The organism is Paraburkholderia sp. MM6662-R1, assembly GCF_050436245.1.
Taxonomy (GTDB): domain Bacteria; phylum Pseudomonadota; class Gammaproteobacteria; order Burkholderiales; family Burkholderiaceae; genus Paraburkholderia; species Paraburkholderia tuberum.
The window spans coordinates 2059476-2174818 of the sequence record NZ_JBNDLV010000004.1; the positions used below are offsets into that span (position 1 = coordinate 2059476).

General features: G+C 63.8%; 102 protein-coding genes and 12 pseudogenes (2 of these 114 cut by a window edge). 73 read left to right on the top strand and 41 right to left on the bottom strand.

What is annotated here, in order from left to right; translation table 11 throughout:
• From OKW39_RS39350 to OKW39_RS39360, 3 genes and pseudogenes are all read left to right on the top strand, one after another.
• On the top strand, positions 1-549 hold the 3' portion of the coding sequence (locus OKW39_RS39350) for a GlxA family transcriptional regulator (protein ID WP_429565104.1). 399 nt of this gene lie to the left of the window's left edge; 549 of the gene's 948 nt are visible here — the last part of the coding sequence; its start codon lies beyond the left edge, outside the window; the stop codon is at positions 547-549.
• A gap of 209 nt (positions 550-758) precedes the next feature.
• Positions 759-1112 (top strand): annotated as a pseudogene (locus OKW39_RS39355) (acetyl-CoA C-acyltransferase); the annotation flags it as partial.
• 266 nt (positions 1113-1378) lie between these two features.
• Positions 1379-3880: a glucose/quinate/shikimate family membrane-bound PQQ-dependent dehydrogenase gene (locus OKW39_RS39360; protein ID WP_429565105.1), complete on the top strand. Its 2502-nt coding sequence runs from the start codon at positions 1379-1381 to the stop codon at positions 3878-3880.
• Positions 3881-3955: 75 nt separating this feature from the next.
• On the opposite strand, the gene OKW39_RS39365 is transcribed toward OKW39_RS39360, so the two are convergent.
• The gene (locus OKW39_RS39365) at positions 3956-4108 is read right to left on the bottom strand and encodes a hypothetical protein (RefSeq protein ID WP_429565106.1); all 153 of its coding nucleotides are present in this window, start codon (positions 4106-4108) and stop codon (positions 3956-3958) included.
• Between the two features lie 342 nt (positions 4109-4450).
• Between OKW39_RS39365 and gltS the strand changes: the two genes are divergently transcribed.
• The 9 genes from gltS to phaC all read left to right on the top strand — a co-directional run bounded on the left by gltS (position 4451) and on the right by phaC (position 14428).
• Complete coding sequence (gene gltS / locus OKW39_RS39370) at positions 4451-5653, top strand: sodium/glutamate symporter (RefSeq protein WP_429565107.1); 1203 nt, start codon at positions 4451-4453, stop codon at positions 5651-5653.
• Between the two features lie 42 nt (positions 5654-5695).
• Positions 5696-6556, top strand: a complete 861-nt coding sequence (locus tag OKW39_RS39375) for a class I SAM-dependent methyltransferase (RefSeq protein WP_429565108.1) — start codon at positions 5696-5698, stop codon at positions 6554-6556.
• A gap of 110 nt (positions 6557-6666) precedes the next feature.
• Positions 6667-7128 (top strand): hypothetical protein, encoded by a 462-nt coding sequence (locus OKW39_RS39380; RefSeq protein WP_090809439.1) that lies wholly within the window; start codon positions 6667-6669, stop codon positions 7126-7128.
• 122 nt (positions 7129-7250) lie between these two features.
• On the top strand, positions 7251-8255 hold the full coding sequence (locus OKW39_RS39385) for an AraC family transcriptional regulator (protein ID WP_090809441.1): 1005 nt from the start codon (positions 7251-7253) through the stop codon (positions 8253-8255).
• A 212-nt stretch (positions 8256-8467) separates the two neighbouring features.
• A complete protein-coding gene (locus tag OKW39_RS39390; protein WP_429565109.1) occupies positions 8468-10270 on the top strand; it encodes an acyl-CoA dehydrogenase in 1803 nt (600 codons plus the stop codon).
• A 71-nt stretch (positions 10271-10341) separates the two neighbouring features.
• On the top strand, positions 10342-11091 hold the full coding sequence (locus tag OKW39_RS39395; RefSeq protein WP_429565110.1) for an electron transfer flavoprotein subunit beta/FixA family protein: 750 nt from the start codon (positions 10342-10344) through the stop codon (positions 11089-11091).
• A gap of 77 nt (positions 11092-11168) precedes the next feature.
• Positions 11169-12116, top strand: coding sequence for an electron transfer flavoprotein subunit alpha/FixB family protein (locus tag OKW39_RS39400; RefSeq protein WP_429565111.1), 948 nt, complete (start codon positions 11169-11171; stop codon positions 12114-12116).
• An 84-nt stretch (positions 12117-12200) separates the two neighbouring features.
• A complete protein-coding gene (locus OKW39_RS39405; protein WP_429334190.1) occupies positions 12201-12671 on the top strand; it encodes a MaoC family dehydratase in 471 nt (156 codons plus the stop codon).
• Positions 12672-12685: 14 nt separating this feature from the next.
• Complete coding sequence (gene phaC / locus OKW39_RS39410; RefSeq protein WP_429565112.1) at positions 12686-14428, top strand: class I poly(R)-hydroxyalkanoic acid synthase; 1743 nt, start codon at positions 12686-12688, stop codon at positions 14426-14428.
• A gap of 87 nt (positions 14429-14515) precedes the next feature.
• Here the strand turns inward: phaC and OKW39_RS39415 are convergent, their stop codons facing one another.
• Entirely contained in the window at positions 14516-15517 is a 1002-nt protein-coding gene (locus tag OKW39_RS39415) for an AraC family transcriptional regulator (RefSeq protein WP_090809453.1), read from the bottom strand.
• A gap of 244 nt (positions 15518-15761) precedes the next feature.
• Here OKW39_RS39415 and OKW39_RS39420 point away from each other — a divergent pair, with 244 nt between their 5' ends.
• From OKW39_RS39420 to OKW39_RS39460, 9 genes and pseudogenes are all read left to right on the top strand, one after another.
• A complete protein-coding gene (locus OKW39_RS39420; RefSeq protein ID WP_090809455.1) occupies positions 15762-16817 on the top strand; it encodes a 3-keto-5-aminohexanoate cleavage protein in 1056 nt (351 codons plus the stop codon).
• A 154-nt stretch (positions 16818-16971) separates the two neighbouring features.
• Positions 16972-18294 (top strand): MFS transporter, encoded by a 1323-nt coding sequence (locus tag OKW39_RS39425; RefSeq protein WP_090809457.1) that lies wholly within the window; start codon positions 16972-16974, stop codon positions 18292-18294.
• Between the two features lie 107 nt (positions 18295-18401).
• Positions 18402-19382 (top strand): quinone oxidoreductase family protein, encoded by a 981-nt coding sequence (locus OKW39_RS39430; RefSeq protein WP_429565113.1) that lies wholly within the window; start codon positions 18402-18404, stop codon positions 19380-19382.
• A gap of 10 nt (positions 19383-19392) precedes the next feature.
• A complete protein-coding gene (locus tag OKW39_RS39435; RefSeq protein WP_429565114.1) occupies positions 19393-20241 on the top strand; it encodes a TauD/TfdA dioxygenase family protein in 849 nt (282 codons plus the stop codon).
• Positions 20242-20259: 18 nt separating this feature from the next.
• Positions 20260-20827, top strand: a pseudogene (locus OKW39_RS39440) (RBBP9/YdeN family alpha/beta hydrolase).
• A 32-nt stretch (positions 20828-20859) separates the two neighbouring features.
• Positions 20860-21216 (top strand): Rieske (2Fe-2S) protein, encoded by a 357-nt coding sequence (locus OKW39_RS39445; protein WP_429565115.1) that lies wholly within the window; start codon positions 20860-20862, stop codon positions 21214-21216.
• 49 nt (positions 21217-21265) lie between these two features.
• On the top strand, positions 21266-22891 hold the full coding sequence (locus tag OKW39_RS39450) for a 3-(methylthio)propionyl-CoA ligase (RefSeq protein WP_429290864.1): 1626 nt from the start codon (positions 21266-21268) through the stop codon (positions 22889-22891).
• Between the two features lie 141 nt (positions 22892-23032).
• Positions 23033-24178, top strand: a complete 1146-nt coding sequence (locus OKW39_RS39455; RefSeq protein ID WP_429565116.1) for a porin — start codon at positions 23033-23035, stop codon at positions 24176-24178.
• A 30-nt stretch (positions 24179-24208) separates the two neighbouring features.
• Positions 24209-24586, top strand: coding sequence for a BON domain-containing protein (locus OKW39_RS39460; protein WP_090809465.1), 378 nt, complete (start codon positions 24209-24211; stop codon positions 24584-24586).
• A 53-nt stretch (positions 24587-24639) separates the two neighbouring features.
• On the opposite strand, the gene OKW39_RS39465 is transcribed toward OKW39_RS39460, so the two are convergent.
• Positions 24640-25083 (bottom strand): VOC family protein, encoded by a 444-nt coding sequence (locus OKW39_RS39465; protein WP_429565117.1) that lies wholly within the window; start codon positions 25081-25083, stop codon positions 24640-24642.
• A 137-nt stretch (positions 25084-25220) separates the two neighbouring features.
• Entirely contained in the window at positions 25221-26306 is a 1086-nt protein-coding gene (locus OKW39_RS39470) for an IS630 family transposase (protein ID WP_429550962.1), read from the bottom strand.
• 244 nt (positions 26307-26550) lie between these two features.
• Here OKW39_RS39470 and OKW39_RS39475 point away from each other — a divergent pair, with 244 nt between their 5' ends.
• The 3 genes from OKW39_RS39475 (at position 26551) to OKW39_RS39485 (ending at position 29983) form a co-directional block, all read left to right on the top strand.
• Positions 26551-27342, top strand: a complete 792-nt coding sequence (locus OKW39_RS39475) for a DUF899 domain-containing protein (RefSeq protein ID WP_429334185.1) — start codon at positions 26551-26553, stop codon at positions 27340-27342.
• Positions 27343-27599: 257 nt separating this feature from the next.
• Positions 27600-28025, top strand: coding sequence for a DUF1801 domain-containing protein (locus OKW39_RS39480; RefSeq protein WP_429565118.1), 426 nt, complete (start codon positions 27600-27602; stop codon positions 28023-28025).
• Between the two features lie 224 nt (positions 28026-28249).
• Positions 28250-29983, top strand: a complete 1734-nt coding sequence (locus OKW39_RS39485; protein WP_090809494.1) for an IlvD/Edd family dehydratase — start codon at positions 28250-28252, stop codon at positions 29981-29983.
• A 130-nt stretch (positions 29984-30113) separates the two neighbouring features.
• On the opposite strand, the gene OKW39_RS39490 is transcribed toward OKW39_RS39485, so the two are convergent.
• Both OKW39_RS39490 and OKW39_RS39495 read right to left on the bottom strand, forming a co-directional pair.
• Complete coding sequence (locus OKW39_RS39490; RefSeq protein WP_429565119.1) at positions 30114-31169, bottom strand: serine hydrolase domain-containing protein; 1056 nt, start codon at positions 31167-31169, stop codon at positions 30114-30116.
• A gap of 43 nt (positions 31170-31212) precedes the next feature.
• Complete coding sequence (locus tag OKW39_RS39495; protein ID WP_429334181.1) at positions 31213-32505, bottom strand: MFS transporter; 1293 nt, start codon at positions 32503-32505, stop codon at positions 31213-31215.
• A 134-nt stretch (positions 32506-32639) separates the two neighbouring features.
• Between OKW39_RS39495 and OKW39_RS39500 the strand changes: the two genes are divergently transcribed.
• Positions 32640-32774 carry a hypothetical protein gene (locus OKW39_RS39500; RefSeq protein WP_429565120.1) on the top strand — a complete coding sequence of 45 codons (135 nt, stop codon included), beginning with the start codon at positions 32640-32642 and terminating at the stop codon, positions 32772-32774.
• A gap of 94 nt (positions 32775-32868) precedes the next feature.
• On the opposite strand, the gene OKW39_RS39505 is transcribed toward OKW39_RS39500, so the two are convergent.
• The 3 genes from OKW39_RS39505 to OKW39_RS39515 form a co-directional block, all read right to left on the bottom strand.
• Positions 32869-34047 carry a porin gene (locus OKW39_RS39505; protein WP_429565121.1) on the bottom strand — a complete coding sequence of 393 codons (1179 nt, stop codon included), beginning with the start codon at positions 34045-34047 and terminating at the stop codon, positions 32869-32871.
• A 329-nt stretch (positions 34048-34376) separates the two neighbouring features.
• Positions 34377-35492, bottom strand: coding sequence for a succinylglutamate desuccinylase/aspartoacylase family protein (locus OKW39_RS39510; RefSeq protein WP_429565122.1), 1116 nt, complete (start codon positions 35490-35492; stop codon positions 34377-34379).
• 266 nt (positions 35493-35758) lie between these two features.
• Positions 35759-36541 (bottom strand): ABC transporter substrate-binding protein, encoded by a 783-nt coding sequence (locus OKW39_RS39515; protein WP_184039263.1) that lies wholly within the window; start codon positions 36539-36541, stop codon positions 35759-35761.
• A 651-nt stretch (positions 36542-37192) separates the two neighbouring features.
• Here OKW39_RS39515 and OKW39_RS39520 point away from each other — a divergent pair.
• The 3 genes and pseudogenes from OKW39_RS39520 to OKW39_RS39530 all read left to right on the top strand — a co-directional run.
• Positions 37193-38434 (top strand): extracellular solute-binding protein, encoded by a 1242-nt coding sequence (locus OKW39_RS39520; RefSeq protein WP_429565123.1) that lies wholly within the window; start codon positions 37193-37195, stop codon positions 38432-38434.
• A complete protein-coding gene (locus OKW39_RS39525) occupies positions 38434-40272 on the top strand; it encodes a diguanylate cyclase domain-containing protein (protein WP_090810479.1) in 1839 nt (612 codons plus the stop codon). Before OKW39_RS39520 ends, OKW39_RS39525 begins: the two co-directional genes overlap by 1 nt.
• Positions 40273-40303: 31 nt before the next feature.
• Positions 40304-40501, top strand: a pseudogene (locus tag OKW39_RS39530) (FCD domain-containing protein); the annotation flags it as partial.
• Positions 40502-40527: 26 nt separating this feature from the next.
• Here the strand turns inward: OKW39_RS39530 and OKW39_RS39535 are convergent.
• The 7 genes from OKW39_RS39535 to phnG are packed head-to-tail and all read right to left on the bottom strand — an operon-like array spanning position 40528 to position 46447.
• On the bottom strand, positions 40528-41661 hold the full coding sequence (locus tag OKW39_RS39535; RefSeq protein WP_429403484.1) for an alpha-D-ribose 1-methylphosphonate 5-triphosphate diphosphatase: 1134 nt from the start codon (positions 41659-41661) through the stop codon (positions 40528-40530).
• A 36-nt stretch (positions 41662-41697) separates the two neighbouring features.
• Complete coding sequence (gene phnL, locus OKW39_RS39540; RefSeq protein WP_429565124.1) at positions 41698-42474, bottom strand: phosphonate C-P lyase system protein PhnL; 777 nt, start codon at positions 42472-42474, stop codon at positions 41698-41700.
• Between the two features lie 8 nt (positions 42475-42482).
• Positions 42483-43253 (bottom strand): phosphonate C-P lyase system protein PhnK, encoded by a 771-nt coding sequence (gene phnK, locus OKW39_RS39545; RefSeq protein ID WP_429565125.1) that lies wholly within the window; start codon positions 43251-43253, stop codon positions 42483-42485.
• Positions 43250-44188, bottom strand: a complete 939-nt coding sequence (locus OKW39_RS39550; protein WP_429565126.1) for an alpha-D-ribose 1-methylphosphonate 5-phosphate C-P-lyase PhnJ — start codon at positions 44186-44188, stop codon at positions 43250-43252. Before OKW39_RS39550 ends, phnK begins: the two co-directional genes overlap by 4 nt.
• On the bottom strand, positions 44185-45321 hold the full coding sequence (locus OKW39_RS39555; RefSeq protein ID WP_429334172.1) for a carbon-phosphorus lyase complex subunit PhnI: 1137 nt from the start codon (positions 45319-45321) through the stop codon (positions 44185-44187). The genes OKW39_RS39550 and OKW39_RS39555 overlap by 4 nt, the downstream gene beginning before the upstream one ends.
• Complete coding sequence (phnH, locus tag OKW39_RS39560) at positions 45321-45932, bottom strand: phosphonate C-P lyase system protein PhnH (protein WP_429565127.1); 612 nt, start codon at positions 45930-45932, stop codon at positions 45321-45323. The genes OKW39_RS39555 and phnH overlap by 1 nt, the downstream gene beginning before the upstream one ends.
• Positions 45932-46447, bottom strand: coding sequence for a phosphonate C-P lyase system protein PhnG (gene phnG, locus OKW39_RS39565; protein WP_187613756.1), 516 nt, complete (start codon positions 46445-46447; stop codon positions 45932-45934). The genes phnH and phnG overlap by 1 nt, the downstream gene beginning before the upstream one ends.
• Before the next feature lie 179 nt (positions 46448-46626).
• Between phnG and phnF the strand changes: the two genes are divergently transcribed.
• From phnF to phnN, 3 genes are read left to right on the top strand one after another with little or no spacing between them, the layout of a single operon-like run.
• Positions 46627-47385, top strand: a complete 759-nt coding sequence (phnF, locus tag OKW39_RS39570) for a phosphonate metabolism transcriptional regulator PhnF (RefSeq protein ID WP_090809521.1) — start codon at positions 46627-46629, stop codon at positions 47383-47385.
• A complete protein-coding gene (locus tag OKW39_RS39575; RefSeq protein WP_429565128.1) occupies positions 47382-48146 on the top strand; it encodes a DUF1045 domain-containing protein in 765 nt (254 codons plus the stop codon). The genes phnF and OKW39_RS39575 overlap by 4 nt, the downstream gene beginning before the upstream one ends.
• On the top strand, positions 48143-48694 hold the full coding sequence (phnN, locus tag OKW39_RS39580) for a phosphonate metabolism protein/1,5-bisphosphokinase (PRPP-forming) PhnN (RefSeq protein WP_090809526.1): 552 nt from the start codon (positions 48143-48145) through the stop codon (positions 48692-48694). The genes OKW39_RS39575 and phnN overlap by 4 nt, the downstream gene beginning before the upstream one ends.
• 15 nt (positions 48695-48709) lie before the next feature.
• Here the strand turns inward: phnN and OKW39_RS39585 are convergent, their stop codons facing one another.
• Positions 48710-49618: a LysR family transcriptional regulator gene (locus OKW39_RS39585; RefSeq protein ID WP_090809528.1), complete on the bottom strand. Its 909-nt coding sequence runs from the start codon at positions 49616-49618 to the stop codon at positions 48710-48712.
• Between the two features lie 111 nt (positions 49619-49729).
• On the opposite strand from OKW39_RS39585, the gene OKW39_RS39590 reads away from it, so the two are divergent.
• Positions 49730-50920 (top strand): M20 aminoacylase family protein, encoded by a 1191-nt coding sequence (locus tag OKW39_RS39590; protein WP_429334168.1) that lies wholly within the window; start codon positions 49730-49732, stop codon positions 50918-50920.
• An 84-nt stretch (positions 50921-51004) separates the two neighbouring features.
• Here the strand turns inward: OKW39_RS39590 and OKW39_RS39595 are convergent, their stop codons facing one another.
• A complete protein-coding gene (locus tag OKW39_RS39595; RefSeq protein ID WP_090810481.1) occupies positions 51005-51829 on the bottom strand; it encodes an IclR family transcriptional regulator in 825 nt (274 codons plus the stop codon).
• 237 nt (positions 51830-52066) lie between these two features.
• Here OKW39_RS39595 and OKW39_RS39600 point away from each other — a divergent pair, with 237 nt between their 5' ends.
• The 7 genes from OKW39_RS39600 to pcaF all read left to right on the top strand — a co-directional run bounded on the left by OKW39_RS39600 (position 52067) and on the right by pcaF (position 59166).
• Positions 52067-52771, top strand: a complete 705-nt coding sequence (locus OKW39_RS39600; RefSeq protein ID WP_184073348.1) for a FadR/GntR family transcriptional regulator — start codon at positions 52067-52069, stop codon at positions 52769-52771.
• Positions 52772-52843: 72 nt separating this feature from the next.
• The gene (ltnD, locus tag OKW39_RS39605) at positions 52844-53734 is read left to right on the top strand and encodes an L-threonate dehydrogenase (RefSeq protein WP_429565129.1); all 891 of its coding nucleotides are present in this window, start codon (positions 52844-52846) and stop codon (positions 53732-53734) included.
• A 14-nt stretch (positions 53735-53748) separates the two neighbouring features.
• Entirely contained in the window at positions 53749-55062 is a 1314-nt protein-coding gene (otnK, locus tag OKW39_RS39610; protein WP_429565130.1) for a 3-oxo-tetronate kinase, read from the top strand.
• Positions 55059-55721: an aldolase gene (locus tag OKW39_RS39615; RefSeq protein ID WP_184073342.1), complete on the top strand. Its 663-nt coding sequence runs from the start codon at positions 55059-55061 to the stop codon at positions 55719-55721. The genes otnK and OKW39_RS39615 overlap by 4 nt, the downstream gene beginning before the upstream one ends.
• 61 nt (positions 55722-55782) lie before the next feature.
• Positions 55783-56583: a 2-oxo-tetronate isomerase gene (gene otnI / locus OKW39_RS39620; RefSeq protein ID WP_429565131.1), complete on the top strand. Its 801-nt coding sequence runs from the start codon at positions 55783-55785 to the stop codon at positions 56581-56583.
• Between the two features lie 33 nt (positions 56584-56616).
• Positions 56617-57597: a D-erythronate dehydrogenase gene (gene denD / locus OKW39_RS39625; RefSeq protein WP_429565132.1), complete on the top strand. Its 981-nt coding sequence runs from the start codon at positions 56617-56619 to the stop codon at positions 57595-57597.
• A gap of 366 nt (positions 57598-57963) precedes the next feature.
• Entirely contained in the window at positions 57964-59166 is a 1203-nt protein-coding gene (gene pcaF / locus OKW39_RS39630) for a 3-oxoadipyl-CoA thiolase (RefSeq protein ID WP_429565133.1), read from the top strand.
• 142 nt (positions 59167-59308) lie between these two features.
• Here the strand turns inward: pcaF and dmeF are convergent, their stop codons facing one another.
• Both dmeF and OKW39_RS39640 read right to left on the bottom strand, forming a co-directional pair.
• Positions 59309-60226 carry a CDF family Co(II)/Ni(II) efflux transporter DmeF gene (dmeF, locus tag OKW39_RS39635; RefSeq protein ID WP_429565134.1) on the bottom strand — a complete coding sequence of 306 codons (918 nt, stop codon included), beginning with the start codon at positions 60224-60226 and terminating at the stop codon, positions 59309-59311.
• Between the two features lie 6 nt (positions 60227-60232).
• Positions 60233-60580, bottom strand: a complete 348-nt coding sequence (locus OKW39_RS39640) for a metal/formaldehyde-sensitive transcriptional repressor (protein ID WP_429565135.1) — start codon at positions 60578-60580, stop codon at positions 60233-60235.
• Positions 60581-60750: 170 nt separating this feature from the next.
• On the opposite strand from OKW39_RS39640, the gene OKW39_RS39645 reads away from it, so the two are divergent.
• The 3 genes from OKW39_RS39645 (at position 60751) to OKW39_RS39655 (ending at position 62973) form a co-directional block, all read left to right on the top strand.
• A complete protein-coding gene (locus OKW39_RS39645; RefSeq protein WP_429565136.1) occupies positions 60751-61329 on the top strand; it encodes a hypothetical protein in 579 nt (192 codons plus the stop codon).
• Positions 61330-61600: 271 nt separating this feature from the next.
• Complete coding sequence (locus OKW39_RS39650) at positions 61601-62548, top strand: hypothetical protein (RefSeq protein WP_429565496.1); 948 nt, start codon at positions 61601-61603, stop codon at positions 62546-62548.
• Positions 62549-62562: 14 nt separating this feature from the next.
• Positions 62563-62973, top strand: a complete 411-nt coding sequence (locus OKW39_RS39655; protein ID WP_429565137.1) for a hypothetical protein — start codon at positions 62563-62565, stop codon at positions 62971-62973.
• A gap of 157 nt (positions 62974-63130) precedes the next feature.
• Here the strand turns inward: OKW39_RS39655 and OKW39_RS39660 are convergent.
• The 3 genes and pseudogenes from OKW39_RS39660 to OKW39_RS39670 form a co-directional block, all read right to left on the bottom strand.
• Positions 63131-63335, bottom strand: a pseudogene (locus OKW39_RS39660) (transposase domain-containing protein); the annotation flags it as partial.
• A 68-nt stretch (positions 63336-63403) separates the two neighbouring features.
• Positions 63404-64033 (bottom strand): TetR/AcrR family transcriptional regulator, encoded by a 630-nt coding sequence (locus tag OKW39_RS39665; RefSeq protein ID WP_429565138.1) that lies wholly within the window; start codon positions 64031-64033, stop codon positions 63404-63406.
• 76 nt (positions 64034-64109) lie between these two features.
• Positions 64110-65570 (bottom strand): efflux transporter outer membrane subunit, encoded by a 1461-nt coding sequence (locus OKW39_RS39670; protein ID WP_429565139.1) that lies wholly within the window; start codon positions 65568-65570, stop codon positions 64110-64112.
• A gap of 76 nt (positions 65571-65646) precedes the next feature.
• On the opposite strand from OKW39_RS39670, the gene OKW39_RS39675 reads away from it, so the two are divergent.
• The 4 genes and pseudogenes from OKW39_RS39675 to OKW39_RS39690 all read left to right on the top strand — a co-directional run bounded on the left by OKW39_RS39675 (position 65647) and on the right by OKW39_RS39690 (position 71201).
• Positions 65647-66264, top strand: a complete 618-nt coding sequence (locus OKW39_RS39675) for a TetR/AcrR family transcriptional regulator (protein WP_429555424.1) — start codon at positions 65647-65649, stop codon at positions 66262-66264.
• An 83-nt stretch (positions 66265-66347) separates the two neighbouring features.
• The gene (locus tag OKW39_RS39680; protein WP_429565140.1) at positions 66348-67463 is read left to right on the top strand and encodes an efflux RND transporter periplasmic adaptor subunit; all 1116 of its coding nucleotides are present in this window, start codon (positions 66348-66350) and stop codon (positions 67461-67463) included.
• Complete coding sequence (locus OKW39_RS39685; RefSeq protein WP_429565141.1) at positions 67460-70600, top strand: efflux RND transporter permease subunit; 3141 nt, start codon at positions 67460-67462, stop codon at positions 70598-70600. Before OKW39_RS39680 ends, OKW39_RS39685 begins: the two co-directional genes overlap by 4 nt.
• A gap of 35 nt (positions 70601-70635) precedes the next feature.
• Positions 70636-71201, top strand: a pseudogene (locus OKW39_RS39690) (SDR family NAD(P)-dependent oxidoreductase).
• 16 nt (positions 71202-71217) lie between these two features.
• Here the strand turns inward: OKW39_RS39690 and OKW39_RS39695 are convergent.
• On the bottom strand, positions 71218-72438 hold the full coding sequence (locus OKW39_RS39695) for a sensor histidine kinase (protein ID WP_184060689.1): 1221 nt from the start codon (positions 72436-72438) through the stop codon (positions 71218-71220).
• Between OKW39_RS39695 and OKW39_RS39700 the strand changes: the two genes are divergently transcribed.
• Complete coding sequence (locus tag OKW39_RS39700; RefSeq protein ID WP_429565142.1) at positions 72437-73015, top strand: response regulator; 579 nt, start codon at positions 72437-72439, stop codon at positions 73013-73015. The genes OKW39_RS39695 and OKW39_RS39700 overlap by 2 nt on opposite strands.
• A 39-nt stretch (positions 73016-73054) precedes the next feature.
• Here OKW39_RS39700 and OKW39_RS39705 read toward each other — a convergent pair whose 3' ends face one another.
• A complete protein-coding gene (locus OKW39_RS39705; RefSeq protein WP_429565143.1) occupies positions 73055-73981 on the bottom strand; it encodes a LysR family transcriptional regulator in 927 nt (308 codons plus the stop codon).
• A 107-nt stretch (positions 73982-74088) separates the two neighbouring features.
• On the opposite strand from OKW39_RS39705, the gene OKW39_RS39710 reads away from it, so the two are divergent.
• Positions 74089-74964, top strand: coding sequence for an aldo/keto reductase family oxidoreductase (locus OKW39_RS39710; RefSeq protein WP_429565144.1), 876 nt, complete (start codon positions 74089-74091; stop codon positions 74962-74964).
• On the opposite strand, the pseudogene OKW39_RS39715 reads toward OKW39_RS39710, so the two are convergent.
• Positions 74965-75300, bottom strand: a pseudogene (locus OKW39_RS39715) (LysR substrate-binding domain-containing protein); the annotation flags it as partial.
• Between the two features lie 95 nt (positions 75301-75395).
• Between OKW39_RS39715 and OKW39_RS39720 the strand changes: the two are divergent.
• Complete coding sequence (locus OKW39_RS39720) at positions 75396-75581, top strand: hypothetical protein (protein WP_184060756.1); 186 nt, start codon at positions 75396-75398, stop codon at positions 75579-75581.
• Here the strand turns inward: OKW39_RS39720 and OKW39_RS39725 are convergent.
• Entirely contained in the window at positions 75539-75643 is a 105-nt protein-coding gene (locus OKW39_RS39725; protein ID WP_208524370.1) for a BCCT family transporter, read from the bottom strand. The genes OKW39_RS39720 and OKW39_RS39725 overlap by 43 nt on opposite strands.
• A 1039-nt stretch (positions 75644-76682) precedes the next feature.
• Here OKW39_RS39725 and OKW39_RS39730 point away from each other — a divergent pair.
• Together OKW39_RS39730 and OKW39_RS39735 are read left to right on the top strand one after the other, a co-directional pair.
• A complete protein-coding gene (locus OKW39_RS39730) occupies positions 76683-77324 on the top strand; it encodes a TolC family protein (RefSeq protein ID WP_429565145.1) in 642 nt (213 codons plus the stop codon).
• On the top strand, positions 77321-78565 hold the full coding sequence (locus OKW39_RS39735) for an HlyD family type I secretion periplasmic adaptor subunit (RefSeq protein ID WP_429565146.1): 1245 nt from the start codon (positions 77321-77323) through the stop codon (positions 78563-78565). The genes OKW39_RS39730 and OKW39_RS39735 overlap by 4 nt, the downstream gene beginning before the upstream one ends.
• 366 nt (positions 78566-78931) lie before the next feature.
• On the opposite strand, the pseudogene OKW39_RS39740 reads toward OKW39_RS39735, so the two are convergent.
• Positions 78932-80015 (bottom strand): annotated as a pseudogene (locus OKW39_RS39740) (IS701 family transposase).
• 409 nt (positions 80016-80424) lie between these two features.
• Entirely contained in the window at positions 80425-80556 is a 132-nt protein-coding gene (locus tag OKW39_RS39745) for a hypothetical protein (RefSeq protein WP_260321389.1), read from the bottom strand.
• 70 nt (positions 80557-80626) lie between these two features.
• Between OKW39_RS39745 and OKW39_RS39750 the strand changes: the two are divergent.
• Together OKW39_RS39750 and OKW39_RS39755 are read left to right on the top strand one after the other, a co-directional pair.
• Positions 80627-81451: pseudogene (locus OKW39_RS39750) on the top strand (NAD(P)H-dependent oxidoreductase).
• Between the two features lie 146 nt (positions 81452-81597).
• Positions 81598-82458 (top strand): alpha/beta hydrolase, encoded by an 861-nt coding sequence (locus OKW39_RS39755; protein ID WP_429565147.1) that lies wholly within the window; start codon positions 81598-81600, stop codon positions 82456-82458.
• Positions 82459-82477: 19 nt separating this feature from the next.
• Here OKW39_RS39755 and OKW39_RS39760 read toward each other — a convergent pair whose 3' ends face one another.
• Positions 82478-83770, bottom strand: a complete 1293-nt coding sequence (locus tag OKW39_RS39760) for an aspartate carbamoyltransferase (RefSeq protein WP_429565148.1) — start codon at positions 83768-83770, stop codon at positions 82478-82480.
• A gap of 122 nt (positions 83771-83892) precedes the next feature.
• Here OKW39_RS39760 and OKW39_RS39765 point away from each other — a divergent pair.
• A pseudogene (locus tag OKW39_RS39765) lies at positions 83893-84357 on the top strand (dihydrodipicolinate synthase family protein); the annotation flags it as partial.
• On the opposite strand, the gene OKW39_RS39770 reads toward OKW39_RS39765, so the two are convergent.
• Both OKW39_RS39770 and OKW39_RS39775 read right to left on the bottom strand, forming a co-directional pair.
• Positions 84350-86434 (bottom strand): putative bifunctional diguanylate cyclase/phosphodiesterase, encoded by a 2085-nt coding sequence (locus OKW39_RS39770; RefSeq protein WP_429565149.1) that lies wholly within the window; start codon positions 86432-86434, stop codon positions 84350-84352. The pseudogene OKW39_RS39765 and the gene OKW39_RS39770 overlap by 8 nt on opposite strands.
• Before the next feature lie 150 nt (positions 86435-86584).
• Positions 86585-87040 carry a rhodanese-like domain-containing protein gene (locus tag OKW39_RS39775; protein WP_090806430.1) on the bottom strand — a complete coding sequence of 152 codons (456 nt, stop codon included), beginning with the start codon at positions 87038-87040 and terminating at the stop codon, positions 86585-86587.
• 120 nt (positions 87041-87160) lie between these two features.
• On the opposite strand from OKW39_RS39775, the gene ftrA reads away from it, so the two are divergent.
• Entirely contained in the window at positions 87161-88120 is a 960-nt protein-coding gene (gene ftrA, locus OKW39_RS39780; RefSeq protein ID WP_090806428.1) for a transcriptional regulator FtrA, read from the top strand.
• 326 nt (positions 88121-88446) lie between these two features.
• Complete coding sequence (locus OKW39_RS39785) at positions 88447-89664, top strand: DUF2252 domain-containing protein (protein WP_429565150.1); 1218 nt, start codon at positions 88447-88449, stop codon at positions 89662-89664.
• Between the two features lie 184 nt (positions 89665-89848).
• Here OKW39_RS39785 and OKW39_RS39790 read toward each other — a convergent pair whose 3' ends face one another.
• The 4 genes from OKW39_RS39790 to OKW39_RS39805 all read right to left on the bottom strand — a co-directional run bounded on the left by OKW39_RS39790 (position 89849) and on the right by OKW39_RS39805 (position 93988).
• A complete protein-coding gene (locus OKW39_RS39790) occupies positions 89849-91327 on the bottom strand; it encodes a DASS family sodium-coupled anion symporter (protein WP_429565151.1) in 1479 nt (492 codons plus the stop codon).
• 52 nt (positions 91328-91379) lie between these two features.
• A complete protein-coding gene (locus OKW39_RS39795) occupies positions 91380-92327 on the bottom strand; it encodes a lactate/malate family dehydrogenase (protein ID WP_090806422.1) in 948 nt (315 codons plus the stop codon).
• A 104-nt stretch (positions 92328-92431) separates the two neighbouring features.
• A complete protein-coding gene (locus OKW39_RS39800; RefSeq protein ID WP_090810122.1) occupies positions 92432-92815 on the bottom strand; it encodes a nuclear transport factor 2 family protein in 384 nt (127 codons plus the stop codon).
• 180 nt (positions 92816-92995) lie between these two features.
• Entirely contained in the window at positions 92996-93988 is a 993-nt protein-coding gene (locus OKW39_RS39805; protein ID WP_429334123.1) for a helix-turn-helix domain-containing protein, read from the bottom strand.
• Positions 93989-94083: 95 nt separating this feature from the next.
• Between OKW39_RS39805 and OKW39_RS39810 the strand changes: the two genes are divergently transcribed.
• Positions 94084-95328: a DUF1479 domain-containing protein gene (locus OKW39_RS39810; protein WP_429565152.1), complete on the top strand. Its 1245-nt coding sequence runs from the start codon at positions 94084-94086 to the stop codon at positions 95326-95328.
• Positions 95329-95410: 82 nt separating this feature from the next.
• Positions 95411-95566 (top strand): hypothetical protein, encoded by a 156-nt coding sequence (locus OKW39_RS39815; protein ID WP_167368690.1) that lies wholly within the window; start codon positions 95411-95413, stop codon positions 95564-95566.
• A 141-nt stretch (positions 95567-95707) separates the two neighbouring features.
• On the opposite strand, the pseudogene OKW39_RS39820 reads toward OKW39_RS39815, so the two are convergent.
• Positions 95708-95881: pseudogene (locus OKW39_RS39820) on the bottom strand (ester cyclase); the annotation flags it as partial.
• Positions 95882-95888: 7 nt separating this feature from the next.
• Here OKW39_RS39820 and OKW39_RS39825 point away from each other — a divergent pair.
• Entirely contained in the window at positions 95889-96911 is a 1023-nt protein-coding gene (locus tag OKW39_RS39825) for an IS30 family transposase (RefSeq protein WP_429562353.1), read from the top strand.
• Between the two features lie 35 nt (positions 96912-96946).
• Here the strand turns inward: OKW39_RS39825 and OKW39_RS39830 are convergent.
• A pseudogene (locus OKW39_RS39830) lies at positions 96947-97201 on the bottom strand (ester cyclase); the annotation flags it as partial.
• 320 nt (positions 97202-97521) lie between these two features.
• Between OKW39_RS39830 and OKW39_RS39835 the strand changes: the two are divergent.
• The 13 genes and pseudogenes from OKW39_RS39835 (at position 97522) to glnA (ending at position 112612) form a co-directional block, all read left to right on the top strand.
• A complete protein-coding gene (locus OKW39_RS39835) occupies positions 97522-98940 on the top strand; it encodes a GH1 family beta-glucosidase (RefSeq protein WP_429565153.1) in 1419 nt (472 codons plus the stop codon).
• A 94-nt stretch (positions 98941-99034) separates the two neighbouring features.
• Positions 99035-100273, top strand: a complete 1239-nt coding sequence (locus OKW39_RS39840) for an ABC transporter substrate-binding protein (protein WP_429555389.1) — start codon at positions 99035-99037, stop codon at positions 100271-100273.
• Between the two features lie 8 nt (positions 100274-100281).
• Positions 100282-101238: a carbohydrate ABC transporter permease gene (locus OKW39_RS39845; RefSeq protein WP_429365238.1), complete on the top strand. Its 957-nt coding sequence runs from the start codon at positions 100282-100284 to the stop codon at positions 101236-101238.
• Positions 101235-102152 carry a carbohydrate ABC transporter permease gene (locus OKW39_RS39850; protein WP_090806412.1) on the top strand — a complete coding sequence of 306 codons (918 nt, stop codon included), beginning with the start codon at positions 101235-101237 and terminating at the stop codon, positions 102150-102152. Before OKW39_RS39845 ends, OKW39_RS39850 begins: the two co-directional genes overlap by 4 nt.
• Positions 102153-102155: 3 nt before the next feature.
• A complete protein-coding gene (locus tag OKW39_RS39855) occupies positions 102156-103316 on the top strand; it encodes an ABC transporter ATP-binding protein (RefSeq protein ID WP_429565154.1) in 1161 nt (386 codons plus the stop codon).
• Between the two features lie 45 nt (positions 103317-103361).
• A complete protein-coding gene (locus OKW39_RS39860) occupies positions 103362-104414 on the top strand; it encodes a LacI family DNA-binding transcriptional regulator (protein WP_090806408.1) in 1053 nt (350 codons plus the stop codon).
• A 529-nt stretch (positions 104415-104943) separates the two neighbouring features.
• Positions 104944-106656, top strand: a complete 1713-nt coding sequence (locus OKW39_RS39865) for a SulP family inorganic anion transporter (protein WP_429565155.1) — start codon at positions 104944-104946, stop codon at positions 106654-106656.
• Positions 106657-106811: 155 nt separating this feature from the next.
• Positions 106812-107045 (top strand): annotated as a pseudogene (locus OKW39_RS39870) (phosphatase PAP2 family protein); the annotation flags it as partial.
• Positions 107046-107244: 199 nt separating this feature from the next.
• Positions 107245-108861: a methyl-accepting chemotaxis protein gene (locus OKW39_RS39875; RefSeq protein WP_429565156.1), complete on the top strand. Its 1617-nt coding sequence runs from the start codon at positions 107245-107247 to the stop codon at positions 108859-108861.
• A 120-nt stretch (positions 108862-108981) separates the two neighbouring features.
• Positions 108982-109146, top strand: a complete 165-nt coding sequence (locus OKW39_RS39880) for an FmdB family zinc ribbon protein (RefSeq protein WP_090810116.1) — start codon at positions 108982-108984, stop codon at positions 109144-109146.
• Between the two features lie 185 nt (positions 109147-109331).
• Positions 109332-110498 (top strand): radical SAM protein, encoded by a 1167-nt coding sequence (locus OKW39_RS39885; protein ID WP_429365241.1) that lies wholly within the window; start codon positions 109332-109334, stop codon positions 110496-110498.
• A gap of 311 nt (positions 110499-110809) precedes the next feature.
• A complete protein-coding gene (locus tag OKW39_RS39890; RefSeq protein WP_090806402.1) occupies positions 110810-111013 on the top strand; it encodes a hypothetical protein in 204 nt (67 codons plus the stop codon).
• Positions 111014-111106: 93 nt separating this feature from the next.
• Complete coding sequence (glnA, locus tag OKW39_RS39895; protein WP_429565157.1) at positions 111107-112612, top strand: type I glutamate--ammonia ligase; 1506 nt, start codon at positions 111107-111109, stop codon at positions 112610-112612.
• A gap of 64 nt (positions 112613-112676) precedes the next feature.
• Here the strand turns inward: glnA and OKW39_RS39900 are convergent, their stop codons facing one another.
• The 3 genes from OKW39_RS39900 to OKW39_RS39910 form a co-directional block, all read right to left on the bottom strand.
• On the bottom strand, positions 112677-113027 hold the full coding sequence (locus tag OKW39_RS39900) for a hypothetical protein (RefSeq protein ID WP_429565158.1): 351 nt from the start codon (positions 113025-113027) through the stop codon (positions 112677-112679).
• A 99-nt stretch (positions 113028-113126) separates the two neighbouring features.
• On the bottom strand, positions 113127-113765 hold the full coding sequence (locus OKW39_RS39905; RefSeq protein ID WP_429565159.1) for a LysE family translocator: 639 nt from the start codon (positions 113763-113765) through the stop codon (positions 113127-113129).
• 187 nt (positions 113766-113952) lie between these two features.
• Positions 113953-114828: a LysR substrate-binding domain-containing protein gene (locus tag OKW39_RS39910; RefSeq protein WP_429565160.1), complete on the bottom strand. Its 876-nt coding sequence runs from the start codon at positions 114826-114828 to the stop codon at positions 113953-113955.
• Between the two features lie 151 nt (positions 114829-114979).
• Between OKW39_RS39910 and OKW39_RS39915 the strand changes: the two genes are divergently transcribed.
• Positions 114980-115343 carry the 5' portion of a VOC family protein gene (locus tag OKW39_RS39915; protein WP_008918388.1) on the top strand. The gene runs 71 nt beyond the window's last position, so the window shows 364 of its 435 coding nt (coding positions 1-364); the start codon lies at positions 114980-114982; its stop codon lies off the right edge, out of view.

Here is a 115343-nt window from a genome sequence, read left to right on the forward strand (position 1 = left end):
CCGCGCATCCGTGTGGAGGAAGACCGGATTTACGCGGTCGACGGTTCGATTTGGACGTCGGCGGGCATGACGGCGGGAATCGATCTCGCGTTGGCGCCGGTCGAGGCCGATCTGGGGGTGGACGTTGCGAGATCGGTCGCGCAAACGCTCGTCGTTTCTCATCGACGCGCCGGTGGTCAGTCCCAGCATTCGGCGTTGCTGGAACTCGATGCGAAATCGGATCGCATTCAGTCCGCGCTGACGTACGCGCGGAAGAATCTCGCGCAACCGCTGCTGGTGGAACAACTGGCCGAAGTGGCGCGGCTCAGCCCGCGTCAGTTCAGCCGCGCGTTCCGGGCGGAGACGGGGCAATCTCCCGCCAAGGCCGTCGAGAGACTGCGTCTCGAAGCCGCGCGACTCATGCTGGAAAGGAGCCGCCATACGGTCGAACAGATCGCCCAGCAGACCGGATTTTCCGACCCGCGCCGCATGCGCGATGCGTTCACTCGAGCGTTTGGACAACCGCCACAGGCGATACGTCGCAATGCGCGCTGGGCCGCGCCGGGATGATGGGGGCGGCCCAGCGCAGTCTTCGATCGGTAGGTCTGGTCGGCAATGACCCGCGCGACCGTTTGCAGCGACTGCTTGGGCGTCGTCAAGCTGACCGAGCCGAGCGCGAGCCGGATCGCGTGCGGTAGGCGCGCCGACGCGGCGAACGGATGCGCGGTCGAAACGGCGATCTTCTCGCGCCTCAGGGCCATGGCGATCGCCTGGCGCAACGCGGCGCATTCGATGCCGAACTCGTCGCCGTCGAAATAGAAGGGCGCAAGGGCAGCATCCAGTTCACGCGCGACGAGCTGCCGCGTCCGGAAACGACCGTGGAAACGCTGGCAAAGCTGCGTCCCGCGTTCCGTCCCGATGGCACGATCACGGCGGGCAATGCGCCCGGCCTGAACAGCGGTGCGGCGGCAATGGTCGTGGCCGAGCGCGGTTATGCCGACGCCAGGGGCATCGAAGCGAGTGCGCGTCTTGCGGCTTTCGGCATCGCCGCCGTCGAGCCCGGCATGTTCGGTCTCGGTCCCGTGCCGGCCGTGCATATCGCGTTGGAGCGAGCGGGCTGGAAGCTCACCGATCATCGCTGTGGCGCAGCATGATTCAATTGACCGTCGCCAACGAAGCGGCATATCTTGAGCATTGCCGACGCTACGCTCTCGACCACCTGGGCCAACAGGTCAGATAGCGAGGTATCGGTTGCATGTCCGCGGCAGGTTCGATCTCATCGCTGCACGCGCGATAACCCGCGAGAAGTCAGGCGCCTGCATCGAACAACAGGACAGACCAGGCCCATCTTTTGCGGTCTGCGCGCGCACGTCGTTCTTGATTAGGGTGGAAGATCATCATGTCGAGACAGCCCGGTTGGTCAGTCGTCATCGGCGCAATCACACTTGTGTTTCTCGCGCTCACTTCGCTTTACCTCGCGATCGGCGGAGCATGGCTGATTGCCGTAGGCGGGTCGTGGTACTACCTGATCACGGGCCTGCTGCTCGCAGTAGTGACGTGGTTGCTTTACCGGCGCAAGCCCGCTGCGCTCGTTCTCTATGCGCTCGTGATGATTGCGACCGCGGTCTGGGCACTGTGGGAGTCCGGCACGGACTTCTGGGCATTGGCTCCGCGCTCCGGGGTGCTGGTCATTTTCGGCGTGTGGCTACTGCTGCTCGTGAGCTGGCGGATGGAGGGCGCACGCGGGCTCGGCATGGGTTCGCTCGTCGTTGCATTGGCTGTCTGGGCGGGCGTGCTCGTCTACGCGAACTTCAACGACCCGCAAACGGTCAACGGCAGCTTCAGTGCGGCATCGGCGGCCCCCGCAGAGACCGGTGATAGCGCCGCCGACTGGCCGGCCTACGCGCGCACCCAGGCCGGTACCCGCTATTCCCCGCTGACTCAAATCACGCCTGCAAACGTCAAGGACTTACAGGTCGCGTGGATCTTCCGGACCGGGGATAGCAAAGGCCCCAACGACCCCGTCGAGATTACGGACGAAGTCACGCCGATCAAGATCGGCGAGACCTTGTTTCTATGCTCGCCGCATCAGATCCTATGGGCGTTGGATGCGCGGACCGGCAAGTTGAAATGGAAATTCGATCCGCAGCTGAAGGCCGATCCGTCGTTCCAGCACGTGACCTGCCGTGGTGTGGCTTACGTCGATCTTTCCGCGGCCGGTCCCGCGCCGACGGCTGATCAGCCCTCGGCCGCATCGGCCGCTGCGCCGGATCAGCAGGCAGCATCGGCCGCCGCGCCGGATCAGCAGGCAGCGTCGACCGCGGCGCCCGCTCAGCAGCAACCAGCGTCTGCGCCCGCTGCGACTGCCGCGACCGCGGGGGCCTGCATGCGCCGCATCTATCTGCCCGTCAACGATGGCCACCTGTATGCGCTCGACGCGGAGACAGGGGCGCTGTGCAAAACCTTTGCCAACGGCGGCGATCTCGATCTCCAGCACAACCAGCCGGTGACGACCCCCGGCATGTATGAGCCGACCTCGCCGCCGGTCATCACGAACGACGTGATCGTCGTCGCGGGCGCGGTCGAGGACAACTATTCGACGCGCGAGCCGTCGGGCGTGATCCGCGGCTTCGATGTGCGTTCCGGCGAACTGCTGTGGGCGTTCGACTCGGGCGCGAAGGACCCGAATCAGAATCCTCCGGCCGGCGGTCACTACACGCTCACGTCCCCGAACTCGTGGGCGCCCGCTGCATACGATCCCAAGCTGGACATCGTCTATCTGCCGATGGGCGTGACCACGCCGGACATCTGGGGCGGCAACCGGACGGCGGAGCAGGAGCGTTTCGCGAGCGGCCTGCTCGCGCTGCACGCGTCGACGGGCAAGCTCGCGTGGTTCTATCAGACGGTCCACCACGACCTGTGGGACATGGACCTGCCATCGCAGCCCACGCTCGCGGACATTACCGACGTCAAGGGCAATACCGTGCCTGTCGTGTATGCGCCGGCCAAAACCGGCAACCTGTTCGTGCTCGACCGGCGCACGGGCGTGCCGGTGGTGCCGGCTCCGGAGCGTCCGGTGCCGCAGGGTGCGGCGCCCGGCGACCATGTTTCGCCTACCCAGCCGTTCTCCGGACTGACCTTCCGGCCATCGAAGGATCTCACCGATGCCGACATGTGGGGCGCCACGATGTACGACCAGCTGGTATGCCGGATCATGTTCCACAAGCTGCGCTATGAAGGCACCTTCACACCTCCATCAGAGCAAGGAACGCTGGTCTTTCCGGGCAATCTCGGCATGTTCGAGTGGGGCGGCATGGCGGTCGACACAGATCGCCAGATTGCGGTCGCCAATCCGATTGCGCTGCCGTTCGTTTCGCGGCTGATTCCGCGTGGCCCGGGCAATCCGATTCAGCCGATACCGGGCGCGAAAGGTTCGGGGACGGAGACCGGAATTCAGCCGCAATACGGCGTTCCGTTCGGCGTGACACTGAATGCGTTCATGTCGCCGGTCGGTCTTCCTTGCAAGCAACCTGCCTGGGGCTTCATTTCGGCGATCGATCTGAAGACCAACCAGATCGTATGGAAGAAGCGGATCGGAACGGTGCGGGACAGCTCACCGCTTCCGTTGCCGTTCAAGATGGGGATGCCGATGCTCGGCGGCCCGATCATCACGGCGGGCGGCGTGGCGTTCATCGGCGCGACGGCCGACAACTACATTCGCGGCTTCGACGTGAACAACGGCAGGCAGCTCTGGCAGGCGCGTCTGCCCGCCGGCGGGCAGGCAACGCCGATGAGCTATTCGGTCAACGGACGTCAGTTCGTGGTGATTGCGGCAGGCGGTCACGGCTCATTCGGTACGAAGCTCGGCGACTACGTGATTGCCTATGCGTTGCCGCAATAGCAAAGCAGTGAAGCAGGGTGGACGTGCGTGGACAGGACTGCCACGTCCACGCACGGCAATGCAGTCATCTGTTTGTCACTGACTTGCGGCGGACGGCGAACTGCTCGCCGCCGAATCCGCGTTGGCTGTTCCACCCGCCTTATCGGCGGGCTTGCAGCCCGCGCATATCGCGGCGATAGCTATCGTGATCGCGCTCGCGAGAAGCCGGCGGTAGAGGATTGGTTTCATGACATCTCCTGGTTGGGTGGCATCCGATCAATACTTGCGACGCAATCAGACAGCGCTCGTCGGGCTATCCTGCAGAGCTACGCATCTCCTATTCCCGCTGGTTTGAATTCACGTCAGTGCGAGAATCTGTCGGTCACTCCGTGTACTGAGAAACCCAATATGGGCTCCGACCTTGCCGGATAAAACCCAAGGAAAATCATACTTTGCCTGGACGGATTGGCTAAGATGTCGCAGGTTCGCGCGCGCTCCGGATGACGACAAAGCCTTGCCGCATTCCGATGCGCCGCGGCGTCGCGCCGGGAAAACAGAAAACGTTGTCACGCTCCCGCTCGGAGGCCATTCATGACTATTGGCGTATATGCCACGCTGGTTGCGACGTCGCTCGTGCTGCTGCTCGGCGAAAAGCTCGTGCAGTGGATCGGCGTGCTAAGGACCTATTCGATTCCGGCGCCGGTGGCAGGCGGGCTCATCGTCGCGATCTGCGTGCTGATCACGCGCCTCACCACCCACGTGCAGGTCAGGTTCGATTCGACGATGCAGGCGCCGCTGATGCTCGCGTTTTTCTCGACGATCGGTCTGAATGCGCATCTATCAAGTTTGAAGGCGGGCGGCCCGGTGTTGATCCGCTTTCTCGCGCTGGTCTGCGGGCTGCTGATCCTGCAGAACGTGGTCGGCTTGCTGCTTGCGTTCGCCCTCGGCGTCGATCCGCTGCTTGGGATTCTCGGCGGCTCGGTCACGTTGTCGGGCGGCCACGGTACTGGCGCCGCGTGGAGCCAGATCTTTACCGAGCGTCACGGACTGGAGTCGGCGACCGAGATCGCGATCGGCTGCGCGACGTTTGGCCTCGTGATGGGCGGCGTGCTCGGCGGTCCGATCGCACGGCTGCTGATGCGGCGGATCAGCGCCGACGAGTTGCTGCGCGTCAAACAGCTAAAGGACGAAACGCTGGTCTTCGAAGAACCGAAGGCGCAGCAGGCCACCACGCCCGCCGCGATCATCACGACGCTCGCGCTGATCTCGATCTGCCTCGCGGGCGGCGAAATGTTTGCCGACTGGATCGCGGACACCGCGTTCGAATTGCCGACGTTCGTCTGCACGCTGTTCATCGGCGTGATCCTGAACAACGTGCTCGCGCTCGTGCGTGTGCGGATCGACCAGCACGCGGTCGCGCTTGTCGGCAACGTCGCGCTCGCGCTCTTTCTCGCGATGGCGCTGATGCGGCTCGACCTATGGGGGCTTGCCGCGCTCGCGGTGCCGATCATCTCGATCCTCGCGGCACAGACGCTGCTGATGGCGCTCTACGCGGTATTCATCACGTTCCCCGCGATGGGCCGCAACTACGACGCGGTCGTGTTGTGCGCGGCGCAATGCGGCCTCGGACTTGGCGCCACGCCGACCGCGATCGCGAACATGCAGGCGATCACGAACCGCTTCGGCCATTCTCATCTCGCGTTCCTGATTGTGCCCTTGACGGGCGCGTTTTTCATGGACATCGTCAACGCGATCGTCATCAAACTGTTTCTCGCGCTGCCGTTTTTCCATTGAGCAGCGGTGGCATTGGCACATCAACCCAAGCGGGCAAATACCATGAGCGATCCACGACACATCGCACCCGACAGCACCGCCGCGCGCGTCGCGTTATGGCGTGCGCTGCACGTGCAGGCCGACGCGCCGCCGCACGTGCTCGAAGACGAAGTCGGCTTGCAGTTGCTGGCGCCCGCCGAAGACTGGCGCAGCCGCGGCGATATGGATCCGCGGTTCACGCGGCCGTTTCGCGCGTCGATCGTCGCGCGCGCACGCTTTATCGAGGATCTGGTCGTCGAGCAGACCGGGCGCGGGGTGGATCAATACGTGATTCTGGGCGCCGGTCTCGACAGCTTCGCGCAACGCCGGCCCGACATTGCGTCGCGGCTCACCGTGTTCGAGGTCGACCCGCCGGGACCGCAAACGTGGAAGCGTCAGCGGCTCGGCGAGCTTGGTTTCGGCCTGCCGGACTGGCTGCGTTTCGTGCCGGTCGACTTCGAAGCGGGCGATAGCTGGCGGCAGCGTCTCGTCGCCGAAGGCTTCGACGAAACCAGGCCGGCCGTCGTCGTGTCGACCGGCGTCAGCATGTATCTGACGAAAGAGGCGAATGCGGCGACGCTGCGCGAAGTGGCCGGGCTGGCGCGCGGCTCGACGTTCGCGATGACGTTCCTGTTGCCGCTGGAGATGGCGGACCCGGACGTGCGCCCCGGACTCGAAATGGCAGAGAAGGGCGCGCGTGCGAGCGGTACACCGTTCATCAGCTTCTTCATGCCGCAGCAGATGATCGCCATGGGGCGCGAAGCGGGCTTTGACGACGCGCGGCACGTGTCCGCGGCCGATCTGACGCAGCGCTACTTCGCGGCTCGGACGGATGGGCTGCGACCGCCGGGCAATGCGGAGGAGTTGCTGGTGGCGAACACCTAAGGGCGATGACGCCAACCGAAGTTACCAACCCAGCATGTGAGTCGTGAATACGCAATCGCTTTCCCCGCACCGCTATAATCGCGCTCGACCATGGCCTCCGAAGTCTACTCATGAAAAAGATCGCTGCCTTCGCACTCGTCGCATGCGCACTCGCCGCCTGCTCGTCCCCGGAAAAGCAGGCGCAGCGCGCCCAGCAGGAGATCCTTCATAGCGAGCCGAACCTTCGCGCCGCGCAACGCGACGCGGTGATCGACTGCACACCGGCGAATTGCGATGCCGCGTGGGCGGCGACGAAACGCTATATCGAGCAGCATTCCGACACGCGCGTGATCCGCGCGGACGCGGTCGCGATCGATACCGACGTGCCCGACGATTCGGGCAAAGCCGCTTTCTCAGCGACCCGCGCGAACAAGAGCACGGGCGGCGCGACGCTGTCGCTGTTCGCGCAGTGCCGCGGCATGTATGGGCCCGACAGCGCGAAGGGCGACGACTATGACGCGTGCGCCGAGAAGATCCTGAAGATTCAGAACGGCTACGTGCCATATCTGCGCTCGCACGCATCGGCGCAATAGGCGGCAAGCTACCGGAACCACCGGGCCCCGAACGCGGCACTCGCGTAGCGATTCGCCGAACCCTCGCCACGATGCGGCGGGAGGCGCTATGCTGATGCGTCTTCGCCTCGCGGAACCTTCTCATGCAAGCTCCTGGCGCAACCGTACCGATCTCGCTCGTCAACGGGTTCCTCGGCAGCGTCGGGACGCGGCCGGATATCGTCGACCGGCATCTGTCGGGCGCGAACATTCCGCGCGCGCTTCTGGACCAGCCTGGAGCGCGCGTCACCGAGGAACAGTTCTCCACGCTCTACCGCTCGCTCGCGATCGAACTCGACGATGAGATGCCCGGCGTTTTCTCGCGCCCGCTGCGCAGCGGCGCGCTCAAGTTTCTCTGCCTGAGCCTGCTGGATGCGCCGAATCTCGAATCCGCGATGCACCGGTTCGGCCAGTTCTTCCATCTCGTGCTGGACGACTTCCGCTTCGAGTCGCGCCGCGGCGACCTCGTCGCGAGCCTGGCGCTGCGTCCGGGAAGCACGGGAGCGCAACCCGGCATGCTGGGCCAGGAGCTGATGCTGAAGCTCGCGCATGGGATCGCGTCCTGGCTGATCGGTCAACGGATTGCGTTGTTGCAGGTGCAGTTCGCCTTTCCCCGTCCCGCTCACGCGCTCGAGTATCTTTATCTGTTTCCCGGACCGGCGAAGTTCGACTGCAATCAGACCTCGATGCAGTTCAGCAGTAGCTATTTCGACCTGCCCGTGCGTCAGCGCAAGGCGAACCTGCGCAGGTTTCTCGCTCGCGCGCCGGAAGACTGGATCTTCGTTTCGTTCAACGAGCAGCTGTTCAGTCATCGCGTGCGGGAACATCTCGCGTCCCGGCTGCCCGACGTCCCGTCCATCGAAGAGGCGGCGGAAGGCTTGCACTGCTCGGTCAGAACGCTGTGCCGTCATCTTGCCGCCGAGGGCACGGCGTTCCAGATGCTCAAGGACGAATTGCGCCGCGACATCGCGATCCAGCGCCTGACGGGCACGCGCGAGCCCATCGCCATCATCGCGGGCGACGTCGGCTTCGGCGACCCCACCGCATTCCACAGAGCGTTCCGTCACTGGACCGGCAGCACCCCGGCGGCCTATCGCCGGGGTGGCTGATCGCGTCATATCGATGCGTCGGCAACACCCGCCGACGCAGTTCCCACGGGGCGCTTACTCCCTCCGACGTGGCCAGAGATGTCAATAGATCGTCCGGTTTGGACAACCGGGCAGGGCCTGTCCGACGCTACGATTCAGCCATACGTTACCCCGGCCGCATCGGTGCCAGACGGGTGACTTTCCCTACGGACTATCTGATCGGAAGAATGGTAATGAGCTACGTCGCGCCTCTCAAAGAAATGTTGTTTGCACTCACGGAACTGGCCGGAATCGACCAACTGGCGGGCTTGCCCGGCTGCGAGGACGCAACCGCCGACACCGCTCGTGCGGTGCTCGAAGAGGCCGCGCGGCTGCACGAAGGCGTGCTCGCGCCGCTGAACGTCGACGGCGACCGCAGCCCGAGCACCTGGAAGGACGGCGTGGTGACCGCCGCGGCCGGTTTCAAGGACGCGTTTCGCCAGTTCAGCGAAGGCGGCTGGCAGGGTTTGCAACATCCGTCTGAATACGGCGGTCAGGATCTGCCCAAGCTGCTGTCGACGCCCTGCATCGAAATGCTCAACGCCGCCAACCTGTCGCTGGGGCTGTGCCCGCTCCTGACCGACGGCGCGATCGAAGCGCTGCTGACGGCGGGTAGCGAGGAGCTGAAGCAGCGCTACGTGCCGAAGATGATCGCAGGTGTTTGGACCGGCACGATGAATCTGACCGAGCCGCAAGCCGGCTCCGACCTCTCGCTCGTGCGCACCCGCGCCGAGCCGCAGGGCGACGGCTCGTACCGGATCTTCGGCACGAAGATTTTCATCACGTGGGGCGAGCACGACATGACGGAAAACATCGTGCATCTGGTGCTCGCACGCACGCCGGGCGCGCCTGAAGGCGTGAGAGGCATTTCGCTGTTCGTCGTGCCGAAGTTCCTCGTCAACGAAGACGGCTCGCTCGGCGAGCGCAACGACGTTCACTGCGTATCGATCGAACACAAGCTCGGCATCAAGGCGAGCCCGACCGCCGTGCTGCAGTTCGGCGATCACGGCGGCGCGATCGGGCAGCTCGTCGGCGAGGAGAACCGCGGTCTGGAGTACATGTTCATCATGATGAACGCCGCGCGCTTCGCCGTGGGGGTACAGGGCGTGGCGATCTCGGATCGCGCGTACCAGCAGGCCGTCGCGTATGCGAAGGAGCGCGTGCAGAGCCGTCCCGTGGATGGCTCCGCGAAGCAGTCGGTCGCCATCATCCAGCATCCCGACGTGCGGCGCATGCTCTCGACGATGCGCGCGCTGACCGAAGGCGCACGCGCTCTGGCCTATGTGTCGGCGTCGCATTGCGATCTCGCGCATCGTCATCCGGACGGCGCGACGCGCGCGAATCATCAGGCGATCTACGAATACCTGGTGCCGATCGTGAAGGGTTGGAGCACGGAGATGTCGCTGGAGGTGACGAGTCTCGGCGTGCAGGTGCACGGCGGCATGGGCTTCATCGAGGAAACCGGCGCCGCGCAGTACTACCGCGATGCGCGCATTCTACCGATCTACGAAGGCACGACGGCGATCCAGGCCAACGACCTCGTCGGCCGCAAGACCATGCGCGACAACGGCGAGGTGGCCGGGATGCTGCTCGCGCAGATCGACGCGACCCTGGCCGCGGTGCAGGCGCACCCCTCGTATGGTTCGAGCGCGGCGTTTCAGGCGATGCATCGTCATCTGTCCGCCGGCCGCGAGGCGTTGTACAGCGCGGTGCGCTACGTGGTCGAGAACGTCAAAAGCGATCCGAATGCGGTGTTCGCCGGCAGTGTGTCCTATCTGATGCTCGCGGGTATCGTGCTCGCGGGTTGGCAAGTCGCACGGTCGCTCGTGCTGGCGGCCGACAAGCGCGACGAAGATCCGTCCTTCCATGACGCGAAGATCGCGACCGCGCATAGCTACGCGACGCAGGTGCTGCCTCGTGCAATCGCGCTCGAAGCGGCGGTTCGCGGTGCTCGCGATGGCGAAGGCGCGCTGGCGCTGCGCGAAGACCAGTTCTGATCGATCAACGGACGTAATGTGTCATTCAAAGCGGTAGGGCTCGGCCCTATCGGTGTGGGAAGGAGAGTGTCGTGAGAGTTCTTGTAGCAGTCAAGCGAGTGGTCGACTACAACGTGAAGGTCCGCGTGAAATCGGACGGTACGGGCGTCGATATCGCGAACGTGAAAATGTCGATGAACCCGTTCGACGAAATCGCGGTTGAAGAAGCGGTGCGTCTGAAGGAAGCGGGCGTCGCGACCGAAGTGATCGCCGTGTCGGCCGGTGTTGCGCAGGCGCAGGAAACGCTGCGCACCGCGCTCGCGATCGGCGCGGATCGCGCGATCCTGATCGAATCTGGTGAAGACCTGCAGCCGCTCGCCGTCGCGAAGCTGCTCAAGGCGCTCGTCGACAAGGAGCAGCCGCAACTGGTGATCCTCGGCAAACAGGCCATCGACGACGACTCCAATCAGACCGGCCAGATGCTCGCCGCGCTCGCGAATCTGCCGCAGGCGACGTTCGCGTCGAAGCTTGTCGTGGCGGACGGCAAGGCGACGGTGTCGCGTGAAGTGGACGGCGGCGCGGAAACGCTGTCGCTGACGCTGCCCGCCGTGGTCACGACCGATCTGCGCCTGAACGAGCCGCGTTACCTAACGCTGCCGAACATCATGAAGGCGAAGAAAAAGCCGCTGGAAACGGTCAAGCCCGAAGACCTCGGCGTCGATGTCACGCCGCGTCTGAAGACGCTGAAAGTCGCCGAGCCGCCCAGGCGCTCCGCCGGTGTGAAGGTGCCGGACGTGAAGACGCTGGTCGAGAAGCTGAAGACCGAAGCGAAGGTGCTTTAAGTAGAACGGCAACTATGTTGCATGGGACTGGAGTAAGCGCTAAAGCGCTAACTCCAGTCGACACGGAGACAGAGCAAATGACGAACCTGGTAATTGCAGAACACGACAATGCGTCGATCAAGGCCGCGACGCTGAACACGATCGCAGCGGCACAGAAGATCGGCGGTGATATTCACGTGCTGGTCGCGGGGCATAACGCACAGGGCGCGGCCGATGCCGCCGCGAAGATCGCTGGTGTCAGCAAGGTGCTGCTCGCCGATGCGCCGCAACTGGCCGCAGGCCTCGCGGAAAACGTCGAAGCGACGGTCCTGACGCTCGTGCAAGATGCGGCGAAGCACTACACGCACATCCTCGCGCCGGCTACCGCCTACGGCAAGAATGTCGCGCCGCGTATCGCCGCGAAGCTCGACGTCGCGCAGATCAGCGACATCACGGCAGTGGATAGCGCCGACACGTTCGAGCGTCCGATTTACGCGGGCAACGCAATCGCGATCGTGCAATCGGCTGATCCGATCAAGGTCATTACCGTGCGCTCGACCGGTTTTGATGCCGTCGCAGCCGTTGGCGGCAGCGCAGCGGTCGAGAAGATCGAAGCGGCAGCCGACGCAGGCCTCGCGCAGTTCGTGAGCCGCGAAGTGACGAAGCTCGATCGTCCGGAACTGACGAGCGCGAAGATCATCGTGTCGGGTGGCCGGGGTCTGGGCAGCGGCGAAAACTACACGAAGGTGCTGGAACCGCTGGCCGACAAGCTCGGCGCGGCACTGGGCGCATCGCGTGCGGCGGTCGACGCGGGCTTCGTGCCGAACGACTATCAGGTCGGCCAGACCGGCAAGATCGTCGCGCCGCAACTGTACGTCGCAGTCGGCATCTCGGGTGCGATCCAGCATCTGGCCGGCATGAAGGACTCGAAGGTCATCATCGCGATCAACAAGGATGAAGAAGCGCCGATCTTCGGCGTCGCCGATTACGGCCTCGTTGGCGATCTGTTCACCCTCGTGCCGGAACTCGAGCAGGCGCTCGGCTAACCGCATCCAGCGGTTAGCGTCCGGCACAACGCGCAGTACGTGCCAGAAGAGAGGGCAAATGCGCGCCCAGCAAGCGGAATAATCATGAATGAGCTTAACGGATACGATTTCGAAGACCTGCGACCGGGCATGAGTGCCCGGTTCGCCAAGACCATCACGGAGGCGGACATTCTGCTTTTCGCGGGCGCGTCGGGAGACATCAACGCGGTTCACATCAACGAGGAGTTTGCGCAAACCACACCCTTCAAGGGGCGCATCGCTCACGGCATGTTGACCGCCAGCATCATCTCCGCGGCGATCGCGGGGCGGCTGCCCGGCCCGGGCACGATCTACCTCGGCCAGAACCTGCGCTTCAAGTCGCCGGTTCGACCCGGCGACACCGTGCAGGCCGAAGTGACCGTCAAGGAACTGATTCACGACAAGCGCCGCGTGGTGCTGTCCACCGTTTGCACGGTCGGCGGCAAGGTGGTGATCGAAGGCGACGCCGTGGTCATGCCGACAACCTGCCGCGACCGTGTCGTCGAGGACGCGGCTTGCGCCGTCAGCAAAGCATGATAGCGAGCCCCGCCATGAGAATGCCATTCAGCATGCCACACGAGTTTTCCACGGGCTGGGTCAATGCCGGCTTCGATTTATGGCGTTTTTCGCCGGTCAAGGATGAATACGCTACGACGGTGCCCGACACCGACGGCTCGGACTTCGATTTCAACGGGCCGTTTGCGCGAGGCTCCGTGACCCACACGAGCGCCCACTATCTGCAACAGCAGGCGCAACTGTGGAGCGACGCCGTCGCCGGATTGATCGGCGGGCGCACGGAGTTGAAGGCGGTCGCCGAGCCCGAGCAGGGAGACCGGCGCTTTCACGCCGACGACTGGTCCAGCAACGGCTGGTACAGCCTTCTTAAACAGAGCTATCTGATCAATGCCCGGGCACTCGCGGAGTTCGTCGAGGCGAGCGCGCTCGACGAAAAGGGCAAGCACAAGCTGCGCTTTTTCATGCGCCAGTTCATCGACTTCGCCAGCCCCGCGAATTTCGTCGCGACGAATCCCGAAGTCATCCGGGCGGCGGTGGAATCGGGCGGATCGAGCCTGCTCGCGGGCGTTACGCATCTGCTCGACGATCTGGGCAGCGGCTCGATTTCGATCACCGATCAAAGCGCGTTCGAAGTGGGCCGCAGCGTTGCCACGTCCAGTGGCGCGGTGGTCTATGAGAACGATCTGTTTCAGCTGATCCAGTACGAGCCGCTGACACCGAAGGTCGCCGCGCGGCCGCTCGTGATCGTTCCTCCGTGCATCAACAAGTTCTACATCCTGGATCTGCAGCCGGAGAATTCCTTCGTGCGCTTCGCCTGCGAGCAGGGCCTGACGGTGTTCGTCGTGTCCTGGCGCAACCCGCAGCAGGACATGGCGCAGACCACGTGGGACGCCTACCTCGAGGACGGCGTGATGCAGGCGATCAGCGTCGCGCGTGCGATTAGCCGGGCCGACCAGGTCAATGCATTGGGCTGGTGCGTGGGCGGCACGATGCTGTCGTCGGCGCTGGCGGTCATGCGTGCGAACGGCGACGACTCCGTGGCCAGCCTGACGCTGCTGACGGCGTTGCTCGACTTCACCGACCCGGGCGATCTCGGCGTGTTCATCGACGAGCAGGGCGTGGCGATGCGCGAGCATGCGATCGGTGGCGGTGGGCTCTATCCCGGACGCGAACTCGGCTTCGTATTCCAGTCGCTGCGTGCCAACGATCTGATCTGGCCGTATGTCGTGAACAATTACCTGAAAGGCAAAACCCCGGCCGCGTTCGATCTGCTGTACTGGAACGCGGACACGACCAATCTGCCCGGTCCGATGTACAGCTTCTATCTGCGCAACATGTACCTCGAAAACAGTCTGCGCGTGCCGAACAAACTGAAGTTCTGCGACACGCCGGTGGATCTCGGCAACATCGATATTCCGAGCTATCTGATGGCGGCCGAGGAAGATCACATCGTGCCGTGGCGGTCCGCCTATCAGTCGACGCAACTAGTGGGCGGGCAAACCGAGTTCGTGCTGGGGGCAAGCGGCCATATCGCGGGTGTGATCAATCCGGCCTCGAAGAACAAGCGCAGCTACCGAACCAACGATACCTGCGACGAGAACGCCGACGAGTGGCTCGCAACGTCGGTTCAGCAGCGCGGCAGCTGGTGGAATCACTGGATCGACTGGGTCAAGCAGCATTCCGGCGAGCAGGTCGAGGCACGCACGAAGCTCGGCAATAGGAAGTACAAGGCAATCGAGAGCGCACCGGGGCGCTATGTGAAGCTTCGCGCCGAGTGATCGGATGGCGATAGCGGGTGCGGCAAGAACGGGGGGTGATGCTCAGTGCATCACCCTCCGTTTTTTTGTCTTCACTGCCACCGGCCGTCACTTCGCATGGCTCGCGCGCCAGTCGCGCGGTGTCATGTGGAAGCGCGACACGAACCAGTTCGTGAACGATCCCTGTTGCGCGTAGCCGAGAAGCGCCGAGACCCGTCCGATCGGATAGGTGGGATTGCTCATGTAGCGCACGGCGAGTTCGCCGCGGACTTCCTCGACCTGATCCGAAAAGCTGGTGCCGGCCGAATTCAACTGCCGTTGCATGGTGCGCACGCTCAGATGCAAATAACGTGCAACCAGCTCCGCGTTCGCCTGCTCGAGCGGCAGCAGCAGGTAGATCGCCTTGCGCACTTCCAGCGCGGCCGATTCCGCGGCGCTCACGTTCAGCGGAGAGGCGAGGCTTTCCGCATAGCGCACGAGTTCAGGATCGGCCAGTGGATTCGGGTAGTCGAGATCGGCGCTTGCGCAGACGAACCCGTTGAAGTCGCTGCCGAACACCAGCGGACAGCCGAAGAAGCGTCGATGAAACGTCAGGTCTTTGGGCGCCGGATGCGTGAAGTGGACCTCGCGCGGTTTCCAGAACTTGCCGAGCAGAGCACCGGAGTGCCGCGCGAGGACGCCGAGCGCCAGTTCGATCGCCTGCCTTGTCGGGGTACCCCGTTCGACGACGAGTTCCTCCCGAATGGTGACCGTATTGTCCGCGTCCTCGACGTACACCGCCAGCGCTTCGTTGAGCAGATGACGGTATTCGGCCGCGGCCAGCAACACTTCGCGCAGCGTGCGTTTGTGCGCGAGCAGGACATTGATCACGCCGCTGCCGAAGGTCTGCCGCGTTTCCGCCATTTGCAGCGCGAGGGTCGGGCACGACGCCTTTTCGGCCGTCATTTCCAGCAGCCGGCAACAGGCGGTGGCCGATACGCGATCGTCCGGATTCGCGAGCGCGCCGGCGTCGATGCCGGCCTGCTTCGCGAGCTCGACCGGATTGAGTCCAAGCCGTCGCGTCACTTCGAAATAGCCGCTCATGGCTACCGACGTCACCATCGTTTCCATCGTAGTTTCTCCGGACGATTCACCATGCTGAGTATTTTTTCTAGTCATTAAACACTTGCTTCGCGCAATTATTGGTGTTAACGCGCAGTGGCACGAATCGCTAAAAGGATGGCGTCCAATCATAAAAGTGTAGCGCGCGATTGCCGTATTGTGGGCACATGTCGTTCGATGTGTTCCAGCAAGTTTTCATGCGACCTCGCGATAGCGGAACACCGTCACTTCAAAACTGGATGGAGGCAAACAAATGCAATTTCTCGACGATTCGTTGCACCCTGAGAATCAGGACAAGGTAGTCATCACCACCGCCCCTTACGGCCCGGAATGGATGCCGGAGGACTTCCCGGAAGACATTCCCGTGACGATGGACGAGCAGATCCAGAAGGCCGTCGACTGCTACAACGCCGGCGCCACGGTATTGCACCTGCACGTGCGCGAACTGGACGGCAAGGGCTCGAAGCGCCTGTCGAAGTTCAACGAACTGATCGCGGGTGTGCGCGCGGCAGTGCCCGACATGATCATTCAGGTCGGTGGCTCGATCTCGTTTGCACCGGAAGACGACGGACAAGCCGCGAAGTGGCTGTCCGACGACACGCGTCATATGCTGGCCGATCTCGATCCGAAGCCCGATCAGGTGACGGTTGCGATCAACACCACGCAAATGAACATCATGGAGCTGCTCTATCCGGAGTATCTGGCAGGCACCTCGCTTTCCAACCCCGGGTTCATGGCCGCCTATAGTGAAATGACGGTGCCGGCTGGCCCCGCCTGGGTCGAGGAACACCTGCGCCGCCTGCAGGCTTCGGGCATCCAGCCGCACTTCCAGCTCACCGGCATTCACGCGCTCGAAACGCTCGAGCGCCTCGTGCGCAAGGGCGTCTACAAGGGCCCGCTGAACCTGACGTGGATCGGCATCGGTGGCGGCTTCGACGGCCCCAATCCATTCAACTTCTTCAACTTCGTGCATCGCGCGCCGGATGGCTGCACGCTCACCGCCGAGTCGCTGCTGAAGAACGTGCTGCCGTTCAACATGATGGCGATGTCGATGGGCCTGCATCCGCGCTGCGGCATCGAGGACACGATCATCGATCAGCACGGCAAGCGCTTCACGTCGGTGCAGCAGATCGAGCAGTGCGTGCGCGTCGCGCGCGAACTGGGACGCGAAATTGCCACTGGCAAGGAAGCGCGCGAGATCTATCGTATTGGTGTGCAGTACGAGACGGTCGAAGAGACGCTGGTCGCCAACGGCATGGCGCCGAACCGCCAGGCCGGTGTCAGGAACCTGCCGCTTCGCGCGGCGTGATCACCAGGAGCCCGGGCCGGCGCATTGGCCGAGGCCGGGCTTCATGGCTAACGCTTCCGGTGCATAGCGGGGAGCAGATAGCTGAATCCATAACAGTCGTCGGCCCATGCGGGCAAGGCGGCCGCCAGGGAGTCAGCGTGGAAGGAGACAAAATATGCTCGTTCAGCATGCAGCGCCCACGACGGGCGAAGTTTCGGCAGCTCAGACGGACGTGCGCGCTTATGCGTGGGTGGTGTTTGCGTTGACGGTCGGATTGCTGCTTTCCGACTATATGTCGCGGCAAGTGTTGAATGCCGTGTTTCCGCCGCTCAAGGCGGCATGGCATCTGTCCGACGCGCAGCTGGGTTCGCTCAGCAGCGTGGTCGCGCTGATGGTCGGTGTGCTCACGTTCCCGCTGTCGGTTCTGGCCGACCGCTGGGGCCGCGTGAAGAGCATCGTGCTGATGGCGGCGATGTGGAGTCTCGCGACGGTGGGCTGCGCGATCTCGGCGAACTATGGGCAGTTGCTGCTGGCGCGTGCCTTTGTCGGAATCGGCGAAGCGGCCTATGGCAGTGTCGGTATCGCAGTTGTTCTGAGCATCTTTCCGGTCCGGCTGCGCTCCACGCTGACCGGCACCTTCATGGCGGGCGGCGCGTTCGGCTCGGTGCTGGGCATGGCGCTCGGCGGCGCGGTGGCGGCTCACCTCGGCTGGCGTTCGGCATTCGGCGCCATGGCGGCGATGGGGGTCGTGCTGGTCGTGATCTACCGCCTCGTCGTCACCGAAAAGCGTCTTGTGCCGCTGCAGCCGGCGAGCGTGACGAGGCAGGCGCAATCGCGCGGCATGTGCATGAGCCTGCGCGCGCTGATGAAGGGGTTGTTTTCGACGAAGTCCGTGGTGTGCGCCTATGTGGGCAGCGGCCTCCATCTGCTGGTTCCCGCCGCTGTGTGGGCATGGATGCCGAGCTTCCTGAATCGCTATTACGGCATGGCCACCGGCAAGGCTGCGATGTGCGCGGCGGTGTTCGTGCTGGTGACCGGGGTGGGCATGGTGGTGTGCGGAAACCTCGCCGACCGGCTCAGCAAGAACATGCGGGAACGCAAGTGGAGCGCCGCGATCGCCTTCTGCCTCGCCTGTTTCGTCCTGCTCGCGATTGGCTTGCGGATGCCCGCGGGGCCGTGGCAGCTGGTCGTGATCGGCGCCGGCATGTTCTTCTGCGCCGGTGCGAGCGGCCCGTCGGGTGCGATGGTGGCGAACCTCACGCCGCCGACGATTCACGCCTCGGCGTTTGCGACCCTGACGCTCGCGAACAACCTGCTGGGCCTCGCGCCGGCGGCTGTTCTCACGGGAATCATCGCCGATCGGATCGGACTGCTGGGCGCGTTGCAACTGGTGCCGTTCGCACCGCTCGTCGCGGCCGCCGCATTCATGATCGGCAAACGGAACTACTCGGGCGATCTGGATCGGCTGAACACGCTGCGCGAGCAGGCCGCACGCTGACATCGCATGGCGCCGCGCGGACGGCGCGGAGCACGGAACCTGTAACTGCGCCGCTGGCGCAACGAATTCTGCAAAGTGCAGATCAAGTAAAGAATTGGAGAGTCAACATGGCAAAGGCAGTTCGCTTTTATGAAACCGGTGGTCCCGACGTGCTGCGCTACGAGGACGTCGAAGTGGGCAACCCCGGTCCCGGTCAGGTTCGCCTGCGCCATCAGGCGGTGGGCCTCAATTTCGCCGACACCTACTTTCGCAGCGGCCTGTATCCGGTCCCGCTGCCCGCGGGGATGGGCGTGGAGGCCGCGGGCGTGGTCGAGGCCGTTGGCCCGGACGTCACGAACGTCGCGGTGGGCGATCGTGTGACTTACACGGGCTTCCTCAACACGCTCGGCGCGTACAGCACCGAACGCCTGATTCCGGCCGCGCCGCTGATCCGGCTGCCCGATGCGATCGACTGCGAAACGGCTGCCGGCATGACCATGCGCGGGTTGACCTGCGCGTATCTGATGCGCCGCATTCACGACTTCAAGGCGGGCGACACGATCCTTCTGCATGCCGCCGCCGGCGGTGTCGGCCTGATCGTTTCGCAATGGGCGAAGCTGCTGGGTCTGACCGTGATCGGCACGGTTTCGAACGAGGCCAAGGGCGAGGTGGCCCGCGCGCACGGCTGCGATCACATCATCAACTACAGCCACGAAGACGTCGCCAGGCGCGTGCGCGAACTGACCGATGGCGTCGGCGTGAACGTCGTGTTCGACAGCGTCGGCAAAGACACCTTCGAGGCTTCGCTCGATTCGCTGAAGCGCCGCGGTCTATTGGTTTGCGTCGGCACGGCCTCCGGCCCGATCCCGCCGTTCAATCCGCAACTGCTGGCTATGAAAGGCTCGCTCTATCTGACCCGCCCGGCGCTGGCTGACTACATCGCCGACCCGGCCGAGAAGGACGAGCTTGCCGGCGAAATCTTCGGGCTCATCGCCTCGGGACGCATCAAGATCGAGCTGAATCAGCGCTATGCGCTCGAAGATGCGGCGCAAGCCCATCGTGATCTGGAGTCGCGCAAGACGACGGGTTCGTCGATCTTCGTCATCTAAGGAGCTAGCCATGCGAGTCGAACAACTGACGTGCTCGATCGGCGCCGAACTGATAGGGGTGAATCTCGCCCACGCTATCTACGACGATGGCCTGTTTGCCCAAATCCGCTCGGCGCTGCTGAAGCACCGGGTGCTGTTCCTGCGCGACCAGGACATCACGCGTGCCGAACACGTGGCGTTCGCGCGCCGCTTCGGCGAACTGGAAGACCATCCGGTCGCGGGCAGCGATCCGGAAAATCCGGGCCTCGTGCGTATCTACAAGACCCCGGATCAGCCCAACGACCGTTACGAAAACGCGTGGCATGCCGACGCCACCTGGCGCGAAGCGCCGCAGTTCGGTGCCGTGCTGCGCTGCGTCGAGTGTCCGCCCGTCGGCGGCGACACGATGTGGGCGAACATGGTCCTCGCCTACGAGAAGCTGCCGGCGTACGTGAAGGCTCAGATCGCGGACCTGCGCGCGCGCCACAGCATCGAGGCGAGCTTCGGTGCCGCGATGCCGATCGAAAAGCGTCTCGCGCTGAAGGCGCAATTTCCGGACGCGGAGCATCCGGTCGTGCGCACGCATCCGGAAACGGAGGAGAAGGTGCTGTTCGTGAGCGCTTTCACGAGCCATTTCACGAACTTTCATACGCCGGAGCGAGTGCGCTTCGGGCAGGACGCGAATCCGGGCGCGGGCGATCTGCTGCGCTATCTGATCAGCCAGGCGTACATCCCCGAGTACCAGGTGCGCTGGCGCTGGCAGAAGAACAGCATCGCGATCTGGGACAACCGCAGCACGCAGCACTATGCGGTGATGGACTACCCGCCGTGCCACCGCAAGATGGAGCGCGCCGGCATCGTCGGCGACAAGCCGTACTGAACTAGCAGGTAGCTTCCCATGAATTACGAATTGAAACCGACCATTCTGATGGTTCCGGGTCTGCGTGACCACGTCGCGGAGCATTGGCAAACCCTGCTGCAGCAACGGCTGCCGAAAGCGCTGTCGGTGCCGCCGCTCGAGCACGACAAGCTCAGTTGCGCGGCACGCGTCGCGGCGCTCGATGCCACGCTCGCGCGGATCGACGGCCCGGTCATTCTGGTCGCGCATAGCGCTGGCGTGATGAGCACCGTGCAATGGGCGGGCGCAGCACAAGCGCGAGATTCACGCTGCGCTGCTCGCGGCGCCCGCGGACCTCGAGACGCCGATGCCGGCGGGCTATCCGGAGCTGGACACGCTCGAGCAGAACGGCTGGCTGCCGATTCCGCGCAAGCCGCTGCCGTTTCCGAGCATCGTCGGCGCTAGCCGCAACGATCCGCTCGGGCGGTTCGAGCGGGTGCAGGAGATGGCGCAGGACTGGGGCAGCCGCCTCGTCGATCTCGGCGAAGTGGGGCACCTCAACCCTGCTTCGGGCTTTGGCGAATGGCCGATGGCGGAGACGTTGATTCGCCGCCTGGTACTGATGTGACGCGGCCCGCGTCGGATCAGAAGGAGTCTGGGATGTCGCGTCGGATCGTGGTGGGTGTTGCCGGCGAGCTCGCGCCGGGCCAGCGCAAGCTGGCCTTCATCGATGGCCGCAGCATCGTGCTGTTCAACATCGAAGGCTCGCTTCACGCCATCGACAACTCATGTCCGCACAACGGGGCCGCGCTGTCGAGCGGCCAACTGGAAGGCTGCATGTTGCGCTGTCCGGCGCACGGTCTGCGCTTCGACGTGCGCACGGGCTGCATGGCGGGAACAGGCGGATTGAGCGTGACGACCTTCCCGGTCGACATAGTGGATTCAAAGGTGGTGGTGAGTCTCGACGCGCCGAACCCGACGCCCTCGCAAGCGCGAGCCGGCAGCGCGGCAACGTAAGGCCGGTAGGCCGGGCCCGAGACGCCACAACCAATCAGGAGACGGAAAGATGCAAGGCTTGATGATGCAGCAGTCGCTGCTGGTTTCCGCGCTGCTCACGCACGCGGAGCGCCATCACGGCGAACAGGAAATCGTGTCGCGACGCGTGGAAGGAGACATCCATCGTTATTCGTATCGGCACCTCGCGCAGCGCGCGCGCCGTATGGCCAATGCGCTGTCGACGCTCGGCGTCGGCCAGGGCGAGCGCGTCGCGACGCTCGCGTGGAACGGCTATCGCCACATGGAGCTCTATTTCGCGGTGTCGGGCTCCGGGTCCGTGCTGCATACGCTGAACCCACGACTGCACGTCGACCAGCTCGCGTACATCATCGAGCATGCGGAAGATCGTGTCGTGTTCTTCGACCTGACCTTTCTGCCGTTGATCGAGAGCGTCGCGCCCCGGGTGAAGAGCCCGAAAGTATTCGTGGCGATGACCGATCGCGCGCACATGCCGCAAGCGAACGACCTGACCGGCATGCTGATGTGCTACGAGGATCTGCTCGAGCTGCACGACGACGTTTTCGAATGGCCGCTGCTCGATGAAAACAGCGCGTCGTCGCTGTGCTACACGTCGGGCACCACCGGCAATCCGAAGGGCGTGCTGTATAGCCATCGTTCGACCGTGCTGCACACCTACGCGGCGGCGCTGCCCGATTCGCTGAACTGTTCCGCGCGCGACGTGATCCTGCCGGTCGTGCCGATGTTCCATGTGAACGCGTGGGGACTGCCCTATATCGCCTGCATGGTCGGCGCGAAGCTGGTGTTTCCGGGGCCGGCGCTCGACGGCAAGTCGCTCTATGAACTGATCGAAACGGAACACGTGACGCTGTCGGCCGGCGTGCCGACGGTGTGGCAGGGACTGCTCACGCATGTCGATGCGATGGGCGGGACCTTCTCGTCGATGCGACGCACGGTGATCGGCGGGGCGCCGTGTCCGACCGCGATGACCGAGGCGTTCCAGAAGCGCCACCGGGTGGAGGTACTGCACGCGTGGGGCATGACCGAATTGAGCCCGATCGGCACGGTCTGCAGCTTCAAGGCGCATCAGCAGTCGCTGCCGATGGAAGATCAGTATAAGGTTCAGGCGAAGCAGGGACGCGCGCTGTTCGGCATCGACATGCGGATCGTCGACTCCCACGGTAATGAATTGCCGTGGGGCGGCGAGAGCGCTGGCGATCTGCAGGTGCGCGGTCACTGGGTCACGCAGCAGTACTTCGGCGCCGACGTCGAGTCGCCATTGTGCGACGGCTGGTTTCCGACCGGCGACATCGCGACGATCGACCGGCACGGCTTCATGCAGATCACCGATCGCAGCAAGGACGTGATCAAGTCGGGCGGCGAATGGATCAGTTCGGCGGCGATCGAAAACGTCGCTTATCTGCATCCGGAAGTCTCGACGGCAGTGTGTATCGCCGCACGGCATCCTAAGTGGGACGAACGGCCGCTGCTGCTGGTCGTGAAAAAGCCGGGCAGCGAGCTGGCCAGCGACGAACTGCTGTCCTTCTTCAACGGCCGGGTCGCGCGCTGGTGGACTCCCGATGCAGTGGTGTTCGTCGACACGGTGCCTATCGGCGCAACAGGCAAGGTCCTGAAGAACCAGTTACGCGATCAGTTCGGCAACTACTACCTGCCCTGACGCACGGCTTTCGCAGCAACGCAGTTCGATTCACGCAACAACAATGCGACCGGGTACGCCCGGCGCACACAAAACCACCAACCATTTGAAGCGACCGCAGCATCGGCTTTTGCGCCACCGCCGGTACGCGAAGGAGACACAATGAAGTTGAAGTCAAGCAGCGCTGTCGTGTTGGCCGTTTTCGCCACCGCGGCTCATGCGCAGTCGTCAGTGACGCTTTATGGCGTAGTCGATACGGGGCTGCTGTATCAGAGCACATCGGCCGCTACGTTTCTGCCGCACGCGCCGAACACGGGCAAAATTTATCAGCTGAAGGACGGCGGTATCTATTCGAGCTTCTGGGGTATGAAGGGAAGCGAAGACATCGGCGGCGGCTACAAGATCAACTTCAAGCTGCAGGGCGCGTTCAACACCACGAACGGCAAGTTCGGTCTGTCCGACACGCCGGGCACCACGGCGATCTTCAACCAGTTCGCGACGGTCGGCGCATCGGGGCCGTTCGGTACCTTCGACGCCGGCCGGCAGATCATTCCGATGATCTACGCGATGGCGGAAACCGACGTCCGCGGCGCGCAGTATTTCGGCAGTGTTCTGACCGCGTGGCTGGGCATCAATCAGGCGGCCGGCTGGCCTGGCACGAGCACGAACGCGCCGATCGGCGCGCTGTACGACAGCAACGCGCTCGTCTACAACTCGCCGAAATTCCATGGCGCGTCGCTCGCGCTCGAGTACGCGCCGGGCGGCGTCGCCGGTCAGTTCCAGGGCGGTACGCGCGAGTCGGCCGTGCTCAAGTATTCGAACTACGGTCTGAATCTGTCCGCGTTGTATTACAACGGCCACGATACCAACCCGTACCCGATCACCTACCCGGCGGCGCCCGCTATCCCCGCGACCGGGCTTGCGAACAACCGTTTCTACTATTTCGGTGCGTTGTACACGATCGCCGGATTTTCGGTGTCGGCCTCGTACGGCGCCGGCAAGAATCCGGCCCATACCAACACCGCGGACTTCGAAATGATCTCGGGGGGCCTCGGCTACCAGTTCAATCCGCGTTTCAAGATCACGTCCGGGTACTACTACCTGAAAGACAAGAACAACTCGGCGAACCATTCGGGCGAGTTCGCCGTGGGCGCGGAATACAACCTGTCGCAGCGCACCAAGGCTTACGCGCAGGTGGGTTATGTCAACAACAGGGGGACCATGAACCAGACCATCGTCTATGGCGCCCCGGTTGCACCTGGCATGTCCACCACGGCGGCCATGGTCGGCATCCGCCATAACTTCTGATTACGTCGCCTATAACAACTGGAGTATTCGATGAAAAGCATTCAGGCACGCGCGTTGGCGATTGCCATATTGATTCTGGCCGCGTCGAGCAACGCATGGTCGCAGTCGGGCCAGACGGCTAGTGCAGCTTCGGGCGCACCTGCGATGTCAGCTAGCGCAGCCGCTCCCGTCAGCTCGAGGCAAGCCAATCGCGCGCTGCGTCGGCAGGTGTATGCCGCGATCGGCAAGCACAAGGAGATCAGCGCCGGCAATATAAGCGTCATCGCAAAAGGCGGCGCGGTGACGCTGAACGGCACGGTCACCGACGTTTCCCAGATCAATCAGGTCGCGGAGATCGCGAAGGGTGTTCCGGGGGTGACTTCGGTGACCAACAAGCTCACGGTGGAAAAGCCGTTCGGCGGGATGTAAAAAGAGCTCACGCATCGGGGGATTAAGCGCGAGGAGCCCAATATAACAATCCACTAGCTGTCGAACAGCGCCGTGTAACGGCGCTGCATCTCTTCAGGCGTGAGCGCTTCGATCTGCGCGCCGAGCATCCATTCGTGGCCGAATGGATCGCGCACGGTCGCCGAGCGCTCGCCATAAAAATGATCGGTTAGCGGGCGGACCACGGTTGCGCCCGCTGCAACCGCTCGTGCGAACAGCTCGTCGACGTCGTCGCAGTGGATATGCAGCAGCACACTCGGCCGGCTGTCGCCGGTCGGTCCGAGCATGTCGTGCTCGGGATATTCATCGGACAGCATCACGGTCGCGGGACCGATCTTCACTTCGGCATGACCGATGCGGCCGCCTGGCTCGGTCAGGCGAAACTGCTCGACGCCGCCGAATGCCTGCGCGTAGAACTCGATAGCCCGTGCGGAGTTGCGCACGCGCAGATAGGGGTAGAGCTCGTGGATCGCGTTCATCGTCACCTCCTGGTGGTGGGCGAATATGGGTTGGCGGACACAATAGTCTGCCCCGATCCGCTAAGCGGTCGCTTGGCTACCCACGGGATTCCATCGCCTTTTGACCAACGATGAATCGAGGTCGCTAGTGGTCTGCGTCAAACGGATTGCATCTTATTCAGCTTGGTGCGGGCACGCGTGACTTTCGCCAGAATGTCGGAAGCTTTAGCGGTCCAGATGAAGGGTTTTGGATCACCATTGTGCTTTTCAATGTACTGCTCGATCGTGCTGACCAACTCGGGTACCGAGCGAAAGGCTGACCGCCGTAGCTGGTTCTCGGACAGATCACGAAAGAAGCGTTCGACCATATTGAGCCAGGAAGCGCTGGTGGGCGTGAAATGCATGTGAAATCGTGGGTGCTTGGCCAGCCACGCCTTCACCTCGGGATGCTTATGAGTGGCGTAGTTGTCGGCAATCAAATGTAGTTCCCTACCCTTGGGGGTGCTGCGATCGATCTTGCGCAGGAAGCCCAGCCATTCTTGATGACGATGCTTCGTCTGGCACTGACCAATGATGCTGCCATCGAGCGTGTTCATCGCGGCGAACAACGTCGTCACACCATTGCGCTTGTAATCGTGCGTCATCGTCTGACCTCGACCTCGCTTCATCGGCAAGCCAGGCTGGGTCCGGTCCAGAGCCTGGATCTGGGACTTCTCGTCACAACTGAACACCAGTGCGTGCTCAGGTGGATCGAGATAAAGGCCGACGATGTCCTCCAGCTTCTCGGCAAAGTGCTTGTCGTTCGAGACTTTGAAGGTTTCTATCCGATGCGGCTTGAGTCCATGCGCCTGCCAGATGCGCCTCACGCTCGCCTCGCTGACGCCGGCCACTGCCGCCATGCTGCGCGTACTCCAATGCGTCGCGTTATCGGGACGCTGCTGCGTGGTCATCGCCACGATGGCCTTGACCTTGCGCGCAGAGATCTTCGGCTTGCGCCCGGGTCGCGTCTCGTCCCGCTCGATCCCCGCCACACCGTCCGCGATGAAGCGCGCTCGCCAGCGCGCCACCGTGCCTCGCCAGATACCCAACTGCACACCGATCTCTTTGTCTGTGTGGCCCAGTGCCGCGAGCAATATCATCTTGGCACGCTCGGCCAGTCGTACCGGAACCCTCCGCCCAGCCGCCCACGTTTCCAATTGTTTGCGCTGGCCTTCGCTCAGCTCAACTTTTGCCGCGATTCTCATGGGTTCTCCCTCATCACCTGGAAGGAGACTCGCAAATCGCGATTAAGTTGCATTATTTACGACGCACTACACTAGCGCTGCTCCTTCTGAATCAAGCCGCACCTGAATCGCGTCACATTTGTCACTCCCATCATTCGATGTCCGGCGGCCTAAACTACCCCATCATCAGTAGCGAGCGATGCCCGGTGAGCGAATCGCCTTCCGACCCGAACGCACAGGACATCGCTCTAACCCGGAGGTTACGATGACGACGATCAAGTCACCTGAGAAGCGTGGGAAAGATGGACAGCTTGCCATGAAGACACCACCGATTGTGTCGCGGCAAGAGTGGGAGGCCGCGCGCGAGCAGCTGCTCGTCAAGGAGAAAGCCTTGACACGTGCCCGCGATGCGCTGGCCGCCGAGCGACGGCGGATGCCATGGTTTGCCGTGGAAAAAACGTATGCGTTCGACGGCCCGGAGGGCAGGGTAAGCCTGCTCGACCTGTTCAACGGCCGCCGCCAGTTGGTCGTCTATCGCGCCTTTTTCGAGCCCGGCGTGCACGGGTGGCCGGAGCATGCGTGCATTGGCTGTTCCCTGGGGGCCGATCAGGTCTCCCACCTTGCCCATTTGCACGCTCGCGACACTACGCTTGTGTACGCGTCCCGCGCGCCGCAAGCCGATATCGCGCGGCTGAAGACCCGGATGGGCTGGGAGATGATCCCCTGGTACACCATCACCGATAGTTTCGACGCCGACTTCGGCGTGGACGAATGGCACGGCCACAACGCGTTCATCCGGGACGGCGAGCGGGTGTTCCGAACGTACTTCATTAACGGCCGTGGGGACGAGGCGATGGGCACGATCTGGAGCTACCTTGACATGACGGCGCTCGGGCGGCAGGAGACGTGGGAGGATTCGCCGGAGGGCTACCCGCAGAGCCGACCGTACAAGTGGTGGAACTGGAACGACACTTACGTCCCCGGCGCGGCTCCCGATCCGAAGTGGGTCGAGGTGTCAGATGCCGGAGAGGCTGCGTTTCGGAAACGCGACGACTAGCGCCTGACGAATCATCGATCCCTGTCGTTTCTCCGTCCGATGCTGCAGCCTGCGGGCAAACTGTGAAGCGATGCCCGGATGCGGATAAGCAGTATCGCGGTACGTTCGATGTTTGAAATCGCGTCGTCGTATTGAGCGCGCTCGTGGAACGGCGGTGCGCCAGCCACGAATCCAGGCGGAGATTACAATGACAGAGTCGTTACGGCATCCTATCGGTTCAACCGCTTCGTTTCCCCGCTTACGAGGGCCGCACTCCAATGAACGCATCCGAACGTATCGGCGAACTGATCGCGGGACTCACCGACTGGCGCGGCGCGACCTTCGCTCGCATCCGCCAGTGCATGCTCGCAGCGGATCGGGACATCGTCGAGGAATTCAAGTGGATGGGTAGTCCGGTCTGGTCGCGCGACGGCATGATCGCGGTCGCCAACGCGCACAAGGGCAAGGTCAAACTGACCTTCGCGCATGGCGCGGGTCTGGCCGACCCGGACGGCTTGTTCAACGCAGGCCTCGAAGGCAACGCGCGGCGCGCCATCGACTTCTTCGAGAGCGACGGGGTCGACGAGCGCGCACTGAAAGCGCTGGTGCGCGCCGCAATCGACTATAACCAGAATCATCTGAAGCAGAACGTGCGCGGCGCACTACCGAAAGCCGGCCGTAAGCGGGCGTCCGGCGACGCCTGAGGCCGGCACAGTCTGATCGCCAGCCGCGCCGCACCGCGAACCCTGTGGTGGATACCAGAATTGATATCGATATCACCCAAAATATAATTGGAAAGATATCAACTCGCTCCGTACACTTCACCATCCCTGGACACTGAGCGGCAACCTTGCGCCGTAGCGTCGGGCGGGCCGCTTCAGTCAAATTGGCCGGTGAGGGGTCCCGGCACATGCATCAAGGACCTAGTATGTCGGAAAAAAAGCGGAAATTGCGCTCGGCCGAGTGGTTCGGCACGGCTGACAAGAACGGCTTCATGTATCGAAGCTGGATGAAGAATCAGGGCATTCCCGATCATGAGTTCGACGGGCGTCCCGTGATCGGTATCTGCAACACGTGGTCCGAGCTGACGCCGTGCAACGCGCACTTTCGCAAGCTCGCCGAGCACGTGAAGCGCGGCGTCTATGAAGCGGGCGGCTTCCCGGTCGAGTTCCCGGTGTTTTCCAACGGCGAATCGAATCTGCGTCCGACCGCGATGCTCACGCGCAATCTCGCGGCGATGGATGTCGAGGAGGCAATCCGCGGCAATCCGATCGACGCGGTCGTGCTGCTGACCGGCTGCGACAAGACGACCCCCGCGCTGCTGATGGGCGCGGCGAGCTGCGACGTGCCGGCGATCGTCGTGACCGGCGGCCCGATGCTGAACGGCAAGCTCGACGGCAAGAACATCGGCTCTGGCACCGCGGTGTGGCAGCTGCACGAATCGCTGAAGGCCGGCGAGATCGATCTGCATCAGTTCCTGTCGGCCGAGGCGGGCATGTCGCGCTCGGCGGGCACCTGCAACACGATGGGCACCGCGTCGACGATGGCCTGCATGGCCGAGGCGCTCGGCACGTCGCTGCCGCACAACGCGGCGATTCCCGCGGTCGACTCGCGCCGCTATGTGCTTGCGCATATGTCGGGAATCCGGATCGTCGAAATGGCGCTCGAAGACCTGAAGCTGTCGAAGATCCTCACGCGCGAGGCGTTCGTCAACGCCATTCGCGTCAATGCGGCGATCGGCGGCTCGACCAACGCGGTGATTCATCTGAAGGCGATCGCAGGGCGCATCGGTATCGATCTTGATCTCGACGACTGGGTGCGCATCGGCCGCGACACGCCGACGATCGTCGACCTGATGCCGTCGGGCCGTTTCCTGATGGAAGAGTTTTATTACGCGGGCGGCCTGCCGGCCGTGCTGCGCCGGCTCGGCGAAGCGAACCTGCTGCCGCATCCGGACGCGTTGACGGTCAACGGCAAGTCGCTGTGGGACAACGTGAAGGATGCACCCAACACCAACGACGAAGTGATCCGTCCGCTCGACAAGCCGCTCGTCGCCGATGGCGGCATCCGCGTGCTGCGCGGCAATCTCGCGCCGCGCGGCGCGGTGCTGAAGCCGTCGGCGGCGACACCCGAGTTGCTCAAGCATCGCGGACGCGCGGTCGTGTTCGAGAACCTGGAGCACTACAAGGCGCGCATCGTCGACGAGACGCTCGACGTCGACGCGAATTCGGTGCTGGTGATGAAGAACTGCGGGCCGAAGGGTTATCCGGGCATGGCCGAAGTCGGCAACATGGGCCTGCCGCCGAAGCTGCTGAGGCAGGGCGTGAAGGACATGGTGCGCATTTCCGATGCGCGCATGAGCGGCACCGCCTACGGCACCGTGGTGCTGCACGTGACGCCGGAAGCGGCGGCCGGCGGCCCGCTCGCCGCGGTGCAGGACGGCGACTGGATCGAGCTCGATTGCGACGCGGGCACGCTGCACCTCGATGTCAGCGACGCGGAACTCGAGCGCCGTCTCGCGCAGCATGTGCCGCCCCAGCCGCCGGAAGGTGGCGGCTACCGGCGCCTGTATATCGATCACGTGCTGCAGGCCGATGAGGGTTGCGACCTCGACTTCCTCGTGGGGTGTCGAGGTTCCGCGGTGCCGCGGCATTCGCACTGACGCGCCGTTGCAACGGCAACGGCTCGGCCCATGACCGTGCGGGCGATGCATTCGTGCATCGCCCGCATTTTTTTATGACCTGTGGTTGGCGTTCGCGGCGCAGCTGCCTTGGAAGGTGCGCCGCTAATGGCTATTGGCCGAGGTTGTCGACCGCGTCGAGCACGAGTCCGAAGAACTCGTTCGCCGCGGCCGGATTCAGCCAGCGCACGACCACGGTCATGCGCCGCTCCGGTTCGACCCACGTGAACGAACTGCCTGCGCCGACACCGAAATAGCTCGACTCCGGCACGTTCGGGAACACCTTGCGCCCGGTGTTGAGCCACACGAGGTAGCCATAGAACGGCGCGATCGCGCACGGCGTGCGCATGCGCGCGATCCATTCGGACGACAGCACGCGCTGGCCGTTCGCGACGCCGTCGTCGAGCAGCATCTGTGCGACCTTCAACTGATCGTTCGCGCTGACCGATACGCCGCCGCCCCAGTGCGTGCCGCCCGGCACCGACTGCATGCGTCGCCCGTCGATTTCGACCCACGCATTGTCGTAGCCGACCCATTGCCAGTTTTCGCTCGCCCCCGAAGGCCGCATGATCGCTTCGCGAAACACCTCGGGCAGCGGCTGACGGAACAGATGCAGCAGCGCGAGCGAGAACTGGTTGATGCGGACGTCGTTGTATTCCCAGTACGTGCCCGGCGGTTGCGGCGGACGCAGATCGCCTTTTTTGCCATCGGGCGGCGCGGCGAAATTGACCGCACGGTAGTGATCCGCCTGATCCGACAAACCGAAGTACGTGCCGCGCCATTCGCTCGTTTGCTGCAGTAGATGCGCCCAGCTGATCGGCGCGTTGTGTTCGTCGTCGAAGCCGATGTCGGGTACGCGCACGCGCACCGGTTCGTCGACGTCGGGCAACAGGCCGCGATCGTGAGCGACGCCGGCCAGCAGCGCGAGGTACATCTTCGCGACACTGAAGGTCAGGTCGGCGCGATCCGGTTCGCCCCAGCTCGTCAGCACGCGGCCGTCGACGGCGATCGCGCCCGACACCGGCCCGCGATCATGCACGGGACCGAGCAGCCTGTTCCACGGCGGCGGGTCGTTTACGTGCACCCCCCATGCGCCACCCACATGGCGGTCCCAAAGCGATTCATGATCCACCGCGAACTGCACGGCTTGCTGCAAACGGTCTTGCATGGATAAGTTCCTGTCGGTTCAACGAAGCCCGCGAGGCAGAGACTCAGCGTGCGTGCAGTCGCACGCGTGCCCACATCACGGTGAAAAGGCTGAGCATGGCCGCGAGCATCAGATAGAGTCCGGGCGCGAGATTATTGCCGGTCGCCGCGATCAGCGCGGCAACGGCGAGCGGCGTGAAGCCCCCGAACACGGTGGTGCCGATGTTGTAGCCGAACGCCATGCCGGTCGTGCGCGTGCGGGTCGGGAACAACTCGGACATCAAGGCCGGAATCGGCGCGAAGTAGGTCGCCTTCAGCAACGCGACCCACGTGACCGCGGCAAGCAACGAGCCGAGCGACGGGCGCGCGTTCATCAGCACGAAGGCGGGATACACGGTCGCGAAGAACAGCACGCCGGCACCGAGCATGATGCGCACGCGGCCCACCTTGTCGGACAGATGACCGACGAGCGGCGTGAGCATCATCATGATCAGACCGGCCGCGAGCGTCGCGATGAAGCCCGACGACGGTGCGAGTCCGAGCTGCCGCGCCGCGTAGGTCGGCATGTAGAGCAGCATGTAGTTGGCCGTGGTGGTCAGCACGAGCACGCCGATCGACACGAGCACCCGTTCCTTTTGCGTCGCGAGCAGTTCTCGCACCGGCGCGGCGGACTTTTCCGCGCGCTCGAACTCCGGCGTTTCGTCGATGCGGCGGCGAATGTAGAGCCCGACCGGACCGATCAGCATGCCGAACAGGAACGGAATGCGCCAGCCCCAGCCTTCGAGTTGCGCGGTCGTCAGCGTGCTCGTCAACACCGCGCCGAACAGCGACGCCAGCACCGTGCTCGCGCCCTGGCTCGAGAACTGCCAGCTTGCCATGAAGCCTTTGCGCTCCGGCGCATGTTCGATCAGAAACGCGGTCGAACTGCCGAACTCGCCGCCCGCCGAGAATCCCTGCAACAGCCGCGACGCGAATACGCCAATCGGCGCGAGCACGCCGATCGCCGCATACGACGGCATCAACGCGATCATGCTGGTGCCGAGCGTCATCATCGCAATCGATAGCGTCAACGATGCCTTGCGGCCTTTGCGGTCGCTGAACGAGCCGAGCGCGAGCGCGCCAATCGGTCGCGCGAGATACGACAGCGCGAAGGTGCCGAGCGTGAGCAGCAGCGATACGGTGCGGTCGTGCACCGGAAAAAACGTGCGCGACAGCACGGCCGCGAAGTAGCCGTACACGACCAGATCGTAGAACTCCAGTGCGTTGCCGATCGAGGTCGCGAGAATCAGCCGCGATACGCTCGAGCGCGAAGTGTGCCGCGCGAGCGCGTCGGCGGTGGTGACGGAGTCCATGCTCATGACGAAGTCCTCTGGCGGCATTGGGAGGCGCGCCGGCTGTGTCGCGTGAGCGGCGCGGGCGCGGGATCGAAGCGTGTGACCCGATGTTGGGGTGGACGATATTTATAGACAATTACAATATTTGGCAGATATCGTTGCCGAAACGGCAAAGCGGAATCGAGCTGACCCAGCTATTCGATATCGCATGCAGTCCCGAAGGCCTCGCGTTCGATCCGGCGTTCGTCGAATTGCTGACGGGCGCGATCGAGAATCCGGCGTTGCTCGACTGATTTCGCGCCGCAAAAGAAAAAGCGCCCCGCAGGGCGCTTTCCATCGATTCAATCAGGCAGGGAACGCAGATGTTCCCTGCCGCGAACCGTCTGCTTAGAACTTGTGACGCAGACCGACACGGAACGCCAGCTGGTTGTCGGCGCCGACGCCCGACGTGCTGAAGTAGCTCGTGCTCGAACCGATCTGTGCCTGCAGATCCTGCGTGCCGTTGCGGCCCGACGCGATCTGATAGATGCCCAGCACGTACACGTCCGTGCGCTTCGACAGCGCGTAGTCGCCGCTCAGGTCCACCTGGTTCCAGTGACCGACGTTCGCGCCGCTCAGGTGCATGTACGTGTAGCCCGCGCCTGCCGTGATAGCCGGCGTGACCGCGTACTTCGCGCCTGCTTCGTAGGCGGCGAACGTGGTCGACCCACCCGAGATCGGTGCGAGGCGCGTGTTCGTGTACAGGGCCCACAGCGTCGCCGGGCCGAATGCGTAACGGCCGCCAACGCCGACCGTGCGCAGATCCTGGATCTGGCCGTTGCCGATCGTCGGGAAGCTGACGTTAGCCAACGAAGTCGAGAAGGCCGGCGATGCCTGGCCCGGATAACGGATGTCCGTGTACGCCGCGCCGATACCGAACGGGCCGTTCGCATAGTTCGCGCCGAAGCTGTAAGCGCGCGACGAACCTGCCACCGGGGCCGTGGACGTGCCCGTACCCGGCGTGCCGGCAAAGCCGCCTGCCGTGTTCGAGAAGCCGTACATCGCGCCGAAGGTCAGGCCGGAGAAGTTCGCGCTGCTGAACTTGACCGAGTTGTTGATACGGCTCGACGTGAGCTGGTCGACGTCGTTGATGTGGTAAGCGTAGTTGCCCGCGACGGTCTGGCCGCCGGTCGCGTAGTTGGAGCCGAGGTAGTCGGTCGAGAACGAGTACTGGCGACCGAACGTCAGCGAGCCGACGTTGTTCTGCGACACGCCGACGTACGCCTGGCGCCCGAACATCGCGCCGCCCTGGCCGGCGGTGCCGTTCCCGCTGTTGAAGCCGTTTTCCAACACGAACAGCGCCTTCAGGCCGTTACCGAGGTCTTCCGTGCCACGCAGGCCCCAACGGCTGCCGTTCGCGACGCCGTCGTCGTACTTGGTCAGGCTGCTGTGGCCGGTGGCCGTTTTCGAGTTGTTCACGTAGCTGATACCGGCATCGATCAGGCCGTACAGCGTGACGCTGCTTTGTGCGTGAGCGGCGGAGGCGAAGACGGCAAGCGTAGCGGCGGTCAGGATTTTCTTGTTCAAAATACTTCTCCGGGTTAGCAAATTTTGGCGATCGCGACGCGCTGCTCTGCGGCAACGTCGCGCGATGGCCGGCAATTTAAGGGAACGCTGAGTAAGGTCTGTGACACTGAAAAATTATTTTCACGGTGTCGTGTCGGCGCGACACTTTGCGTGTGCACCGGAGGCAGGTGTATCGGTGGCGGGGCGGGTCGGTCGACCCTGGAGCGAGGCTGGACGCGTGGCAGCGAATCGCCCGCCTGGCGGCGGGCGATCGGTTATTTCAGCTGGTGCGTGAAAATTCAGTTACATGGCCGGCCGCGACAGCAGCGACGGTCGCAGCGGCTCTGGGGTCAGTTGCTCAGCAACGAGCCGCTGCGGAACGGCGTCTGGCCGGCGATGCGCGCGAATTCGAGGCCGGCCGTCGCGAAACGCACCAGATGCCGCGCGTACAGCACGCCGGCCACGGTGTTTTTGATCGTGACGACGCGGTCCGTCAACGGATCGACGATGTCCGCGATTTGCTGGCCCACGTCCACCCACGTGCCGACCTCGCAGCGATAGACGAGCACGCCGCTGATCGGCGCGACGAGCGGCTCGGCGCCCGCGAGCGGCGTCGCCGCGAATTCGAGCGGCGGCATCGGCGCCGGCTCGCCGTCGACCACGCCGCGCAAGGTCAGATACTCGATGATCGCCTGCGCGTCTTTTTCCGCGAGTTCGTACGACACATCGCGCTGGCCGCGCAACTCGATCGTGACCGAGATGCCGCCGTTCGGGATCGGGAAGCGCTCGCCGAAACGGCCGCGCAGATCCGACCAGCAGAAGCTGTGGATTTCGTCGAACGGATTGCCGACCGAGTTCAGCGCGAGCAGCGACGCCTTCGCGTCCAGGTAGCGCGCGAGCGGCTCGACTTCGGGCCACAGGTCCGGATTGGTGTACAGGTGCATCGCGGCTTCCCAGTCGCAATGCAGATCGAGCACGACGTCGGCGTCGTACGAGAGCTTTTGCAGCGCGAGGCGTTGCGAGCCGAGTTCGGTGGTCGGCTGCTGCGCGTCGAGCGCTTCGCGCATCGCCGTGCGGATGGCGGCGCGGTTCGCGTCGATGTCGCTGGTCAGACGCGATTCGATGAACGGCTGCACGAGTTCCCCGAGGTCGTAGAAGTTGCGGTTGAAGTTCTGCGCGCTGCCGGTTTCGAAGCGGCCGAGCATCTGGCCGAGCAGATGCTGATTAAGGCCGATCGGATTCGGCACCGGCACGACCACGACTTCGCCACGCAGCTTGCCCGCGGCTTCGAGCGCGGCCAGCTTGCGGCGCAGCGACCACGACACCAGCATCCCGGGCAGTTCGTCCGCATGCAGCGACGACTGGATATAGATTTTCTGGCCGCCGCCGGGACCGTAGTGGAAACTCGTCAGTTCACGGGCGGTGCCAAGCGACGGGGCAATCAGCGGATGGGTCTGGGTTTGCATGGTTTTGGCTTCGCGGCCCGTTCGGAGCAGCCGCGCTAGGTGGTTGATTGCAAGGGGAAAGATGCGCGCCGGCAGCGCGCGTGGTCCGCATGCGCGGACTGCGGCAACCTGTCTCAGGGGAGCCGCGTCTCGCACGATCTTAGCCGATATGCCACACGATGTGGCTTGATGCGGCTAGATGTGGAGCCGCAAAACAAAACGGGCTCCGCGTCGCGGAGCCCGTTTCGGACAAGCTGCCGGCGCGCCGTGCGGCGCGCGTGGGCGATTTAGCTGCCGTACACGTCGAAGTCGAAGTACTTCTTCTCGATCTTCTTGTAGGTGCCGTCCTTGATCATGTCGGCGATCGCCTTGTCGACCTTCACCTTCAGATCGGTGTCTTCCTTGCGCATGCCGATGCCGGCGCCATTGCCGAGGATCTTCGGATCGTCGAGGTCCTTGCCGACGAACGCGAAGCCCTTGCCGCGCGGCGTCTTCAGGAAGCCCTGGTCAGCCTGCACCGCGTCTTGCAGCGCTGCGTCCAGACGGCCCGAGATCAGGTCGGCGTAGACCTGGTCCTGGTTCTGATACGCCACGACTTTCGCGCCCGCCGGTTCCCAGTAGGTCTTCGCGTAGGTTTCCTGGATGGTGCCCTGTTCGACGCCCACCGTCTTGCCCTTCAGCGATTCAGCGGTCGGCAGGATGCCCGAGCCCTGCTTCGCGACGAGGCGCGTCGGCGTATTGAACAGCTTCGACGAGAAAGCGATCTGTTCGGCGCGTTGCGGCGTCATCGACATCGACGACAGCACGCCGTCGAACTTCTTCGCCTTCAGTGCCGGGATCATGCCGTCGAAGTCGTTTTCCACCCACACGCACTTCGCACCGACGCGCTTGCAGATTTCGTTGCCGAGGTCGATATCGAAGCCAACGAGCTTGCCGTCCGCGCCTTTCGACTCGAACGGGGGATAGCTGGCATCAACACCAAAACGGATCGTCGACCAATCTTTAGCGTGTGCGCCAATCGAGACGGTGGCAAGCAGAGCAACCGTCAAAGCCGCTAGCAGTTTTTTCACTGTTTTTACTCCTCGGTGTAGTTCAATTACGCCCTCGGCGGTTGTGCCGCCTTGGGACGCCCGGCGCGTCTCGCAAACGGGCTTCTGGTCAGGATGCAAGCCGGGGTGGCCTGCAACGCGCGCCAAGCTTATCAGTTCAAAAATATTGGGAAGCTAGTAAAACACCGGATGGCGCGGGAGGAGGCCCTCTAGAGCAACGCTTGCGCCCCAGCCGGTGTGACCGGATCGTACACCGTTGGTAGGGTTTGCGTAACGCGGATGCAATGCACGAGCGGTAATACGAAGGGCCGGCGAGCGTAATCGACTGGGATTTACGCCGGTTTTCTCGCGAGTTCGCCGAAAACCGGTTTGAAACGCGAGTTTGAATCGTGGACGGATCGTTAAAGCTCGCGGCTGAATTTGCCGTTAATTAAGAACGGCCTCGAGGCTATTGCCTTGCACGTTATTACCAACACCGATATTTTTGGCCGGCCGTTTCGAACCGGTGCAAAAACAAAGGCTTTGGCGCTATCATCGATGCTCCCTGCGTTGGACGCCGGCCGCCCGCGCAGGCGGGGATCGCTCGGGCGCAGGTCGTCGGACGGCCGTCAAGATTCAAATTCCGCGCGTTTGCGCTCGCTCACATGGCCTTTCTGCTCAACGGTGTTATGCATGCACACGATCTTGTTCACGGCGGATCAAACAGGCCGTTGTAAACAGACTTTCAAGCGACGAATCGCGAGCACCGGCGTGCGGGCTCGCGCGGCATTATTGCAGCGCCGGTTTTTTGACGGTTTTTTGTCGAGCGTTACATCGGGATTTTCATCGATTGGCTCATCCGGATTTGCGTGCGACGTTTTTTCCGGGGTTTTGGCCCGCGTGTCGCGCGTTCTGATAGGCGCGTTGCTGTGCGCGGGTTTCGGCGCGGCGACGCCCGCAGCGGCCGCCGAGAAAGTGCTGCACGTTCTCGCATGGCCCGGCTATGCGGACCCGGACGTCGTGAAGGCGTTCGAAGCGCGCTACGGCGCGAAGGTCGAGGTCACGCTCGTCGATTCCGATGAGGCGCTGTGGGCGCAGATGCACAGCAAGGGCGCGCCGCCGTTCGACGTACTCGCCGCCAACACCGCCGAAATCCGCCGCTATACGCAGGCGAATCTGCTCGCGCCGCTCGATCTCGCGAGTCTGCCGAATACGAAGAAGCAGTTGCCGCGTTTCCAGGCGCTCGGCTCGATCGACGGCCTGACCTCGGCGGGCAAGGTATACGCGATTCCGTTCACGTATTCGTCGATGGGACTCATCTACGATCGCAAGCAGATTCCGGTTGCGCCGCATTCGATGCTCGAACTGTGGAACCCGCGCTATCGTGGCAAGGTGCTCGACTTCAATAGCGCGCAGCACAACTTCTCGTTCACCGCGCTTGCGCTCGGCTATCCGCATCCGTTTCAACTCGACCCCGCGCAGATGCGCACGATCGCGCACAAGCTCGTCGATCTGCGCCGCAACCTGCTGACCTACTACACGCTGCCCGAAGAGGCGACCGCATTCTTCATCCAGCACAAGGTCGCGTTGATGTTCGGCAACTACGGCACGCAGCAGGTGCAGTTGCTGCGGCGCGCGGGCGCCGACGTCGGCTACGTGATTCCGGACGAAGGCGCGCTCGCGTGGCTCGATTGCTGGTCGATGACGCGCGCGGCGAGCGACCAGCCGCTTGCGCTCGCATGGATCAACTACATGCTCGAGCCGAGCGTGAGCGCGTTGCTGACACAGCGCCAGGGGCTCGCGAACACGCTGACCGAGCCGGCCGAAGGCAGCGCCAACGCGCACATCGTCTGGATCAGTCCGGTGGAAGATATCGAGCGCCGCGAGCAACTGTGGACGCGCATCGTGTCGGGCGACCGTTCGGAGCGCTTCTGATGCTGCATCGCGGCCTGACCTTCAAGCTATCCGTGCTGCTCGCGTGCATCGGCGTGCTGGCGTCGGGCGCGACCGGCTATTACGCGTATCGCGCGAATCGCACGATGCTGGTCAACGAAGCGGAGCACAGCCTGCAGACGTCGACGGAGCTGCTCGGCCAGCGCATCGCGGTATCGATCGACGACGTCGCGGCGGACGCGCTCGTGCTCGCGACGATGCCGTCGTCGGTGAGCGTCGCGCAGACCGACGACGGTATCGGCCCGAACCTCGGCCGCGAGCGGCTCGCGCAGGTGTATTCGAGCTTCATGCTGCACCACCCGGAGTATCTGCAGGTGCGGCTGATCACGCGGCAGCATCACGGTCTCGAACTGATCCGTTTCGATCGCGACAGCGATGGCCTCGTGCGCGTAGAGGGTGACGATTTGCAGGAAAAAGCTCAGTTTCCCTACGTATTCGAAACGCTCGCGTTTTCGCCGGGCCGCATCTACACGTCGCCGATTTCGGTCAATCACGAATCCGGCACGCATGCGGCGCAAGGCAAGCCGACGCTGCGTCTCGGCACGCCGATCGCGGATGCGCGCGGCACGGTGGTCGGCGTCGTCGTAATCGATGTCGATCTGGCCGGCATGCTGCGGCGTTTGCAGAGCGATCTGCCGAGCGACTATCAGGTCTATCTGGCGAACGAGTGGGGCGACTTCCTGATCCATCCCGACGCGTCGAAAACCTTCGGTTTCGACCGCGGCCGTCGCGTGCTGATGCAGGACAGCTTCCCGGCCACGAAGCAGCTGTTCGAGCAACGCCAAAGCGAGGTGCTCATCAACGGTCTCGCCAGACCCGGCGAGGCGGCCGGCCGTGTGCTCGCGTTCGTGCGGCGGCCGTTCGGCGGTTCCGAGGGCAACCGCTTCATCGTGCTCGGTCTCGCGAAGCCGCTAGAGGACGTGCTGACCGGCGCCAATCAGCTCGGCACGCGGATCATTCGCATGGTGCTGGTGTTCAGCGCATTGTCGGTACTGCTGGCGATCCTGTTCGCGCGAGCGCTGACCAAACCGCTGCATCTGCTCGCGTATGCGGCGACGCACCTGTTCGCCGACCACGCGATGCACACCTTGCCGCTCAAACGCACCGACGAAATCGGCGTGCTCGCGCGCTGCTTCGAGCGTTTGCGTTGCGAAATCCGCGCGCAGATGGATACGCTGCACAGCAAGCAGAGCGAGCTCGTGCATCTGGCCTCGCACGACGTGCTGACCGGCTTGCCGAACCGCATGCTGTTCATGCAGAAGCTCGAGAACGCGATCGAGGAGGCAAGCTTCCGCCGCGAAGGCCTCGCCGTGCTGTTCGTCGACCTCGACCGCTTCAAGCAGATCAACGATCAGTTCGGTCACTCGGTCGGCGACAAGGTGCTGGTAGCGGTCGCACGCCGTCTGAAGGACGTGCTGTATGCCGGGGACGTGGTCGCGCGGCTCGGCGGCGACGAATTCATCGTGCTGATCGAAGGGCAGCGCGCGGCCGAGGTCACGCCAGAAATCGCCGAGCGCATCATGGACGCGCTGAACGAAACGCTGACCGTCGACGGCAATAGCATGACGGTCGGCGCGAGCATCGGCATCAGCGAGTTCCCGCACGACAGCGGCAATGCCGAGGAACTGCTGCTGAACGCCGATGCCGCGATGTATGCGGCGAAATCGGGGGGCCGTTGCGCGTATCTGCGCTATCAGGATCTGCTCGCCATGCGGCTCGACGAACAGGCTGGGCAGGCGAGGGCTGCCCAGTCCCAGCTCGCCCAGGCGCACGCCGCGCGCGATGCGACCGAGGGGCGCGAGGCGGAGCCCACCGCGTGACGCGGTTTTACCCGCGCCGCTGAGGGTTTTCGAGGTGTCGCCGCTCGATCTGCTGATTCGTCAGCACGCGAAAATTCTGGCGGGACTGCGCGCGCACGACCCGAGCGCCGCAGAAGACGCGATGCGCCACCATCTGCGCGAAATCCTCGTGTCGCTCGGCCTCATCGGCGAGCGCAATCCCGCGTGGTTCGAGGCCGACGAGCCGGAGCGTATGCCGTTGTCGACCTGAGACGCAGGCGCGCTCAACCAGCCCACTCAAACGATCCGCACCCCTGCGCGATAAGTCGCGCGCGGCACCGGCAGCTTGTCGAGCATCGTCACGCGCACGAAATCCGCGCGCAGGCCGGGCTCGATCGCGCCGCGGTCCGTGAGACCGGCGGTGCGCGCCGGCTCGGCAGAGACCGTTGCCATCGCGCGCGGCAGCGACCAGCCCGCTTTTTCGACGAGATCGAACACCGCGGTCAGCAAGCTCGACGGCACGTAATCCGACGACAGGATGTCGAGCAGGTCCGCGCGCGCGAGTTCGAGCGCCGACACGTTGCCCGAATGCGAGCCACCGCGCACGATGTTCGGCGCGCCCATGATCGTCGCAATGCCATGCTCGCGCGCGGCTTGCGCGGCGATCCGCGTGGTCGGGAATTCGGCGAGCACGATGCCCTCGGCCTTCGCCTGTTCGACGTGCTCGATCAGCGTGTCGTCGTGGCTCGCAACCGGAATGCCGAGCCGCCGGCAACGCGCGACGATCTCGCGGCGGTGCTCGTCCGCGTAACGCTCCTGTTCGACCGCGAGTTCGGCGAGCGTGCTCGCGACACGCTCGTCGCTCATCTTGCCGTTGCGCTCCTGGAAGCGGCGCCATTGCTCCCGGTCGTGCCATTGGCGCTGGCCCGGCGTATGGTCCATCACCGACGCGAGCCGCAGCAGCGGATGCGCGCACAGCGAATCGAATACCTCGAGCACGTCGGCGGTCGCGATCTCGCAGCGCAGATGCAGAAAGTGCTCGGCGCGCAGTAGTCGACGCGTGGACAGCCGCAGCAGCGAATCGGCGCATTGCGTTTGCACATCGCGGTTACGCAGCCCAACGCTCGAGCGCGAGCCGATGGCGAGCGCGTCGAATACCGTCGTGATGCCTGCTGCGGCGACCTGCGCGTCGTGAATCACGAAGGCCGCGTCGGTATTCCATTCGACGCCGGGACGCGGCACGAGGTGCTTCTCGAGGTTGTCCGTATGCAGTTCGATCAGACCGGGCAGCAGATAATCGCCGTCCCAGTCTTCGGCGTCGCGCGCCAAACCCGCGCCGCGTTCGACGTCGCGAATCACGCCGTCTTCCACGCGCACGGTGCCAATGAATTCTTCGTCTCGCGTCACAATGCGAGCGTTGCTGATCAACATCGACTTGCTCCGTAGTCAGTCGGGACTGGTATCAATTTAGTGCCGCAGCGGCGGCCGCAGTTCCAGGCGGCGCGTCGCGACCTTGTTGCGGGTCTCTTCGTCGTGAAAGATACCAACGATCGCCGCGCCGCGCTCGCGCGCCTCGACGATCAGATCAGCCACAACGTCGCGGTTTTCCGCATCGAGCGAAGCGGTCGGTTCGTCGAGCAGCAACAGCGGATGTTCGGCGATCAAACCTCGCGCGATGTTCACGCGTTGCTGCTCGCCGCCCGAAAACGTCGCGGGCGCGAGGGACCACAAACGCTCGGGCACGTTGAGCCGCGCCAGCAATTCAGCGGCGCGCGCGCTGGCTTCAGGTTCGGCGACGCCGTCCAAGACCAGCGGCTCGGCGACGAGCGCAAGCGTCGGCACGCGCGGGATCACGCGCAAAAACTGGCTCACATAGCCGACCACGCGACGGCGCAGCCGCAGTATGTCACGCGGTTCGGCACGGGTGATTGCAATGGGGCGACCGTGATCGCTGGTGTCGCGAATCGCAATCGAGCCGCTGCTCGCCAGATAGTTGCCGTACAGACAGCGCAGCAGCGTGCTCTTGCCCGCACCCGACGGCCCGACCAGCACCACGCATTCACCGCGCTCGACCTCGAGCGACACGTTCGCGAGCGCGTCGATCCGCACACCGCCCTGGCCGTGCAGCGTGAAAGTCTTGCCGATGCCGATGGCGCGCAGCATCAGCGCCGCGTTGTCGGCGAAAGCGCGCTCGCCGTGGCGGGCATCGCTGCCTGCTTCATTGACTACCTCAGTGGATTGCATCGTGAGCCTCAAACCGGCAGAACCGAGGAAACCAGCGTTTGTGTATACGGGTGCTGCGGATCGTCGAGCACCTGATCAGTCAGACCCGCCTCGACGACTTCGCCCGCCTGCATCACCATCAGCCGATGCGCGAGCAGACGCGCGACGCCGATATCGTGCGTGACGATCAGCACCGACAGATGCAGCGTCGAGTTCAGCGTGCGCAGCAAATCGAGCAGACGCGCCTGCACGGACACGTCGAGACCGGCGGTCGGTTCGTCCATGAACACCAGACGCGGACCGGTGACGAGATTGCGCGCGATCTGCAGACGTTGCTGCATACCGCCCGAAAACGCGGCGGGGAATTCGTCGATGCGAGTGGGGTCGAGCTCGACGCGCTCCATCCATTGCGTGGCTGTGCGGCGAATTTCGCCGTAGTGGCGCGCGCCGACCGCCATCAACGGCTCGCCGATATTGGCGCCGGCCGATACGCCGCTGCGCAGGCCGTCGCGCGGATTCTGCTGCACGAAGCCCCACTCGGTGCGCGTCAGCAGACGGCGGCGCGGCTCGGACAGCGCGCGCAGATCGAGCGAGTCGCCATGCGCCGCGGTGTAGTGCAGCGAGCCGCTATCGGCCTCGGTCTTCAGCGCCAGCGTGTTGAGCAGCGTGGTCTTGCCCGAACCCGATTCACCGACGATGCACAGCACTTCGCCCGGATACAGATCGAAACTCACGTTGCGGCAACCGTTGCGGCCGCCATATTGTTTGGTGAGCGCGCGTGCGCTCAGAAGCGGCGTCATGCGGATTCTCCTTCGCGCGTGGCGTGGGGCAGCGGCGCTTGCGCTTCGATAGCGCCGTCGGCGTCGCCGCGCCGCCCGTGACAGTAGTCGCTGTCCGAGCACACGAACATGCGCGTGCCCGCATCGTCGACGATCATCTCGTCGAGAAAGCTTTCCTTCGATCCGCACAGCGCACACGCGTGCTGCCACTTCTGCACTTCGAACGGATGATCGTCGAAGTCGAGGCTGCGCACCGGCGTATAAGGCGGAATCGCGTGAATGCGGCGCTCGCGGCCCGCGCCGAACAGTTGCAGTGCGGCGTTCATATGCATCTTCGGATTGTCGAACTTCGGGATCGGCGACGGCGAGCTCAGATAGCGATGATTGACGATCACCGGGTAGTCGTACGTGGTCGCGATGCTGCCGTGATGCACGATGTCCTCGTACAGTTTCACGCTGATCAGCCCGTAATCGGCGAGCGCATGCAGCGTCTTGCATTCGGCGACGCGCGGCTCGAGCCGGTACAGCGGCTCGGGCATCGGCACCTGATAGACGAGGATCTGCCGCTCGGTCAGCGGCGTTTCGGGAATCCGGTGCCGCGTCTGGATGATCGTCGCTTCGCTCGTGTGCCGCGTGGTCGCCACCCCCGTGGTGCGCGCGAAGAAGCGGCGGATGTTGACGGCGTTGGTGGTTTCGTCGGAGCCCTGATCGATGACCTTCAGCGTGTCCGTCCTGCCGATGATCGCGGCCGTCACCTGGATGCCGCCGGTGCCCCAGCCGTACGGCAGCGGCATTTCGCGCGACGCGAACGGCACCTGGTAGCCCGGCACGGCGACTGCCTTCAGCAGCGCGCGGCGCAGCATGCGCTTGGTCTGCTCGTCGAGATACGCGAAGTTGTAGCCGTGCGCGGCGCTGTCGTATGAGGTGTTGGCAACAGCGGTGTCGGGCGCGTTCATGCTGCTTGCTCCTTGTCGGTGGCGCGGCTTGTTTCATCGTTGCTGCGATGCTGCGCGCGCAAACGCCGCACCAGTTCCAGCTCCGCCTGGAAGTCGACGTAATGCGGCAGCTTCAGGTGCTGCACGAAGCCCGACGCCTCGACGTTGTCGCTATGCGACAGCATGAACTCGATGTCCTGCGTCGGTGACGCGAGCGTCTCGCCGAGTTCTTCGGCACGCAACGCGCGATCGACGAGCGCCATCGCCATCGCCTTGCGCTCCGAGTGGCCGAACGCGAGGCCGTAGCCCTGCGTGAAGGTCGGCGGCACCGTGCCGCTGCCCGCGAACTGGTTGATCATCTGGCATTCGGTGATGTCGATATCGCCGATGTCGACCGCTTCGCCGAGTTCGTCGAGGTCCATCTCGACCGCGATCGTGCCGAAGCGGATCTCGCCCGCGAACGGATGCGAGTGCGCGTAGCCGCGTTGCGTCGCATAGCCCATCGCGAGCAGAAAGCCTTCGTCGCCACGCGCGAGATTTTGCAGACGCGTCGCGCGGCTCGCCGGAAAGGCGAGCGGTTCACGCGACAGGTCGCCGGGTTCCGCGCCGTCGGGAGTCGGGCGCTCCTGTTCGATCAGGCCTTCCTTGTCGAGCAGCGACACGACGCGCGGCATCGATTCTGGCGCTGGCGGTTCTTGCGGAACCGGCGCGTTGCCGCGCGTCACGTCCTGCCGCGCGTCATCACCATCGGCGAGCAACGCGAAATCGAGCAGACGCTGCGTGTAGTCATAGGTCGCGCCGAGCAACTGGCCGCCGGGCAGGTCCTTGAAGGTCGCCGAGATGCGTCGCTCGACCTGCATCGTTTCGGTATCGATGGCGCGCGTATAGCCGAAGCGCGGCAACGTGGTGCGATACGCGCGCAGCAGGAAAATCGCCTCGACCAGATCGCCGGCCGCCTGCTTGATTGCGAGCGCCGCAAGCTCCTCGTCGTAGACCGAGCCTTCGGTCATCACGCGTGCGACCGCGAGCCGCAACTGCTCGCGAATCTGCGCGACGCTCAGTTCGGCGATTCGCGTATCGCCGCGGCGCGCTTTGTCGAGCAGGCGCCACGACGCTTCGATCGCGCGTTCTCCACCTTTGACGGCAACGTACATCAGTTCACCTTCGCTTCGGTTGTGCGCGGCAGGCCGATCACGCGCGGGCCGCAAACCAGATAACAGTCGATGCCGCACGGAAACAGCGGCGCGAGCATTGCGCGTTCTTGCCAGAACCGCGCGGGAAGACCGACCGGCGAAATCGTTTCGGCATCCAGAATGCCGGGGCCGCTCAGCGTGACCGCTGCGCCGCCCGTCAGCGCGTCGACGCGGATCAGCAACGTGGCCGATTGTTCCGGTGACTCGGCGCTGCCGGGCGCGAAGCTTTCGAGCGGTGGCAACGCGTCGGCATCGTGCACATACGCGAACGCGGCGTTGCCGGGCGCATCGACGAGCGGCGCGCCGGTATGAAAACGCAACGCCGACGCGAGCGCGGGATCAGGCTGCGCGAGCCACACCGGCGTCGCGTAGTCGCAGAGCGTCAGCAGTGCGGCAAACGCGGCGGGTTCGACCGGCGTGTTGCGCAACTCGGGCAGCACGTCGCGGATCACGCCGATCGTGCCGGGCCGCGACAACGCGTCGAGCAGCGTGCGAAACACGGCCTGGGTATCGTGGACCGGGTCCGCGAAACCCGGCGTCAGCGTGGACAACGCAATCGGTGAACGTTCCATCAGTCGCCTCGCACCATCGTGAAGAATTCGACGCGCGTCGCCGCGACGTCCTGTTGCTGTTGCGCGCCCCGGGCCTGCTGTTGCGCGGCGAACGGCTCGATCAATTGACGATGCAGGCTGTCGTGATGCTCGGGCATCTGCAGCAAGGCATCGGCGAGCGCGGCAAGTTCGGCGCGACGGCGGTCGCGTCCCAGATGGCAGGCCACGCCGACGGTGGCTTCGGCGTCGCCGCTCGCATGCAGACGCAGCGTGGCGCGCGTAACCGTGGCTTCGCCGAGATTGAACGGATCGCCGCTGCCGCCGATGCGCCCGCGCACCATCGCGAGGCCGATTTCAGGGGGGCGCAGCCAGTCGTAGGCGGGGGTGGGGCGGCCTTGCAGCGCGCGCTGCAGCGCGGCTTCGAGGTCGGCGCGCGGCGTGCGCGCCAGCACGGCCATCCAGGCGCGCCGCGCCGCCGAAGACACGGCCGGCAGCGGCGAAGAAGATGGACGGGGCGGAACGGAACTCGGGCTCATCGGATTTCCTGTCGATCCAGCGAGTGGGCATTGAAGCATCTATTCATCTAAACGTCTAGACGTTTATAAGCATAGTTGTCTGGACTGTTGTGCGCGGCGGACGTTCATATTTTCATCACGGCCGGCGCACTACAATGCACGTCATGGCGATCATTTGAACCGAAGGGAATGACAGCACCATGACATCGAACGACAGCGCGGCGCCGGCCACGACGCTCGAACGCGGCGCGGGCGTGGCCGTCTGGAGACAGATCGAACAGATTCTCGCCGCAGAGATCACGGCAAGCGGGTTCGGCGAAGAAGGGCGGCTGCCGAGCGAGGGTGAGCTGGCGAAGCGCTTCGACGTCAACCGTCACACGGTGCGCCGCGCGATGCTCGGCCTCGCCGCGCTCGGCCTCGTCAGCGTCGAGCAGGGGCGTGGCACGTTCGTGCAGCCCGGCGCGATCGACTATTCGATCGGCCGCCGTACGCGTTTCACCGAAAACCTGCGTCAACAACACCACTCGCCCGCGGGCACGATGCTGTCGGCCGCGCGCGTCAAGGCCGAGCCCAGTGTCGCGAAGGCGTTGGGTCTGCGCGCGGGCGCGGCGGTCTATCGCATCGAATCGCTGAACGAGTCGGACGGCGTGCCGCTCACGTACGCGCGCAGCTGGTATCCGGCCGCGCGTTTTCCGGATTTGCCTGAGGTCGTGCAACGCCTCGGCGGCACGACGAAAGCGCTGGCCGAATTCGGCGTGGACGATTATCTGCGCAAGTGGAGCCGCATCGGCAGCGTGCTGCCCGAGCCGGAAGTCGCGCGGCGGCTCAACATCAACCGTCAGCAGCCGGTGCTGTGGGTCGAGAACGTCGACGTCGATCTGCAGGGCACGCCGGTCAAATACGGCTTCACGCATTTCGCGGCCGATCGCGTGCAACTGCTCGTGGAGCATGACCTGTGAGCGGCCCCGTATGGAGTGCCGAAGCGCGCTTTGCGCTGTACTACGCGCCGTCGGTTGAATCGGCGTGGTGGCAGGCCGGCTCGACATGGCTCGGCCGCGATGCGCACAGCGGCGAGCGCCGCGCGCAGCCGCAGCCGCCAGGCCTGACGCGCCCGCTCGCCGCGTTGACCGACGCGCCGCGCCGCTATGGCTGGCATGGCACGCTGGTCGCCCCGTTCCGGCTCGGCGCCGGCGTCACGCAGCCCGACGTGCTCGCGGCCGCGCGAGCCTGGGCGCTCGCGCAGCGGCCGTTCACGTTGCCGGTAGAGGCGGCCACGCTGGGCGACTTCGTCGCGTTGCGACCGGCCGATGCAGATGGCGAGACGCGCATTGGCGAACTCGCGTCGAACGCGCTGCAGTCGCTCGACAGGCTGTGCGCGCGGCCGTCGGCGGCCGATCTCGAGCGACGGCTCGCCGCGCCGCTCAGCGAACGCCAACGTGCGTTGCTGTTGCGATGGGGCTATCCGTACGTGTTCGACGAGTTCCGTTTTCACATGACGTTGTCCAGTTCGCTCGCCGATGCCGACGAGCGCGCGACGTTGATCGCATGGTGGCGGGAGCGCACGCCCGCGCTCGGGCCGCTCGCTGTCGATCAGGCCGCGCTGTTCGTCGAGCCGGCGCCGGGCGAGCCGTTCGTGCTTTGGCAGCCGCTGCCGTTCAGCCACGGCGCGCAACCTGGCGATCGCACGAACAAGCAGCAAGACGAGGTGAGCAGCCAATGACTGGGCGTTTGATCTATGTGATGGGGCCGTCGGGCGCGGGCAAGGATTCGCTGCTGCAGTTCGCGCGCATGCGGCTCGCCGGCGAGCCGCTCGTATTCGCGCATCGTTACATCACGCGGCCGAGCGGCAATGGCGAGGTGCATGTTGCACTAAGCGTCGAGGAGTTCGCCGCGCGCTCGGTGCTTGGCCTGTTCGCGCTCGAATGGTCGAGCCATTCGCTGCGCTATGGCATCGGCATCGAACTCGATGCGTGGCTCGCGCGCGGCTGCACGGTGGTCGTCAACGGCTCGCGGCAGTACCTGCAGCATGCGCTCGCGCGCTATCCACGCGCGGAAGTGGTGCACGTGAGCGCCGCGCCGCATATTCTCGAAGCACGGCTCGGCGCGCGGGCGCGCGAATCGTCGGAGCAAGTCGCGGCGCGGCTCGCGCGGCGCGCGCCGTTTGCGTTGCCGGCCGGCGTGCGCTGCACGACGATCGACAACTCCGGCGCGCTCGAAGAAGCGGGGCACGCATTGATCACGGTGCTCAAGGAGCAGGTGAGCGCGTAGCGCAAGCACGCGGCCTTACTGCACGGCTCCCATCCGCTCCCGCGTCACCTGCCGCAAACATGCGACGAACTGCTGCACGGCCGGCGTCGGCAGCAGATCGCGTCGCGAGATGATGCTCAGATCGTAGTTCGGCAGCGCGTCTTCGATCTGTGCGACGCGAATGCCGAGCGGCGCGACCCTCTGCGCAAGCGGCCGCGTGAAGCAACTGATCACGTCGGTCTGCGACACGAGCCCGAGCGTGACTGCAAACGACGACGGCGCGCGCAGCAAGCGCTTCGGTACCGGCAAGCCGTGCGCGCTGAACATCGCCATCATCACGCTGTGCGGGAAGTGATCGGCGCCGACCGTGACGATCCACTCGGCGTCGAGCAGCTCGGATAGACGCGTGACGTTCGCGAGCGGATGGCCGGCGCGCATCGTGACGACGAACTGCGTCGAGTACAGCGGCACCTGCACCAGATCGTTATCCAATGCCAGAACGTGATGGATCGCCGCGAGATCGAGCGCGCCGTTGCGCAGACGCGCGAGCGCGTCGGGCACCGTCACTTCCTCCAGATGCAGACTCACGAGCGGCATCCGCTCGCGAAAGCTCGACACCGCATGCGGCAGTACCGTCAGCGCGAGCGATGGCATCGTGCCGACGCTGACCTTGCCGGCCAGTTCGCCCTTGACCTGCTCGACGGCCTCGACCGTGCGGCGCATGTCGCCGAGCAACTGCTCGGCGCGCGGCAACAGCGCGAGCCCGCACGCGGTCAGCTCGATGCCGCGCACGCTGCGCACCATCAGGGCGGCGTTGAGCGCGCTTTCCAGCTCGCGAATCGTATGCGTGACGGCCGGCTGCGTGACGCCAAGCTCACGCGCGGCGGCGCGCAGACTGCGGTGATGCGCGGCGGCGACGAAGGCCTGCAACTGCTGCAGCTTCATAAGGGTAACCCCGTATATAAGGCCTGTTAATCAGGGTGAAAAAAATAGCATCTTATTCGAACAAAACAGCGTGGCTATAGTGCGAGGCTACTCACTGGAGCCATACAAGCTATGAACGAGACCCCGCGTTTGACCGAAGTGTCCGATCTGGAACCCGCCGCCGCGAGCCTGCGCGAGATTCGCCATCAGATTCACCACCATCCGGAACTCGCGTACGAGGAGGTGCAGACCGCGGCGCTCGTCGCGGAAAAACTCGAACAGTGGGGCTGGCAGGTCACGCGCGGGGTCGGCAAGACCGGCGTGGTCGGCACGCTGAAAGAGGGTGACGGCAAGCGCAGCATCGGCATTCGCGCGGACATGGACGCGTTGCCGATCATCGAACAGACCGGCCTGCCGTACGCGAGCGGCACCCACGGCAAGATGCACGCGTGCGGCCACGACGGTCACACCACGATCCTGCTCGGCGCCGCGCAACGTCTCGCGGCCACGCGCAATTTCTCGGGCACCGTGCATTTGTATTTCCAGCCGGCCGAGGAAAGCGGCATCGACAGCGGTGCGCTGAAGATGATCGACGACGGCCTGTTCGAGCGCTTCCCGTGCGACGCCGTGTTCGGCCTGCACAACCATCCGGGAGCCGAGCCGGGCGTGTTGCTGTTCCGCAAGGGACCGTTCATGTCGGCGGGCGACAAGGCGATCATCACGATCGAAGGCGTCGGCGGCCATGCGGCGCGTCCGCATCTGACCGTCGATCCGGTCGTGGTCGCCGCGAGCATCGTGATGGCGCTACAAACGATCGTCGCGCGCAACGTCGATCCGTCGCAGCCCGCCGTGGTGACGGTCGGCTCGATGCACGCGGGCACCGCGAACAACGTGATTTCCGGCAGCGCGCGGCTCGAGCTCAGCGTGCGCTCGTTCAGCCCCGAGGTGCGCGCGTTGCTGAAGAAGCGCATCACTGAGTTGGCCGAGTCGCAGGCCGCGAGCTATGGCGGCAAAGCGCACGTCGAGTACATCGAAGGCTATCCGGTCGTCATCAATACGGATGCCGAAACGGATTTCGCGGTGCAGGTCGCGCGCGAACTGGTGGGCGACGACAAGGTGGTCGAGCAGACCGACATCCTGATGGGTAGCGAGGACTTCGCATTCATGCTGCAGAAGCGGCCGGGCACGTTCCTGCGCATTGGCAATGGCGTCGGCGAGGAAGGTTGCATGGTGCACAACCCGCACTACGACTTCAACGACAGCAGTCTGCCGATCGGCGCGGCGTTCTGGGCGCGGTTGGTGGAGCGCTATCTCGCGCAGTGAGCGCTTGATGCAAACGACGCGGCGCGCACGAGGCGTGCGCGCCCGGCTGCTCATCACCGCGCGGCCAGAGCCACGAAGCGTTCATTAGCCGCGCCGCGCGACCATCTCCGAGACTGTCTGTGCGGCTCGCTGCAGCGGTTCCAGGAACGCCTTCACCATCTGTTTGGCCGAATTGCGCTGTGCGTTGCCGCTGATGTTCATCGCGGCGATCACCCGGCCCTGGCGATTGCGAATCGGCGCGGACAGCGAAATCAAGCCGCCTTCGAGCTCCTGATCGACGATCGCCCACCCCTGGCGACGCACCTGCTCGATCAGCTTCTTCAACTCTTGCTTGTCGGTGACGGTGCGCGGCGTGTGCGAGTAGAGCGGCGTCGAGTTCAGCGTCGCGTCGAGCGTCTCGTCGTCGAGCGAGGCAAGCAGCACGCGGCCCATCGACGTGCAGTAGGCGGGCAGGCGGCTGCCGATCGACAGGTTGATCGTCATGATCTTGTGAGTCGGCACGCGCAGCACGTAGACGATCTCGGTGCGATCGAGCACGGCCGCGGAGCAGCTTTCGTGCACCTGCGCCGACAGGCTTTCCATCACCGGTTCGGCGAGATTCCAGAACGGCATCGAGGTCAGATACGCGAAGCCGAGGTCGAGAATCTTCGGCGTCAGACGAAACAGGCGTCCCTCGGCTTCCACATAGCCGAGTGTTTGCAGCGTCAGCAGGATCCGGCGCGCGCCGGCGCGCGTGAGGCCAGTCGCCGCGGCGACGTCGGTGAGCGTCTGTTCAGGCCGCGTCGCGTCGAACGCGCGGATGACCGCGAGGCCGCGCGCGAACGACTGCACGTACGAGTCGCCCGGTTTCTCCGGGGCCGGTTCGGCGTTGGCGGGCGCGACGGAAGACGGCGGCAGGGCTTTGCTCATGGACCTTGATGGTGGGTTCGGAAGAGTGCGCGCGAAGGACGCGCGATCGTTTCGATGCGGCGACGCGTTTTGCGTTGCGGCGCAAAGGCGAGACGATAGCTTAAGCCTTCTATTTCGCCAAATAACGCCGATTCGTGCAAAAACCCCAGGGTTTGCGTGGATGCGATTCCCACTCCAAATTTGTATGATGACCCGATAACCTGACTAGTTCGAGACACCCGGTCCAACCGATCCGCCATGTTCGACAAGATTCCCGCGCGCGCTTTGAGCGACACCGTCGCGCAGCAACTGCTGAAGCAGATCGACAAGGGCACCTTTGCGCGCGGCGCCAGGCTGCCGACCGAAGCCGTGCTCGCGCAACAGTTCGGCGTAAGCCGCACGGTGATTCGCGAGGCGCTGTCGCGACTGAAGAACGAGGGGGTGGTCGAGCCGCGCCAGGGCAGTGGCGTGTTCGTCGCCGGGCACGGCGCGATCCGCCCGCTGCGAATCGACTACGCGGAAGCCGTGGAGCCGGGCTCGGTCGTGCAGATCCTCGCGCTGCGTCGCGCGATCGAGGCGGAGGTCGCGTCGGAAGCCGCGATGCGCCGCAGCGATGCCGACATGGCCGCGATCGACGCCGCGCTCGCGCGCATCGAGCGCGCGGTCGGCAATGGCGAAGACGGCGTCGCCGAAGACGTCGCGTTTCATCGCGCGATCGCGGCGGCTACGGGCAATCCGTATTTCCTGAAGACGCTGACGTTCCTCAATCAGTACCTCGAAGCGGGCACGGTCGTCACGCGCCGCAACGAGGCGCTGCGCGAGGACTTCTCGCGGCAGGTGCGCGAGGAGCACGCGGCGATCGCCGCGGCGATTCGCGCCGGCGATCCGATGGCGGCGCGCAATGCCGCGCAGACCCATCTGTACAACGCGGCGCGGCGGCTTGCCGAGGCGGGCATCGTCTGACGCGCTGAAGGCGCGCGGTGATTCCGACGCGCGCGGACCCACGAATGCGGCACCCATCCATAGAGGTCATGCATGTCGAGAAATGTCGGTGTCATTGGCTTGGGGGCCATGGGGCTCGGCGTCGCGCGCTCGCTGTTGCGCGCGGGCTTCAGGGTCCACGCGTGCGATTTGCGGCGCGACGCGCTGCAGGCGTTCGTCGATGAAGGGGGCATCGGCTGTGCGACGCCCGCGGAGCTCGGCGCGCAGTGCGAGGTCGTGATCACGCTGGTCGTGAATGCGGCGCAAACCGAGGCCGTGCTGTTCGGTGAGCACGGCGCGCTCGCGGCCATGAAGCCGGGCGGCGTCGTGATCGCGAGTGCCACGGTCGCGCCGGAGTTCGCGAGCGATCTCGGCAAGCGCGTCGAGGCGGCCGGTCTGCAGATGCTCGATGCGCCGGTGTCGGGCGGCGCGGCGCGCGCCGCGTCGGGCGAGATGACGATGATGACGTCCGGTCCCGCGGCCGCTTATGCCGCGTGCGAAGACGTGCTCGCCGCGATTGCCGGCAACGTGTATCGGCTTGGCGCCACGCATGGCGCAGGCTCGAAGGTGAAGATCATCAACCAGCTGCTGGCCGGCGTGCATATCGCGGTGGCCGCCGAGGCAATGGCGCTCGGCCTGCGCGAAGGTGTCGACCCGGACGCGCTGTACGACGTGATCACGCACAGCGCGGGCAATTCGTGGATGTTCGAGAACCGCGTGCCGCATATTCTCGCGGGCGACTACACGCCGCTGTCGGCGGTCGATATTTTCGTCAAGGACCTCGGCCTCGTGCTCGATACCGCGCGTCGCACGAAGTTTCCTCTGCCGCTGTCGGCGGCCGCGCATCAGATGTTCATGATGGCGTCGACGGCGGGCCACGGTGGCGAAGACGACTCGGCGGTCGTGAAGATTTTCCCAGGCATCGAATTGCCGACGAAGCAATAGGCGTGGAAGAGGTCATGACGGCTCAAACGAAACCCGCGCTGCTCGGCTGCATCGCCGACGACTTCACCGGCGCCACCGATCTCGCCAACATGCTCGTGCGCGGTGGCATGCGCACGGTGCAGACGATCGGCGTGCCCACCTCCAACGCAGCGCTTGGCGCCGACGCGCTCGTCGTCGCGCTGAAGTCGCGCACGATCCCGGCCGCCGACGCGGTCGCGCAATCGCTGGCCGCGCTCGCCTGGCTGCGCGCGCAAGGGTGCCGGCAATTCTTCTTCAAGTACTGCTCGACCTTCGATTCGACCGATGCGGGCAACCTCGGCCCGGTGACCGATGCGTTGCTGAATGCGCTGTCCACCGAGTTCGCTGAGCGCGCGTCGTTCACGATCGCGTGTCCCGCGTTTCCCGAGAACGGCCGCACGATTTTTCGCGGTCATCTGTTCGTCGGCGATGCGCTGCTCAACGAGTCGGGCATGGAAAACCATCCGCTGACGCCGATGCGCGACGCGAACCTCGTGCGCGTACTGCGGCGGCAAACGCAATCGAAGGTCGGGCTCATGCGTTACGACCAGCTCGCGCAAGGCGATGCGGCCGTGCGTGCCGCATTCGCCGCGTTGCGCGCCGACGGCGTGCGCATCGCGATTGCCGATGCGGTGTCCGACGCCGATTTGCACACGCTCGGCGCGGCCTGCGCAGACCTCGCGCTGATCACCGGCGGCTCCGGTGTCGCGCTTGGTTTGCCGGCCAACTTCCGGCGCGCGGGTCTGCTCGGCGAGCAAACCCATGCCGCGCAATTGCCGCGTATAGAAGGTTTGTCGGCGGTGCTCGCGGGCAGTGCGTCGACGGCGACCAACGCGCAGGTCGCCGCCTGGTGCGCGACACGGCCCGCGTTCCGCATCGATCCGCTCGCGGCGGCGCGCGGCGAGGACGTCGTCGGCGAAGCGCTCGCGTTCGCACAACAGCGCTTCGTGCACGCGGAACCAGTGCTGGTCTATGCGACCGCATCGCCCGACGAAGTGCAGGCCGTGCAGCGCGAACTCGGCGTCAACGAGGCCGGGCATCTGGTCGAGAAGACGTTGGCGGCGATTGCGCGCGGTCTGCGCGAACGGGGTGTGCGCAAGTTCGTCGTCGCGGGCGGCGAGACTTCGGGCGCCGTCGTGCAGGCGCTCGACGTGCGCATGCTGCGCATCGGCGCGCAGATCGATCCGGGCGTGCCGGCCACGGCGACGACCGGCGCCGAGCCGCTCGCACTCGCGCTGAAATCCGGCAATTTCGGCGCCACGGACTTCTTCGACAAGGCCCTGCGCCATCTCGACGGAGCCGCGCAATGAGCGACGCACCGGCACTTCACACCTGCGCCGAAGCGCGCGTTCGCGAGGAAATCTGCGCGGTCGGCGCGAGCCTGTATCAGCGCGGCTATACGGTCGGCAGCGCCGGCAACATCAGCGCGCGGCTCGACGACGGCTGGCTGATCACCCCGACCGACGCGTGCCTCGGCCGCCTCGATCCCGCCGACATCGCGAAGGTCGATGCAAACGGCCACGCGGTGTCGGGCGGCAAGCCGTCGAAAACGCTGGCGCTGCATCGCGGTATCTATGCGCGCAACGGCGAGGCGCGCGGCATCGTCCATACCCATTCGACGCATCTGGTCGCGTTGACGCTCGGGGGCGTATGGAGCGAAGCGGACGTGCTGCCGCCGATCACACCGTACTACGTGATGAAAGTGGGCCACGTACCGCTGATTCGCTACGAACGCCCGGGTGATCCCCGAGTGGCCGCGCAGATCGCCGCGCTGGCCGATCGGGTGCGCGCGGTGTTGCTCGAACGTCTGGGGCCGGTAGTGTGGGAGCGCTCGGTCGCGCACGCGTCGTATGCGCTCGAAGAACTCGAGGAGACCGCGCGCCTGTGGCTGATGACGAATCCGCGGCCCGCGCCGCTCGACGCCGCCGCGATCGAGGAACTCCGTGCCGCGTTCGGCGCGCGCTGGTAGCAGCGCGCATTGCCGATGAACGCCGCGCACCGTACCGCACTGTCTTGAAGGAGCTGCCGCCATGCCTCGCTTCGCCGCCAATCTGTCGATGATGTACAACGAGCACGCGTTCCCCGATCGCTTCGCCGCCGCCGCGCGCGACGGCTTCAACGCGGTCGAATTCCTGTTTCCCTACGAGTTCCGCCCGGGCGAGCTGAAGGCGCGACTCGACGCGCATGGCCTCACGCAGGCGCTGTTCAATGCGCCACCCGGCGACTGGAGCGGCGGCGAGCGCGGCCTTGCGTCGGTGCCGGGCCGTGAGGACGAGTTCCGCCGCGGCATCGACACGGCACTCGAGTACGCGCGCGTGCTCGGCAATCGCAAGCTGCATGTGATGGCGGGGTTGATCGCCGGCGATCAAGCGGGCGAAACGCAGCGCAAAACACAACGCGACGTGTATCTGAACAACCTCGCCTATGCCGCGCGGGCCGCGCAAGCCGAACAGATCACGGTCGTCATCGAGCCGATCAATACGCGCGACATGCCCGGCTATTTCCTCAATCAACAGGACGACGCGCAAGCGATCTGCGCCGAAGTCGGCGCGCCGAATCTGAAGGTGCAGTTCGATTGCTATCACTGCCAGATCGTCGAGGGCGATCTCGCGACGAAGCTCAAACGCGATATGGCCGGCATCGGTCACATCCAGGTTGCGGGTGTGCCCGAGCGGCACGAGCCCGACATCGGTGAGCTGAACTACCCGTACCTGTTCGATCTGATCGATGCGCTCGGCTACGACGGCTACATCGGCTGCGAATACCGGCCGCGCGCGGGGACCTCGGCGGGGCTTGGCTGGCTGAAGCCTTATCTCGATGCGGGGCGTTGACTCTTTCCGACAACCACTGACGCACACGTAACCATGAAAGTACTGATCACCGGCGGTGCCGGTTTTCTCGGCCAGCGTCTCGCGCGCGAACTGCTCGCGCGCGGCGCACTGAAAGATGCGCACGGCGCACCGCAAGCGATTACCGGGCTCGTGTTGCTCGACGTCGTGCGCGCACACGATTTCGGCGATGCGCGCGTGCGCACCGAAGTCGGCGATATCGCGGAGCGCAGTGTGCTCGAACGCGTGATCGACGATCAAACCTCGGCGATCTTTCACCTCGCTGCGATCGTCAGCGGCCAGGCCGAGGCGGACTTCGATCTCGGCATGCGCATCAATCTCGATGCGTCGCGGCTGCTGCTCGAAATCTGCCGGCAGCGCGGGCACCAACCGCGCGTCGTGTTCACCAGTTCGGTCGCGGTCTACGGTGGCGATCTGCCTGCGGTCGTGCAGGACGACACCGCGCTCAATCCGCAGTCGTCGTACGGCGCGCAGAAAGCGATCGCGGAGCTGCTGCTCAACGATTATTCGCGGCGCGGTTTCGTCGACGGCCGCGTGCTGCGGCTGCCGACCATCAGCGTGCGGCCGGGGCGGCCGAATGCGGCGGCGTCGTCGTTCGCGAGCGGCATCGTCCGCGAGCCGCTCGATGGCGAGGAGGCCGTGTGTCCGGTCGCCGGTTCGACGCGGCTGTGGTTGCTGTCGCCGCGCAAGGCGATCGAGGGTCTTATCGCCGGCCTCGAACTCGACGGCGCCGCGCTTGGCAAGCAACGCGTGCTGAACCTGCCTGGCTTGTCGGTCAGCGTCGACGAGATGATCGCGGCACTGCGCGAGGTCGCGGGCGAGGCGGTCGCGAGCCGCATTGTGCGGCAGCCCGACGAGCGCATCGAGAAGATCGTCGGGAGCTGGCCCGGCGCGTGGGATACGTCGCGCGCCGAACGGCTCGGGCTCGCGGCCGAGCGTAGTTTCGCGGACGTGATTCGCGGCTACATCGCCGATGAAGGAATCGAAGTTCGCTGAAGATCGTCCCCTCCGCGTATTCCCTGGTGTCGCTTGGCACGGCTGCGGCCGTGCTTGACATGCTTTCGCGCCCCCGCCTATTATCGAGGCTGTTTTGTTCGATATATGACCTTGTGTTCGTATATAGAACACGAGGCAGGGCGAAGAAGAGGCGACAGCCGTATCGGTCGTCAATCCCAAGCCCATCGTTCACGATCCTGCGCTAAGCTGCTTCGACGTGTCGGCGCGCTACGCCGCCGCCATTTTGCAGTTGCCCGTCCGCGGCCGTTGGCGCCCAGGGCCGATGCCTCGGCGCCTCGAACCGGCCTCATCGGTGCGAAGCCGGCCGAGGCGCAGCGCACGCAGCATCTCAACTGGAGACATCCCATGACCGAAGCATTTCTGTGCGACGCGATTCGCACCCCCATTGGCCGCTATGCGGGTTCGCTGTCGTCGGTGCGCGCCGACGACCTGGGCGCGGTGCCGCTCAAGGCGCTGATGGAGCGCAACAAGAACGTCGACTGGACCGCGATCGACGACCTCATCTACGGCTGCGCGAACCAGGCCGGTGACGACAACCGCAACGTCGCGCGCATGTCGCTGCTGCTCGCGGGGCTGCCGAAGGACGTGCCGGGCTCGACGGTCAACCGTCTGTGCGGCTCGGGCATGGATGCGGTCGGCATCGCCGCGCGCGCGATCAAGTCGGGCGAGGCCGCGCTGATGATTGCCGGTGGCGTCGAAAGCATGAGCCGCGCGCCGTTCGTGATGCCCAAGGCGACCAGCGCGTTCGCGCGTCAGAACGAGGTCTACGACACGACGATCGGCTGGCGTTTCGTGAATCCGCTGATGAAGAAGCTGTACGGCGTCGACTCGATGCCGGAAACCGGCGAAAACGTCGCGACCGACTACAACATCAGCCGCGCCGACCAGGACGCATTCGCGCTGCGCAGCCAGCAGAAGGCGGCGCGCGCGCAACGCGACGGCACGCTCGCGCAGGAGATCGTCGGCGTGACGATCGCGCAGAAGAAGGGCGATCCGATCACGGTCATGCAGGACGAGCATCCGCGCGAAACGAGCCTCGAAACGCTCGCGAAGCTGAAGGGCGTCGTGCGTCCGGACGGCACGGTGACGGCCGGTAATGCATCGGGCGTGAACGACGGCGCGGCGGCGTTGCTGCTTGCCAATGAAGAGACCGCGAAGCGCTTCGGCCTCACGCCGCGCGCCCGCGTGCTCGGTGTGGCCACCGCCGGCGTCGAGCCGCGCGTGATGGGCATCGGCCCGGCACCCGCCACGCAGAAGCTGCTCGCGCGTCTGGGCATGACGATCGATCAGTTCGACGTGATCGAACTGAACGAAGCGTTCGCCTCGCAAGGTATCGCGGTGCTGCGCGCCCTCGGCGTCGCCGACGACGATCCCCGCGTGAACCCGAACGGCGGCGCGATTGCGCTCGGCCACCCGCTCGGCATGAGCGGCGCGCGTCTGGTGACGACCGCGACGTATCAGCTGCAACGCACGCAGGGCCGCTTCGCGCTGTGCACGATGTGTATCGGCGTCGGCCAAGGCATCGCGATCGCGATCGAGCGCGTGTGATGCGTGAGCTGGTTTAGCGCCAGCTTCGGTCCCCGCGCTAGGCGGGTCTCCGCGCAAGCTGAATAGTAAAAAGCGGAAGGGCCGGCGTCGAGACACGCCGGCCCTTTGTTTTGATCGCGCCTTGTTGCGCCGGGCGCAGGCGTTATGACGCCGCTTCGACGGTCAGATGCATGACCTCATGCACCGGTGCGAGCCGCGCGCGGATCGTCTCGGCCGTAACGCCGCCATGCGTGCGCACGCTGACGATCGCCGCTCGCGCCTGCGGGCCGATCTGCCAGACGTGCAGGTCGGCGATCTCGGCGTCGCCGTGCGAATCCAGGATTTCGCGGATTTCGCGGGCCACGTGCTCGTCGGTTCTGTCGAGCAGCACGTCGGCCGTGTCGCGCATCAGCGTCCATGCCCAGCGCGCGATGACGATCGATCCGACGATGCCCATCAGCGGGTCCGTCCAGACCCACCCGAGATAGCGGCCGGCCAGCATGGCCACGATCGCCAGCACCGAGGTCAGCGCATCGGCGAGCACGTGCACATAGGCCGAGCGCAGGTTGTTGTCGGACCCATGCGCATGGTCGTGATGATGGTGATGATCGTGATGCCCATGGTGCGCATGGCCGCCCGACAACAGCAGCGCGCTGACGATGTTCACGACCAGCCCGATCGCCGCAATCACCGCGGCCTGCCCGAACGCGACACCGGTGGGATGAACGAGCCGGATCGCCGATTCGATGCCGATGCCAAGCGACACCAACGCGAGAATCAGCGCCGAAGCGAAGCCGGCAAGCTCGCCCACTTTTCCCGTTCCGAAACTGAACGCGCGGTTTGCCGAGTTGCGTCTCGCGAACGCATACGCGAGCGCGGCAATGCCGAGCGCGCCGGCATGCGTCGCCATGTGGAAGCCATCGGCGAGCAGCGCCATCGAGCCGGTCACGTAACCGGCCGCGATTTCGCCGATCATCATGACAACGGTGAGCGCGACGACGAAGTGGGTCCGGCGCGCGTTGTCGTCGTGCGAGCTGCCGAGAAACGAGTGCTCGTGTTTGCGGATCAGATGGTCAGTCATACAAACTTACTTCGAATAGCGGCGGATTGCGCCGATCAATGCATCAACTCCCTTCTTGCGCTGGCTGGCCGTCAGGTCCGGATGCGCGACATGCTCGCGCGCGTGCGCCTCGACGATCTCGTCGAGCAGGCCGTTCATTGCGCCGCGGGTCGCGGCCACCAGGTGCAGGACTTTTTCGCAATCGGCGTCCGACTCCAGTGAACGCTCGATAGCCTGAACCTGGCCCGCGATGCGATGAACGCGTTTCAATAAGCCGTCTTTGTGTATGCTCAGATGTGCCATACATATACCCCCTATGGGTATGTAGGATAGCACGGTACTGAGATGGCGTTTCTGATGGCTGTCGGCGGCCATGCCGATGCATACCGTCGGCAAATCGTTCGCGTCATACTGTTGGTCGTGGTTGTCCTGTAGGCGCGGAGTTCATGACGCCGGGCACGAATGCTGCGTAGCACGAAGCGATTGGCTCGACGTGCATGACCGACCGTCAAGCCGTATTGATACCTCGCACGAGGAGAACGCGGATGAAAACAGCGACGATAGCTGCAGCATTGGTCATCGCGGTGGTGGCCGCGGCCCCGCCGGCGCGAGCGCAGGACGACATGGCGAGCACCGCGCAAGCGATGCTCAGCGCGGCGCAGCCGGTGCATATGACGGCGGAGATCGTCGCCATCGATGCGGGCAACCGTTCGCTGACATTGAAGGGTCCGCATGGCGACGTCGCGATCGTGCTCGTCAGCCAGCAGGTTGCCGGTTTCGATCAGTTGAAGATCGGCGATCGCGTCGACGTGCTGTACAAGAATGCGTTGCTCACCAAGGTCGAGAAGGGAAGCAGCGCGGGCAAGGGGATTCGCGAGCGGGCCGACCGGCGGAGCTATGCGCCGGCGTCGGGCGGGTACGAGTCGGCGCGGCAGACCGAGGTGCTCGCGACCGTGCTGAAGATCGATCGCAAGCAGCGCCTCGTGACGCTGCGCGGCGCGTATCAGACCCAGACCTTCGAAGCAGCGCCCGACGTCGATTTGAGCGACGTGAAGGTCGGCGACACCGTGCATGCGGCGTTCGTGTCCGCCGCCGCGGTGCAGGTGACGCCGGTCGGGCAGTGAGCGGCGGGGCCGCAGTCGATTCCGGCGGCCGCATCTGTTTCGCAAACTATGTCGAAATATGTCACGGCTCCCGCCGAATGCCCGCAAAACCTTGCCTGGCGGGCCCGCGTCGCGGTGAAACAGCGCGACATATGTTCCGTGATGATTTCCGCGGAGTGTCCTTCTATAGTCCGTTCGTCGCCACGCGGCAGTGACGCAAGTGGCCCGAATCCAGCAAGGACATACCGTGAAAAATCGTTCATTCGCAGGTTCCGACAGGGTCTGCGCCAGCATGGCGCGAGGCGCGCTGCGCAAGGTGGTGCTCGGCGCGGCCGCCGCCGCGCTCGCGCTCGGCAGCGCATCGGCGTTCGCGTGGTCGGGTCACGGCACCGCGTACACGTCGCGCGGCGTCTATAACGGTTCGCACTACGGCTCGTGCGGCGGCGGTAGCTGCTCGCATACGGGCAGCGTGGCCGGTCCCTATGGCGGCGTCGCGAGCAACACTGGCACGGTCACGCGCACGGCGCCCGGCCAGTTCACGAACTCGGGTACCGCGACGGGCCGCTATGGCAACTCGGTGCAGCACTCGGGCGACACCAGCTGCGCGGGCGGCTCCTGCTCGCATAGCGGCACGCTGACCGGTCCCGACGGCAAAACGGCGACGACGTCCGGCGACGTGACGCGCACCGCGCCGGGCCAGTATTCGTCGTCGGGCTCGATCACCGGGTCGAACGGCAATATGGTCAATCATTCTGCGTCGACGAATTGCGCGGGTTCGACCTGCGCGCGCTCGGGCACGGTGACGGGTCCGGACAACAACAACGTCTATCACTCAGGCACCGCGACGCGGGTCGCGCCCGGCGTCGTGACGACTTCGACGAGCGTGACCGGCACGCAAGGCCACACGGTGACCTCGAGCGGTACGGTGGTGACAGGTGGGGTGGTGGTCGCGGGCGGGACCACCACGGCGACCGGTACGACCGTGGTCGTTGCGCCGAAGCCGGTGGTGGTCGTGGCGCCTCCGCCGGTCGTCGTGCCGCCGCCGGTCGTGTACGTGCCGCCGCCGGTCGTGGTGACGCCTCCGCCGGGCTATGTTCCGCCGCCGGTGGTGGTCGTGGCGCCGCCCCCGCCGCCGGCCGTCTACGTCGCGCCGCGTCCCGTGTATGTCGCGCCGCGGGCTGCGGTCTGGGTGCCGGGCCATTGGGTCGGGCGCGTGTGGGTGCCGGCGCATTGGGCGTGACGATGAGCGCGGCGATGAGAATCAGAACCTGCGTAGAATCGTGGCGCTCACGTCGCGCCGCGCGGTGCGACGCGATGTGCGAAATGGCGGGCTCGTGTCCACCATCTGCTGAGGCGGAGCGTCACTCGCGAGCGCAAGGGGCTGCGCGGGGCGCGCTGCGCAAAACGGTCGCGCTCGCGACGATCGTCGTGGCGACGTTGCTGGCGATCAACGCAGTCATCGACGCCAGCGACGACCTTCGCGCGAACCCCGCCGCCGGCGCGGCGAGCGACTGTTCCGCGCGCTACGCCGCGTTGCTCGATCTGGCCGAACTCGCGCGGCGTGACGGCAAATCGTCCGAGGTGGTCGTGCGTGGCTTGAGCCAGCAGAACGGGGCAATGAGCGAGTGCATACCTGCAGGCCGGTTCAGGCCTGCACCGCCATGACATTGAACGCGGCCGCGTCAGATCGCGTTCCAGAAAAATCGCGCCGGGGATCGGATTGAACACGTAGGCGTCGATGGGCTCGAATCCCAGCGATGCGTAGAGGCCGAGCGCCGCTTGCATCGTCGGCAGCGTGTCGAGACGCATGCGGCGATAGCCCCATCGCGAACAGCGAGAATCCCTTGAAGAGGTATCGGTCCTGATTCTGCGCAACCCAGTTTCTGGCTGATTCGTGAAACAGCCACGCCAGTGGCGCCACGCCGACGCTGCCGCGCCTGGGTGATGGCACTCTTACTCACAAACGACACATCGGCCACAGGTAACGCAAGGTCCAGTTCATCGACGACCTCGCTGATTGACTGGTGTGTGGCTGATACCAACTAATGGATTGAATCGCTTGACCGGGTATTTGCGGAGGAGGCGCAAGATCAAACTATGTTTCAGTCAGGACTGGTGCATTGCAGAACATCTTTGTCAAAACGTTGCTCAAAATCGCTTCGGCCGAAGCGTTCGACAGATCATTGGGCATCATCATGTTGAAGTAGAGGATGCCGTCGACCAATGCGATAACGGCGAGCGCGTGGTCGGCGAAAGGGCCCGGCAACTGTATGTTGAGGCGCTGGCATAACTGCTCAATGAAGTACGCGATCATGTCGCGCTTTTGCAGGCATAAGGCATTCACATGTTGTCGGAATTTCGCGTCACGCATGGCATGCAAACGTGCCTCAGCCCGGATGATGTAGTTGTTGTCGTCGCGATAGCACTGCGCGTACAACAAGGTGAGCTGCACTTGCAGGTTTTCGCTGGACGGTGCGGCGTCTCGCAGCTTCTGCAAGTTTTCTTGCATGTTCTGGTGATCGAGACGGAGCAGTTCGACGAATAGATCGCTCTTGCTGCTGAAGTTCGAGTAAAACGCGCCGCGGGTATAGCCGGCCTGGGCTGCGATATCCTCCACGCTAGTCGCAGCAAACCCTTTTTCGGCGATGCTCGACGCTGCTGCGTCGAGCAAGCGCCGCCGGGTTCGCTCGCGGCTTTCTGCTCGCGTCATTCGTTTGTGTGGCATGCGGCAAAGCGCTCATCTGGCAAAGAACGATGGCCAAAATCCACGCTCCTCGCAAATCGTTGGGTGCGTAGGGTTGCTATTTGATGGCGACCGTTTCGGATTCGCGAGGTTGCCATCCGCCACCGAGCGCCTTGAAGGCAGCAACGGCTGCGCGTGCGGATTCCGTTTGCGCCTGCACCCGCTCGTCCGAGGCGCGTAGCAGGTTGTCGTCGGCCTGCAAGACTTCGATCAGGCTGACGACGCCTTTTTGATAGGCTGCGAACGAGGCGGCTCGCGCCCGGCCGAGCGAGTTCACTCCCTGGGCGAGCACCGCGGCCTCTTGCTCGCGCTTCACGAGTGCCGAGAATGAGTTCTCGACGTCTTCGGTTGCATGCAGCGCGGCGAGCCGATACGCGGCCAGCATTTCCGCCTGCTGCCCCTTGGCCTGCTCGATCTGCGCATTGATGCGGCCGAAATCGAACAGACGCCAGCGCAGCCCCAGCACGCCAGCGGCCTGATTGGCGCCGGTACTGAACAGGTTGCCGCTGGCCACCGAGGTGGCGCTGCCGAGCAGTCCACTGAGCGACACCTTGGGGTAATACTCGGCGATGGCCACGCCAATGCGCGCGTTCGATGCGGCAAGGCGACGCTCGGCCACGATCAGGTCGGGCCGGCGCCTGAGCAACTCACCCGGCGATCCTGTGTCCGCGATCCGCGGGGCGACCGGGATGTCACCAGCTTCGACCAGTTCGGCTCGATGCGTGCCGGGCTGTGAACCCAGCATTACATCCAGCGCGTTCATCGCTGCATCCAGACCCGCCTCGAGGACCGGGACGGATGCCTGAACCTGGGACAGCGCACCTTCGGCCTGGCTCACCTGAAGGTCGGCCGCCAATCCTTTGCTATACAGGAGGTTGATGGTCGAAAGCAGATCCTGCTGCGTCTGCACCTGCCGCCGGGCAACCTTTAGACGGGCCTGCAATCCACGAATCGTGATGTAAATATCGCCAGTCTGCGCCGCCACTGCCAGGCGCGTGGCCGCCGCACCGGCTTCCGAAGCCTGGTATTCGGCAAGTGCCGCTTCCCGCCCGCGACGCAGGCCACCAAACACATCCAGTTCCCAGCTCGCGTTGAAATTAGCCTCGTAATCATTGCCGTAGCGATCGAAACCGGGCGTCGAATTCAGGACTCGCCCCAAGGGGGTTTCGACCGACTGGTAGACTCGCGCCGCCTGCCCGCTGACAGTGCCGGACGGCAGCAGCGCGGCATTCGCCGCGCCAAGTCCCGCGCGCGCCTGCGAGACGCGAGCCGCGGCCTGCGCGAGGTCCAGGTTCTGATCCAGTGCGAGCGTGACGAATCGTGTCAGTTGCGGATCATCGAAACCCGTCCACCACGTGACAAGGTCGGCACTGGCCGCCGCGTGCCGGTGATCCACCGCGGCCTGGCCCTGGAACTGCTCGGGCATGGCTACATTGGGCCGGACATAATCGGGGCCTACAGCGCAGCCAGCCGAGAGACTGGCGGCAATAACCGCGGCAAGGATGGGTTTGGGTAGCATGAGCGTCTTCGCAAGATTCCGGTGGTGACTATAATACCAAATAGTCACTGGTTGTCCATTCCTGTATGCTATACCCATGAAAAAAGCCACCAGTTCCCCCATCCCGGCGCGCGGCCCCGCTGACCACGAGGTACGGGATCAGATCGTTGTCGCCGCCACCGAGCACTTCAGCCGGTATGGCTACGAGAAAACGACGGTCTCAGACCTCGCCAAGGCGATCGGGTTTTCCAAGGCCTACATCTACAAGTTCTTCGAGTCCAAGCAGGCCATTGGCGAGATGATTTGCGCGAACTGCCTGCACGAGATCGAAACCGAGGTCAGGTCGGCCGTCGCACAGACCGATCTGCCACCGGAGAAGCTGCGGCGGATGTTCAACGTCTTCACGGAAGCGAGCCTCCGTCTGTTTTTCCAGGACCGCAAGCTCTACGAGATTGCCGCATCGGCGGCCACGGAGAACTGGCAGGCGGTGCTTGCGTATGAAGAGCGCGTCCAGAAGCTGCTTCGGGACGTCCTCCAGGAGGGTCGGCAAAGCGGGGACTTCGAGCGCAAAACACCCCTCGATGAGACTGCGATGGCGATCTATCTGGTGTTGCGCCCCTACCTGAACCCAATGCTCCTGCAGTACAGCTTTGATTACACCAAGGTCGCGCCTGCACAACTGTCCAGTCTCGTGCTCCGCAGTCTGTCGCCTTGATGGAAATCTCGGTTGTGACCATTGACTAAGTTGGTCACTAGAACCATAATGAAAGCCCCGATCACTCCGTCAATGGGTCTTTCATGCTCCGGCGTCGTCTTGCTACCTCTACAGTCGTCTGTGCACTGGCACTTGCGCTAGCCGCCTGCGGCGCAAAAGCACCGTCCGATCCGCGCACCGAAGCGCCCCTGGTGCGCACCGCCATCGCTCGGGCGGCGATCCCCGCCTCCCGTTCGTTTACCGGAACCGTTGCCGCGCGTGTGCAGAGCGACCTGGGATTTCGCGTCTCCGGCAAGGTGCTCGAGCGGCTGGTGGATGCCGGGCAAACCGTCAAACGCGGCCAGCTGCTGATGCGCCTCGACCCCATCGATCTGAGGCTTGCCGCGCAGGCCCGGCAGGACGCGGTCACCGCCGCGCGAGCACGGGCGCAGCAGACCGCGCAGGACGAAGAGCGCTACCGCGACCTACGCGGCACCGGCGCGATATCGGCATCGGCCTACGACCAGATCAAGGCGGCGGCCGATGCCGCCAAAGCGCAGCTCAGCGCGGCCGAGGCTGACGCCGACGTTGCGCGCAACGCGACTGGCTATGCCGAACTGCTGGCGGACGGCGATGGCGTCGTGATGGAAACGCTGGCCGAACCGGGCCAGGTCGTCAGCGCCGGCCAGCCCGTGGTGCGCCTGGCGCACGCCGGGCGCCGCGAGGCTGTCATCCAGCTACCCGAAACCCTACGCCCCGCAATCGGTTCGGTCGCCCAGGCCACGCTGTTCGGCAACGGCGGTGTTAGCGTGCCGGCGACGCTGCGCCAGCTTTCGGATACGGCGGATCCTCGTACCCGGACCTTTGAAGCGCGGTATGTGCTGCAGGGAGAGCTGGCCGACGCCCCACTGGGCGCCACCGTCACGGTCCAGATTCCGGACGCGCGTTCCGCGGTGCAAGGCGGTTTGCAGGTGCCGATCGGCGCGCTGTTTGACGCGGGCAAGGGACCGGGGGTGTGGGTCATCAACGGCGAGCCGGCGAAGGTTGCCTGGCGGCCGGTTACTGTCGAACATCTGGACGACGATAGTGCTCGCGTCGCCGGTGAGATCAAGCAAGGCGACCGGATCGTCGCGCTCGGCGCGCAGCTGCTGCGCGAAGGCGAGCAGGTCCGGGTGACAAGTCAAGCCGTCGCCATGACGGCCGAGGGAGCCCGTCCGTGAGCGAAGGCCGTTTCAACCTGTCGGCGCTCGCCGTGCGCGAGCGCTCCATCACCCTGTTCCTGATCTGCCTGATTTCTCTGGCAGGGCTCGTTTCGTTCTTCAAGCTGGGCCGGGCGGAAGACCCCGCGTTCACGGTCAAGGTGATGACCATCATCACCGCATGGCCGGGAGCCACGGCGCAGGAAATGCACGATCAGGTCGCCGAGAAGATCGAAAAGCGCATGCAGGAGCTGCGCTGGTACGACCGGACCGAGACCTACACACGGCCTGGGCTGGCCTTCACGACCTTGACCTTGCTCGACAGCACGCCGCCGTCGGAAGTGCAGGAGCAGTTCTACCAGGCCCGGAAAAAAATCAGCGACGAGGCGGGCAATCTTCCATCCGGCGTGATCGGACCGATGGTCAACGACGAATACGCGGATGTTACCTTCGCGCTGTTTGCGTTGAAGGCGAAGGGTGAACCGCAGCGCCTGCTCGTTCGCGATGCCGAGACGCTGCGCCAACGGCTGCTGCACGTGCCGGGCGTGAAGAAGGTCAACATCATCGGTGAGCAGGCGGAGCGGATCTATGTCGAGCTCTCACATGACCGGCTGGCAACGCTGGGCGTGAGCCCCCAGGACGTGTTCGCCGCGCTCAACGGTCAGAATGCCCTGACGCCGGCCGGCTCCGTGGAGACCAAAGGTCCGGAGGTGTTCATTCGCCTGGACGGCGCCTTCGACAACCTGCAGAAGATCCGCGACACGCCGGTCGTAGCGCAGGGCCGCACGCTGAAGCTGTCGGACATCGCCACCGTCACACGTGGTTATGAAGATCCGGCGACGTTCATGATCCGCAACAACGGCGAACCTGCACTGCTGCTGGGCATCGTCATGCGCGACGGCTGGAACGGGCTCGATCTCGGCAAGGCGCTGGACAGCGAGGTCGGCGCAATCAACGCCGGGCTGCCGCTAGGCATGAGCCTGACCAAAGTCACCGATCAAGCCGTCAACGTTCATTCGGCGGTCGACGAGTTCATGCTCAAGTTTTTCGTCGCGCTGCTGGTGGTCATGCTGGTGAGTTTCGTCAGCATGGGCTGGCGGGTGGGCCTCGTCGTTGCCGCGGCCGTACCGCTGACACTCGCGGTCGTGTTCGTGGTGATGGCCGCAACCGGCAAGAACTTCGATCGCATCACGCTCGGATCGCTGATCCTCGCGCTCGGCCTGCTCGTGGACGACGCGATCATCGCGATCGAAATGATGGTGGTAAAGATGGAGGAAGGCTACGGCCGCATCGCCGCCTCCGCCTACGCGTGGAGCCATACGGCCGCGCCGATGCTGGCGGGCACGCTGGTGACCGCCGTCGGCTTCATGCCCAATGGTTTCGCGCGCTCCACGGCCGGCGAATACACCAGCAACATGTTCTGGATCGTTGGCATCGCACTGATCGCATCGTGGGTCGTCGCCGTGGTCTTCACGCCCTACCTGGGTGTGAAGATGCTGCCCGACTTCAAAAAGGTCGAAGGCGGTCACGACGCGATCTACGACACGCCGCGCTACAACCGCTTCCGTCAGCTGCTCACGCGCGTGATCGCGCGCAAATGGCTGGTCGCCGGTTCGGTCGTGGGCCTCTTCGTGCTGGCCATCCTCGGCATGGGCGTGGTCAAAAAACAGTTTTTCCCGATCTCCGACCGTCCCGAAGTGCTGGTCGAGGTGCAGATGCCCTATGGCACGTCGATCTCGCAAACCAGCGCCGCCACGACGAAGGTCGAAGCGTGGCTCGCGAAGCAGAAGGAAGCCAGGATCGTCACCGCATACATCGGGCAAGGCGCGCCACGCTTTTACCTGGCGATGGGGCCGGAACTGCCCGATCCGTCGTTTGCCAAGATCGTGGTGCGCACGGACAGCCAGGATGAGCGCGACGCATTGAAGCAGCGACTGCGTCAGGCAGTCGCCAACGGTCTCGCCTCCGAGGCGCGCGTGCGGGTCACGCAACTCGTGTTCGGTCCGTATTCGCCGTTCCCGGTCGCCTACCGTATCTCTGGTCCGGACCCGGACAAGCTGCGCGGTATTGCGGGAGAAGTTGAGCAGGTGATGGACGCCAGTCCGATGATGCGTACGGTCAACGCTGACTGGGGTACGCGCTCGCCCACGCTGCACTTCACGTTGCAGCAGGACCGTCTGCAGGCGGTGGGGCTGACATCCAGCGCCGTGGCGCAACAACTGCAATTCCTGCTAACCGGTGTGCCTGTCACCGCCGTGCGTGAGGATATTCGAACCGTGCAGGTCATCGCGCGTTCGGCCGGCGATGTTCGTCTCGATCCGGCCCGGCTCGGCGACTTCACGCTGGCTGGCGCGAACGGGCAACGCATTCCGCTGTCGCAGGTGGGCAAGGTCGACGTGCGCATGGAGGAACCAGTCATGCGCTGGCGGGACCGGGTGCCGACGATCACGGTACGGGGCGACATCGCCGACAACCTTCAGCCGCCGGACGTATCGACGGCGATCACCAGGCAGCTCCAACCCATCATCGCCAGGCTTCCGACCGGCTACCGTATCGAAGAGGCGGGCTCCATCGAGGAATCGGCTAAAGCGACGAAAGCCATGTTGCCGCTCTTCCCGATCATGCTGGCGGTTACGCTCATCATCATCATCTTCCAGGTGCGCTCGATCTCCGCAATGGTGATGGTGTTCCTGACCAGCCCGCTGGGCTTGATCGGGGTGGTGCCGACGTTGATCCTGTTCAGGCAGCCGTTCGGCATCAATGCGCTGGTCGGTCTCATCGCGCTATCGGGCATCCTGATGCGCAACACGCTGATCCTGATCGGACAGATTCACCAGAACGAGCAGGCGGGGCTGGATCCGTTCCATGCGGTCGTCGAAGCTACCGTGCAGCGTGCCAGACCGGTGATCCTGACGGCCATGGCGGCGATCCTCGCTTTCATCCCGCTGACCCATTCGGTGTTCTGGGGAACCCTCGCGTACACGCTGATCGGCGGCACGTTCGCCGGGACGATTCTGACCCTGGTCTTCCTGCCGGCGATGTATTCGATCTGGTTCAAGATTCGACCCGAGCGTATCGCCGGCTTGCGCAAAGATCGGCATGAGCAGGTGCAGTCTTCCGAGCAAACGCTGCAGGACGCGCTCGACGCGGACAGTTAAAAAAACACCATCAATTCACCTGAAGGGAGCTGTTCATGTCGAATTCCACTGTTGTCGTTGTTACCGGCGTGTCATCGGGTATCGGACGCGCCGCCGCCGAGAAGTTTGCCAGGCGGGGGTGCCGCGTATTTGGCACCGTGCGCAGCATCGCAAAAGCGGCGCCTATCTCGGGAGTCGAGCTTGTCGAGAATGGGACTCTATTCGGCGTCCAAGCACGCTGTGGAAGGGCTGACCGAAACCCTGGATCATGAGGTGCGCCAGTTCGGCATACGCGCAACGCTGGTCGAACCGACTTTTACCAGGACCAATCTCGACATCAATGCGCCCCAGGCGGGTTCGAAAATCGCCGACTATGACCGCGAGCGTGCCCTTGCAATGAGCGCAGTCGTGAACAGTGTCAAAGGTGCCCCCGAGCCCGAGGGCGTGGCAAACACTATTGTCGAAGCGGCGCTTGGCGCTTGGCGCTTGGCGCTTGGCGCTTGGCGCCTGGCGAATGCGTCGCACGCCTGCCGGACAGGCGTCGTTGCTGAGCAAGTTACGCCGCTTTATGCCCGCTGGTCCCGTCGATTCGAGCTTGAGGAAAACATTCGGACTTGGTTGAAGCGCTCGTCCACGCATCACATTGCGGCCAAGGTTCGACGCAGCGGAAACCGGATCTCGAACGTGGTCCCCACGCCCTCGCGCGACGCAAACTCGATCTGCCCATCGAGCACGCGGCATAGCTCCCTGACAATGGCGAGCCCGAGCCCCGTGCCCGGAATCTCGTCGCAGGCCGCGCGCTCGAACTCATCGAATACGCGCTCCGCGTCGGCGGGCGCAATGCCGACGCCGGTGTCGGAGACGCGAATCGCCCAGTGTTCGGCGCCATGCATCGCGAACCGGATTTCGACTTGCCCCGACTTCGTGTACTTGATCGCGTTGGTCAACAGATTGACCGCGATCTGCTTGAGCTTCAGCCGATTCGACGTGACGACCGGCAGCGCCGCGTCGAACGCGCTGCGCAACGCAAGCCCTTTCGCCTCGATCGACGGTCGCGTCGACGCGACGAGTTCGTCGAAGAGTTCGCGCAAATCGACGTCTTCGAGCACGAGCGGCGCGGAGTCTCCGAGCACGACCGAGTACTCGACCATCTGGTCGACCAGTTGCTTCATGTCGGCAGCCTGACGGTTCGCGAGCGTCAATGCGGCATCGGCTTTCGACGGCGCTCGCTCGATCAGTTGCAGCGCGACCGAAAACGCGTTGAGGAAATTGCGCAGATCGTGCACGACGCTGCGCGTGATCTGCATCCGCGATGCATATAGATCGCCGACCAGCCGTTGCTCGAGGGTCAATTCGTGATTCGCGCGTTCGAGCCGTCCCGTGTATTCGTCGATCTTGCGATCGCGTTCGGCGACCACTTCCTTGATCGACTCATACCTGACCACGCTGAATGCTTCGGCGATCAGGCGGCGCGCGCGGCTCTCGTGACGGCGCGTGCACGTCCGGTCGCGTTCGACGAACTCTTCGAGCGCTTCGAAGAGCACCTGCTGAAACAGGTCCAGTTCGCGCACCAGCTCTTCGATCCGGTAGCCCTGCTGCCAACGGACCTTGCCGTGCTTTTTCGCGTCGCGTTCGATCGACGTTTCGACGCGCTCGAGATCTTCTGCATCGAGCGCCCGGCACAGCTCGTCGAGAATATCCGGCAGATGGTCGGCCAGTTGCCGATAAGTGAGCTTGTCCGCTTCGACGAGATCGGCGTCGGCGGAGACGGCATGCATCCATTGCCGCGTCAGGCCGCCCCGTTCCGCGCGGATGAAGTTGGCGAAGTTGCGCAGCGGGCTCACGCGTCTGTCGGTCATGATGGATACCGGAATGGAGTTTCTACAACATACAACGCGCGAACGGTTCGAACGCCTCGATTTGCGCGGGCACCGCAAACCTGTTTCGCTGGCCGATCGGCCACGCGACCCGATGCGCGCCGGCAACCCGCGTCATTATCCGCGCAATTGCCGTTCGTGGAAAACCTCTTGCGAGACTCTGATCAGACGAGAAGGCAAATTTTGTCCGCAAAACATGATGTATTCGATATTGCTGGTCGACGACGAACCGGAAATTCTAGCCGCATGGCGGTTGATTCTGGAGAGCGAAGGGTATGAGGTGAGTTGCGCGAGCAATGGCGCCGAAGCACTCGCTCGTGTCGTCGCTCACGTTCCCGACCTGATTGTTACGGACTGGATGATGCCGGTCATGGACGGCGCGGAGTTATGCCGCCGTTTGAAATCGATGCCGTTATCCGTCAACGTACCGATTCTGGTCCATACCGCGGTGCCGCCTTCGGACAGCGATGCGCATTACTGCAGCGCATGTCTGCTGAAGCCGATCGGCGCGGATCTCTTTCTGACCACGATCGCGCAGCTCTGCGCGCCACGATGCTGATATGGCACGCGTCGCCGCGTTCACCGTCGTGTGATGACATCAACGCCGTGCCACGTCATCGTCCGGGACACTTGCTGAGTCGGCCTTCAGGAAATCGACGAACGCGCGCAGCGGCGCGGGCACATGACGATGGCCCGGATAGTAAAGAAAAGGACCTGAAAAGCACTGCCACCAGGGTTCGAGAATCGCTTCGAGCGCGCCGCTGTCCAGATGCGGGCGGAGCATGTCTTCGAACAGGTGAATGATGCCGAGGCCCGCGACCGCGCCGCTGACCGCGAGGTCGATCGCGGCGCCGGGCCGCACCAGCAGCGGTCCTGTCGGATTCAATTGCAGCAGCTCGCCGTCGCGCTCGAAGTACCAGGTCGGCATCGCGCCGCTGGCGAATTGCCCGCGCAGGCAGGCATGCGCGAGCAATTCGCCGGGATGTTGCGGACGGCCGTGCGCGTCGAGATACGCGGGCGCCGCGGCGGTCGCGAAGCGCTGCACGCGCGCGCCGATCGGCACCGCGATCATGTCCTGCTCGAGGCGTTCATCGTAGCGAATGCCCGCATCGCACCCGATCGACAGCACATCGACGAACCCATCCTCGACCACCACTTCGACGCGAATATCCGGGTACTGCTTCAGAAAGCGCGCAAGCACGTCGGGCAGCACGATGCGCGCGACGCTCGACGGCACGTTGAGCTTCAATGTGCCGGTCGGCTTGTCGCGAAAGCCGTTCAGCACGTCGAGCGCCGCTTCCATTTCGCCGAACAGCGGCGTCAGCTTCTCGATCAGACGCAGCCCGGCTTCGGTCGGCGCGACGCTGCGCGTGGTGCGGTTCAGGAGCCGCAGCCCGAGTTTCGTTTCGAGGCGCCGCACCGCGACGCTCAGACTCGACGCCGACACGCCGCTCACGCGCGCCGCGTCGCGAAAGCCGCCGGCGCGGGCGACGGAAACGAAGGCGGCCAGATCATTCAGTTCCATGACGATTGATTGTGCAGAATTTTGAACAACCCGTACACGTTAGACCGCTTTATTCAACAACGCAATTCCGGAGATACTGCCGCTCATCACTTCACAAGGAGATCGTCATGCCGAACTTCAGCTCCGTCGACACTTTCGCACTAGCCGGCCGCCCGGTGCGGCGCATGGGCTATGGCGCGATGCAGCTGGCCGGCCCCGGCGTGTTCGGGCCGCCGAAAGACCGCGACGCGGCGCTCGCGGTGCTGCGTGAGGCGGTCGCATCGGGCGTCGACCACATCGATACCAGCGATTTTTACGGGCCGCACGTGACCAATCAGTTGATCCGCGAGGCGCTCCACCCGTATCCACGCGATCTGACGATCGTGACGAAGGTGGGCGCGGTGCGCGACGGCGCCGGCGCCTGGCTGCCGGCGCAGGAGCCCGCCGACCTCGAGCGCGCGGTGCATGACAATCTGCGCAACCTCGGGCTCGACGCGCTCGACGTGGTCAACATGCGCATGATGGGCAACGTGAACGAGCCGAGCGAGGGCTCGATCGGAAAGCAGGTCACGGCGCTTGCCGAGCTGCAGCAGCGCGGGCTCGTGCGTCATGTCGGCTTGAGCAACGTGACGGCCGCGCAGATTGCCGAGGCTCAGCGCATCACGAAGGTCGTGTGCGTGCAGAACCACTACAACCTCGTGCATCGCGACGACGATGCGTTGATCGATGCGCTCGCGGCGCAGGGCATCGCCTACGTGCCGTTTTTCCCGCTGGGTGGCTTCACGCCGATTCAATCGTCCGAGCTGTCGGAGCTTGCGCGCAAGCTCGAGGCAACGCCGATGCAGGTCGCGCTTGCCTGGCTATTGCATCGGGCACCTAACATTCTGCTGATTCCGGGCACGTCTTCGGTGACTCATCTGCGTGAAAACCTGCAGTCGGCGCAGTTGAAGCTCAGCGACGAGGTGCTCGATCAACTGGATGCGATCGGCGCTGAAAAGGGCTGATTACACCGATGTTGCGATGAACTCCCGCAACCATTGATGCGCGGGATCGCGATATACCCGCTCGTGCCATAGCATCGCCATCTCGTAGCCCGGCACCTCGACGGGCGGCTCGACCATCGGCAGCGCGTCCGTGCCGCGCACGAGACGCGCGGGCAGCATCCCCACGAGATCCGTGCTCGCGAGCACCGACTGCATGAACAGAAAGTGCGGCACCGACAGCACGACCTTGCGCGCGAGACCCACCTTCGCGAGCGTCTCGTCGGTGACGCCGAAAAAGCCGCCGCCATCGGGCGACGCGATCACGTGTTCGAGCTTGCAGAACTGCGCGAGGGTGGGCCAGTGGTCACAGGTCTGCACATTGGTGGTCGGCCATGTGTAGCGAGCTATGAGCGTAGTCGGCTTTCGGCCGCTGCCTCCGCCCGAAGGACAACATGAACATGATTATGGCAAGAGCCGATGCGGCAATGAGTGTTATCGCCGCGACACCTTTAGACCCTCGCGGATTGCGCGATCGCACTGGCGGCAGCATGCGCATCGATCCTGATCGCGCTGTCTTCGAACACCGTCATCTATGTCAGGTGATGGTTAGCACAAGCAGCGCGCCGACGACGAATTGACAGATCGTATGACCCCGCGAAGTCCGCGCGATAAAAATGCCGGCTAAAGGCGGCCACGTAATCCGCCACTTTCAGTAGAGAATCGTCCAGTCATTGAGCCCGTCATCGGCTCGCAGAGAATCATATGCATAGCTACGCATCGACAAAGTGACGAGATTCGGCAGATAGTTGCCGGCGTTCTCGCCTAACACGCGTACAAGGAGTGTGGTGGGTTCCGTCAAAATCACAATCACAAGCAGATCGAAACCAAAGATCGATTTGCGGTGGTGAAGATATTCCGTAGCGAGACTACGTGCCCTCAGGCCTGCAGGTGACAGACAAAGTGGCTAATGAAGCAGCAGTCGGCACTTGGGCATTACCCTTCTCCTTCACAGTTTCTCGCCCCGACAGGCGGAAATGCGTGAACCGGGAAGATATGTTGCACATCTTCAGCGACGCGCGCCAAACAGATTTCGCAGCACCGACAGCATGCCCACGGGAACGAGACGGAAGGGGCATGGTTCGCGATGCTTGTATGGCTGTGCGAGTTCGAAAATTCAATCAGAGAGAAAGGCTTCATGGCTATCTCCGTGCAAATCTCAAGAACATAAATGAGATAGTACGGGAATAACATTTTGCATTGTATCGAACCAGTCAGAAATGATGCTGCTACCAGGAATTTCGACTGCGGCAGGAAATCGTGTGACAACTTCACTGTTCGGCACAGCCATGAACGTGCCCTATCCGCACCTCGCCGCACGCCTGTTCAACACGCCGCTATCGCACCAACGGTTCGATGAAAATAGACGAGCAATGGGTTGGCCACTGTCGATACGGGCAGCCCTATCTGGTCAGACAATCGCGCGCGGAAATTAGTGCTTGTGAAAGACTGCGAACGAAAAATTCGTACCAGTCTCACTATGTTGTCGCGGCTGTCTGATTTCGCGGGGTGACCGATATCCGGACAATTGGAGCCAGTACGAAATCTCGTGTTTCGTTCACCAAGGTCACCCGAATTAGCCGAATCGATCCTTTAAACGACGAGCATTGCTTCATTGTTTTCTGAGTCTGGATTGCGGTTCAGGTGTCGCACCACATACTTCAATCTAACCGGTTACGATCATGACTCGAAACGATTTTCCTGACGTACAGGCTGCCGCGCCCCTCACCAACGGGGACGGCCTCTCCGGTTTGCGGCTCCGCCCCCTGTCATGGCTGGTTTCGTCGCTGCTGGTCGTGCTCGCCTTGCCGGCGAGTGCGATTGCGGTCGCTCAAACGAAGTCTGATCTGGCGCTGGCGAGCGATGCAGCAACTGCAAGCAGATCGACTCCGGTCGAGATTAAACAGCCGTCGACCCCGGGAAGCCATGCTCCTCCGGTGACGTTCTCACAGTGGCTCGAAACGCAACCGTCCGGTAGCGAGGGAGGGCCTCCGGTGGATTCCTCCACGCTGCGCCGTATCTTCCTGAGCGCCGTCGAGGAAGCGGAGAAGCGCAGTCCCGAAGTCGGGCAGGCGTATGCCGCCTACGAAGCCGCGAAATCAGACGTCGACGAAGCGAAGGGCTTGCGGTGGCCGCAAGTCGACATCGGTTCGCAGACACAGGGTGTGCAATTTGGTCCCGGTAATCGAAATGGCTCCAACAACGGGAACGTAGTGACGGCGAACGTCACGACAACGGTGTACGACTGGGCAATGGCGAGAGCACGGACGACACGACGCCGACGCTGGTGGGCAGGCGCACCGAACAAGGAGCAATCGCAATGAACTTCAATATTTTCAAACGAGGCAAGAAAAAGGCTAAGCTCGCCAAAGGCGACGCTGCTTTCATGAGCGACATCCGGGAATCGCTGCTGACGCAGTCGACGCCGGGCTCAATGATCATGCTTTACGTCATTCTCACGGTCCTGGCCGGCGGTCTGACCTGGGCGTACTTTGCGCGCGTGGAGGAGATAACGCACGGCGAGGGGACCATCATTTCGAAGAGCCGCGAACAGGTCATCCAGAGTCTTGAGGGCGGCATTCTCGAACAACTGGACGTACGTGAAGGCGATATTGTCAAGAAGGGACAAGTGCTGGCAAAGATCGATCCGACGCGAGCCGAGACGAGCTATCGCGAAGCGTGGTCCAAGTCAGTAGGACTGAAGGCGACGATTGCGCGTTTGCGTGCCGAGGCGTACGAGCAGCCGCTGACGTTTCCTGACGACGTGAAAGCCGTGCCTACGGTCGTGAAGCAGGAGACGCTTGCTTACAACGCGCGACGTCGTGCACTGAACGACAGCGTGGCCGCGTTGGAAAAGAGCTACTCGCTGTCGAACAAGGAAATTGGCCTGGCCGAGCCGCTGGCGGCCAAAGGTCTTGTTTCTGAAGTCGAACTGCTCCGCATGCGCCGGCAGGCAAACGACCTGCGCTCACAGATCGTCGAGCGTCGCAACAGATTTCAGGCCGACGCAAACTCGGAACTCACGAAGCTGGAACTCGAACTGGCGCAAACCAGCGAAACCGTAGTGGGTCGTGCGGATGTTCTACAGCGTACGACTGTGATTGCACCGGTGTACGGCACGGTGAAGAATATACGCTTCAATACGATTGGCGGGGTCATCCAGCCGGGCGAGCACATCATGGAAATTGTCCCGCTGGAAGATCAATTGCTCGTCGAGGCACGCATCAAGCCTTCGGACGTTGCATTCCTGCATCCTAATCAACCGTCTACCGTGAAGATTACGGCTTACGACTACGGAATTTATGGAGGCTTGAAAGGCACGGTTCAGCACATCAGCCCCGACACGCTCAAGGACGACCAGAAGGCCGCATCGGGCCGGCCCGATGCGACGTATTACCGCGTGCTTGTGCTGACAGACTCCAGTGAATTGCATGCAGGCGGAAAAAGCTTACCGATTCTGCCCGGGATGATCGCGACGGTCGACATCCGTACCGGTGAGAAAACCATTCTTGACTACATTCTGAAGCCGATTTTCAAGGCTCGTGAAGCGTTCCGGGAGCGGTGATTATCTCGTTGGATCTGGTGACTTCCGGTAATGCCATGCACGGGTGAGCATGGAGGAAACCGGAAGATTCCCGGTTGCAAGCCCGCGTCTTTCCGGGTCTGCATGCCGTGGTCGGAAGAAGCTCGCTGCGCTGGAGCGCGCCTGACCCGGCACGACACGCTGCGGCGCTTGGAATGATTCGCGCGTCGTTGTTGATCGTGGCGCTACGGTACGCATGATTGCGGCCGGTTGAACCAGCAAGAGGCGAATCCAATGACTACGACTACGCAGATCAACGTATTGCCGGTGCTCAAGACCGGATCAATGACATAGCGAAGGGTGCAACCATGGTCATAACTGCGACGGCGCTATGACGATTCCCTAATCTTACTGTGTCAGATAATTAGTTGCGCGCTCTATTGCCATACAGGAAGAGAGCCATCGTTGCATGATCCTTAGTCCAAGCAGGATGCGCAACGTAGTAATGGAATCAGGAACGTGGCGTTGAGCGCGCTGGACTGCCCCGGGGGATGTAATCCGGGGGAAGGGCAGACAGCGCGCGTTCAAGGAAGTTTTTTTATCGCGTCCATCTGATTGCATTCGGAGTCGCTGAGCCATCAGAAACCCATACGCAGCGAGACTCAGTGTGGCGTGGTGGTGAAAGCCACGCCAGCCTCGCCCTTCATAATGACCGAGCCCGAACTCCTGTTTCAGGTCCTGATAGTCGCGCTCGATGCGCCAGCGCATTTTGGTCACGAACACAAGCTGCTCAAGTGTCGCCTCCTCGGGCGCGGTAGTGAGAAAGTATTTGAGCGGCTCCGGTTCGCCATCAGGCCATTCAATAAGCAGCCACTCTTCGCCGCGAACGGTGCGTCGCCAATAGTCGCGATGTGCGGGACGAACCCATACGGCGGCAAAGCGCGAGGAAAGTGCCGCGTTGCTGCCTTCGCGCCAGGTTACGGATTGCCAGGCGCTTACGGGTAATTGCATGGCCAGTTCCTTCACGGCGATCGGCTCGTAGCCGGGCGCACGGCGCAACAATGTCGGTGGCTTGCCGCGCCCGCTCCAGGGCTTGGGCGGAAGCGGCGCCGTACCTGGTGCCCACACAGAGGTGCCCGGCCGGATCCCTAGCGCGTACAACAAACCCAGTTCCGTTACGCCTTCCCGGAAAGCGGTTTCGTCGCCATACCCGGCATCGGCCAGCACAATGCCCGGTGCAACGCCGGATGCCATAGCCTCGCGAAGCTGGGCCAGCGCAATCTGAGGCTTGGTCTCGAAGGCCAGATCGTCGGGAATGCCCGCTGGGACATACAGCTGCCAGGCAATCGGCAGGCTGCCGCGTTGCGTCGCGATCGACAGGCTCACTGCAACCTGGCAGTTGTCCTGCTGACTTTCCAAGTTGCCTACAGTACTGACGTGCCACCCCGACCGAATGACGTCCCTTCTTTGGAAAGCCGGTGTCGTCAATGATCCAGTAGTAGCCGTTTTCTTCAGCAGCGTGTTAAAGGAAGAGACGTCTGTCGGCGTAATTGCGGGCGACTAAGGCGGGTTTGGGACTGTCATTTGCTGAACGCGAGAAGTGTCCGCTCGCCAACATCTGCCTGCGAACGGCAGCGAAGCGACCTGCAGCCTTCGCCGTCAAACGGGCGAGCGTCAGCTTTGGCCGACGTGGCGACCGGATCAGTCGGCGCGCGACCCGCAACGGTGGATCGGATTTGGTCCTTCGGTCGGCGGGGGGGGGGGTATGCCGGGAGAGGCGCAATTCGAGCATTCGGAGCGGGTCGCCGCACTGACATCCACCTGCCGATAACGCCTTTAGCTGGGTTGTGCCCGTAAATCGGAGGCTCTACATCTTTCGTTTTGCTTGCATTTTTCGTTCTTTATTGAGTCGCGTCGGCAACAGTTTTTTCATCTTTATTGTTTTCTTTTTTCTTTTTTTTGTGGGCAAACACGAGCGTGACCAGCAGGTTCAGGTCGAGTCTTCTGAGATTAACCACGGCAATACCTGACATATTGGGAATTCATTTCCAATATACCTCGGCGATGCCTATCGTGACTGTTTTCAGCCACGAAGGTCCCATCATGAACGTTCTCATCATCTATGCGCATCCCGAACCGAAATCGTTGAACGGTTCGCTGAAGGACTTCACTGTCCGCCATCTCGAACGCGCCGGCCATACGGTGCAGGTGTCCGATCTGTACGCGATGAACCGGAAAGCGTCGCTAGACGCACACGACACCAGCGAACGTCACAGCGGCGAGCGCTGCTTCGCGTCGCTCGAATCGAAGCATGCGTTCGAGAACGGCTTGCAGAGCGAGGACATCGCGCGTGAGCAGGACAAGCTGAAGTGGGCCGATGCGGTGATCCTGCAGTTTCCGCTGTGGTGGTTCTCGATGCCGGCGATCATGAAGGGCTGGGTGGAGCGTGTCTATGCGTACGGTCTCGCGTATGGCGTCGGCGAGCATTCCGATGCGCGCTGGGGCGAGCGTTATGGCGAGGGCCGTTTCGCGGGCAAGCGCGCGATGCTGATCGTCACGACGGGCGGCTGGGAGTCGCACTACAGCGCACGCGGCATCAACGGTCCGATCGACGACGTGCTGTTCCCGATCCAGCACGGTGTGCTGTATTACCCCGGCTTCGAGGTATTGCCGCCGTTCGTGGTCTATCGCACGAGCCGCGTCGACGATGCGAAGTATGCCGAGGTCAGCGAGGCGCTCGGGCGACGGCTCGACACGCTGTAGACGGCCGCGCCGATCGCGTTCCTGCCGCAGAACGGCGGCGCGTATGAGATTCCGGCGCTCACATTGCGGGACGATCTGGCGCCGGGGCGGGTGGGGTTTGCCGCGCACGTTGAAGATGCGGGCGCAGAGAGGGCAACTGAAGCCGATGAAGCGACCGAAGCCTGACTGGATCGTATGTTTCGCTGAAATTTGGTTGTAAGTCGCCATTGCTACAGTCGTTCGCGGACATAGGCCGAGGCATGCTGGGGCGCTCTTCTTCGGATGCCTGACGAACGTAAGCAGCCGGAAGCAAGCGCAAGGGGCGACTCACCATGAATCCAGTCTATACGTTCTGGCTCATTCTGATGCTGATCGCATCGCCGGCGTGGGCGTTCCAATCGCGCGTCGTCACGATTCCGAGCGCGGCGATGCATCGTACGTTCGACGCAACCGTCGTGCTGCCCGATCGATACGCGCGTGGCAACCAGGCCGCGCGCTTTCCGGTCGTCTACGTGCTACATGGCTCGGGCGGCGATTACACGGACTGGACCGCGAATTCGCATATCGGCAAGCTCGCCGACCGCTATCAGGTGATCCTCGTGATGCCCGACGGCGGCCGCGACAGCTGGTACATCGATAGCCCCGTCGATCCGCGCAGCCGCTACGAAACCTACGTGGGTACGGAAGTAGTGGCCTATATCGACAGCCATTTCCGCACGATCGCGACGAAGCAGGCGCGCGCTATCACGGGCTTGAGCATGGGCGGCTTCGGCGCGCTACGCATTGCGCTCGACCGGCCCGACGCTTTCGGCGCGGCGGGCAGCATCAGCGGTGCGGTGGACCCGCGCGGGAGCGAGGACGAGCCCGGCATCGAGCGGGTGTTCGGCGACCCGATGCAATATGCGGACTTCTGGAACAGCAAAGCGATCGTCGCGAGTGCGGAGGATTTCGGCCGCGACCATATCGCGCTGACGATCGATTGCGGCGTGAACGACTCGCTCGTGCAGTCGAACCGGCTGCTGCACGAGCGGCTCGTCGAACTCGGCGTGCCGCACGATTACGCCGAGCGGCCCGGCGGCCATACGTGGAAGTACTGGTCGAACGCGGTCAAATATCAGGTGCTGTTCTTTGCCGGCACGTTCAGGCAGGCGGCGCGCGAAATGCGTGACGCGCGGGCCGCGGCCGCGGCCTGACGGCGGACGGCTATCCGCGTCAATCGATTCCGTGAAACACCGCGTCGTCCGGTCCCAGGTAGACCGGCGGGCGCCACGCGGCATCGCGCATCGAATGCTGGACCTGTTTGTCGACACCGAGCAGCACCGCGAAAATCGCCATCCGCACCGGAATGCCGTTGTCGGTCTGCCGGAAAATCGCGAGCCGCGAATCGTGATTGAGGTCGGTGCTCAAATCGTTCGCGTCGGGCCGGCTGTCGCGCGGCAGCGGGTGCATGATCAGCGTTTCGGCGCCGCACACGCTATCGACGAGCGCCTGGTTGATCTGGAAGTCGGGCGTGTAGCCTTCGAACGATTCGTCGGTGAAGCGCTCCTTCTGGATGCGCGTCGCGTATACGACGTCGGCGCCGCGCAAGCCAGTGCGCAGGTCGTGCGTCTGTTCGATCACGTGAGCGTTGCGCGAAATCTGCTCGATGATATAGCCCGGCAATTCGAGCATCGGCGGCGAAATCAGCGTGAACTTGATGCCGCGATAGAGCGCCAGCAGCTTCACGAGCGAATGCACGGTACGTCCGTACTTGAGGTCGCCGACCAGCGCGATGTGCGCGCCGTCGACGATCTTGCCGAGCCGCGAGAACTCGCGCTGGATCGTGTAGAGATCGAGCAGCGCCTGGCTTGGATGCTCGCCGGGACCGTCGCCGCCGTTGATCACCGGCACGTTGGTCGCGCGCGCGAATTCGGCCACCGAGCCTTGCTCCGGATGGCGGATCACCAGCGCGTCGACATAGCCGCTCATCACCCGGCTCGTGTCGTAGATCGATTCTCCCTTCGCCATCGACGAAAACGTGAAGCCGGTCGTGTCGCACACCGAGCCGCCGAGCCGGCAGAACGCCGCGCCGAAGCTCACACGGGTACGCGTGCTCGCCTCGAAGAACAGATTGCCGAGCACCGCGCCTTCGAGCACGCGCGAGATTTTGCGGCGCCGGGCGATCGGCTGCATGATGTCGGCGACGCGAAAGAGCGCCTCGACTGAGTCGCGCGAAAACTGATCGACCGACAGCAGCTGCGGCTTGCCCTCGAACAGAATCTGGCTTGCGAGCGATTGCGAGTCTACGCTTTGCGTATATCGTTCGCCCGGCTCCGTGTTCGCGACGATCTCCGACACGAAACGCTCGACGATTTCCGGCATCGCCCGCGATTCCTGCGAGTCGTCCGGCAGCAGCCACGTATCCAGCGCCCGGCGCGACACGCCGATGCGGTTAGCGAACGTATCGCGCGTCATGTTCAGGCGACGCATCGCATCGCGTAGGAAGGCTTGTTGCGGAACGCTCATGAGGGCACCTGTCGCAAAAGTGGGGTCGGCGGGAGTAAGGCAGCAAAACGCGTTGATATACGCGGTGCGTATATTAGTTTCCGGCGCGTAGAAGTCAAGCGTTTTCCTTCGCGAGGGTTCGTCGGCCCTCGCAGGACGGCATCGTCGCGCATTTCAGCGCGCTCGCGGACGCGAGCGTGCATCCGCGAATTCAGGCGATCAAGGATTGCGCCGGTTCGCTCGACACGACGCTTGCGCTGATTCGCGACGGCCGTCTGCAAGTGCTCGCGGGCAACGACCTCGAGCTCTTCTCGACGGTGTGCGCGGGTGGAAGCGGGGCGATCGCGGCGTCGGCGCATTGGCGGCCCGAGCGTTTCGTCGCGCTTTATCGCGCGTTGACGCAGGGCAAGCTCGACGAAGGACGACGCATTTTTCACGCGCTCGTGCCGCAGATCCAACTCGCGTTCGCGGAACCGAATCCCGCGCCGGTGAAGGCGCTGCTCGCGGCGAGGGGATGGGTGCGCAACGAATTGCGTTTGCCGATGACGCGTGCGAGCGAGGCGTTGACCGAACGGCTCGCGGCGTTGGGGGAGACGCTGCTCAGATAGAGACTCCGCTTGCGGCCATCGTTCTGCCGCGGAGCATTGCGCCGAAGTCGTCGGCGTTGATCGGCTTGCCGAGCAGGTAGCCCTGCACTTCGTCGCACATCATCGAGCACAGCTTGTCGAGCTGCGATTGGGTTTCGACGCCCTCGGCGACCACGTCCATTTCGAGCGAGTGCGCGAGCGCGATGATCGCCGACACGATTGCGCTGCCCGCGGCGCCGTTCGCGTCGAGACCGTTGATGAAGAAGCGATCGATCTTCAACTGCTTCACCTGGAAGCGCTGCAGATACGCGAGGCTCGAATAGCCGGTGCCGAAGTCGTCGATCGAGATGTCGAAGCCGCTCGCCTGAAACGCGCGGATTACTTCGACGGTGCGCGCGGCATCCTGCATCGCTACGGTCTCGGTGATCTCGAACATGATCTGCTCGCACGCGACGTCCTCGCTCCTGACGATGTCGAGGATCGTCTCGACGAGGTCCGGTTGCAACAGCTGACGCGGCGACAGGTTGATCGCCACCTTCATCGCCGGCAGGCCCTGTTCGATCCAGCCGCGAATGCGCCGGCAGGTTTCACGCACGACCCAGTAGCCGATCTGCACGATCTGCCCGGAGCGCTCGGCGACCGGGATGAACTCGGCCGGCATCAGCGCGCCCATCTCCGGATCGTGCAGGCGGATCAGCGCCTCGGCGCCCGCGAGCGCGTCGCCGCCGCGCTGAAACTTCGGCTGGAACAGCAGCGAGAAACGATCATTCGCGAAGGCGTCGTGCAGCACTTGCTGGATCCGCAGCGTGCGCGTGGCGGCCTCGTTCATGCTGCGCTCGAAGAAGCGGTAGGTGCCGCGGCCGGCGCGCTTCGCTTCGTACATCGCGGCGTCCGCGTGCTGGAGCAGCGTCTCGACGCTGTCGCCATCGCGCGGATAGAGCGCAATGCCGATGCTCGGCATCACCTGCAGCGGTTGTTCGTCGCTCCACGTGCCCTGGCGCATCCGGTGAAGCACGCCGTTGGCGAGCGCGGCCGCGTCGTCGCCGCAAGTAAGATGTTCCGTGAGCACGACGAATTCGTCGCCGCCGAGCCGCGCGACGGTGTCGCTCGAACGCACGCATTGCTGCAGGCGTTGCGCGAATGCGGACAGCACCGCGTCGCCAGCCGAGTGACCGAGCGAATCGTTGATCGTCTTGAAGCCGTCGAGATCCATGAACAGCACCGCGAACGACGTACGCTGGCGGCGCGCGCCGCTGATCGCGCGTTCGATCCGCTCGGTCAGCGTCGCGCGGTTCGGCAGGCCCGTCAGCGCGTCGAGCGTCGCGAGCCGCACGATCTGGCCGTTCAGCCGCGACACCGCGCCGAGCAGGAAGGTGGTGCGCACGTCGAAGCGCGACAGCATCAGCGTGACGATCAGCACCGCGAACGTGAGCAGGACCACCGAGGTGGCGAGCCATTGCGCATTCATGTCGTTGGCCGCGCCACAGATCGCGCCCGGCGCGAAGTCGGCGGCGGCCATGCCGGTGTAGTGCATGCCGCTGATCGCGACGCCCATCACCAGCGCCGCGGCGAGACGTTTGCGTGCGATATGGCGCTCGTCTTCGTTGCTGAGCGCGCGCGCCATCCACAGCGCGGCGCTCGACGCGCCGATCGCGATCGCGATCGAGGTCGCGAACCATGCCGGCTGGTAGTGGATCGCGGGCGCCATGCGCAGCGCCGCCATCCCGGTGTAATGCATGCCGGCGATAGCGATCCCCATCGCCACGCCGCCCATCAGCAGCCGGACCGGCGTCAGGCGCTGCTGGGTCGTCAGCGAGAGCGCCAGATACGAAGCGCCGATCGCGAGGGCCAGCGAGCAGGCGGTCGTCGCCGGGTCGTAGCCGAGCGGGATAGGCAGCGAGAACGCGAGCATCGCGACGAAGTGCATCGACCAGATGCCGACACCGAGCGCGAACGCGCCGCCGAGCCGCCATGCATGCCGCCGGCGCGTCGAGCCGAGCAGGAAGATGCGGCCCGTCAGATCGAGCGCGGTGTACGACGCGAGGGTCGCGACCGCGAACGAAATCGCGACGAGCCAGAAATTATATGAACTCTGCATATTGGGTCCGCCGGGAGGAGTCCGGCTGGACATGTTATCGGCACTTTTCGAACTTTGTTCAACTTATTTGCGATTTGCGAACAGAAGCAAAACCGGCGCGCGGACGGCGGCGGATGCCGCGCTGGAACGCGTGTCGGATTGCGAGTCACGCTATGCATCGGAGCGTGGATCGGACGGCGGATCGGCGTCCTCGCGGCTCAGCGGGAAGCCTTCGTCCAGCCAGCCGGTGACGCCGCCCGCCATCAGCTTGACGGGCCGCCCCAACTGGGCGAGCCGCAGTGCGCCGCGCGCCGCGCCGTTGCAGTGCGGGCCCGCGCAGTAGGTGACGAACAGCGTGTCCGGCGCATAAGCCGCGAGCTTCGACGTGACGATCTTGCCGTGCGGCAGATTCAGTGCGCCCGGCACGTGGCCCTGCGCGAACAGCGCGGGACTGCGCACGTCGAGCAGCACGAAGCCGGGCGCTCCACTCGCGAGCGCGGCGTGGACGTCGGTGCAATCGGTTTCGAAGCGCAGCGACGCCTGGAAGTGCGCGAGCGCGGCGGCGCTGTCGGCGGCGGGGATCGCGGTGACGGCGTTCGGGACGGTGGTGAGGTTGTCGTGAGTCATGGCAAACGGGGGTGAGTTGATCGGGTGGTGGGGCTCGCGCGTTTCAGGCACGGTCGATTGTGACGAGCGGCGGGTCGCCCGGTAAGTGGCGTGATCGTCAATCTTCGGTAATATTGCGCCATGCACAATCATCTCGTCGTCGCGCTGGCCTACGACCGGCTTTGCACCTTCGAATTCGGCTGCGTGACCGAACTGTTCGCACTCGAGCGTCCCGAACTCGGCGTGCCGTGGTATCGCTTCGCGGTCTGTGCGAGCGAGCCCGGTCCGATCCGCGCGGCGGGCGGCATCACGCTGGCCGCGCCCTACACGCTGAAGCTGCTCGCGAGCGCCGACACGATCGTGATTCCGGGTTGGCGCGATGCCGACGAGGTGCCGCCGGCCGCGCTGCTGCGCAAGCTTCGCGCGGCTTACGAGCGCGGCGCGCGGCTCTGCTCGATCTGCTCGGGCGTGTTCGTGCTCGCGGCGGCCGGCGTGCTCGACGGCAAGACCGTGACGACCCACTGGCGCTACGCGGACAAGTTGCAGCAGCGCTATCCGCAACTGCGTGTGCAGCCCGACGCGCTGTATGTCGATGAAGGGCAGGTGATCACGTCGGCGGGATCGGCGGCCGGGCTCGACATGCTGCTGCATCTGGTGCGGCGAGATCATGGCGGCGCGGTCGCGAATCGCGTCGCGCAACGGCTCGTGGTGCCGCCGCATCGCGAGGGTGGCCAGGCGCAGTTCGTGCCGCGCCCGATGCCGCCCGACGAAAGCGGACGTATCGCGAAGCTGATGGACTGGGTGCGCAGCCATGCGGCCGAGCCGCATACGCTGCGCTCGCTCGCCGGGCGCGCGGCGATGAGCCCGCGCACGCTGCAACGGCAGTTCCGCGACGCGACCGGCATGGCGCCTTATGAATGGCTCGTCAGGGAGCGCGTCGCGCTTGCGCGTGAGTTGCTCGAAGCCGCGACGCCGCTGCCGATGGCGCGCGTCGCCGAGCTCGCTGGGTTCGGGTCGGAGGAGTCGTTGCGGCGGCATTTTCGCCGGATCGCGTTGACGAGTCCGGGGGCGTATCGGCGCAGGTTCGGTGGGGAGGGGTGAGTCCAGCAGATCGTAAGCACAATGGATGCGACACATTGATGACATTGGACATGTATTCGAACCAACATAGCGCGTTCGTCAGCAACAGGAGCGCGGTCGCGTTGAGCGCCAACAACGACGCATAGAACTCGAAGTTCGAGCCTGTCGAGCGCGCCCACTGGCGATACGCGTAGGCAAGCAGCCCACCGATCGCCACTGCCGCGACAAGCAACGACAGCCACGTCACTGCATCCGGGTTGAACCCGCATTGAATTCGCGGCACGCTCCGAGGTCACAGCAGCAGGCATGGAGCTCACGTCGAGCTTGCCCATTCAACGGAACCCGCTATGTCCGATATCGCAAAGATCATCGCCAACTTCAACGCCGGGCGGGACCCCGAACGACTCGCGATGAAATACAAAGCCATGCGCGGCTCGCCGTTCGTATTTCTGCGCGGCACCTGCCATCTGTTCTATGCGCGTCTGCCGCGCGCGAACGTACTCGACGACGCGCCGCACGTGTGGATCTGCGGCGACATGCACCTCGAAAATTTCGGCAGCTACAAGGGCGACAATCGCCTCGTCTACTTCGACAACAACGACTTCGACGAAGCCTGTCTCGCGCCGATTCCGTACGAGCTCGTGCGTCTGTTGACGAGCGTGCTGGTCGGCGCGGCCAACCTGAAGCTGAGCCGCGCTGAAGCGCTCGCGCTGTGCCACACCGCGCTCGATGCCTATGGCGCCGCGCTCGCGTACGGCAAGTCGCGCTGGATCGAAGCGGAGACCGCGACCGGCATGGTGCGCGATCTGTTCGTCGCGCTCGCGAGCCGCACGCGCGCCGCGCATCTGGACCGTCGCACGGTGCTCAAGGGCAAAACGCGCATGCTGAAGGTCGACGGCAAGAAGGCGCTGCCCGTCAGCGATGAACGGCGTGCCGCGGTCGCGCAGTTCATGCAGCAGTTCGCGGTGACGGAGCCGAATCCCGAGTTCTACCGCACGCTCGATGTCGCGCGCCGCATTGCGGGGACGGGCAGCCTCGGTGTCGATCGCTATGTGATTCTGGTCGAGGGCAAGGGCTCGCCCGATGGCAACTACCTGATCGATTTGAAAGAGGCGCTGCCGTCATCGGTCAGTGCGCACGTGACGGCGACGCAGCCGAAGTGGCAGACCGAGGCACAGCGTGTCGTCGAAGTGCAGCGGCGCAATCAGGCGGTCTCGCAGGCCTTTTTGCACGCGGTGGAATTCAACCAGCGCTCCTATGTGCTGCGGAGCTTGCAGCCATCGGAAGATCGCGTCGCGCTTGCCGACTGGGACGGCAAGCTGCCGCGGCTCGAGGCAGTGATCAACAGCATGGCCGAGTTGAGCGCGTGGGCGCATCTGCGCAGCGGAGGGCGGCAGAAGTCGGCGATCGCGGACGATCTGATCGCGTTTGGCAGTCGGCGCGATTGGCAACTGCCGTTGATCGATCTGGCGACGCAGTGTGAGGCGCAGGTCGCGGCGGACTGGAAGGCTTATTGCGAAGCTTATGATCGGGGAACCTTCGAGACGAGTGGCACGGGCAACTGAAGCGTTGCATTGGAGGGCCGGCGCGGGCGTCAGGGCTGCGGACGGCGTCGCGGTGATCGGCGGCGATCGATGACGATCGGGGAAGTTGCGCGGGCCATGACCGCTCGCGATTGACGAAGCGGGAAGCGGAGCAGGATCACGTGTGCGCGGGCCGTACGAGCCGCGCGGCGAAAGTCGCGTTGTCTCATACGTGCCCCAGCACCTTCCACCAAAGCGGCCCAACGACCAGCCAGGCCACCATGTAAAACAGGCTCATCAAAAATCCCGCCTTCCACCATTCGCCCTGGGTCACGTAGCCCGCGCCGAACATGACGGGACCGGAGCCGATGCCATATTGCGTCAGGCAGCCGTTCACATTGCTCAGAATCCCGAGCGAGACTGCGGCGACGAAGGGCGGGATACCGGCGGCGACCATCAGAGCCATGGAGAGCGGAAACAGCGCGCTGATATGCGCGGTGGCGCTGGCGAAAAAGTAGTGAATGTAAACGTAGATCGCCGCCACCATCATATAGACCGCCAGCATCGGAAAGCCCGCGAGATGCGCGCCGAATTCCTTGCCGAACCAGCTCACCATGCCATATTCGTTGAGCTTGGAGGCCAGCATGATGAGCAGGCCGATCCAGATCATCGTGTCCCAGGCGGACTTCTCGTTCAGCGCGTCCTGCCAGGTCAGCACGCCGCTGATGAACAGCAACGAAACGCCGATCGCCGCCGCGAGCGTCGCGCCGACGCCGAGATCGTCGCCGAACACCCACAGCACCAGCAAGCCGACGAAGATGCACGCCATGATGATTTCTTTGACCGAGATGGGCCCCATCGTCGTGAGCTCTCGTTGCGCGAGGTCGGTGGCATCGGGGGTGCGTCTGACCTGCGGCGGGGCGATCCACAGCATGGCGATCGGAATCACGGCGAGGCACAGCAGACCGGGGATCGACGCCGCCACCGCCCAGTCGAGCCAGCTGATCGACACGCCCTGGTCCGCGGCCAGCCTGACCGCCAGCGGATTGCCCGCCATTGCCGTGATGAACATGCCCGCCGTGATGATGTTCGCGTGGAAGGCGCAGAGAATCAGGTAGCGTCCCACTTTCACGCGTGATTCCGGATCGTCGGCGTGACTGCCCAGCACTTCGGAAATGGCTCGCGTGATCGGCAACATCACGCCGCCCGCGCGCGCGGTGATGCTCGGCATCGCGGGGGAGATCACGAGTTCGGTCAACACGAGCCCGTAGCCGAGCCCCGTCGTTCGCTTTCCCAGCAATCGCATGAACAGAAGCGCGATCCGGCGGCCAAGGCCGGTCTTGATCACGCCGCGTGAAATGAAAAACGCGAGCATCACGAGCCATACGAGGTCGGTGCCGGTGGATTTGGTGACGTCGGCAAACGACAGAACGCCGACGAGCACGCCAATGGTCGAGCCGATGATGGCAACCACCGACATCGGCAGCGGGGCGGTCATGATGCCGGCAATGGTCGCGACGAACACGGCGAACATATGCCACGCCTTCGGCTGGAGGCCGGCGGGCGGGGGCAGAAACCACAGCGCGACGCCGACCGCGATCGGTACCAGATATTTCCAGACGCCGGCCGGCAGTCCGACCGAGGGCTTCGGCGTGGCGGGAGGCGAGCTGGTGGGCCGTGAAACCTTGGCAGGTGTAGGAGCCATGATGGACCTCGTGCCGGCGTGGTTGGGTATTTTCGGAGTGCGCGGGAAGGCGTCACCGCACGTGGAGCACGCTTTCCGTCGCGTCCTTGACGATGCGCGCGCTACCGAGCAAGGTCTCGCGCTCGATAGGGTCGAGTTCCGGATAGGCGATCAACCGCGCGCCCGCGCCATTGACGACCATTGGCAGCGACACGCACACGTCCGGTACGCCTTCCACTTCGGGCTGGACGATGCCAACCGTGAGAATCAGATCGGTGTCGTGCACGATGGCCTCGCAGATCCTTCCTATCGCGCTGGCGATGCCGTAATGGGTGGCGCCTTTGCCTTCCTTGATGAGCTTCGCCGCCTCGTGGACGGAGCGCAGGATCAGATCCCTGCTGGCGGGGCCCAGCTCCTTGCCGTTGCGCGTCAGGAAGGTTTCGAGGGGCATGCCGCAGACCGTTGCGGCGGACCACTGGATCACGGCCGATTCGCCGTGCTCGCCGAGCACATAGGCGTGAATCGCGGAGGCCACCACGCCGAGCCGCTCGGACAGCAGGGAGCGCAGCCGCCCGGTATCGAGCGAGGTTCCCGTGCTGATGACGCGCTCGCGCTCGCAACGCAATTGGTCGTAAACGGCGCCGGTCAGCACGTCGCATGGGTTGGTCGCGATCAGATAGATGGCGTCGGGCGCGAGCGGCGCGATCCGCCCGACGATTTCGGTCGCGATGTCCGCATTGGTTCTGGCAAGGTGCAGGCGAGTCTCGCCGGGTTTGACGCCGGCGCCGGCCGTGATCACGACGATGTCGGCGTCACGCGCGTCTTCGTAGTCCCCTGCGCGAAAACGGCTGTGCCCCCAGAATGCCGCGGCGTGGGCGAGATCGAGAACCTGTCCCTCAGCGCGCACCCGCGCGACATCGATGATGACGACTTTCGCGCTCGGAATGGCCAACGCCACGAACAGGGCTGCCGATCCCCCGACCAGCCCTGCGCCGACGATAACGATCTTGGCCTGCCGCATAGCGAACCTCGTCAAGTTCGGGCTTCAGCCCCCTCGAAGCATAGTCGCATGCGCGCGTTTGCCATCAATCGGACCTTGGTCCTACACGGCCGCGGCGCGTTTTTTCACGCGGTCCGCTCAACCCATTGACTCCGCCAATCCGGGGCCTCGAACGGATCAGCAAAATACTGCGTCTCGTGGACGACCTTGCCTTCGCGGAACTCCATCACGCTGACCGTGTAAGCGATGCGCCCCTGATAGTTGATCGTGTACTCGGTGATCCACAGATTGCCTTCGCCTTGAATTCGCCTGATCGCGAAACCCGATGGCTTGCCGGGATGATGGCCGCGCAGAGCCTGCAAATTGGTTCGTCCATGAATTCGCTCGCCTGATTGGGGATAGTCGCAGATCGCATCGTCGGCGTAGATAGCGTGTTCGGCGTCGAGATCGCCGTCCGCCGACGCTCGCCAGTGTGCGTTCAAGGCTTCACGTATCGCTTGTTCGTTCATGGAGTGCCTCCAGAGTCGGGTGTTGCAGTCGACCAGCCGCGCGTTGCCGTCGCGTTGAAATTTCGCCGCCAACGCATAGTCTGCGCCATAAAATCCCTGGCCCCACCCTTGCTGCAAGTACTCCCCCGGACGTGCAAAAAATGTCCGGCGCCTGCAGGGATTGCTCGCCGAGTAGTCCGGTCATTCGGACTGCCGGCCTGCACGCGCGGGCCGAGACATCCGCTTGCCGTCTCCTTTGTTGCGAAGTCTCTGCAGAGAAGGCGAGCGCTCGGTGAGCATTGGCGACATCTGTTGCTCCGCCCGCCGCGCGCCCGCGAACTGCTGCCTGAATTCAACCGGTGTCATGTCCTTGGCGGCTTTGAATTGCCGGTTGAAATTCGCGACGTTCGCGAATCCGGAGCGCGTCGCAATGACGGAAATCGGCGCTTGCGTATCGGTCAACATCCGGCATGCGTGGCCGATTCGTACGCGCGTCACGTAGCGCCCGACGCTCTCGCCAAGATGCTGCGTGAAATGCCGCGTCAACGAGCGCTCGGAAAGCCCCGACGCCTTGGCCAGCGCGGAAAGCCGAAGCGGATGCGCGAACTGTGTTTCGATCAACGCGAGCACGCGATTGATCTGATCGGATTCGTGGCCAGTCGGCGTGCCGGTTCGCGCGTCGAATGCGCTTGGGGACGCGAGCGGCGTGGCGGGGAGCGCCGACAGCAGATCCAGTACATCGAGCGCCGCCTGCAAGCGTTCGCGCGGTTTGTCGGACAGCAGGCGGTCGAGGTGTTCGCGCATGCGTGTGCCGGCACCGTCTTCGAACGCGAGGCCGCAGGCCGCTCTGCGCAACAGGTCGCAAAGTCCGTTGTATTCGGGGCAGACATCGGCGAGTCGCCGCACCCACGCGCCGTCGAACCATACGACGATCGCGACCTGCGGGTGCGCCGCGTCGATCGAACGGTTCGAGGCCCAAGTGTGCGGCAGATTCGGGGGCACCAGCACCAGATCGTCCGCGCCGTAGGTCGCGACGGAGTCTCCGATGTACCGCTTGCCCTGACTGTTCATCGTCAGCGTCAGCTCGTACTCGGGATGGTTGTGCCATTCGAAAGGGATGCGGGGCAGCCGGCGGTGGTAAACCCTGACCGAACAGTCCCGGCCAAAATCCACATGTTCAAAAGCGGCTTTCATGTCCGAAATCGTCAAATCTTTGACCGGATAGTATCACGCAGGCGGCGATCGTTCGCGTACGCTTCAAGCATCAGAAACCACATGGAGACGATGCCATGGCCTTGCAAATCGACGACCTGCCGGCAGCCATCCGTCAAGCGAAGCGCGAACTGCGCGCGATGCTGCCGAACTACCGCGACGTGTTCGCCGACGTCGAAGCGGCGATGACGAAGGAGGCGGAGCGAATCGCGACGCTGCGTGAGCGCGGCGAGCCGGTCATTCCGGAAATCCAGTTCGCCGACATCGTGGCGAACCGCGTCACCGACGAGCAGATCGCGCTCGTCAAAGCGCGCGGCGCCTGTGTGATCCGCAAGGTGTTCGACCGGTCGCTCGTCGAGCAATGGGATCAGGACATCGCCGACTACGTCGAGCGCAACGACCTCGACGCAAAGCTGCAGAATCGCGCGGAAGACAAGTACTTTGGGCAGCTCGCCTCGAGCAAGCCGCAAATCTACGGTGTGTACTGGTCGAAACCGCAGGTGCTCGCGCGGCAATCGACCGAGCTCACGCAGGCCCGCGTGTTCCTGAACCGGCTGTGGCGCACCGAAAGCGAAGGGCGCGTGCATTTCGATCCGAACCATGTGCCGGTGTATGCGGACCGCCTGCGCCGTCGGCCGCCCGGATCGGAATCGCTCGGGTTGTCGGCGCATTGCGACGGCGGTTCGGTGGAGCGCTGGATCGAGCCGAACTTCCGCAAGGTCTATCGCCATGTGTTCTCGGGCCACTGGCGCGACTACGATCCGTTCGACGCCGCGTGGCGAACCGAAGTCGAGGAGATCGCATCGCCGGCCGTCTGCTCGATGTTCCGCACGTTTCAAGGCTGGACCGCGCTGACGCCGCAAGGCCCCGGCGACGGCACGCTGCAGTTGGTGCCGATGGCGAACTCGATGGTCTACATCCTGTTGCGCGCGCTTCAGGATGATGTCGCCGAAGACGATCTGTGCGGAGCGCTGCCGGGGCGCGCGCTGTCGATCAAGTCCGACTATCACGCGCCGCTGTTTCATGCGCTGTCGTCGATTCCGCTGATGCAGGCGGGCGACACCGTGTTCTGGCATAGCGACGTCATTCACGCGGTCGAGGACGCGCATCGCGGCAACGGCTATAGCAACGTGATGTATATCGCTTCGCTGCCGGGCTGCGCGAAGAACGATGCGTATCTGAAGCGGCAACTGCCGGGCTTTCTCGAAGGCAGGAGCCCGCCGGATTTTCCGGCCGATCATTTCGAAGTCGATTTCGTCGGCCGCGCCACGCCAGACGATCTCACCGAGCTTGGCCGTGCGCAAATGGGCTTCGACTTGTGACCGGAACGGGCATGGCCGCGTCTGGATCGGGAGCGGAACTTGCTGCGTCTTCAGCATGGCAACGACCTAAGGAGGACCGGCCATGGCAACCACACCGAACAAGGACGAAAACCCGATCCGCCCGGATCAGTCCGACGTCGTGCAGACGGATCTGCCCGACCTCGGTCCATCGCAGGATCCGGATGAGCCGCCGCTCGATCCCGACATCGACCCCGATCGCGAGGACGACAAGCCATAGACGAGCGCATTCGCCCGATAAAAAGAATCGAAGTGAAATGCGGGCGGAGCGCGCGGCGCGACTGGTCGACACCGAGGGACCCGAGAACGCGGTGCGCTGATGCCAAAGAGAAACGTTTGAGCGCGGCGTGTCCCTGAGCCGCTACAACTGACTCTCGATCGCGGCTTTATCGATGACCGACCAGACTTGCCGGATCTTGCCGTCACCAAACTCGTAGAAGACGTTCTCGGAAAACTCCACCCGTTTTCCTTGCACCGGAAGCCCAAGTAACATGGCGGCCTCAAATCTGAAGTGCAACACCTGTTTCGTATAAGGTGTTGCGATGCACGAAAGAACTCAGTACCAGCAACTTCAGCCTGAAGAGCGCCTGACCATTGCAAGTCTGCATCTGCAGGGTTCGAGTATCCGGGCCATGGCCCGGATACTCGGGCGCTCGCCAGCCACCGTTAGCCGTGAACTGGCGCGAAACAGCTTGCCTGCTGGCTACGCGTCCGTGCCGGCTGAAGCGCTCAGTGCCGCACGCCGCAGCGCAGGTCGCAGCCCCACAAAGCTTTGCCTGCAAAGCGTCTGCTGGCGCATCGTTCTCACCCTGCTCGAGTGGAAATGGTCACCCCAGCAGATATCGGGCACACTGAAGCGTATGTATCCGACCGACCCGACCCAGCAGGTTTCGCACGAAACCATCTACACGGCCATCTACGCCCAGCCGCGCGGCGAACTGCGCCGTCAGCTAATTGCGTGCTTACGCCATGGCCACAGCACGCGCATGCCGCGTACACGGGGCACCGACCGGCGCGGACAGATTCCCGACATGGTCAGTATTCATGTGAGGCCGCCCGAAATCGAAGACCGACTGCTGCCTGGGCACTGGGAAGGCGACTTCATCAAGGGTGCCGGCAACCAGTCCTCGGTAGGCGTGCTGGTCGAACGGACCAGCCGCCTGGTGCTGCTCGCCAAGATGGAAGACGCCACCGCCGCTTCCGCGCTGGCGGGCTTCTCTGCCAAACTCAATTCGATTGTTGCGCCACTGCGCCAGAGCTTCACTTATGACCAGGGAAAAGAAATGTCGCGCCATAAAGAGCTCGCTGCCGCAACCGGCGTGAACGTGTACTTCTGCGACCCGCACAGTCCCTGGCAACGCGGCACTTGCGAAAACACCAACGGGCTGCTGCGACAGTATCTGCCCAAAGGCACAGACCTTTCGGTCTACAGTCAGGACGAACTCGACGCCATCGCCGACAGTCTGAACAGCCGGCCTCGTGCAACTCACAACTTCCATTCACCCTTCGAGGTCTTCGCCGCGACCCTCGCATCAGCAAGTCAACCTCAAGGCTCTAAACATTAAACCCGCTGTTGCGCTTCACTCTTGAAACCGCCCATGCCGATGGGTGTGCAGTCAAAATGCAATCGGCTTGCGATATGTGGCGGCTCGCAAACCAGCATCTGAATCTCGAAGTGCAGGTCGGGAATGTCGCGGAAGTCTCTTTCCAGCATCTCGCGATAGCCCAACAAACCGATTCGTTGGCCGTTGTACTTCACGTCTTCGCCAACGAAGTCTCGCAGCTTTGACCAGTCCTGCGTGTTCAGGCAGGCGATATAGCCGCGGTAGAGTTCCGACAGATTGAATTCGCTCATCGCAATCGTCTTCCATGCTTCAGTGGATCAGCCGATTATCGGCGATCCGAGACTTTGCGTTGCACGGCTGCCAGGGATTTTCGTCGGAAGCCGCAACTATCCGTTGCAGTCGAACAACCTCGATGCGCGCCGCATCACCCTCGCACGCATGCCAGAAACCCCTCCAGACAAACCCGGATTGCTGCGCCGATTTCCCCGCTGCTATCGTTCGCTGGACAGTGTGGAAGCGCTTCCACTTAAGCGTTCACAGCAAGTTCGAACGCCAGCGCCTCGAGCTCCACCACACCCGGTTCAACGACCTCATCGGCAGGAGAGAATCCGTGGTAAACGACGCATCCGCAGTCATCGACGCCGCCCGTCCAACCGCTCACGGCGACCCGCATTCCGGTCCATTCACACCGCCCGCCGATTCGTCGCTGTGGCGCCAGGATTTCCTGCTCGGCGCGGCCACCGCGTCGTATCAGATCGAAGGCGCGGTCAACGAAGACGGCCGCCTGCCGTCGATCTGGGACACGTTCTCGGCCACACCGGGCAAGGTATTGGCCGGCGACACCGGCGCCGTCGCGTGCGATCACTATCATCGCTGGGAACAGGACGTCGATCTGCTCGCGGGCCTCGGCCTCGAAGCGTACCGGCTGTCGACCGCATGGCCGCGTGTGATGGACGAAAACGGCACGCCGAACCGCAAGGGGCTCGACTTCTACAAGCGCCTGCTCGGACGGCTCAAAGAGAAGAACATCACGACTTTCGTCACGCTTTATCACTGGGATCTGCCTCAGCATCTCGAGGATCGCGGCGGCTGGCTGAATCGCGAAACCGCGTACCGTTTCGTCGATTACGCGGATCTGATGAGCCGCGAGCTGCACGGCCTCGTCGATGCGTGGGCGACGCTCAACGAGCCGTGGTGTTCGGCGTACCTCGGCTACGGCAACGGCCATCACGCGCCGGGACTCTCGAACCTGCGCTTCGCCGCGCAGGCCATGCATCATCTGCTGCTCGCGCACGGTCTCGCGATTCCGGTGCTGCGCGCGAACGATCCGCGCTCGCACAAGGGCATCGTCGCGAATGTCGGGCGCGGCACGCCGAATAGCGACAGCGCCGCCGACCGTCGCGCGGCCGAGCTGTTCGAAGTTCAGCACAACGCGTGGATTCTCGATCCGCTGTTCAAGGGCGAGTATACGCAAGACCTGTTCGAGTTGTGGCCGGGCAGCGAGCCGCTCGTGCTCGAAGGCGACATGCAGACGATCAATACGCCGCTCGATTTTGTCGGCATCAACTATTATTTCCGCACCAACGTGGCGAGCGATGGTGGGCACGGTTTCAAGGACGTGCCGCTCGAGGGTGTCGAGCGCACGCAGATGGGCTGGGAGGTTTACCCTGACGGTCTTCGCGATCTGTTGACCGGTTTCAGGGATACCTATGCCAATCTGCCGCCGATCTACATCACCGAGAACGGCATGGCATCGGACGACAAGGTGATCGACGGCCGCGTCGAGGACACGCAGCGCATCTCGTTCCTGAAGCGCCATCTCGCCGCGGTCGATCAGGCGATCAAGGCGGGCGTCGACGTGCGCGGCTATTTCCTGTGGTCGCTGATGGACAACTTCGAGTGGGCTTTCGGCTATGAGCGGCGCTTCGGCATCGTGCACGTCGACTACCAAACGCAGAAGCGTACCGTCAAGCGCAGCGCGGAGCTGGTGTCGAAATTCCTCGAAGATCGCAACGCGCAAGCGCAATAAACACAATTAAAACGACGCAGCAACGATGTAAAGCCGGGTGGAGCTGGAAGGTATTTCGACTTGACACACGGGCGCTGAGCCTGGAGGAGACGGAATGAACAGCAACAGAATGGTCTTGCGAGGCGTAGTTGCGGCACTGGCGCTGTATGGCGTCGTCGCGCATGCGGAACCGCTCAAGGCTAACGTGATTCACTGGTGGACCTCGGGCGGCGAGTCGGCCGCGATTCGGCAGTTTGCCGTCGCGTACGACAAGGCCGGCGGCCAATGGGTCGACAACGCAGTCGCCGGCGGAGATCAGGCGCGTGCCACCGCGATCAACCGGATCGTCGGCGGCGATCCACCCACCGCCGCCCAGTTCAATACGTCGAAGCAGTTTCACGATCTGATCGACCAGGGACTCCTGAATAACGTCGACGACGTCGCCGCGAAAGAAAACTGGAACGGCATTTTCCCGCAGTCGATTCTCGACAGTATCCGCGTGAAGGGCCATTTCTACGCGGCGCCGGTCGACATTCATATGCCCGCGTGGTTCTTCTACTCGAAGCCGGTGTTCCAGAAAGCGGGCATCGCGAGCGAGCCCAAAAGCTACGACGAATTCATCGCCGATCTCGGCAAGCTGAAGAGCGCGGGCGTGATTCCGCTCGCGTTCGGCGGCCAGCCGTGGCAGGAGAAGATCACGTTCGACGCGGTGCTCGCCGATGTGGGCGGCCCCGACCTGTATATGAAGGTCTATCGCGATCACGATCAGAACGCGGTGAACTCCGATGCGTTCAAGAAGGTGCTCGTGTCGTTCAAGCGGCTGCACGATTTCGTCGATCCGGGCTCGCCTGGCCGCAACTGGAACGACGCGACCGCGCTCGTGACTTCGGGCAAGGCCGGCGTTCAGATCATGGGCGACTGGGCGAAGGGCGAGTTCGTCGCGGCGAATCAAACGGCGGGCAAGGACTTCGGCTGCTTCCCGGGCTTCGGTCCGCGTTCGCCGTATCTGGTCGCGGGCGACGTCTTCGTGTTCCCGAAGACCGACAGCGCGTCGGCGATCAAGGCGCAGAATCTGCTCGCCACGGTGATGACCTCGCCGTCCGCGCAGGTCGCGTTCAGCGCGAAGAAGGGCTCGATTCCGATCCGGTCTGACGTCGACGCAAGCAGCCTCGACGTCTGCGCCAAGGAGGGCATCGCGATCATGAAGGACAAGTCGCGCCAGTTGCCGAATCCGGAAATGCTGCTGTCGCCCGATATGCAGGGTGCGCTGACTGACGTCGTGACGAACTTCTGGAACAAGAACGAGTCCGTCGACGACGCGCAGAAAGCGTTCGCCAGCGCGTTGAAGGGCTAGGCCTCGCCGTGCACGCGCTCAAGCTGCCAGCCGGGGGTCCGAAACCACAAGGCAAGTCGCACCCCAAACCGCGAAACAAGCCGCTGAACCGGCGGTTTTCGATCGCGGTCTGGCTGGCCTTGCTGCCGATGCTCCTGACCGTCGTGTTCACGTACCTGGGCACGATGGTCTGGACCGCGCGCGTGTCGCTCAGCAATTCGCACACGTTTCCGTCGCACGACTTCGTGGGCTTCACGCAGTACGTGCGGCTCTTTCACAACGACCGCTGGTTGACGTCGCTGCAGAACATCGTGATCTATGGCGCGTGTTTCATCATCGCGTGCATGGTGATCGGCTTGCTGCTGGCGATCTTTATCGATCAGCGCGTGGTCGCGGAAGGCGCGTTGCGCACGGTGTTTCTGTATCCGTACGCGATGTCGTTCGTCGCGACCGGGCTCGTGTGGCAATGGATCCTGAATCCCGCGCTCGGTGCGCAGCAGGTGCTGCGCAACCTCGGCTTCGCGCATGCGCGCTTCGACTGGATCGTCGATCAGGACTGGGTCATCTACACGATCGTGATCGCGACCGTGTGGCAAGCTTCGGGCCTCGTGATGGCGCTGTTGCTCGCGGGCCTGCGCGGCATCGACGAAGAGTTGTGGAAAGCCGCGCGCGTCGACGGCATTCCACGCTGGCGCGTGTACGCGAGCATCGTGGTGCCGATGCTCGGACCGTCGATCTCGACCGCGTTCGTGCTGCTGTTCGTGATGGTCGTGAAGCTGTACGACGCGGTCGTCGCGATGACGCAGGGCGGCCCCGGCACCGCGAGCGAAGTGCCGGCCAAATTCATCATGGACTATCTGTTCGGGCGCGCGAACATCGGCCTTGCGTCGGCTGCATCGATCGTGCTGCTCGCGACGGTGCTCGCGGTTCTCGCGCCGTTCTTCTATGCACGCAGCCGTGCGGCGCTGCGCGGGGAGAGAGGATGAACACGCTCGATTCCACGCTCAAAGGTGGCATGCCGCATCGCGCGCGCACGCGGCCCCGCCGCTCGGCGTTCTCGCCGGCGCGCCTGGGCATCTACGCGTTTCTGCTCACCGCGGCGGTGTTCTTTCTGCTGCCGCTCTACGTGATGCTGGTCACGTCGGTCAAACCGATGAGCGAGATCCGCCTCGGCAATCTGCTCGGCTTGCCGATGCATTTCACGCTCGACGCGTGGAGCGCCGCATGGCAGTCGGCCTGCACCGGGCTCGATTGCAACGGCATTCGCGTCGGCTTCTGGAACTCGGTGCGTATCGTCGTGCCTAGCACGGTGCTGTCGATCATGGTCGGCGCGGTGAACGGCTACGCGCTGTCGTTCTGGCGGCCGCGCGGCGCGGGTCTGCTGTTCGGCGTGCTGCTCGTCGGCGCGTTCATTCCAGTGCAGGTAATGATCTATCCGCTCGTGCGCGTGCTCGCGAGCGTGCATCTGTTCAGCTCGCTGCCGGGCATCGTGCTGATCCATACGATGTTCGGCATGCCGGTCATGACGCTGCTGTTCCGCAACTACTACGCGTCGATTCCGCAGGAGCTGTTCAAGGCCGCGCGCATCGACGGCGGCAGCTTCTGGCGCATCTTCTTTCAACTGATGCTGCCGATGTCGACGCCGATCATCGTCGTTGCGCTGATCATGCAGGTCACGAACATCTGGAACGACTTCATTCTGGGCCTCGTGTTCGCTGGCACGAAGAATCTACCGATGACGGTGCAGTTGAACAACATCATCAACACGACGACCGGCGAGCGGCTCTACAACGTCAATATGGCGGCGACGATCCTGACGTCGCTGGTGCCGCTCGCGGTTTATTTCATTTCGGGCCGCTGGTTCGTGCGCGGCATTGCGTCGGGCGCCGTCAAGGGGTAGGGCATGGCAAACATGGCTAATACGATCGATGCGGCCGGCGTGCCGGGTGCAAGCGCTGACGTTGACTCCGACGCCGCGGCGCTCACGCATCCCGCCAATGTGGCGGTCCGCAATCTGACGATTCGCCTCGGTTCGAGCACGGTGATCGAGAACCTCGATCTCGACGTGCTCGCCGGCGAGTTCGTCGTGCTGCTGGGGCCGTCGGGTTGCGGCAAGTCCACGCTGCTGCACAGCATCGCGGGATTGATCGATGTCAGCGACGGCAGCATCGAGATCGCCGGCGAAGACATGACGTGGGCCGATCCGAAGGATCGCCGCATCGCGCTGGTGTTCCAGTCGTACGCGTTGTATCCGACCATGAGCGTCGAGCGCAACCTGTCGTTCGCGCTGCGCATCAACGGCACGCCGAAGGCGGAAATCGCGCGGCGTGTCGCCCGCGCGTCGGAGATGCTGCAACTGGGGCCGCTGCTCGAGCGCAAGCCGTCGCAGTTGTCGGGCGGACAGCGGCAGCGCGTCGCGATCGGCCGCGCGATCGTGCGCGAGGCCGACGTGTTCCTGTTCGACGAGCCGCTGTCGAACCTCGACGCGAAGCTGCGCACCGAACTGCGCCGCGAACTGAAGCAGCTGCATCACAGCCTGGGCGCAACGATGATCTACGTGACGCACGACCAGGTCGAGGCGATGACGCTCGCGACGCGCATGGCCGTGATGCGCGGCGGCGTGATCCAGCAGTTCGGCACGCCGGCCGAGGTCTATGCGCGGCCGAACAATCTGTTCGTGGCGACCTTCCTCGGCTCGCCGGCGATGAATCTGCTGAGGGGCACGCTCGAGACGCGCGACGGCGCGCTTCACTTTTGCACTGCGCAGGTGCGGATCGACGTCTCGGCGTACGCGTTCAAGGGGGCGCCCTCGCAGGGCGTGCGCTGCGTGCTCGGCGTGCGCGCCGAAGACGTGCATATCACGGAAGGCGCCAGCGAGCGCGCGAAAGTTTCGCTGATGGAGCCGATGGGCAACCACCGCGTGATTTGGCTCGACTATCATGGCGAACAGATCGCGTCGATCGATCAGACCAAAGCGCCGATTGCGGAGGGTAACACCGTGGCGTTCTCGTTCGACGCCGCGCATGTCTCGCTATTCGACGAAGCGAGCGGCGCGCGCTTATAACGCCGCGGCGCGTCACGCGCGAAGCGGCTCGTCGAGACAGGCTTGATGGAGAACCGCGTGGCAACACTCAAGGACGTCGCGGAACTGGCCGGCGTGGGCATGTCGACCGCCTCACGAGCCATTTCCGGCAAGGGACCGATTTCCGCCGATGCCGCGGCGCGCGTGAAGGCGGCGATCGAGGCGCTGAATTTCCGCCCGTCGTCGATCGGCCGGGCGATGGCGACGCAGCAGCTCGGCATCATCGGCATCTTCGTGCCGACTTTTTTCGGTTCCTACTACGGCACGATCCTGAAGCAGACCGACACCGAGCTGCGCGCGGTGGGGCGCCATGTCGTGGTCGCGACCGGTTGCGGCGAGGTGTCGCCGCGCGAGCAGGCGATCGAGGCAGTGCGCTTTTTGATCGGCCGCGATTGCGATGGCGTGGTCGTGATCAGCCACGATCTGCACGACGAAGACCTGATCATGCTGCATGGCATGCATCCGAAGATGGTGTTCCTGAATCGCGCGTTCGAGCAGTTGCCCGAGGCGTCGTTCAGCGCGGATCATCGGCGCGGCGGCGAACTCGCGGCGCGCACGCTGCTCGATCACGGGCATCGCGACATCGCGGTGATTTCCGGGCCCGCTACCGCATCGGACAACGTGATGCGGATCGACGGCTTTTTCGCCGAACTCGCGCGAGCCGGCATTGCGCGCGACGACGTCACGCTGATCGAATCCGACTTTTCGCCCGAAGGCGGCTACGCGGCCGCGCAGAAGCTGCTCGAGACGCAGCGGCGCGTGACCGGCCTGTTCTGCGCGAACGACACGATGGCGGTCAGCGTGCTCGCGCGCTTTCACCAGGCGGGCATTTCGGTGCCGCACGACATCTCCGTGATCAGCTACGACGACGACTACTCGGCCGCCTACGCGGCGCCCGGGCTCACGTCGGTGCATATTCCAACCGGGGAACTTACGCAAAACGCGGTGCGCTGGCTCATCAACCAGTGTTACGGCACCAACTGGGAGATCTTGCGCGAGTTTCCGCTCAGCGTGACGATGCGCGAATCGGTCGGGCCAGCGCCGATGCCGAAGAAAAATACGCGCGGCGCAAAGCGGTAGAAGGGTTTGGCTAATCGTGGCGGTGTGATGCCTGGCGCGCGGACGCGCGCCGTGGCGGCCTATTCGCGTTTTCACTTACGCATCGACGATCTTTTTAAGGCTCCCGTAATCCTGCGCAATAGTGCTTTGCGGTTTTCCCTCATTAAACTTACTTCAAATTTCTTTACAATTCCCGGTAACAAGTTGTTACGGGGTGAGTGTGATGCTGGTCATCTTTCTGATCGCCTGTCCGATCTGCATTGCTGCGCTGTTCGGTTTCGCGCGCCATGTGGACCCGCAGACAGGGCAATTCAAACGGTAGATCTTCTTCGCGAGTTTTTTCCGCGGCTGCGCCGTGGAGATTTTCGCTTTGCGATTAACGTCCGTTAGTTTGTTGTGCGCTTGAAAGGAGCAATCGTTTGCGCTCTTTCGGTTTGCTTTCTCGTTTTCGTTTTCGTCAATAGCCCGTTCTTCCTTCCATAAGTCTTGCCTTGGCGCGCCGGTTCGCGGCACGATGCGCGATTACTTTCGTTTTAGGTCAGCATCGCGTATGCAAGATTCTCTGCAAAAAATGGCGGCGCGTGCCGGCGTGCTGAAGGGCGTTCTTCCTTTGAGCCGGATTGCGGCGGCGCGCGATGCGCTGGCCGGTGTGCAGCTTGCGTCGATGGATATTCCGCAGGTCCTCGGCTATGCGCGCATTGCCGGCATGCCGGCCGTCACCGGGCTCTACACGGTGTTCCTGCCGCTCGTCGCGTTCGCGTTCTTCGGTGCTTCGCGGCATCTGGTCGTCGCCGCCGATTCGGCCACCGCGACGATCTTCGCGAGTCGTCTTTCGACGATGGCGCCCGCGTCGAGCGCCGAGTATGCGGCGCTCGCGGCGATGGTCGCGTTGCTGACGGCCGCGTTGCTGTTCGTCGCGCGCATCTTCAAGCTCGGCTTTCTCGCCGATTTCCTGTCGCGTACGGTGCTGGTCGGCTTTCTTGCGGGCGTCGGCGTGCAGGTCGGCATCGCGATGCTCGGCGACATGCTCGGCGTGCCCGGACATGCGGCGAGCAGCGTGAAACAACTGCTGCTCGTCGTGAGCGACGCCGCGCAGATCAATCGGCCGACACTGGCGATCTCGCTGCTCGTGGTGACCGCGATTCTCGTCTGCAAACGTTTCTGGCCGCGCCTGCCGGTGCCGTTGGTCGCGGTCGTCGCGGGCATTGCCGCGAGCGATGTGTTCGGATTCGCCGCGCACGGCATCTCCATCCTCGGACCGGTGGAGGGCGGATTGCCGCCGCTGCGGATTGCGTCGGTGACGTGGCAGCAGATGCTCGATCTCGTGCCGGTCGCGGCGTCGTGCTTCGTGATGATCGTCGCGCAAAGCGCCGCGGCGAGCCGGGTGTTCGCCGACCGCTATCACGAGCCGATCGATACCAACGCAGACCTGCTCGGCATCGCGGCCGCCAACGCGGCGGCGGCGTTTTCCGGCGCGTTCGTCGTCAACGGCAGCCTGACCCAGACCGCGATGGCCGATCGCGCCGGCACGCGCAGCCAGTTCGCGCAGCTCGTGTTCGCGGCGGTCGTGGTGGTCGTGCTGCTGTTTTTCAGCCGCTATCTGCAGTATCTGCCGCACTGCATTCTCGCGAGCATCGTGTTTACGATCGCGGTCGGCCTGATCGATCTGCAGTCGCTCTTTTCGATTCGTCGCGAAAGTCCCGGCGAATTCGCGCTGGCTTTGTTCACGGCGGCGGCGGTCGTGCTGATCGGCGTCGAGCACGGCATTCTGGTCGCCGTCGCGTTGTCGTTGCTGCGTCACGTGCGACACAGCTACCGCCCCCACACGATGATGCTCGCGCCCAACGGCGACGGCATGTGGGTGCCGGTGCCGGCGGTGCCCGGCGTGGAGACCGCGCCGGGGTTGATCGTGTATCGTTTCGGCGCCGATCTGTTCTACGCGAACGATCATTTTTTCGTCGACGATACGCGCCGCCTGATCGATCACGCACCGAACGCCGTGCGCTGGTTCGTCGTCGATGCGAGCGCGATTACCGATGTCGATTATTCGGCGGCGCGCTCGGTGGGCGCGTTGTGTTCGGCGCTCAAGCGCAATGGGATCGAGGTGGTCTTTGCGCGGGTGAATCGCTATTTGCGCTCGGATATGGATCGGCATGGAATCACGCCGATCGTCGAGGAGCGCTGTATTTTCGGCACGCTGCATGAGGCGCTGAGCATGGCGGGAGTGGAGAATCCGCATGAGCGGGTTAAGGGGGCGCCATAACGGGCCGCCCTGGCTTCGCACTGAGGCGGCGCATGCCGCGAACACCGCCTCGGAAGGGCAAATTGCTAGCAAACGTTGTCTGCGCCTCTTTTGTTGTCGCTTGCCTCAATTATTCTGACGTTCCGCTTCGATTGGCAGATATCGATTACAGGAACATGAACGGCTTCGATTCGACCATCGAAACATATCTGTCCAGCATACACTTCGGTCATTTCGCGACCCAATCGATACAAGCCATCGCCGACCTCTACACCTTTAAACGCCTGGTACTGATTGCCGTGCTTTGGTGGATCTGGTTTCAGCAAGACGGGCGCCCCGAATGGCGGCGCGAAATAGTTCTCGCGACGCTTCTCAGCGGTGTCGTGGCGCTCTTCGTCGGAAGGCTGCTGGCGTGTCAAACATCTATGATCCGCGCGGAGCGCCACGGCGCATGCCGATATTCTTGAGGTTCGCCCTGGCGCCGCCTTTCAGTGAGCTGAGATTAGCGAGCACACTCTATTGCCATCTCATGCAATATTCTGTCTAATGAATTCAGAATAAAACGTCCGATTTATTCGGCTCGCTGACTTAGTCGACGGGGTTCACTTCATGTACTTTCTGCTGCCGCTCAAGGCCCAGGTGCGCCGTCACGCGCGAACGCTCGCCGGGTATTTTCCAGCTCCATTTTCACGCGACGAATCAAGCAGTGTCGACATCCTCGGTGTCATGACCCCCGGGCTGCTGAACGGGAGCACCCTGCTGAACCTCAACTACGGCGAAGTGGACCACTTCACCGGCAAGACCCGCGCGACGGGCACCTTATTCGTCGCAATTGGCGACGACTTCGTGCGCGTCGCCACTTCGGTCAAAAGGCAAACCGGCGAGCGGGCCGTGGGCACGGTACTCGACCGCTCGCATCCCGGCTATCGGATGCTGCGCGGCGGGCAACCCTACACCGGTTACGCGACGCTATTCGGCAAGCAATACATGACACGGTACGAGCCGATCCGGGACAGTTCTGGCGAGGTAATCGGCGCGCTGTATGTCGGCCTCGACGTCAGTGAGGTGTGGAACCTGTCGATCGGAGCCAGACTCGCGCTGCTTACCCTGGCCGCCAATACCGTACTTCTGCTGGCCTATGGTCGGCTGCTGGAGGCAGTGATCCCCCCCGACCGATCGAGCCCGGGAGCGGCGTTGCCCGCTTTCCTGCAAACCGGGGTGATCGGCTTCGGGCTACTCGGCGCGCTGCTGGTCAGCGCGCTGGTCTTCGTGACGACCCGGCGCGGTCTCGGCATGCAACTGCTCGAAGCGAAGGCCGCCGCCGAAAAACTCGCGGCCGGCGATTTGACCGCGCAAGTTCATGTCAGCCGGCGCGACGAACTGGGCCAGTTGATGCAGGCAATGAACGGCATCAGTGTCGGTTTGGCCTCGGTAGTCGGCAACGTCCGACGTGCCTCGGATATGATCGCGCTGGGCGCGCGCGAAATTGCGGCTGGCAACGCGGAGCTTTCGTCCCGCACCGAGGCGCAGGCTGGCTCGCTCGAGGAAACCGCATCGACGATGGAACAATTGACGGCGATGGTCCGCGCCAATGCCGAACGCGCTTCGCACGCCAACCAACACATCGCCTCGGCCTCCGATCTCGCGGTCAAAGACGGCACCGTGGTGGGGCATGTGGTGACCACCATGTCGTTGATCCGCGGCAGTTCACACAAGATCGTCGACATCATTAGCATGATCGACTCAATTGCCTTTCAGACCAATATCCTGGCTTTGAACGCGGCCGTCGAGGCAGCACGCGCCGGCGACCAGGGACGCGGCTTTGCGGTCGTCGCCGCCGAGGTGCGCAGCCTGGCCCAACGCAGCGCCACGGCCGCCAAGGAAATCAAGGCGCTGATCACCGACTCGGTCGGCAACGTCAATGCAGGCGGCGAACTGGTCGACCAGGCTGGCCGGGACATGACCGAAATCGTCACGGCTGTCGATAGTGTGGTCACTTTGATGGGTGAGATTACCCACGCGAGCAACGAGCAAAGTACCGGCATCGGCGAAGTCAACCGCGCGATCGGGCAGATGGACGAGATGACCCAGCAGAACGTTGCCCTGGTGGAGCAGGTGGCAGCCGCGGCAGCCAGCATGCAAGAACAGGCGTCCACATTGGAAGATGCCGTGCAGGTATTTCGGCTGGTAGGCGACGGGCAAACTGACATTCGCCCCATACGATGAGCGCTGCGCGCGAGGTGCACGCAGGCGTTTCTCGCACTTTCCTGCACTAGAATGGTTATTGCCGACGTCGTAGACGTATCTGGTCAGCCCGACGTGCGGGATTCTCGTTGGAGGAATGCCATGCCGACTTACCGGTACAGGTGTGAGAAGTGCGGTGAGATGTTCGAACATGCCGAGCATCTTGCTGAACATGAAAACGCTCATCCGGCTTGCCCAAAGTGCGGAAGCGAGAAGGTTCTGCACACACCCACGCTATTTGTGCCGAAAACCTCCAGAAAGAGCTGAAACCTGTCTGACCGGGCGACGGCAAAATCCGGGCCATTTGCAGCCGTTGCCCATGCTTTCGTGCGGACATTCATGCGTCGGTTCTGTCCTGCCGGCGGATCTTCGTTCGCCGATCCTCCCGTCGCCTTGTGGGATGGCGTAAGCGAAGCTTCTTGCCGAATTCGTCGGTAGGCCATGAGGGTCCCATGGATACGACAGAGCGGATCATCAAGTGGCGCGATCAGCGGCATGCTGACGGTGTCGGCAGCGAACCGCGCAATCCGCTGCCCGCAGTGTGCGACGTATCGGTGACGAACGTTTGCAACGCCGCATGCGATTTCTGCGGGTTCTCTCGCGAGAAAAATCTGGCGGGGCCACGTCGTTATCTCGACCCTGATGAGTTCGCGCGCGCACTGCCGATCCTGCGCAGACGCCGGATTCGTTACATGACGCTGCAGGGAGGCGAGCCGCTGGTTCATCCCGAGATCGCATCGCTCGTGGCTTCGGCCACCAAGGCCGGCATGCAGTGCGGCGTGATCACGAACGGCTGGTTTCTTCCCCGCTACATCAAGCCACTGGCGGCCGCCGGCCTCAGGCGTCTGCTGATTTCCATCGATAGCGCGGACATGCGCGAGCATGAGCGCAATCGCGGTCTGCGCGGTCTCGAGGCCCGCATCCGCGACGGCATCAGTCAGGCCCATAGCTTCGGCATCGAGGTCTGCGCATCGATTACGGTGAGCCGACTGGTCCGTTACGAGTTGCTTCCCGAGACGCTCAACCGGCTTGGCTTCGATGCCGTCGTTTTTTCCTATCCACGGCGCGAGGCGTTTGGATCTACGTCGCTTGTTTACGACGAAGAATCGAAACTCGTCGACCTGAACACCGACGAACTACTCGAAGCGTTGAGCGCAATCGCGCGCCTCAAGAAGCATTTCCGTGTTATGGACCCGAGCGCTGCGCTGGCCGAGGTCGCGCGTTTCGTGCGCGGCGAACAGCAACTGGTTCCATGCATCGGTGGCAGCAAGTACTTTTATATCGACTGGAACCTCGATGTTTGGCGTTGCGAGGCGTGGCCTGAGCCGATGGGCTCCGTCTTCGACCTCGACCGCCTGCCCGATCAACGGCAACCCTGCAATGACTGCATGATGGGATGCTACCGGCATGCCAGCATTCTGATGCACGGTGCCGTCGCCGTGACCGACTCGGTGTACGCGCTGGGCAAGGGGCAGCTTCGGGCTGCTGTCGGCTTGTTGTTCCAGCGCAGCGTTGCGTATTCGCTATGGGCGCTTTCAGTCGAAGAATTGCCTCGGGCGGCGCTCATCTCGTTCGCAAGACGGACTGGCCAACGCCGTTCCACGCCGCAAGCTGAATGAGCTCGATTTCCGCGACTGAGGTCCCTGGGGGAGACGGCTCGCCCAGTCGAACGCCCGTCCGCGTTACTCGACCGGCGCAACCGCGCCTGCCGACAAGGTCTCGATGAGGACTTTAGATGATTGCGGGCAAGCCGCTTTCACCGCCGAACCCATCGGCTGTGCTCGGCATCGGAAGCGAGAAAACTGTCATCGGACCGATTCCATTGCCTAAGATCAAGCTACGCGCTCCGTGAGGAAAGCACCGCGGCTCGCGAACGGCTTTATTGTCGCGCTCCCCTTTTTCCGCGCGACTTTTCCACAAGGAGGTCACGATGAAATCAGAGGACAAGGGCGACGTGCGCGCTTTCGTGCAAACGGCCGAGCAGAGTGGCGAGCATGTCTGGGTCATCACGCTGGTCGACTTCGCGGCCCGTGAGGTCAAACGCTCGCTCGTTTCGGACGAGACGTATGCGACCTCCGCCGCTGCCAGAGATGCCGGCGAGGCTCATTTGAAGGCACTGGAGCAAGACCGCTAGGTCCACGCACTGCCGCCTTGCTTTCGCGCGTGGACGTACTAACGTTGGACTATAAGTACACGGGCGGTAATGGGGCGGAAGAGGGCAAAGTTCATGGCCAGTACGCAAGGAACCACCGGATCGCCGTTTGCGGCGTCCGTCGAAGCGGGCAGCTATCGCGTCACGCGACCACAAAGCGCAAGCGATGTGATCGGCCTGCTGCAAGCGCGCGATATTCAGATGGTCGATCTGAAATTCACCGACTTGCCCGGACTCTGGCAGCATTTTTCGATCACGCTTCCCGAGGTTCACGACGACCTGTTCAGCGCCGGCATCGGTTTCGATGGTTCATCGATCCGCGGCTTTCAGGAGATCCACGAGTCCGACATGCTGCTGCGGCCTGACCCGGCGACGGCCTTCGTCGACCCGGCTTGCGACACGCCGACGTTGTCGATGATTTGCGACGTCGTCGATCCCGTGCTGCGGCAGCCGTATTCGCGCGATCCGCGCTACGTGGCGAAAAAGGCGGAGAACTATCTGCGCCAGACGGGCATCGCGACGACGTGTTATTTCGGGCCGGAGCTCGAATTCTTCATCTTCGACTCCATCCGCTTCGGCCAGGATCAGCACTGCGGCTACTACTACGTCGAGTCGGGCGAGGGCGACTGGACCACCGGTCGCGACGAAGGCGCATACGGCGGTGGCAACCTCGGCTACAAGCAGCGCTACAAGGAGGGCTATTTTCCGGTGCCGCCTCATGACACGCTGCAGGAGATCCGCTCGGAAATCGCGCTGACGCTCCAGCAGGCGGGCGTACAGATCGAAGTGCATCACCACGAAGTTGCGACCGCGGGACAGAACGAGATCGACATGCGCTTTACGACGCTGACCCGCATGGCCGACAACGTGATGATCTACAAGTACATCTGCAAGAACGTCGCGCGTCGGCACGGCAAGGTCGCAACCTTCATGCCGAAGCCGCTGTTCGCCGACAATGCGAGCGGCATGCATTGTCACCAGAGCCTGTGGAAAGACGAACAGAACCTCTTTTACGACGCGGGCGGCTGGGCGCTGACTTCGGACCTGTGCCGCTGGTACATCGGCGGATTGCTCCAGCACGCACCCGCGCTGATGGCCTTCTGCGCGCCGACGACGAATTCATACAAACGCCTGGTACCGGGATATGAGGCGCCCGTCAATCTGGCGATGTCGCAGCGCAACCGGTCGGCCGCGGCGCGCATTCCGATGTATTCGGATTCGGCGAACGCGCGGCGCGTCGAATTTCGCTGTCCGGACCCGTCGGCCAATGCATATCTTGCTTTCGCCGCGATGCTGATGGCCGGCCTCGACGGCATTGAAAACAAGACCGATCCCGGCGAGCCGCTCGACCGCAACATCTACGATCTGCCGCCCGAAGAAGCGCGCAATATACGGCAGGTGCCGGGCTCCCTCGACGCGGCGCTGGCGGCGCTCGAAACCGATAACACGTTCCTGCGCAAAGGCGATGTCTTTACCGACGACGTGATCCAGACCTGGATCGACTACAAGCGCAGCCGCGAGATCGACACCATCAAATTGCGTCCGCATCCATGGGAGTTTTATCTGTACTTCGATATCTAGAAGAACAACGCAGGCGGTGACTCGGTCTTGGTACTAGAGCGCCTCGATGCGAGCGCCTCGCGACTCAATCGTCCGCGAAAAAATGGCCGATGAAAATGCAGCCAGCCGCGAGCGCGGCGCCCAGCGCCGCGACCGTATAAGCCAGCCTGACACCGTGCCACAAGCTATCGAACCATTGATGCAACTGCGCCATCAGTACCGCCGCGTTGCCGCCGATTTGCTGTAGCTCGATCTGATAGCGAGGATCGACCATGCCGTACATCGCGACCGCGCTATCGGGCGGCGGCACGCTCACGTAGATGAGCACCGCGGCGATCAGGCTGACGACCAGGATCGCCGCGCCGGTGAGATAGAGCCGCTTTTGCAGCGGCGAGCGTTGGTTGGAAGAAGGTGCGACGTGGTCGTTGCCGTTCATCGTTGCGTAGGTGGGTGCGCTAGCAGCCGTCGTTGATGGAGCCGAACCGCCAGTATCGCAGAGCGCGGCCTCGGGCGACCCAGACGCGCCCGACCCACCTCAGCTCTTCGACGTCAACAATTTGACCCCCGCAATGCCGAACATCACCGCGAGCCAGCCATCGAGCCAGCGCCGGATCGCCGTATAGACGCGGCGTGCGGACGCCGTCGAAAACAGCACCGCGTAGCTGCTGAATACCGTCGCGCCGATCACCATGCAGCCCAGCACGACCGGCGTCACGTGCGCGGCGCCGTGTACCGGCGACATCGCGAGCGACACGATCGACAGCCACACCAGCACCGCTTTCGGATTCGTGAGATGCAGCAAAAGGCCACGCAGATAGAGTCGCCCGAGCGGTTCGTCGACGCGCGCCGCGTTCGCGGCCGGCTTGCCGGCGCTCCACGCCGAGCGTGCGGACTTGAAGCCGAGCCACAGCAGATACAAGCCGCCCGCGATCCGGATCGCGACGAGGCATTCCGAGTAGGCGGCGAGCACCGCCGACAACCCGAGCGACGCGAGCAGCGCCCATGAGAACGAGCCCGACACCACGCCGAGCGCGAACACCAGTGCCGCGCGTCGGCCCGCGCTCATCGCGAGCGACATGATCGCGAGATTGCTCGGCCCAGGGCTCGCGGTGCCGACGAAATAGGCGCTGTAGGCGATCAGGACGTCGGCGGTGAGCAGAGGGCTAACGATCATGGCGGGCAAATGCAAGGGCGAAGCGCGTGTTCGACAATGCAATGCAACGCGCCACACAGCCGGTTGAATGAAGCAACGATTCTGCGCGCCGTCGCGCGCGATTCACAGATACAGTTGCGCGTACGTATGGCAGCACACTCGATGCGAACCCGAAGCGAACTCGCATCGAATGCGGCGTGCAAAGCGCTCAACCGTGCGCCGCGCTCGCAATACACTCCGCCAACGCATCGGCGACCACCGGCCGGCTATGCCGCGGCCGCAGTACGAGCCCGATCTCGCGCTCGAAGCTCGCATCGCCGAGTTCGAGTGCGACGACGCTCGCTGGCCATTTGCCGAGCCCGGCCGTATTCGGAATCAGCGCGACACCCATGCCGCGCGCGACCAGTTGCACGATCGCCTGCAATTCGTCGAGCTCGACCGCATCGCGCACGCCAAGGCGCGCGCGCCGCAGAAAACGGTCGACCAGCCGTCCGCCGAACGACGCGCGGTCGTAGCGGATGAACGGCTCGCTGCGCAGCAGTTCGCGCCACGAGCGGCCGCCGCGCGCAAGCTGTTTCGGCGCGAGCAGCACGAACGGTTCGGCGACGAGCGTGCGCCATTCGAGTTCCGACGGCAGCGCGAACGGCGGTTTGATGATGACGGCCAGATCGAGCTCGCCCGAGTCGACCTGGCCGAGCAGCCCCAGCGACACGCCCGGCACCACGCGAATCCGCCAGCCGGGACGGTCGTCGCGAAAGCGCGCGAGCGCGTCGGCGAGCAGCGACACCTGCGCGGACGCGATCGCGCCGATCCGCAGCATGCCGCTTTCGGCGGCACCGCCGCTGCGCTCGGAGAGCCGCGCATAGAGCGCCATCATTTCCTCGGCGAGCGCGAGCGTTTCGCGGCCCGCCTCGTTGAGCGTCGCAGAGCGGCCGGTGCGGTCGAACAGCTGAAAGCCGAGTTCCTGTTCGAGCCGCTGCATCTGCGCGCTGACGGCCGATTGCGTGAGCCCGATGCGCGCGCCCGCGCCGGAGAACGTGCCGTACTGGCTGACGGCGATGAAGGTTTTCAACTCGCTGAGCATGATCGATCAATCGATTTTGGTGATGGTCAGGTCAAATATATATCGTTTCTCAACATTTTTATTCATGATTAAACTTTGCTTCAACTGAACCGGTTGCCAGTCGTGCCAGTCGTAATTCATCCTCACACCCACCCCAGCGAGTCTTCCTATCATGAGCGTTGCCGAAACCGCTTTGCCGCCGTTCCACCTGGCGTTTCCTGTTCATAGCCTCGCCGCCGCGCGCGAGTTCTACGGCGAATTGCTCGGCTGCCCGGAAGGGCGCAGTTCGGACGCATGGGTCGATTTCAATTTCTACGGTCATCAGATCGTCGCGCATCTGGCGCCGGACGAAGTCGGTCACCGTCATACCAGCGCGGTGGATGGCGACGCGGTGCCGGTGCGCCACTTCGGCGCGGTGCTGTCGATGGAGCAATGGCAGGCCGCCGCGGACAAACTGCAGAAGGCCGGCATCGAATTCATCATCGAGCCGCATGTGCGCTTCAAGGGCGAGGTCGGCGAGCAGGCGACGATGTTCT

Coding starts and splice junctions, on each gene's coding strand:
- OKW39_RS39885 (WP_429365241.1), top strand. CDS start 109,332: ATGGATACGACAGAGCGGATCATCAAGTGGCGCGATCAGCGGCATGCT.
- phaC (WP_429565112.1), top strand. CDS start 12,686: ATGAGAATGCCATTCAGCATGCCACACGAGTTTTCCACGGGCTGGGTC.
- OKW39_RS39875 (WP_429565156.1), top strand. CDS start 107,245: ATGTACTTTCTGCTGCCGCTCAAGGCCCAGGTGCGCCGTCACGCGCGA.
- OKW39_RS39490 (WP_429565119.1), bottom strand. CDS start 31,169: ATGCAAGACCGTTTGCAGCAAGCCGTGCAGTTCGCGGTGGATCATGAA.
- OKW39_RS39380 (WP_090809439.1), top strand. CDS start 6,667: ATGAAAAAGATCGCTGCCTTCGCACTCGTCGCATGCGCACTCGCCGCC.
- OKW39_RS39665 (WP_429565138.1), bottom strand. CDS start 64,033: ATGCCACACAAACGAATGACGCGAGCAGAAAGCCGCGAGCGAACCCGG.
- OKW39_RS39905 (WP_429565159.1), bottom strand. CDS start 113,765: ATGATCGTTAGCCCTCTGCTCACCGCCGACGTCCTGATCGCCTACAGC.
- OKW39_RS39445 (WP_429565115.1), top strand. CDS start 20,860: ATGTCGCGTCGGATCGTGGTGGGTGTTGCCGGCGAGCTCGCGCCGGGC.
- OKW39_RS39700 (WP_429565142.1), top strand. CDS start 72,437: ATGATGGATACCGGAATGGAGTTTCTACAACATACAACGCGCGAACGG.
- OKW39_RS39815 (WP_167368690.1), top strand. CDS start 95,411: ATGGCAACCACACCGAACAAGGACGAAAACCCGATCCGCCCGGATCAG.
- OKW39_RS39400 (WP_429565111.1), top strand. CDS start 11,169: ATGACGAACCTGGTAATTGCAGAACACGACAATGCGTCGATCAAGGCC.
- OKW39_RS39640 (WP_429565135.1), bottom strand. CDS start 60,580: ATGGCCGCCGACAGCCATCAGAAACGCCATCTCAGTACCGTGCTATCC.
- OKW39_RS39465 (WP_429565117.1), bottom strand. CDS start 25,083: ATGAACGCGATCCACGAGCTCTACCCCTATCTGCGCGTGCGCAACTCC.
- glnA (WP_429565157.1), top strand. CDS start 111,107: ATGGCCAGTACGCAAGGAACCACCGGATCGCCGTTTGCGGCGTCCGTC.
- OKW39_RS39705 (WP_429565143.1), bottom strand. CDS start 73,981: ATGGAACTGAATGATCTGGCCGCCTTCGTTTCCGTCGCCCGCGCCGGC.
- OKW39_RS39900 (WP_429565158.1), bottom strand. CDS start 113,027: ATGAACGGCAACGACCACGTCGCACCTTCTTCCAACCAACGCTCGCCG.
- OKW39_RS39460 (WP_090809465.1), top strand. CDS start 24,209: ATGAAAAGCATTCAGGCACGCGCGTTGGCGATTGCCATATTGATTCTG.
- OKW39_RS39655 (WP_429565137.1), top strand. CDS start 62,563: ATGAGAATCAGAACCTGCGTAGAATCGTGGCGCTCACGTCGCGCCGCG.
- OKW39_RS39510 (WP_429565122.1), bottom strand. CDS start 35,492: ATGCAAACCCAGACCCATCCGCTGATTGCCCCGTCGCTTGGCACCGCC.
- OKW39_RS39470 (WP_429550962.1), bottom strand. CDS start 26,306: ATGAGAATCGCGGCAAAAGTTGAGCTGAGCGAAGGCCAGCGCAAACAA.
- OKW39_RS39375 (WP_429565108.1), top strand. CDS start 5,696: ATGAGCGATCCACGACACATCGCACCCGACAGCACCGCCGCGCGCGTC.
- ftrA (WP_090806428.1), top strand. CDS start 87,161: ATGCACAATCATCTCGTCGTCGCGCTGGCCTACGACCGGCTTTGCACC.
- OKW39_RS39840 (WP_429555389.1), top strand. CDS start 99,035: ATGAACAGCAACAGAATGGTCTTGCGAGGCGTAGTTGCGGCACTGGCG.
- OKW39_RS39785 (WP_429565150.1), top strand. CDS start 88,447: ATGTCCGATATCGCAAAGATCATCGCCAACTTCAACGCCGGGCGGGAC.
- OKW39_RS39680 (WP_429565140.1), top strand. CDS start 66,348: ATGCTCCGGCGTCGTCTTGCTACCTCTACAGTCGTCTGTGCACTGGCA.
- otnK (WP_429565130.1), top strand. CDS start 53,749: ATGACGGCTCAAACGAAACCCGCGCTGCTCGGCTGCATCGCCGACGAC.
- OKW39_RS39670 (WP_429565139.1), bottom strand. CDS start 65,570: ATGCTACCCAAACCCATCCTTGCCGCGGTTATTGCCGCCAGTCTCTCG.
- OKW39_RS39385 (WP_090809441.1), top strand. CDS start 7,251: ATGCAAGCTCCTGGCGCAACCGTACCGATCTCGCTCGTCAACGGGTTC.
- OKW39_RS39480 (WP_429565118.1), top strand. CDS start 27,600: ATGAACGCATCCGAACGTATCGGCGAACTGATCGCGGGACTCACCGAC.
- OKW39_RS39415 (WP_090809453.1), bottom strand. CDS start 15,517: ATGGAAACGATGGTGACGTCGGTAGCCATGAGCGGCTATTTCGAAGTG.
- phnK (WP_429565125.1), bottom strand. CDS start 43,253: ATGACGCCGCTTCTGAGCGCACGCGCGCTCACCAAACAATATGGCGGC.
- OKW39_RS39360 (WP_429565105.1), top strand. CDS start 1,379: ATGTCGAGACAGCCCGGTTGGTCAGTCGTCATCGGCGCAATCACACTT.
- OKW39_RS39495 (WP_429334181.1), bottom strand. CDS start 32,505: ATGAGCATGGACTCCGTCACCACCGCCGACGCGCTCGCGCGGCACACT.
- pcaF (WP_429565133.1), top strand. CDS start 57,964: ATGACCGAAGCATTTCTGTGCGACGCGATTCGCACCCCCATTGGCCGC.
- OKW39_RS39475 (WP_429334185.1), top strand. CDS start 26,551: ATGACGACGATCAAGTCACCTGAGAAGCGTGGGAAAGATGGACAGCTT.
- ltnD (WP_429565129.1), top strand. CDS start 52,844: ATGTCGAGAAATGTCGGTGTCATTGGCTTGGGGGCCATGGGGCTCGGC.
- OKW39_RS39420 (WP_090809455.1), top strand. CDS start 15,762: ATGCAATTTCTCGACGATTCGTTGCACCCTGAGAATCAGGACAAGGTA.
- OKW39_RS39770 (WP_429565149.1), bottom strand. CDS start 86,434: ATGCAGAGTTCATATAATTTCTGGCTCGTCGCGATTTCGTTCGCGGTC.
- OKW39_RS39890 (WP_090806402.1), top strand. CDS start 110,810: ATGAAATCAGAGGACAAGGGCGACGTGCGCGCTTTCGTGCAAACGGCC.
- OKW39_RS39745 (WP_260321389.1), bottom strand. CDS start 80,556: ATGTCAGGTATTGCCGTGGTTAATCTCAGAAGACTCGACCTGAACCTG.
- OKW39_RS39555 (WP_429334172.1), bottom strand. CDS start 45,321: ATGTACGTTGCCGTCAAAGGTGGAGAACGCGCGATCGAAGCGTCGTGG.
- OKW39_RS39405 (WP_429334190.1), top strand. CDS start 12,201: ATGAATGAGCTTAACGGATACGATTTCGAAGACCTGCGACCGGGCATG.
- phnN (WP_090809526.1), top strand. CDS start 48,143: ATGACTGGGCGTTTGATCTATGTGATGGGGCCGTCGGGCGCGGGCAAG.
- OKW39_RS39760 (WP_429565148.1), bottom strand. CDS start 83,770: ATGAGCGTTCCGCAACAAGCCTTCCTACGCGATGCGATGCGTCGCCTG.
- OKW39_RS39450 (WP_429290864.1), top strand. CDS start 21,266: ATGCAAGGCTTGATGATGCAGCAGTCGCTGCTGGTTTCCGCGCTGCTC.
- OKW39_RS39850 (WP_090806412.1), top strand. CDS start 101,235: ATGAACACGCTCGATTCCACGCTCAAAGGTGGCATGCCGCATCGCGCG.
- OKW39_RS39595 (WP_090810481.1), bottom strand. CDS start 51,829: ATGAGCAAAGCCCTGCCGCCGTCTTCCGTCGCGCCCGCCAACGCCGAA.
- OKW39_RS39425 (WP_090809457.1), top strand. CDS start 16,972: ATGCTCGTTCAGCATGCAGCGCCCACGACGGGCGAAGTTTCGGCAGCT.
- OKW39_RS39865 (WP_429565155.1), top strand. CDS start 104,944: ATGCAAGATTCTCTGCAAAAAATGGCGGCGCGTGCCGGCGTGCTGAAG.
- OKW39_RS39720 (WP_184060756.1), top strand. CDS start 75,396: ATGAACATGATTATGGCAAGAGCCGATGCGGCAATGAGTGTTATCGCC.
- phnH (WP_429565127.1), bottom strand. CDS start 45,932: ATGGAACGTTCACCGATTGCGTTGTCCACGCTGACGCCGGGTTTCGCG.
- OKW39_RS39365 (WP_429565106.1), bottom strand. CDS start 4,108: ATGAAACCAATCCTCTACCGCCGGCTTCTCGCGAGCGCGATCACGATA.
- OKW39_RS39585 (WP_090809528.1), bottom strand. CDS start 49,618: ATGAAGCTGCAGCAGTTGCAGGCCTTCGTCGCCGCCGCGCATCACCGC.
- OKW39_RS39590 (WP_429334168.1), top strand. CDS start 49,730: ATGAACGAGACCCCGCGTTTGACCGAAGTGTCCGATCTGGAACCCGCC.
- OKW39_RS39520 (WP_429565123.1), top strand. CDS start 37,193: ATGCACACGATCTTGTTCACGGCGGATCAAACAGGCCGTTGTAAACAG.
- OKW39_RS39435 (WP_429565114.1), top strand. CDS start 19,393: ATGCGAGTCGAACAACTGACGTGCTCGATCGGCGCCGAACTGATAGGG.
- OKW39_RS39855 (WP_429565154.1), top strand. CDS start 102,156: ATGGCAAACATGGCTAATACGATCGATGCGGCCGGCGTGCCGGGTGCA.
- OKW39_RS39525 (WP_090810479.1), top strand. CDS start 38,434: ATGCTGCATCGCGGCCTGACCTTCAAGCTATCCGTGCTGCTCGCGTGC.
- OKW39_RS39805 (WP_429334123.1), bottom strand. CDS start 93,988: ATGAAAGCCGCTTTTGAACATGTGGATTTTGGCCGGGACTGTTCGGTC.
- OKW39_RS39735 (WP_429565146.1), top strand. CDS start 77,321: ATGAACTTCAATATTTTCAAACGAGGCAAGAAAAAGGCTAAGCTCGCC.
- OKW39_RS39755 (WP_429565147.1), top strand. CDS start 81,598: ATGAATCCAGTCTATACGTTCTGGCTCATTCTGATGCTGATCGCATCG.
- OKW39_RS39795 (WP_090806422.1), bottom strand. CDS start 92,327: ATGCGGCAGGCCAAGATCGTTATCGTCGGCGCAGGGCTGGTCGGGGGA.
- denD (WP_429565132.1), top strand. CDS start 56,617: ATGAAAGTACTGATCACCGGCGGTGCCGGTTTTCTCGGCCAGCGTCTC.
- OKW39_RS39860 (WP_090806408.1), top strand. CDS start 103,362: ATGGAGAACCGCGTGGCAACACTCAAGGACGTCGCGGAACTGGCCGGC.
- OKW39_RS39600 (WP_184073348.1), top strand. CDS start 52,067: ATGTTCGACAAGATTCCCGCGCGCGCTTTGAGCGACACCGTCGCGCAG.
- OKW39_RS39800 (WP_090810122.1), bottom strand. CDS start 92,815: ATGAACGAACAAGCGATACGTGAAGCCTTGAACGCACACTGGCGAGCG.
- OKW39_RS39880 (WP_090810116.1), top strand. CDS start 108,982: ATGCCGACTTACCGGTACAGGTGTGAGAAGTGCGGTGAGATGTTCGAA.
- phnF (WP_090809521.1), top strand. CDS start 46,627: ATGACATCGAACGACAGCGCGGCGCCGGCCACGACGCTCGAACGCGGC.
- otnI (WP_429565131.1), top strand. CDS start 55,783: ATGCCTCGCTTCGCCGCCAATCTGTCGATGATGTACAACGAGCACGCG.
- OKW39_RS39790 (WP_429565151.1), bottom strand. CDS start 91,327: ATGGCTCCTACACCTGCCAAGGTTTCACGGCCCACCAGCTCGCCTCCC.
- OKW39_RS39645 (WP_429565136.1), top strand. CDS start 60,751: ATGAAAACAGCGACGATAGCTGCAGCATTGGTCATCGCGGTGGTGGCC.
- OKW39_RS39535 (WP_429403484.1), bottom strand. CDS start 41,661: ATGTTGATCAGCAACGCTCGCATTGTGACGCGAGACGAAGAATTCATT.
- OKW39_RS39695 (WP_184060689.1), bottom strand. CDS start 72,438: ATGACCGACAGACGCGTGAGCCCGCTGCGCAACTTCGCCAACTTCATC.
- phnL (WP_429565124.1), bottom strand. CDS start 42,474: ATGCAATCCACTGAGGTAGTCAATGAAGCAGGCAGCGATGCCCGCCAC.
- OKW39_RS39910 (WP_429565160.1), bottom strand. CDS start 114,828: ATGCTCAGCGAGTTGAAAACCTTCATCGCCGTCAGCCAGTACGGCACG.
- dmeF (WP_429565134.1), bottom strand. CDS start 60,226: ATGACTGACCATCTGATCCGCAAACACGAGCACTCGTTTCTCGGCAGC.
- gltS (WP_429565107.1), top strand. CDS start 4,451: ATGACTATTGGCGTATATGCCACGCTGGTTGCGACGTCGCTCGTGCTG.
- OKW39_RS39390 (WP_429565109.1), top strand. CDS start 8,468: ATGAGCTACGTCGCGCCTCTCAAAGAAATGTTGTTTGCACTCACGGAA.
- OKW39_RS39825 (WP_429562353.1), top strand. CDS start 95,889: ATGCACGAAAGAACTCAGTACCAGCAACTTCAGCCTGAAGAGCGCCTG.
- OKW39_RS39710 (WP_429565144.1), top strand. CDS start 74,089: ATGCCGAACTTCAGCTCCGTCGACACTTTCGCACTAGCCGGCCGCCCG.
- OKW39_RS39455 (WP_429565116.1), top strand. CDS start 23,033: ATGAAGTTGAAGTCAAGCAGCGCTGTCGTGTTGGCCGTTTTCGCCACC.
- OKW39_RS39675 (WP_429555424.1), top strand. CDS start 65,647: ATGAAAAAAGCCACCAGTTCCCCCATCCCGGCGCGCGGCCCCGCTGAC.
- OKW39_RS39550 (WP_429565126.1), bottom strand. CDS start 44,188: ATGAACGCGCCCGACACCGCTGTTGCCAACACCTCATACGACAGCGCC.
- OKW39_RS39730 (WP_429565145.1), top strand. CDS start 76,683: ATGACTCGAAACGATTTTCCTGACGTACAGGCTGCCGCGCCCCTCACC.
- OKW39_RS39615 (WP_184073342.1), top strand. CDS start 55,059: ATGAGCGACGCACCGGCACTTCACACCTGCGCCGAAGCGCGCGTTCGC.
- OKW39_RS39810 (WP_429565152.1), top strand. CDS start 94,084: ATGGCCTTGCAAATCGACGACCTGCCGGCAGCCATCCGTCAAGCGAAG.
- OKW39_RS39485 (WP_090809494.1), top strand. CDS start 28,250: ATGTCGGAAAAAAAGCGGAAATTGCGCTCGGCCGAGTGGTTCGGCACG.
- OKW39_RS39775 (WP_090806430.1), bottom strand. CDS start 87,040: ATGACTCACGACAACCTCACCACCGTCCCGAACGCCGTCACCGCGATC.
- OKW39_RS39650 (WP_429565496.1), top strand. CDS start 61,601: ATGGCGCGAGGCGCGCTGCGCAAGGTGGTGCTCGGCGCGGCCGCCGCC.
- OKW39_RS39430 (WP_429565113.1), top strand. CDS start 18,402: ATGGCAAAGGCAGTTCGCTTTTATGAAACCGGTGGTCCCGACGTGCTG.
- phnG (WP_187613756.1), bottom strand. CDS start 46,447: ATGAGCCCGAGTTCCGTTCCGCCCCGTCCATCTTCTTCGCCGCTGCCG.